Annotated in this window: 104 protein-coding genes, 2 tRNA genes, 3 pseudogenes and 1 riboswitch (2 of these 110 only partly in view); of the genes and pseudogenes, 61 read left to right on the top strand and 48 right to left on the bottom strand. The window is 63.4% G+C overall.

What is annotated here, in order from left to right:
* Both BGP85_RS26915 and BGP85_RS26910 read right to left on the bottom strand, forming a co-directional pair.
* A protein-coding gene (locus BGP85_RS26915) for an NAD(P)/FAD-dependent oxidoreductase (protein WP_103445926.1) crosses the window boundary here: on the bottom strand, window positions 1-507 show its 5' end (the start). Its footprint begins 669 nt before the window's first position; only the first 507 of its 1176 coding nucleotides appear in the window; its start codon is at window positions 505-507; its stop codon lies off the left edge, out of view.
* A 46-nt stretch (window positions 508-553) separates the two neighbouring features.
* A complete protein-coding gene (locus BGP85_RS26910) occupies window positions 554-886 on the bottom strand; it encodes a DMT family transporter (protein ID WP_054887895.1) in 333 nt (110 codons plus the stop codon).
* Window positions 887-973: 87 nt separating this feature from the next.
* Between BGP85_RS26910 and BGP85_RS26905 the strand changes: the two genes are divergently transcribed.
* Together BGP85_RS26905 and waaA are read left to right on the top strand one after the other, a co-directional pair.
* Window positions 974-1864, top strand: a complete 891-nt coding sequence (locus BGP85_RS26905; RefSeq protein ID WP_103445925.1) for a LysR family transcriptional regulator — start codon at window positions 974-976, stop codon at window positions 1862-1864.
* Window positions 1865-1875: 11 nt separating this feature from the next.
* Entirely contained in the window at window positions 1876-3147 is a 1272-nt protein-coding gene (gene waaA, locus BGP85_RS26900) for a lipid IV(A) 3-deoxy-D-manno-octulosonic acid transferase (protein WP_103445924.1), read from the top strand.
* A gap of 50 nt (window positions 3148-3197) precedes the next feature.
* Here the strand turns inward: waaA and BGP85_RS26895 are convergent, their stop codons facing one another.
* Window positions 3198-4634: a TolC family outer membrane protein gene (locus tag BGP85_RS26895; protein ID WP_103445923.1), complete on the bottom strand. Its 1437-nt coding sequence runs from the start codon at window positions 4632-4634 to the stop codon at window positions 3198-3200.
* Window positions 4635-4795: 161 nt separating this feature from the next.
* Window positions 4796-4902, top strand: a riboswitch (TPP riboswitch).
* Between the two features lie 154 nt (window positions 4903-5056).
* On the opposite strand from BGP85_RS26895, the gene thiC reads away from it, so the two are divergent.
* Entirely contained in the window at window positions 5057-6937 is a 1881-nt protein-coding gene (gene thiC, locus BGP85_RS26890; RefSeq protein ID WP_103445922.1) for a phosphomethylpyrimidine synthase ThiC, read from the top strand.
* A gap of 91 nt (window positions 6938-7028) precedes the next feature.
* A complete protein-coding gene (gene cytX, locus BGP85_RS26885; protein ID WP_103445921.1) occupies window positions 7029-8312 on the top strand; it encodes a putative hydroxymethylpyrimidine transporter CytX in 1284 nt (427 codons plus the stop codon).
* Here cytX and BGP85_RS26880 read toward each other — a convergent pair.
* The gene (locus BGP85_RS26880; protein WP_103445920.1) at window positions 8281-9027 is read right to left on the bottom strand and encodes an RsiV family protein; all 747 of its coding nucleotides are present in this window, start codon (window positions 9025-9027) and stop codon (window positions 8281-8283) included. The genes cytX and BGP85_RS26880 overlap by 32 nt on opposite strands.
* A gap of 185 nt (window positions 9028-9212) precedes the next feature.
* On the opposite strand from BGP85_RS26880, the gene BGP85_RS26875 reads away from it, so the two are divergent.
* The 9 genes from BGP85_RS26875 (at window position 9213) to BGP85_RS26835 (ending at window position 18510) form a co-directional block, all read left to right on the top strand.
* Window positions 9213-9830, top strand: a complete 618-nt coding sequence (locus tag BGP85_RS26875) for an NUDIX domain-containing protein (protein ID WP_103445919.1) — start codon at window positions 9213-9215, stop codon at window positions 9828-9830.
* The gene (locus tag BGP85_RS26870) at window positions 9821-10273 is read left to right on the top strand and encodes a DUF1249 domain-containing protein (protein WP_103445918.1); all 453 of its coding nucleotides are present in this window, start codon (window positions 9821-9823) and stop codon (window positions 10271-10273) included. Before BGP85_RS26875 ends, BGP85_RS26870 begins: the two co-directional genes overlap by 10 nt.
* A gap of 85 nt (window positions 10274-10358) precedes the next feature.
* A complete protein-coding gene (gene cpdA / locus BGP85_RS26865) occupies window positions 10359-11162 on the top strand; it encodes a 3',5'-cyclic-AMP phosphodiesterase (RefSeq protein WP_103445917.1) in 804 nt (267 codons plus the stop codon).
* Between the two features lie 146 nt (window positions 11163-11308).
* Window positions 11309-11917, top strand: coding sequence for a YqiA/YcfP family alpha/beta fold hydrolase (locus BGP85_RS26860; protein ID WP_103445916.1), 609 nt, complete (start codon window positions 11309-11311; stop codon window positions 11915-11917).
* Window positions 11918-11952: 35 nt separating this feature from the next.
* The gene (parE, locus tag BGP85_RS26855) at window positions 11953-13857 is read left to right on the top strand and encodes a DNA topoisomerase IV subunit B (protein WP_103445915.1); all 1905 of its coding nucleotides are present in this window, start codon (window positions 11953-11955) and stop codon (window positions 13855-13857) included.
* Window positions 13854-14840 (top strand): esterase-like activity of phytase family protein, encoded by a 987-nt coding sequence (locus BGP85_RS26850; RefSeq protein ID WP_103445914.1) that lies wholly within the window; start codon window positions 13854-13856, stop codon window positions 14838-14840. The genes parE and BGP85_RS26850 overlap by 4 nt, the downstream gene beginning before the upstream one ends.
* On the top strand, window positions 14837-15355 hold the full coding sequence (locus tag BGP85_RS26845; RefSeq protein ID WP_103445913.1) for a retropepsin-like aspartic protease family protein: 519 nt from the start codon (window positions 14837-14839) through the stop codon (window positions 15353-15355). The genes BGP85_RS26850 and BGP85_RS26845 overlap by 4 nt, the downstream gene beginning before the upstream one ends.
* Window positions 15356-15365: 10 nt before the next feature.
* Window positions 15366-17624 carry a DNA topoisomerase IV subunit A gene (gene parC / locus BGP85_RS26840; protein WP_103445912.1) on the top strand — a complete coding sequence of 753 codons (2259 nt, stop codon included), beginning with the start codon at window positions 15366-15368 and terminating at the stop codon, window positions 17622-17624.
* Between the two features lie 175 nt (window positions 17625-17799).
* A complete protein-coding gene (locus BGP85_RS26835; RefSeq protein ID WP_103445911.1) occupies window positions 17800-18510 on the top strand; it encodes a PqiC family protein in 711 nt (236 codons plus the stop codon).
* Window positions 18511-18626: 116 nt separating this feature from the next.
* Here BGP85_RS26835 and BGP85_RS26830 read toward each other — a convergent pair whose 3' ends face one another.
* Window positions 18627-20090 carry an AhpA/YtjB family protein gene (locus BGP85_RS26830; RefSeq protein WP_103445910.1) on the bottom strand — a complete coding sequence of 488 codons (1464 nt, stop codon included), beginning with the start codon at window positions 20088-20090 and terminating at the stop codon, window positions 18627-18629.
* A 135-nt stretch (window positions 20091-20225) separates the two neighbouring features.
* Here BGP85_RS26830 and serB point away from each other — a divergent pair, with 135 nt between their 5' ends.
* Window positions 20226-21440, top strand: a complete 1215-nt coding sequence (gene serB / locus BGP85_RS26825; RefSeq protein WP_181004441.1) for a phosphoserine phosphatase SerB — start codon at window positions 20226-20228, stop codon at window positions 21438-21440.
* A gap of 56 nt (window positions 21441-21496) precedes the next feature.
* Here serB and asd read toward each other — a convergent pair whose 3' ends face one another.
* Genes asd through BGP85_RS26810 form a run of 3 tightly spaced genes read right to left on the bottom strand, consistent with a single transcriptional unit; the run spans window position 21497 to window position 24764 of the window.
* Window positions 21497-22360, bottom strand: coding sequence for an archaetidylserine decarboxylase (asd, locus tag BGP85_RS26820; RefSeq protein WP_103445908.1), 864 nt, complete (start codon window positions 22358-22360; stop codon window positions 21497-21499).
* Window positions 22357-23184, bottom strand: coding sequence for a rhodanese-like domain-containing protein (locus BGP85_RS26815; protein ID WP_103445907.1), 828 nt, complete (start codon window positions 23182-23184; stop codon window positions 22357-22359). The genes asd and BGP85_RS26815 overlap by 4 nt, the downstream gene beginning before the upstream one ends.
* 44 nt (window positions 23185-23228) lie before the next feature.
* On the bottom strand, window positions 23229-24764 hold the full coding sequence (locus BGP85_RS26810; RefSeq protein WP_103445906.1) for an HDOD domain-containing protein: 1536 nt from the start codon (window positions 24762-24764) through the stop codon (window positions 23229-23231).
* Window positions 24765-24894: 130 nt separating this feature from the next.
* On the opposite strand from BGP85_RS26810, the gene motA reads away from it, so the two are divergent.
* Window positions 24895-25746: a flagellar motor stator protein MotA gene (motA, locus tag BGP85_RS26805; protein ID WP_103445905.1), complete on the top strand. Its 852-nt coding sequence runs from the start codon at window positions 24895-24897 to the stop codon at window positions 25744-25746.
* Between the two features lie 3 nt (window positions 25747-25749).
* Window positions 25750-26784, top strand: coding sequence for a flagellar motor protein MotB (gene motB, locus BGP85_RS26800; protein WP_103445904.1), 1035 nt, complete (start codon window positions 25750-25752; stop codon window positions 26782-26784).
* A 74-nt stretch (window positions 26785-26858) separates the two neighbouring features.
* Here the strand turns inward: motB and rsgA are convergent, their stop codons facing one another.
* Entirely contained in the window at window positions 26859-27890 is a 1032-nt protein-coding gene (rsgA, locus tag BGP85_RS26795; protein WP_103445903.1) for a small ribosomal subunit biogenesis GTPase RsgA, read from the bottom strand.
* Between the two features lie 141 nt (window positions 27891-28031).
* Between rsgA and orn the strand changes: the two genes are divergently transcribed.
* Together orn and BGP85_RS26785 are read left to right on the top strand one after the other, a co-directional pair.
* Window positions 28032-28574, top strand: a complete 543-nt coding sequence (gene orn / locus BGP85_RS26790; protein WP_103445902.1) for an oligoribonuclease — start codon at window positions 28032-28034, stop codon at window positions 28572-28574.
* A gap of 91 nt (window positions 28575-28665) precedes the next feature.
* A complete protein-coding gene (locus tag BGP85_RS26785; RefSeq protein WP_103445901.1) occupies window positions 28666-29277 on the top strand; it encodes a trimeric intracellular cation channel family protein in 612 nt (203 codons plus the stop codon).
* 39 nt (window positions 29278-29316) lie between these two features.
* Here the strand turns inward: BGP85_RS26785 and queG are convergent, their stop codons facing one another.
* Entirely contained in the window at window positions 29317-30381 is a 1065-nt protein-coding gene (queG, locus tag BGP85_RS26780) for a tRNA epoxyqueuosine(34) reductase QueG (RefSeq protein ID WP_103445900.1), read from the bottom strand.
* A 64-nt stretch (window positions 30382-30445) separates the two neighbouring features.
* Between queG and BGP85_RS26775 the strand changes: the two genes are divergently transcribed.
* From BGP85_RS26775 to BGP85_RS26700, 17 genes and pseudogenes are all read left to right on the top strand, one after another.
* Entirely contained in the window at window positions 30446-31306 is an 861-nt protein-coding gene (locus BGP85_RS26775) for an NAD(P)H-hydrate dehydratase (RefSeq protein ID WP_103445899.1), read from the top strand.
* 2 nt (window positions 31307-31308) lie between these two features.
* Complete coding sequence (tsaE, locus tag BGP85_RS26770) at window positions 31309-31767, top strand: tRNA (adenosine(37)-N6)-threonylcarbamoyltransferase complex ATPase subunit type 1 TsaE (protein ID WP_374755350.1); 459 nt, start codon at window positions 31309-31311, stop codon at window positions 31765-31767.
* An 11-nt stretch (window positions 31768-31778) separates the two neighbouring features.
* Window positions 31779-33209, top strand: coding sequence for an N-acetylmuramoyl-L-alanine amidase (locus tag BGP85_RS26765; RefSeq protein ID WP_103445897.1), 1431 nt, complete (start codon window positions 31779-31781; stop codon window positions 33207-33209).
* Entirely contained in the window at window positions 33206-35095 is a 1890-nt protein-coding gene (gene mutL / locus BGP85_RS26760) for a DNA mismatch repair endonuclease MutL (RefSeq protein WP_103445896.1), read from the top strand. The genes BGP85_RS26765 and mutL overlap by 4 nt, the downstream gene beginning before the upstream one ends.
* A gap of 1 nt (window position 35096) precedes the next feature.
* Window positions 35097-36068 carry a tRNA (adenosine(37)-N6)-dimethylallyltransferase MiaA gene (miaA, locus tag BGP85_RS26755; protein ID WP_103445895.1) on the top strand — a complete coding sequence of 324 codons (972 nt, stop codon included), beginning with the start codon at window positions 35097-35099 and terminating at the stop codon, window positions 36066-36068.
* A 95-nt stretch (window positions 36069-36163) separates the two neighbouring features.
* A complete protein-coding gene (gene hfq, locus BGP85_RS26750) occupies window positions 36164-36424 on the top strand; it encodes an RNA chaperone Hfq (RefSeq protein WP_103445894.1) in 261 nt (86 codons plus the stop codon).
* Window positions 36425-36436: 12 nt separating this feature from the next.
* Window positions 36437-37738 (top strand): ribosome rescue GTPase HflX, encoded by a 1302-nt coding sequence (gene hflX, locus BGP85_RS26745; protein WP_060510652.1) that lies wholly within the window; start codon window positions 36437-36439, stop codon window positions 37736-37738.
* Window positions 37739-37834: 96 nt separating this feature from the next.
* Window positions 37835-39013 carry an FtsH protease activity modulator HflK gene (gene hflK / locus BGP85_RS26740; protein WP_103445893.1) on the top strand — a complete coding sequence of 393 codons (1179 nt, stop codon included), beginning with the start codon at window positions 37835-37837 and terminating at the stop codon, window positions 39011-39013.
* Window positions 39013-39882 (top strand): protease modulator HflC, encoded by an 870-nt coding sequence (gene hflC, locus BGP85_RS26735; RefSeq protein WP_103445892.1) that lies wholly within the window; start codon window positions 39013-39015, stop codon window positions 39880-39882. The genes hflK and hflC overlap by 1 nt, the downstream gene beginning before the upstream one ends.
* Window positions 39883-40183: 301 nt before the next feature.
* Window positions 40184-41371, top strand: a complete 1188-nt coding sequence (locus BGP85_RS26730) for an ATP phosphoribosyltransferase regulatory subunit (protein ID WP_103445891.1) — start codon at window positions 40184-40186, stop codon at window positions 41369-41371.
* 56 nt (window positions 41372-41427) lie between these two features.
* A complete protein-coding gene (locus tag BGP85_RS26725; RefSeq protein WP_003249542.1) occupies window positions 41428-42720 on the top strand; it encodes an adenylosuccinate synthase in 1293 nt (430 codons plus the stop codon).
* 524 nt (window positions 42721-43244) lie between these two features.
* A pseudogene (locus tag BGP85_RS29745) lies at window positions 43245-43937 on the top strand (methyl-accepting chemotaxis protein); the annotation flags it as partial.
* A 390-nt stretch (window positions 43938-44327) separates the two neighbouring features.
* Window positions 44328-44843: pseudogene (locus BGP85_RS29850) on the top strand (methyl-accepting chemotaxis protein); the annotation flags it as partial.
* Between the two features lie 143 nt (window positions 44844-44986).
* On the top strand, window positions 44987-45439 hold the full coding sequence (locus tag BGP85_RS26715) for a DUF2867 domain-containing protein (RefSeq protein WP_103445889.1): 453 nt from the start codon (window positions 44987-44989) through the stop codon (window positions 45437-45439).
* Window positions 45440-45688: 249 nt separating this feature from the next.
* Entirely contained in the window at window positions 45689-46177 is a 489-nt protein-coding gene (locus tag BGP85_RS26710; RefSeq protein ID WP_103445888.1) for an Hcp family type VI secretion system effector, read from the top strand.
* A gap of 9 nt (window positions 46178-46186) precedes the next feature.
* Window positions 46187-47158 (top strand): hypothetical protein, encoded by a 972-nt coding sequence (locus BGP85_RS26705; protein ID WP_103445887.1) that lies wholly within the window; start codon window positions 46187-46189, stop codon window positions 47156-47158.
* Window positions 47155-47529 carry a hypothetical protein gene (locus tag BGP85_RS26700; protein WP_103445886.1) on the top strand — a complete coding sequence of 125 codons (375 nt, stop codon included), beginning with the start codon at window positions 47155-47157 and terminating at the stop codon, window positions 47527-47529. The genes BGP85_RS26705 and BGP85_RS26700 overlap by 4 nt, the downstream gene beginning before the upstream one ends.
* Window positions 47530-47581: 52 nt before the next feature.
* On the opposite strand, the gene BGP85_RS26695 is transcribed toward BGP85_RS26700, so the two are convergent.
* The 4 genes from BGP85_RS26695 to BGP85_RS26680 form a co-directional block, all read right to left on the bottom strand.
* Entirely contained in the window at window positions 47582-49147 is a 1566-nt protein-coding gene (locus BGP85_RS26695; protein WP_103445885.1) for an ABC transporter permease, read from the bottom strand.
* Window positions 49147-50160: an extracellular solute-binding protein gene (locus tag BGP85_RS26690; RefSeq protein ID WP_103445884.1), complete on the bottom strand. Its 1014-nt coding sequence runs from the start codon at window positions 50158-50160 to the stop codon at window positions 49147-49149. The genes BGP85_RS26695 and BGP85_RS26690 overlap by 1 nt, the downstream gene beginning before the upstream one ends.
* 190 nt (window positions 50161-50350) lie before the next feature.
* Window positions 50351-50437, bottom strand: a tRNA-Leu gene (locus BGP85_RS26685).
* Between the two features lie 88 nt (window positions 50438-50525).
* Window positions 50526-50612, bottom strand: a tRNA-Leu gene (locus BGP85_RS26680).
* 271 nt (window positions 50613-50883) lie between these two features.
* On the opposite strand from BGP85_RS26680, the gene rnr reads away from it, so the two are divergent.
* From rnr to BGP85_RS26640, 8 genes are all read left to right on the top strand, one after another.
* A complete protein-coding gene (gene rnr / locus BGP85_RS26675; protein WP_103445883.1) occupies window positions 50884-53469 on the top strand; it encodes a ribonuclease R in 2586 nt (861 codons plus the stop codon).
* A complete protein-coding gene (gene rlmB, locus BGP85_RS26670) occupies window positions 53466-54212 on the top strand; it encodes a 23S rRNA (guanosine(2251)-2'-O)-methyltransferase RlmB (RefSeq protein WP_027920757.1) in 747 nt (248 codons plus the stop codon). Before rnr ends, rlmB begins: the two co-directional genes overlap by 4 nt.
* Before the next feature lie 490 nt (window positions 54213-54702).
* Window positions 54703-55128: a 30S ribosomal protein S6 gene (gene rpsF / locus BGP85_RS26665; protein WP_013974420.1), complete on the top strand. Its 426-nt coding sequence runs from the start codon at window positions 54703-54705 to the stop codon at window positions 55126-55128.
* 28 nt (window positions 55129-55156) lie between these two features.
* On the top strand, window positions 55157-55387 hold the full coding sequence (gene rpsR, locus BGP85_RS26660; protein ID WP_003249563.1) for a 30S ribosomal protein S18: 231 nt from the start codon (window positions 55157-55159) through the stop codon (window positions 55385-55387).
* A gap of 33 nt (window positions 55388-55420) precedes the next feature.
* Entirely contained in the window at window positions 55421-56284 is an 864-nt protein-coding gene (locus BGP85_RS26655; protein WP_103445882.1) for a hypothetical protein, read from the top strand.
* A gap of 20 nt (window positions 56285-56304) precedes the next feature.
* Window positions 56305-56751: a 50S ribosomal protein L9 gene (gene rplI, locus BGP85_RS26650; protein ID WP_008101037.1), complete on the top strand. Its 447-nt coding sequence runs from the start codon at window positions 56305-56307 to the stop codon at window positions 56749-56751.
* Between the two features lie 111 nt (window positions 56752-56862).
* Entirely contained in the window at window positions 56863-58260 is a 1398-nt protein-coding gene (gene dnaB / locus BGP85_RS26645; protein ID WP_103446235.1) for a replicative DNA helicase, read from the top strand.
* A gap of 104 nt (window positions 58261-58364) precedes the next feature.
* Window positions 58365-60668 carry a YgiQ family radical SAM protein gene (locus BGP85_RS26640; RefSeq protein ID WP_103445881.1) on the top strand — a complete coding sequence of 768 codons (2304 nt, stop codon included), beginning with the start codon at window positions 58365-58367 and terminating at the stop codon, window positions 60666-60668.
* Between the two features lie 132 nt (window positions 60669-60800).
* Here BGP85_RS26640 and BGP85_RS26635 read toward each other — a convergent pair whose 3' ends face one another.
* Complete coding sequence (locus BGP85_RS26635) at window positions 60801-61388, bottom strand: LOG family protein (RefSeq protein ID WP_103445880.1); 588 nt, start codon at window positions 61386-61388, stop codon at window positions 60801-60803.
* A 348-nt stretch (window positions 61389-61736) separates the two neighbouring features.
* Between BGP85_RS26635 and azu the strand changes: the two genes are divergently transcribed.
* Window positions 61737-62186, top strand: a complete 450-nt coding sequence (gene azu / locus BGP85_RS26630) for an azurin (protein WP_103445879.1) — start codon at window positions 61737-61739, stop codon at window positions 62184-62186.
* A 99-nt stretch (window positions 62187-62285) separates the two neighbouring features.
* Here the strand turns inward: azu and nadE are convergent, their stop codons facing one another.
* Both nadE and pncB read right to left on the bottom strand, forming a co-directional pair.
* Window positions 62286-63113 carry an ammonia-dependent NAD(+) synthetase gene (nadE, locus tag BGP85_RS26625; protein WP_103445878.1) on the bottom strand — a complete coding sequence of 276 codons (828 nt, stop codon included), beginning with the start codon at window positions 63111-63113 and terminating at the stop codon, window positions 62286-62288.
* Between the two features lie 3 nt (window positions 63114-63116).
* On the bottom strand, window positions 63117-64322 hold the full coding sequence (gene pncB, locus BGP85_RS26620) for a nicotinate phosphoribosyltransferase (protein ID WP_103445877.1): 1206 nt from the start codon (window positions 64320-64322) through the stop codon (window positions 63117-63119).
* A gap of 469 nt (window positions 64323-64791) precedes the next feature.
* Between pncB and BGP85_RS26610 the strand changes: the two genes are divergently transcribed.
* The 6 genes from BGP85_RS26610 to BGP85_RS26585 all read left to right on the top strand — a co-directional run bounded on the left by BGP85_RS26610 (window position 64792) and on the right by BGP85_RS26585 (window position 71249).
* Complete coding sequence (locus tag BGP85_RS26610) at window positions 64792-65928, top strand: ABC transporter substrate-binding protein (RefSeq protein WP_103445875.1); 1137 nt, start codon at window positions 64792-64794, stop codon at window positions 65926-65928.
* Window positions 65929-66082: 154 nt separating this feature from the next.
* Window positions 66083-66997: an ABC transporter permease subunit gene (locus BGP85_RS26605; RefSeq protein ID WP_103445874.1), complete on the top strand. Its 915-nt coding sequence runs from the start codon at window positions 66083-66085 to the stop codon at window positions 66995-66997.
* Between the two features lie 2 nt (window positions 66998-66999).
* Window positions 67000-68301 (top strand): high-affinity branched-chain amino acid ABC transporter permease LivM, encoded by a 1302-nt coding sequence (gene livM / locus BGP85_RS26600; RefSeq protein WP_103445873.1) that lies wholly within the window; start codon window positions 67000-67002, stop codon window positions 68299-68301.
* Window positions 68298-69173, top strand: a complete 876-nt coding sequence (locus tag BGP85_RS26595; RefSeq protein ID WP_085676784.1) for an ATP-binding cassette domain-containing protein — start codon at window positions 68298-68300, stop codon at window positions 69171-69173. Before livM ends, BGP85_RS26595 begins: the two co-directional genes overlap by 4 nt.
* Complete coding sequence (locus BGP85_RS26590) at window positions 69170-69886, top strand: ABC transporter ATP-binding protein (RefSeq protein ID WP_103445872.1); 717 nt, start codon at window positions 69170-69172, stop codon at window positions 69884-69886. The genes BGP85_RS26595 and BGP85_RS26590 overlap by 4 nt, the downstream gene beginning before the upstream one ends.
* A 595-nt stretch (window positions 69887-70481) precedes the next feature.
* The gene (locus BGP85_RS26585; RefSeq protein ID WP_103445871.1) at window positions 70482-71249 is read left to right on the top strand and encodes an SDR family oxidoreductase; all 768 of its coding nucleotides are present in this window, start codon (window positions 70482-70484) and stop codon (window positions 71247-71249) included.
* A 34-nt stretch (window positions 71250-71283) separates the two neighbouring features.
* On the opposite strand, the gene BGP85_RS26580 is transcribed toward BGP85_RS26585, so the two are convergent.
* The 3 genes from BGP85_RS26580 to BGP85_RS26570 form a co-directional block, all read right to left on the bottom strand.
* Window positions 71284-72381, bottom strand: coding sequence for an AGE family epimerase/isomerase (locus tag BGP85_RS26580; protein WP_103445870.1), 1098 nt, complete (start codon window positions 72379-72381; stop codon window positions 71284-71286).
* A 43-nt stretch (window positions 72382-72424) separates the two neighbouring features.
* Window positions 72425-73060 (bottom strand): TetR family transcriptional regulator, encoded by a 636-nt coding sequence (locus BGP85_RS26575; protein ID WP_103445869.1) that lies wholly within the window; start codon window positions 73058-73060, stop codon window positions 72425-72427.
* Window positions 73061-73182: 122 nt separating this feature from the next.
* Complete coding sequence (locus BGP85_RS26570; protein ID WP_103445868.1) at window positions 73183-73590, bottom strand: phage infection protein; 408 nt, start codon at window positions 73588-73590, stop codon at window positions 73183-73185.
* A 340-nt stretch (window positions 73591-73930) separates the two neighbouring features.
* On the opposite strand from BGP85_RS26570, the gene BGP85_RS26565 reads away from it, so the two are divergent.
* A complete protein-coding gene (locus BGP85_RS26565) occupies window positions 73931-75997 on the top strand; it encodes an AsmA family protein (RefSeq protein WP_103445867.1) in 2067 nt (688 codons plus the stop codon).
* A gap of 26 nt (window positions 75998-76023) precedes the next feature.
* Here the strand turns inward: BGP85_RS26565 and BGP85_RS26560 are convergent, their stop codons facing one another.
* Both BGP85_RS26560 and osmE read right to left on the bottom strand, forming a co-directional pair.
* Complete coding sequence (locus tag BGP85_RS26560) at window positions 76024-76554, bottom strand: ferritin-like domain-containing protein (protein ID WP_103445866.1); 531 nt, start codon at window positions 76552-76554, stop codon at window positions 76024-76026.
* A gap of 48 nt (window positions 76555-76602) precedes the next feature.
* Window positions 76603-76944 carry an osmotically-inducible lipoprotein OsmE gene (gene osmE / locus BGP85_RS26555; protein ID WP_103445865.1) on the bottom strand — a complete coding sequence of 114 codons (342 nt, stop codon included), beginning with the start codon at window positions 76942-76944 and terminating at the stop codon, window positions 76603-76605.
* A gap of 124 nt (window positions 76945-77068) precedes the next feature.
* Here osmE and BGP85_RS26550 point away from each other — a divergent pair, with 124 nt between their 5' ends.
* Window positions 77069-77959, top strand: coding sequence for an esterase/lipase family protein (locus BGP85_RS26550; RefSeq protein ID WP_103445864.1), 891 nt, complete (start codon window positions 77069-77071; stop codon window positions 77957-77959).
* Here the strand turns inward: BGP85_RS26550 and BGP85_RS26545 are convergent.
* Window positions 77956-78828, bottom strand: a complete 873-nt coding sequence (locus tag BGP85_RS26545) for a DMT family transporter (protein ID WP_103445863.1) — start codon at window positions 78826-78828, stop codon at window positions 77956-77958. The two genes, BGP85_RS26550 and BGP85_RS26545, sit on opposite strands and share 4 nt — an antisense overlap.
* Before the next feature lie 123 nt (window positions 78829-78951).
* On the opposite strand from BGP85_RS26545, the gene BGP85_RS26540 reads away from it, so the two are divergent.
* From BGP85_RS26540 to BGP85_RS26530, 3 genes are all read left to right on the top strand, one after another.
* The gene (locus BGP85_RS26540; RefSeq protein ID WP_103445862.1) at window positions 78952-79740 is read left to right on the top strand and encodes an AraC family transcriptional regulator; all 789 of its coding nucleotides are present in this window, start codon (window positions 78952-78954) and stop codon (window positions 79738-79740) included.
* Between the two features lie 62 nt (window positions 79741-79802).
* Entirely contained in the window at window positions 79803-80090 is a 288-nt protein-coding gene (locus BGP85_RS26535; protein WP_103445861.1) for a PsiF family protein, read from the top strand.
* Between the two features lie 70 nt (window positions 80091-80160).
* Window positions 80161-81168 (top strand): AI-2E family transporter, encoded by a 1008-nt coding sequence (locus tag BGP85_RS26530; protein WP_054887833.1) that lies wholly within the window; start codon window positions 80161-80163, stop codon window positions 81166-81168.
* 127 nt (window positions 81169-81295) lie between these two features.
* Here BGP85_RS26530 and BGP85_RS26525 read toward each other — a convergent pair whose 3' ends face one another.
* Window positions 81296-82567 (bottom strand): Hsp70 family protein, encoded by a 1272-nt coding sequence (locus tag BGP85_RS26525; protein ID WP_103445860.1) that lies wholly within the window; start codon window positions 82565-82567, stop codon window positions 81296-81298.
* A gap of 163 nt (window positions 82568-82730) precedes the next feature.
* Here BGP85_RS26525 and cbpA point away from each other — a divergent pair, with 163 nt between their 5' ends.
* Window positions 82731-83699 carry a curved DNA-binding protein gene (gene cbpA, locus BGP85_RS26520; RefSeq protein WP_103445859.1) on the top strand — a complete coding sequence of 323 codons (969 nt, stop codon included), beginning with the start codon at window positions 82731-82733 and terminating at the stop codon, window positions 83697-83699.
* A 2-nt stretch (window positions 83700-83701) separates the two neighbouring features.
* On the top strand, window positions 83702-84007 hold the full coding sequence (locus BGP85_RS26515; RefSeq protein ID WP_103445858.1) for a chaperone modulator CbpM: 306 nt from the start codon (window positions 83702-83704) through the stop codon (window positions 84005-84007).
* Between the two features lie 123 nt (window positions 84008-84130).
* Here the strand turns inward: BGP85_RS26515 and BGP85_RS26510 are convergent, their stop codons facing one another.
* From BGP85_RS26510 to cbiE, 17 genes and pseudogenes are all read right to left on the bottom strand, one after another.
* Entirely contained in the window at window positions 84131-84646 is a 516-nt protein-coding gene (locus tag BGP85_RS26510; RefSeq protein ID WP_103445857.1) for a GNAT family N-acetyltransferase, read from the bottom strand.
* Between the two features lie 31 nt (window positions 84647-84677).
* Window positions 84678-85376 (bottom strand): urea ABC transporter ATP-binding subunit UrtE, encoded by a 699-nt coding sequence (gene urtE / locus BGP85_RS26505; RefSeq protein ID WP_103445856.1) that lies wholly within the window; start codon window positions 85374-85376, stop codon window positions 84678-84680.
* A 19-nt stretch (window positions 85377-85395) separates the two neighbouring features.
* On the bottom strand, window positions 85396-86253 hold the full coding sequence (gene urtD, locus BGP85_RS26500) for an urea ABC transporter ATP-binding protein UrtD (RefSeq protein WP_181004440.1): 858 nt from the start codon (window positions 86251-86253) through the stop codon (window positions 85396-85398).
* Complete coding sequence (gene urtC / locus BGP85_RS26495; protein ID WP_103445855.1) at window positions 86250-87329, bottom strand: urea ABC transporter permease subunit UrtC; 1080 nt, start codon at window positions 87327-87329, stop codon at window positions 86250-86252. The genes urtD and urtC overlap by 4 nt, the downstream gene beginning before the upstream one ends.
* The gene (urtB, locus tag BGP85_RS26490; RefSeq protein ID WP_103445854.1) at window positions 87329-88816 is read right to left on the bottom strand and encodes an urea ABC transporter permease subunit UrtB; all 1488 of its coding nucleotides are present in this window, start codon (window positions 88814-88816) and stop codon (window positions 87329-87331) included. The genes urtC and urtB overlap by 1 nt, the downstream gene beginning before the upstream one ends.
* Window positions 88817-88928: 112 nt before the next feature.
* Entirely contained in the window at window positions 88929-90194 is a 1266-nt protein-coding gene (gene urtA, locus BGP85_RS26485) for an urea ABC transporter substrate-binding protein (RefSeq protein ID WP_103445853.1), read from the bottom strand.
* A 190-nt stretch (window positions 90195-90384) separates the two neighbouring features.
* Window positions 90385-91791 carry a D-serine/D-alanine/glycine transporter gene (cycA, locus tag BGP85_RS26480; protein ID WP_103445852.1) on the bottom strand — a complete coding sequence of 469 codons (1407 nt, stop codon included), beginning with the start codon at window positions 91789-91791 and terminating at the stop codon, window positions 90385-90387.
* A gap of 212 nt (window positions 91792-92003) precedes the next feature.
* Window positions 92004-93371, bottom strand: a complete 1368-nt coding sequence (locus BGP85_RS26475; RefSeq protein ID WP_103445851.1) for a PepSY-associated TM helix domain-containing protein — start codon at window positions 93369-93371, stop codon at window positions 92004-92006.
* 58 nt (window positions 93372-93429) lie between these two features.
* Window positions 93430-95487 (bottom strand): TonB-dependent copper receptor, encoded by a 2058-nt coding sequence (locus BGP85_RS26470; protein ID WP_103445850.1) that lies wholly within the window; start codon window positions 95485-95487, stop codon window positions 93430-93432.
* Between the two features lie 66 nt (window positions 95488-95553).
* On the bottom strand, window positions 95554-96003 hold the full coding sequence (locus tag BGP85_RS26465; RefSeq protein WP_103445849.1) for a DUF2946 domain-containing protein: 450 nt from the start codon (window positions 96001-96003) through the stop codon (window positions 95554-95556).
* A gap of 25 nt (window positions 96004-96028) precedes the next feature.
* On the bottom strand, window positions 96029-96514 hold the full coding sequence (locus tag BGP85_RS26460) for a copper chaperone PCu(A)C (RefSeq protein WP_103445848.1): 486 nt from the start codon (window positions 96512-96514) through the stop codon (window positions 96029-96031).
* 46 nt (window positions 96515-96560) lie between these two features.
* Window positions 96561-96950, bottom strand: coding sequence for a DUF2946 domain-containing protein (locus tag BGP85_RS26455; RefSeq protein ID WP_103445847.1), 390 nt, complete (start codon window positions 96948-96950; stop codon window positions 96561-96563).
* A 259-nt stretch (window positions 96951-97209) separates the two neighbouring features.
* Window positions 97210-97402 (bottom strand): annotated as a pseudogene (locus tag BGP85_RS29735) (SPFH domain-containing protein); the annotation flags it as partial.
* A gap of 27 nt (window positions 97403-97429) precedes the next feature.
* The gene (locus tag BGP85_RS26445; RefSeq protein WP_103445846.1) at window positions 97430-97867 is read right to left on the bottom strand and encodes an NfeD family protein; all 438 of its coding nucleotides are present in this window, start codon (window positions 97865-97867) and stop codon (window positions 97430-97432) included.
* A gap of 62 nt (window positions 97868-97929) precedes the next feature.
* Window positions 97930-98664 carry a cobalt-precorrin-6A reductase gene (locus BGP85_RS26440; RefSeq protein WP_103445845.1) on the bottom strand — a complete coding sequence of 245 codons (735 nt, stop codon included), beginning with the start codon at window positions 98662-98664 and terminating at the stop codon, window positions 97930-97932.
* Complete coding sequence (locus BGP85_RS26435; protein WP_103445844.1) at window positions 98661-99755, bottom strand: cobalt-precorrin-5B (C(1))-methyltransferase; 1095 nt, start codon at window positions 99753-99755, stop codon at window positions 98661-98663. Before BGP85_RS26435 ends, BGP85_RS26440 begins: the two co-directional genes overlap by 4 nt.
* Window positions 99748-100959: a precorrin-6y C5,15-methyltransferase (decarboxylating) subunit CbiE gene (gene cbiE / locus BGP85_RS26430; RefSeq protein ID WP_103445843.1), complete on the bottom strand. Its 1212-nt coding sequence runs from the start codon at window positions 100957-100959 to the stop codon at window positions 99748-99750. Before cbiE ends, BGP85_RS26435 begins: the two co-directional genes overlap by 8 nt.
* Window positions 100960-101103: 144 nt before the next feature.
* On the opposite strand from cbiE, the gene cobG reads away from it, so the two are divergent.
* From cobG to cobJ, 4 genes are read left to right on the top strand one after another with little or no spacing between them, the layout of a single operon-like run.
* A complete protein-coding gene (cobG, locus tag BGP85_RS26425; protein WP_103445842.1) occupies window positions 101104-102435 on the top strand; it encodes a precorrin-3B synthase in 1332 nt (443 codons plus the stop codon).
* On the top strand, window positions 102428-103054 hold the full coding sequence (locus BGP85_RS26420) for a precorrin-8X methylmutase (protein WP_103445841.1): 627 nt from the start codon (window positions 102428-102430) through the stop codon (window positions 103052-103054). The genes cobG and BGP85_RS26420 overlap by 8 nt, the downstream gene beginning before the upstream one ends.
* Complete coding sequence (locus BGP85_RS26415; RefSeq protein ID WP_103445840.1) at window positions 103054-103782, top strand: precorrin-2 C(20)-methyltransferase; 729 nt, start codon at window positions 103054-103056, stop codon at window positions 103780-103782. Before BGP85_RS26420 ends, BGP85_RS26415 begins: the two co-directional genes overlap by 1 nt.
* Entirely contained in the window at window positions 103770-105476 is a 1707-nt protein-coding gene (gene cobJ / locus BGP85_RS26410; protein WP_103445839.1) for a precorrin-3B C(17)-methyltransferase, read from the top strand. The genes BGP85_RS26415 and cobJ overlap by 13 nt, the downstream gene beginning before the upstream one ends.
* A gap of 9 nt (window positions 105477-105485) precedes the next feature.
* On the opposite strand, the gene BGP85_RS26405 is transcribed toward cobJ, so the two are convergent.
* From BGP85_RS26405 to BGP85_RS26375, 7 genes are all read right to left on the bottom strand, one after another.
* A complete protein-coding gene (locus tag BGP85_RS26405) occupies window positions 105486-106082 on the bottom strand; it encodes a MarC family protein (protein WP_103445838.1) in 597 nt (198 codons plus the stop codon).
* A gap of 51 nt (window positions 106083-106133) precedes the next feature.
* Entirely contained in the window at window positions 106134-108905 is a 2772-nt protein-coding gene (locus tag BGP85_RS26400; protein WP_103445837.1) for a hybrid sensor histidine kinase/response regulator, read from the bottom strand.
* Window positions 108906-109049: 144 nt separating this feature from the next.
* Window positions 109050-110345 (bottom strand): phosphoribosylamine--glycine ligase, encoded by a 1296-nt coding sequence (gene purD / locus BGP85_RS26395; RefSeq protein WP_103445836.1) that lies wholly within the window; start codon window positions 110343-110345, stop codon window positions 109050-109052.
* 182 nt (window positions 110346-110527) lie between these two features.
* Window positions 110528-112135 (bottom strand): bifunctional phosphoribosylaminoimidazolecarboxamide formyltransferase/IMP cyclohydrolase, encoded by a 1608-nt coding sequence (purH, locus tag BGP85_RS26390; protein ID WP_103445835.1) that lies wholly within the window; start codon window positions 112133-112135, stop codon window positions 110528-110530.
* Between the two features lie 80 nt (window positions 112136-112215).
* The gene (fis, locus tag BGP85_RS26385; protein ID WP_008093076.1) at window positions 112216-112536 is read right to left on the bottom strand and encodes a DNA-binding transcriptional regulator Fis; all 321 of its coding nucleotides are present in this window, start codon (window positions 112534-112536) and stop codon (window positions 112216-112218) included.
* Window positions 112533-113546 carry a tRNA dihydrouridine synthase DusB gene (gene dusB / locus BGP85_RS26380; RefSeq protein WP_103445834.1) on the bottom strand — a complete coding sequence of 338 codons (1014 nt, stop codon included), beginning with the start codon at window positions 113544-113546 and terminating at the stop codon, window positions 112533-112535. Before dusB ends, fis begins: the two co-directional genes overlap by 4 nt.
* Before the next feature lie 176 nt (window positions 113547-113722).
* Window positions 113723-114685, bottom strand: partial view of a DUF3426 domain-containing protein gene (locus tag BGP85_RS26375; protein ID WP_103445833.1) — the 3' portion only. Its footprint extends 354 nt past the window's final position; the window shows 963 of its 1317 coding nt (coding positions 355-1317); the start codon falls outside the window, past its right edge — the gene reads right to left on this strand; the stop codon is at window positions 113723-113725.

Here is a 114685-nt window from a genome sequence, read left to right as displayed (position 1 = left end):
GTCACCGGCCAGTTCGGCCAGGTTGGCCAGCAGGCTGGGCACATCGATCACCAGCTCCGCCAGGCGATAGACTTTGCCCTTGAAGCCGCGGTCTTGCAGGGCCGGTGGCAATTGCTCGCCCTTTACCTGATCGACCCGGCCACGCACTGCCTTGCTGGCGAAGAAGCTGGTCAAGTTGCCAGCCAGGGTGCCTGGCGACCACAGGTAATGGGCATCGGAAAGCAGGCGGGTGCGGGTCAGGTCCAGTTCGCCGCTGCCATCGATCGCTTCGCGCCAGCGTCGCGGCATGTCGGCGATGGCTTCCGAGGCGCCGGTCAGGGCGCCGTGCAGGGCGTACTTGGTACCGCCATGGATGATGCCTTGGGACTTGATGGTCTGCTCGCCACCGAGGGTGGCGCGCTCGACCAGCACTGTCGAGTAACCCAGGCGACGCAGGCGAGCATTGAGCCAGAGGCCTGCGACCCCGGCGCCGACGATCAGTACGTCAGTGGTAATGGCGGTTGGCATGGCGGTACCTCGAAGACTGGGACAGCTGGCAAGTATACAGGCTGCCTCAGTGCCCGGCAGTTTTGGAAAACAGCTGAATCACAACCACGCCGCCCACGATCATGGCCATGCCCAGCATCGCCGGTACATCCAGCTTCTGCCCATAGACCACCAGCGCCGCCACGCTGATCAGCACGATGCCAAGGCCCGACCAGATCGCATAGGCGATGCCTACCGGAATGCTGCGCACCACCAGGGTCAGCATCCAGAACGCGATCCCGTAGCCGACCACCATCAGCAGCAACGGCAACGGCGTGCTCAGCCCCTTTACCGCCTTCATGGAGGCAGTGGCGATGACTTCGGCGCAGATGGCGATGGCGAGATAGGTATAGGCATTCATGACGGGATCCTCCGGTAACTGGCTCGGCATTCTAGCGATTGCCCGGATGCGGTAAAGTCATTACCTATCCGAACGGGAGATGGGTTGATGGCCGATCAATGGAACCTTGAACAACTGCGCACTTTCCTGCGGGTCGCCGAATTGCGCTCGTTTTCCGCCGTGGCCCGCGAACAGCGCAAGGCACAGTCGGCCATAAGCAATGCCATCGCCCTGCTTGAAACCGACCTCGGTGTCACGTTGTTCGAGCGCAGCAGCGGGCGCCAACCCAAACTGACTGAAAACGGTACGGCGTTGCTCGAAGATGCCCGCGAGCTCTTGCGCCAGTGCGAACGCCTGGATGGTCGTGCCCGGGCCTTGATGCGCGGCCAGGAAGCCTTGCTGAGGGTGGCTCAGGACGAAGCGATGCCTTACCAGCCTGTGATCGACAGCCTCGACGAACTGGCTAGCCGTTACCCTTATCTGGAGGTGCAACTGGCCAGTGGTGCCCAGGGGGATGTAGCGCGCAAGCTGGCCGAACGACGCGCCGACCTGGGGCTGTTTTTCCACCACGAAAGCATCCCGGCATCACTGGAGCGCCGTGCGTTGGGCAGTGTGGAAATGGTAACGGTCTGCGCGATTGAGCATCCGCTTGCGCATGAAGGCCGGGTGACCCGCCAGCAGCTGGCCCGCCATCGGCAATTGCTGATCACCCCGCAACAAAGCGGCTACCCTGGCGGCGAGGCAATCAGCCCGCAAGTCTGGCGTGCCGACAGCTTCTACGCCATGGCCGAACTGCTGATGCGCGGCCTGGGCTGGGCCTGGCTGCCGCGGCATGTGGTGCAATACCCGACCTACCAGGCGCACATGGTCGAGCTCGACAGCGAATGGCGCCCGCCCGCGCTGGTGGCCGAACTGGCCTGGCGCCGTGATGAACCACTGGGCCCAGCTGCGCAGTGGCTGGCCGAGCGCTTTGCGGTGCACCTGCGTGCGATCGGGTAAACTCCGCGGCCATGAACAGAACACTCTATACCTTGCTGTTTCACCTGGGCCTGCCGCTGGTTGCGCTGCGCCTGTACCTGCGCGCGCGCAAGGCACCGGCCTACGGCCAGCGCATCGGCGAGCGCTTTGCCCGCAACCTGCCGGCCATGCGCCAGGGTGGGATCTGGGTGCATGCGGTATCGGTTGGTGAAAGCATTGCCGCCGCACCGATGGTGCGTTCGCTGCTCAAGGCCTACCCGGACCTGCCGATCACGCTCACCTGCATGACCCCGACCGGTTCCGAGCGCATTCGCGCGATGTTCGCCGATGAGCCGCGCATCCAGCATTGCTACCTGCCCTACGACCTGCCATGGGCGGCCGGACGCTTTCTCGACCATGTGCGCCCGCGCCTGGGCATCATCATGGAAACCGAGCTGTGGCCCAACCATATCCACCAATCCGCCAGGCGCGGCATTCCGGTGGCCCTGGCCAATGCCCGACTGTCCGAGCGCTCGGCCCGTGGCTACGGGCGCTTTGCCAAGCTGACCCGGCCGATGCTGGGCGAAATGAGCCTGATCGCCGTGCAGACCGAAACCGAGGCTCGGCGCTTCCGTGACCTGGGCGCGCGCCCCGAGTGCGTGCAGGTGACCGGCTCGATCAAGTTCGACCTGAAGATCGATGAGCACTTGCCGCCTCGTGCCAGGGCATTGCGCGAACAGTGGGGCGCCGACCAGCGTCCGGTGTGGATCGCTGCCAGCACTCACGAGGGTGAGGATGCCTTGATCCTGCAGGCGCACCGGCAGTTGCTGCAGGTGCATGGTGATGCGCTGCTGATTCTGGTGCCGCGTCATCCTGAGCGGTTCGATGCCGTGCATGCCTTGTGCACCGAGCAGTTCGCCACGGTGCGCCGCTCCGCCGGCACGTCGGTGGATGCCCGGACGCAAGTGCTGCTGGGTGACACCATGGGTGAGTTGCTGTTTCTCTACGCCTTGGCCGACATCGCCTTTGTCGGTGGCAGCCTGGTGGCCACGGGCGGCCATAACCCACTGGAGCCCGCGGCATTGGCATTGCCGGTGCTCATGGGGCCGCATGTGTTCAACTTCCTTGAGATCAGCGCGATGCTGCGCGAGGCGGGGGCGTTGCAACAGGTCGATGATGCCGACGGGCTGGCCGAGGCGGTGCGTCGCTTGATCGAGCTGCCCCAGGATGCGCAGCGCATGGGCGAGGCGGGCAGGGCGGTGATGCGGGCCAACCAGGGCGCCTTGCAGCGCTTGCTGGATGGGCTGGGCAAGTTTCTTGGCTGACTCTGGTGTTGGCGCGTCGCGGGCGTGCCCGCGAAGCGCCAACACCTGCCTCAAGGCCTGCGCTCAAAGTTCTTGGCAGCCGCTGCAGCCAGGTCCGGTGGCAGGAAGTCCTTGTCCGGGTTGTAGTCCGGCTTGAGGTACTGCTTGAGGTCCTGCAGGTCCTGCGGGCTCAAGGTCCCGGCCGCCTGCTTCAGGCTCAGGTTGTCGAGAATGTAGTCATAACGGCTGTTGTTGTAGTCGCGCACCGAGGTGTACAGCTGGCGCTGGGCGTCGAGCACGTCGACGATGTTGCGGGTACCGACCTGGTAGCCGATCTCGGTGGCTTCCAGGGCGCTCTGGTTGGAAATGATCGACTGCTTGCGCGCCTGCACCTGCTCCACATCGGTGTTCACCGCGCGGTGCAGGTTGCGGGTGTTCTCCACCACCTGGCGGCGCAGGCTTTCGCGTTGCTGCTCGCTCTGGCTCAAGCGCTGGTAGGCCTCGCGCACCTGCGAGCTGGTCAGGCCACCGCTGTAGATCGGGATGTTCAGCTGCAGGCCGACGGTGGTCTGCTCCACGTCACCGCTGTAATGCACATTGGGCAGCGCAGCCGAGTTGCTGAAACCCAGGTTGTCGTTGTCGCCTTTTTGGTACTGAGCCACCGCATCGAGGGTCGGAGCGTGGCCGGCCTTGCGCTGGCGCAGGGTTTCTTCGGCGGCGGCAACGGCATGGTTGGTGGCAAGCAGGTTGAGGTTCTGGCGACCAGCGGTTTCTACCCAGGCCTTGGCGTCGTTGGGGGTCGGCACCTTCACCGGAAGTGTATGGACCACACCCTGGATCGAGCTGTATTCGCGGTTGGTCAGGGTGACCAGGGCCTCGAAGGCATCCTGTACCTGGCGCTCTGCGACGATCCGGTTGGCCCGGGCGGTGTCGTAGCTGGCCTGCGACTGCAGCACGTCGGTCTTGTCGGAGAGGCCGACGTCGAAACGTTCGTTGGACTGGTCCAGCTGACGCTTGAACGCCGCTTCCTCGGCTTTGGTCGCCGCCAGGTTGTCCTGGGCACGCAGCACGGTGAAGTAATTCTGCGCAGTCTGCAGGATCAAGTTTTGCTCGGTCGCCGACAGTTGCAGTGCCGCCTGCTCGTTGACCGCTTCGGCAGCCTGCAACTGGAACCAGCGATCGGCGCGGAAGATCGGTTGCGAAAGGGTCGCGCTCCAGCTGTTGCCGCTGCGGTTGATGGTCGTCGAAGGCTGGTCGAGCTTGGTGCGGGTATTCTGCATCTCGGCACCGGCCGAGAGGTTTGGCAACAGGCCGGCGCGGGCCTGCGGCACGACTTCTTTCTGGGCGCCATAATCGGCACGGGCGGCAGCAAGATCGGCGTTGTTGTCGACCGCTTCCTGGTAAACACTGACCAGATCGGTCTTTACCGTCGTGGGCATGTCCGCTGCCCAGACCACTCCGTTGGACGCACAAGACACGGCTATCGCCAGTGAAAGTTTGCGCAGCATAGAGGCAATCCTTGTACGAAATTTAATTACTGAACTGTTGAGTATCGAGCGACGGGCCAGTGTAGTGCCATGCGCACCCGTCAACAATCATAGGTTGTGCCTTTCATCTCCCCTGCGTTTTACCCGCTTGGCTTTGCCGACCACTCCAGTCTAGACTGCGGATGTTCTTGTCGGGGTGCCTTGAAGCAAAGGCTGAGATCGCAGAGGTGCGGATCCCGTTGAACCTGATCAGGTTAGCGCCTGCGTAGGGAACAAGATTGCTCGCCTTCCCGGGGAGCCTCTTGTGCCAGGTCCGGGAATGTCGCAGCTGCATGCAGCTTCAGGCACCCCCATATCCGGCACTGCACCCATCAAGGGTGCGTCCACGTCTTTCAGGTTCACCCCGACATTCCACTGCTAGGAAGCCGTCTGGAGAGCCTGTAATGACCAAACAAGAAAAAACGATCAACCTCAGCGAATCGGCGCAAGTCGATCAGCAGTCCGTGCAACCGTTCCCGCGTTCGCGCAAGGTCTACGTCGAAGGCTCGCGCCCGGACATCCGTGTGCCCATGCGCGAAATCAGCCTGGACGACACCCCGACCGACTTCGGCGGCGAAAGCAATGCCCCGGTACTGGTCTACGACACCTCCGGCCCGTACACCGACCCCAACGTCATCATCGATGTACGCAAGGGCCTGGCCGATGTGCGTTCGGCCTGGATCGACGCGCGCGGTGATACCGAGCGCCTGGGCGGCCTGAGCTCCGACTTCGGCCAGCAGCGCCTGAACGATGCCGAGCTGGCCAAGCTGCGCTTCGCCCACGTGCGCAACCCGCGCCGGGCCAAGGCTGGCGCCAACGTCTCGCAGATGCATTACGCCCGCCAGGGCATCATCACCGCCGAGATGGAATACGTGGCCATCCGCGAGAACATGAAGCTGCAGGAAGCACGCGCTGCGGGCCTGCTCGACGATCAGCATGCCGGCCACAGCTTCGGTGCCAACATCCCGAAAGAAATCACCCCGGAATTCGTTCGCCAGGAAATCGCCCGTGGCCGAGCGATCATTCCGGCCAACATCAACCACCCGGAAGTGGAGCCGATGATCATCGGCCGCAACTTCCTGGTGAAGATCAACGGTAACATCGGCAACAGTGCCCTGGGCTCCTCGATCGAGGAAGAAGTGGCCAAGCTGACCTGGGGCATCCGCTGGGGCTCGGACACCGTCATGGACCTGTCCACCGGCAAGCACATCCACGAAACCCGCGAGTGGATCATCCGCAACTCGCCCGTGCCGATCGGTACAGTGCCAATCTACCAGGCGCTGGAAAAGGTCAATGGTGTGGCCGAGGACCTGACCTGGGAGCTGTTCCGCGACACCTTGATCGAACAGGCCGAGCAGGGCGTCGACTACTTCACCATCCACGCCGGTGTGCTGCTGCGCTACGTGCCGCTGACCGCCAAGCGGGTCACCGGTATCGTCAGTCGTGGTGGTTCGATCATGGCCAAGTGGTGCCTGGCGCACCACAAAGAGAACTTCCTGTACACGCACTTCGACGAGATCTGCGAAATCATGAAGGCCTATGACGTCAGCTTCTCGCTGGGTGATGGCCTGCGCCCAGGCTCGATCGCCGACGCCAACGACGCCGCCCAGTTCGGTGAGCTGGAAACCCTCGGCGAGCTGACCAAGATCGCCTGGAAGCATGATGTGCAGTGCATGATCGAAGGCCCCGGCCACGTGCCGATGCAGCTGATCAAGGAGAACATGGACAAGCAGCTGGAGTGCTGCGACGAGGCGCCGTTCTACACCCTCGGCCCGCTGACCACCGACATCGCTCCGGGTTACGACCACATCACCTCCGGGATTGGTGCGGCAATGATCGGCTGGTTCGGTTGCGCCATGCTCTGCTACGTCACGCCCAAGGAGCACCTGGGCCTGCCGAATAAGGATGACGTCAAGACCGGCATCATTACCTACAAGATCGCCGCTCATGCCGCCGACCTTGCCAAGGGCCATCCGGGCGCACAGATTCGTGACAATGCCTTGTCCAAGGCACGCTTCGAATTCCGCTGGGAAGACCAGTTCAACCTCGGCCTGGACCCGGACACCGCACGCGCCTTCCACGACGAGACCCTGCCGAAGGAATCGGCCAAGGTTGCGCACTTTTGCTCGATGTGCGGGCCGAAATTCTGCTCGATGAAGATCACCCAGGAAGTGCGCGAATACGCGGCCAAGATCGAGGCCGTGGACGTGACGGTCGAGCAAGGCATGCGCGAGCAGGCCGAACGGTTCCGCCAGGAAGGCAGCCAGCTCTACCACAAAGTGTAAGAACGCCACCATTCCCTTTGTGGGAGCGGCGGTTCGCCGCTCCCACAAAGGGGTGGCCAATGTCTCATCAATTCTTCCTGCGAATATAACAATGACATCACCCAGCCAATTCTCCCCCGACTACCCGGTCCCCACCCACCAGCGCATCTTTGGCGCCCGTGACCTGTTCTCGCTGTGGTTCTCTCTGGGCATCGGCCTGATGGTCCTGCAGGTCGGTGCCATGCTGGCCCCTGGCCTTGGCCTGGCCGGCGCGGTCCTGGCTATCGCCCTAGGCACCGGTGTCGGTGTGCTGCTGCTAGGCGCTGCCGGGGTCATTGGCAGTGATACCGGCCTGTCGGCCATGGGCACCTTGAAGCTGAGCCTGGGTAGCCATGGCGCGCGCTTGCCGGCACTGCTCAACCTGTTGCAACTGGTGGGCTGGGGCGCCTTCGAGATCATCGTCATGCGCGATGCTGCCAGCCTGCTGGGCGCGCGGGCGTTCGGCGAAGACAGTGCCTGGAACAGCCCGATGCTCTGGACGCTGTGCTTCGGTGGTTTGGCCACTCTGCTGGCGGTCAGCGGCCCGTTGGCGTTCGTGCGCAAGGTGCTGCGTGCCTGGGGTATCTGGCTGCTGCTGGGGGCGTGCCTGTGGCTGACCTGGAACCTGTTCGCCAAGGCCGACCTGGCTGAGCTGTGGAGCCGCGCCGGGGATGGTTCGATGTCGCTGGCCGTTGGCTTCGACATCGCCATTGCGATGCCGTTGTCATGGTTGCCGTTGATCGCCGACTACTCGCGTTTCGCCCGTAACGGCAAACATGTATTCGGCGGAACCGTCCTGGGCTACTTCATCGGCAACACCTGGCTGATGAGCCTGGGCGTGGCGTACACCCTGGCCTTTGCCGCCAGCGGCGAGGTCAATGCGCTGCTGCTGGCCCTCGCGGGTGCCGGCATGGGTATCCCACTGCTGTTGATCCTGCTGGACGAGTCGGAAAAGGCCTTTGCCGATATTCACTCGGCTGCCGTTTCCACTGGCGTGCTGTTGCCACTGAAGGTCGAGCACCTTGCCTTGGCCATTGGTGTGCTATGCACCCTGATCGCCTTGCTGGCGCCATTGGCCCAGTACGAGAACTTCCTGTTGCTGATCGGTTCGGTGTTCGCGCCACTGTTCGGCGTGGTGCTGATGGACCACTACGTGATCCGTCGCCGTCGTCTGCCGACCCAGGTCGGTGGCTTGCACTGGCAGGCGCTGCTGGCCTGGGTGGTGGGTGTGGTGGCCTATCATGTGATCGCCTCCAAGGCACCGGAGCTGGGCGCTACCCTGCCAGCACTGCTGCTGGCAGGTGGGTTGCATAGCCTGCTGAGTTTCAGCCGCGGCCGGGAAACAGCTCAGGCTTGAGCACGCCGTTCAGGCGTGGGTAAGGGATCTTCAGCTCCACGTGGCCCATGGAGTAGGGCGCGATGGCGTAGACCTCGTACTTCACCACCACAGCGCCGTACGTCAGGGCGATGTGCGGCGAGCGCTTGAAGGGCCAGGTCTTGACGAACTCGGCGTCCTTGTCCATGCCCACGCTGATCAGCCAGGCACGGTGCGACTCTTCCACGGTCTTCCAGAAGGTTTCTTCCTGGCCTGGCACCAGCATGTCCTGCAGGGTCAGCACCTTGTCCAGCTTGCGCGAATAGTTGATGAAGCCGCGCCCCGGCATGCCGTGGGCACCGCCGCTGTCGAGGTAGCTGGACAGCTCGATGATCACCAGCCCGTCATGCTGCTCGCGTACCTTGGCTTGCAGGTAGCTGCTGTTGCGTTTGTCCGCACTGGCCAGGTATTGCTGCTCGTAGGCCTGGAGGGTGCTTGGCGCGGTGCCATGCTGATTGTCTTCGGTCAGTTGCAGCAGGCGCTTTTCGACGATGGCGTCGAGCTTGGGCTGGGCCGGGAAGTGCACGGTGTCAATGTTCACCAGCGGGCAGTCACTGGCGCTGCAGCCGGGTTTGACGTGCTCCCAGGCATCACGCTTGACCTCGAGCGGGGTCCGGTAATTGGGTGCGAACAGACTCTGGCAGGCGCCCAGAGCGAGTGCCAGCACGGCCACGGAAGTCAGTTTGACAAGTGTCATGATGATCCTTGCAGAACAGGGAAAAGTCGGCCTTTGACCGTCTGCGCGGCCTTCAGTTCGCCACTAAGCTAACAGAGTGAAGGCGTGCTGTCCCGAGTGCACGAATGGTTGCCGGAAAGGGGTGAAACGGGCAACCGTGCAGAGTAGGATGGCGCGATGCGGTAATTGAGGTAATGAGGATTTCCATGTCAGACACGTTGAATTCGGTGCCCAAGGCGGTCGAGATCGTCGAGCGGGCCAACTGCTTCAAGGGCTTCTACAAGCTCGACAAGGTGCAACTGCGCCATGAACTGTTCGCGGGTGGCATGAGCCGTGAGATCAGCCGTGAGCTGTTCGTGCGTCACGATGCGGTCTGCGTGCTGCCTTACGACCCGCTGCGCGATGAGGTGGTGCTGATCGAGCAGTTCCGTGTCGGCGCCTTGGGCAAGGTCGACAACCCTTGGCTGATCGAGATGGTTGCCGGGCTGATCGACAAGGCAGAGGAGCCGGAACAAGTCGCACATCGCGAAGCCGAGGAAGAAGCTGGGCTGACCATTAGCGCCTTGTGGCCGATTACCCGTTACTTCCCGTCGCCCGGCGGCAGTGATGAGTACGTGCACCTGTACCTTGGCCGCTGCACCAGTGAAGGCGCGGGTGGCCTGCATGGCCTGGAAGAAGAAAGCGAGGACATCCGTGTACGCGTGTGGTCGTTCGACGATGCAATGCAGGCCGTGCGCGATGGTCAAATCTGCAACGCGGCGACCATCATCAGCCTGCAGTGGCTGGCGCTGAACAAAGATGAAGTTCGAGGTATGTGGAAGTGAACCTCTTGCGTGAGCGTTATCGGGTTGATCTGGCCGGGCTGCAAGCAGCCTGCGAGGCCAACTATGCCCGGCTCATGCGCCTGCTGCCTGATATGCGTACAACCCAGAGTTCGCGGCGCATCGGCATGACCCAGGGCGACCAGATGCTCGGCGTGCTGGTGCTCGATGTGCTGCTGGCCTGTCCGTACACCACTACTTTGCGCGTGCGCCAGGAGCACAGCCTGCCCTGGCTGCCGGTGCCGCACCTGGAGGTGCAGGTGTATCACGATGCGCGTATGGCCGAAGTGGTCAGCGCCGAGCATGCCCGCCGCCTGCGCAGCATCTACCCGTACCCCAACGAGGCCATGCACCAGCCGGACGAGAAGGCGCAGCTCAATCTGTTCCTCGGCGAATGGCTCAGCCATTGCCTGGCCTGTGGTCACGAATTGGCAAGTGTGCGCTGAAATGTGACCTGGTTCGGGTGTGAGTGTTTGCTCGCAGCCGTTCCAGCGCCATAATTCGCGCAGTACCCGTTCGAGGAGACGGCCGTTGCCGCACCCAGACTCTTCCCCTGCGCCCGTGCATGTGGTGCAACTGACCGACGCCCACCTGTTCGCCAACCCGGCGGGCACCTTGCTGGGCCTCAATACCCGCGACAGCCTGCGCCATGTGGTGGCCCAGGTTCGTCGCGAGCAGCCGCGTGTCGACTTGCTGTTGTGCACCGGTGACCTGTCCCAGGATGGCAGTGTTGCGTCGTATGAAGCGTTCCGAGAGCTGACCGGCGAATTTGCCGTACCGACTCGCTGGTTGCCGGGCAACCATGATGAAGCCAAGGCCATGAGCGAGGTCGCGCCAGAGCTGGTGCAGTCGGTGACCGACATCGGCAACTGGCGCGTGGTCATGCTCAACACGGCGGTGCAGGGCGCTACCCATGGATTGCTTGAACAGAACCAGTTGTCGACCCTCGATGATGCTCTGGCCTCGGCCGGCGAGCGCTATTGCCTGGTGTGCTGTCACCATCAGCCGGTGGATATCGGTTGCGCCTGGATCGCCCCGATCGGTTTGCGCAATGCCGATGAATTGTTGCAGCGGTTGCGCGGTTATCCACAGGTGAAGGCGTTGCTTTGGGGGCACATTCATCAGGAGTGGGATGAATGGCGCGATGGCTTGAGGCTACTGGCCACGCCGTCGACCTGCATCCAGTTCGCGGCGGGTAGCGAGGACTTCAAGGTCAGCGAAGAACAGCCGGGTTATCGCTGGCTGCGCCTGCATGCCGATGGGCGAGTGGAGACTGGGGTGGAGCGGGCCACTGATTTTGAAGTGAAACTTGACTTCAATAGCGCGGGATATTGAAGAGCCCCGGGCTGCGCTGCAGTCTCAGCCTTTCGAAGAAATTGTTGCGAAATTGGCCATCCGGCGCCAAAACCCGGCGAACGCGCTACACTGCGCGTCCCTGCGCCCGCACGATCGGGCGCGAAGCCACAGATTCCGGGGGCAGCATGTCGGGTTCCATCCTCTATATCCATGGCTTCAACAGCTCGCCAGTGTCCACCAAGGCGCGCCAGCTCGTGGCGGTGATGCAGCAGCTGGGCCTTTCGCAGCAGCTGCGCGTTCCGGAATTGCACCACCACCCACGCCAGGCCATGGTCCAGCTCGAAGCTGCCATCGCCGAGCTCGGGGCGCCCCTGCTGGTCGGCAGTTCGCTCGGCGGCTACTATGCCACCCATCTGGCCGAGCGCCATGGCCTGAAAGCCTTGCTGGTAAACCCGGCAGTCACCCCGCACAAGCGCTTCGACGGTTATCTGGGTGCCCAGCGCAACCACTACACTGGCGAGACTTGGGAGCTGACCCTGGACCATGTGCAGGCCCTGGCCGAACTGGAAGTGCCGGCGCCGACCGACCCAGGCCGCTATCAAGTGTGGCTGCAGACCGCCGATGAAACTTTGGACTATCGCCACGCCGAGCAGTATTACCGGGCTTGCGCGCTGCGCATCCAGGCTGGTGGCGACCACAGTTTCCAGGGCTTTGCCGAGCAGATGCCAGGCCTGCTGGCCTTCGCCGGCATTGCCCGGCAGCAGTATGCGGCGCTCGATTTTTCTGTATTTTGATCTTTTTGCATTCACCAGACTGACGACGAGAATCCATGGCCAATCCCAGCGCTAGCGCCTATAACGCAGACGCCATCGAAGTCCTCTCCGGCCTCGACCCGGTGCGTAAACGCCCGGGCATGTACACCGATACCAGCCGGCCTAACCACCTGGCCCAGGAAGTCATCGACAACAGTGTCGACGAAGCCCTGGCCGGCCACGCCCGGTCGGTGCAGGTCATTCTCCATGCCGACCACTCGCTGGAAGTCAGCGACGATGGCCGTGGCATGCCGGTGGATATCCACCCTGAAGAGGGGGTGTCGGGCGTTGAGCTGATCCTCACCAAGCTGCATGCCGGCGGCAAGTTCTCCAACAAGAACTACCAGTTCTCCGGTGGCCTGCACGGCGTGGGTATTTCGGTGGTCAACGCCCTGTCGACTCAGGTGCGCGTACGCGTCAAGCGCGACGGCAACGAGTACCAGATGACCTTCGCCGATGGCTTCAAGGCCAGCGAGCTGGAGGTGGTCGGCACGGTCGGCAAGCGCAACACCGGTACCAGCGTGTACTTCAGCCCCGACCCGAAGTATTTCGATTCGTCGAAGTTTTCCATCAGCCGTCTCAAACACGTGCTCAAGGCCAAGGCCGTGCTGTGCCCGGGCCTGCTGGTCAGCTTCGAGGACAAGGCCAGCGGCGAGAAGGTCGAGTGGCACTACGAAGACGGCCTGCGTTCCTACCTGGTCGACTCGGTCAGCGAGTTCCAGCGCCTGCCCGACGAGCCGTTCTGCGGCAGCCTGGCGGGTAACAAGGAGGCCGTCGACTGGGCCTTGCTGTGGCTGCCCGAAGGCGGTGACAGCGTTCAGGAAAGCTACGTCAACCTGATCCCCACCGCCCAGGGCGGTACCCACGTCAACGGCCTGCGCCAGGGCCTGCTCGATGCCATGCGCGAGTTCTGCGAATTCCGCAACCTGTTGCCGCGCGGCGTCAAGCTGGCGCCGGAGGACGTCTGGGAGCGCATCACCTTCGTCCTTTCGATGAAGATGCAGGAACCCCAGTTCTCCGGCCAGACCAAGGAACGCCTGTCGTCCCGTGAGGCCGCCGCGTTCGTCTCCGGTGTGGTCAAGGACGCCTTCAGTCTGTGGCTCAACGCCCACCCTGAGCTGGGCATGCAGCTGGCGGAACTGGCCATCAGCAACGCAGGCCGTCGCCTCAAGGCCAGCAAGAAGGTCGAGCGCAAGCGCATTACCCAGGGCCCGGCGTTGCCAGGCAAACTGGCCGATTGCGCCGGGCAGGACCCGATGCGCGCCGAACTGTTCCTGGTCGAGGGTGACTCCGCCGGTGGTTCGGCAAAGCAGGCGCGCGACAAGGAATTCCAGGCCATCCTGCCGCTGCGTGGCAAGATCCTCAACACCTGGGAAGTGGACGGCGGCGAAGTCCTGGCCAGCCAGGAAGTGCACAACATCGCCGTGGCCATCGGTGTCGACCCGGGCGCGGCCGACCTGTCGCAACTGCGCTATGGCAAGATCTGCATCCTCGCCGACGCCGACTCCGACGGCCTGCACATTGCCACTTTGCTCTGCGCATTGTTCGTCCAGCACTTCCGCCCGCTGGTCGAGGCCGGCCATGTCTACGTTGCCATGCCGCCGCTGTACCGCATCGACCTGGGCAAGGACATCTACTACGCCCTCGACGAAGCCGAGCGTGACGGCATCCTCGACCGCCTGGTGGCCGAGAAGAAGCGCGGCAAGCCGCAGGTCACCCGATTCAAGGGCCTGGGTGAGATGAACCCGCCGCAGCTGCGCGAAACCACCATGGACCCGAACACCCGGCGCCTGGTCCAGCTGACCCTGGACGACGTGCAAGGCACCACCGAGATCATGGACATGCTGCTGGCCAAGAAGCGCGCCGGCGACCGCAAGAACTGGCTGGAAACCAAAGGCAACCTGGCTGAGGTACTGGTTTGATTCGTCTGTTGGTCGCGGCCTGCCTGGCGCTGGTTGCCTTGCCGAGCCTGGCGGGCAACTGGCCGGAGCTGAAGCTGGCCTCCGAGCACCCGATCGAGGGAATGCGTGGCGGCAACCTGTCCGGCCTGGTCGAGTGCCGGGGCGGGCTCTGGGGTGTTTCCGATCGTGATGACGACCGCATTTACCGCTTCGACCAGCAGGACGCCGTCTGGCGCGCGCAGCCGCTGACCTTCACGCCACCCCCCGTGCCCGAGAGCGGCCTGCCGTGGGGGTTGAAGTCGCGTAACTGGGCGGCCTCCTACGTGCGCGGTGGCGAGCTGGATTACGAAGGCATCACCTGCGATCAGGCAGGCAATCTCTACCTGGTCAGCGAGGCCCATGCGGCGGTGTTGCAACTGCCTGCCGGGGGGGAGCCGGAGTGGCTGAAGATCGACCCGGCGATGGTGCGCCAGGCCCGTGCCAGCGGCATGCTGCTCAACTTCAATGCCTTGTTCGAAGGCCTGGCCATCAACCCGGAAGGTGATCGCCTGTGGCTGGCGGCCGAGCGCGAGCGGCGCGGCCTGGTGGCCATCGAGCGCCAGCAGTCGGTGTGGACCTGCGGTCGCAGCTGCGTGTTGCTGAGCGAAGCCGGGGTCGAGATGCAGCCACCGCAGATGCCCAACCCCCGGGCACTGTCGCGTGACTTTGCCGACCTCGCCTGGTTCGAGGGCAAGCTGTTCACCCTCGAACGCAATGCCTACCGCGTGTGCCGGCGCGATGCCACCGATGGCAAGGTCGAGCAGTGCTGGTCGTTCGCCGCCGAGGCACTGGTGCCGGAACGCCGCTACGACCAGCCGTATGGCCTGGCCGAAGCGCTGGTGATCGATGCCAAGGGCGCCTGGATCGGCCTGGACAACAACAACGGTGATCGCGCCGACGGCGAAAGCCGGCCGATCGTCTGGCGCTTCGAGGCACCGCAGGGCGGCTGGAGCGCCACCCCATGAGCCAGCCACCGGGCAAGCGCGCCGGCAAGGTCCTGATGATCCTCGCCTGGGCGGCGGGGCTGTTTCTTGCCACGCGCTTCTTCGGGCAATGGGAAGACCACGAGCGCAACCCGAACACCCAGGTGCAATCGTCCCATGGCGACGGTATCATCGAAGTGCGCCTGCTGAGCAATGGCCAGGGGCACTTCGTGCTGGACGGCGCGATCAACGGCCAAGTGGTGCATTTCATGCTCGATACCGGAGCCACCGATGTGGCGATCCCGGAGTCACTGGCCAAGGACCTGAACCTGCAGCGTGGCAGCCCGGTGATGCTGAGCACCGCCAACGGCCGCACCGAAGGCTACCGCACCCGGCTGGATAGCCTGCAGTTGGGTGATATCCACCTGCAGAATGTGCGCGCCCTGGTGGTGCCGGGCCTGGACGGGCCGACCGTGCTGCTGGGCATGAGCGCCCTGAAACAACTTGAATTTACCCAGCGCGGCGGCACCATGCTGCTGCGCCAGAACCTGAAATGACGAGGCCCGCATGAGCGACTCACTGGAACTCAGCCTGGACGGCGTCGAACGCCGCTCGCTGGCTGACTTCACCGAACAGGCCTACCTCAACTATTCCATGTACGTGATCATGGACCGGGCCTTGCCGCACATCGGCGACGGCCTCAAGCCGGTGCAGCGACGCATCGTCTATGCCATGAGCGAGTTGGGGCTCGATGCCGACGCCAAGCACAAGAAGTCCGCCCGTACCGTCGGCGACGTGCTCGGCAAGTTCCACCCCCACGGCGACTCGGCCTGTTATGAAGCCATGGTGCTGATGGCGCAGCCGTTCAGCTATCGCTATACCTTGGTCGACGGCCAGGGCAACTGGGGTGCGCCGGACGATCCGAAGTCGTTCGCCGCCATGCGTTACACCGAGGCACGCCTGTCGCGTTATTCGCAAGTGTTGCTCAGCGAAGTGGGCCAGGGCACCGTCGACTGGGTGCCGAACTTCGACGGCACGCTGGAGGAGCCTGCAGTACTGCCGGCGCGCCTGCCGAACATCCTGCTCAACGGTACCACCGGTATCGCCGTGGGCATGGCCACCGACGTTCCGCCACACAACCTGCGTGAAGTGGCCAGCGCCTGCGTGCGCCTGCTCGACGAGCCCAAGGCCACCATCGAGCAACTGTGCGAGCACATCCAGGGCCCGGACTACCCGACCGAAGCTGAAATCGTCACCCCGCGCGCGGAAATCCAGAAGATCTACGAAAGCGGCCGCGGTTCGATCCGCATGCGCGCCGTGTACCGCGTCGAAGATGGTGACATCGTGGTCACCGCGCTGCCGCACCAGGTCTCCGGGGCCAAGGTGCTGGAGCAGATCGCCGCGCAGATGCAGGCCAAGAAGCTGCCGATGGTCGCCGACCTGCGTGACGAATCGGACCACGAGAACCCGTGCCGTATCGTCATCATCCCGCGCTCCAACCGCGTCGATGCCGACGAATTGATGCAGCACCTGTTCGCCACCACCGACCTTGAGAGCAGCTACCGGGTCAACGTCAACATCATCGGCCTCGACGGCCGCCCGCAGCTGAAGAACCTGCGCGCTCTGCTGCTGGAGTGGCTGGAGTTCCGCACCAACACCGTTCGCCGCCGCCTGCAGCACCGCCTGGACAAGGTGGAGAAGCGCTTGCACCTGTTGGACGGCTTGCTCACCGCGTTCCTCAACCTGGATGAAGTGATCCACATCATCCGTACCGAAGAGCACCCCAAGCAGGCCCTGATCGAGCGCTTCCAGCTCACCGAGATTCAGGCCGACTACATCCTCGAGACCCGCCTGCGTCAGCTGGCGCGCCTGGAAGAGATGAAGATCCGAGGCGAGCAGGACGAACTGCTCAAGGAGCAGGCCAAGCTGCAGGCCCTGCTGGGCAGCGATGCCAAGCTGCGCAAGCTGGTGCGTAGCGAGCTGATCAAGGACGCCGAAACCTATGGCGACGACCGCCGCTCGCCAATCGTCGAGCGCGCCGAAGCCAAGGCCCTGTCGGAAAACGAGCTGATGCCGACCGAGCCGGTCACCGTGGTGCTGTCGGAAAAAGGCTGGGTGCGTTGTGCCAAGGGCCACGACATCGACGCGACCGGCCTGTCCTACAAGGCCGGCGACGGCTTCAAGGCCGCTGCTGCAGGCCGTTCCAATCAGTTTGCCGTGTTGATCGACTCCACCGGGCGTAGTTATTCGGTGGCCGCACATACCCTGCCATCGGCGCGCGGCCAGGGCGAGCCGCTGACCGGGCGCCTGACGCCACCGCCTGGAGCGACCTTCGAATGCGTGCTGCTGCCAGACGATGATGCATTGTACGTGGTGGCCTCGGACGCCGGTTACGGCTTCGTGGTCAAGGGCGAGGACCTGCAGGCCAAGAACAAGGCCGGCAAAGGCCTGCTCAGCTTGCCTAACGGTGCCAAGGTCATGACCCCGCGCCCGGTGGCCAATCGCGAGCAGGACTGGCTGGCGGCGGTGACCACCGAAGGCCGCTTGCTGGTGTTCAAGGTTTCCGACCTTCCACAGTTGGGTAAAGGCAAGGGCAACAAGATCATCGGTGTGCCCGGTGATCGGGTCGCCAGTCGTGAAGAATTTGTCACCGATCTGGCGGTGGTTGCCGAGGGTGCAACCCTTGTATTGCAAGCCGGCAAGCGTACCCTGTCTCTGAAGCCAGACGACTTGGAGCACTACAAGGGCGAACGTGGCCGACGCGGCAGCAAGCTGCCACGCGGCTTCCAGCGTGTCGACGGGTTGCAGGTGGAACTGCCGGCATAATCCGACGAAATGTCTGGAACGGCAATTTCAGCGCCGTTCCAGGCAGAAATGCTGGAGTCGGGCCGATATTTCGCGGATGATAGTGCCCCTGTGGTGCCGGCGTGGCCGTGTGCCCGATTGAATATCTATCAGTATCACTGCGGTTTGCCTGGTAGCGACCGCCTGGATGGGTTGAATGAAATTCCTGCGCCTTCCATTTGCGCTGTTGATGACGGGTTTGCTGGGACTGAGCGGATGCAGCATGCATCAGCCGGTTGCCCTGTACCAACTCGACAGCGGTGATCCTGGCCAGCCTTCGCAGAGTGCGGGCATGGCCGTGGTGCTCGGCCCAGTGTCGGTAGCCGATTACCTGCAGCGTGAAACCTTCTTGCAGCGTCAGGCCGATGGCAGCCTGAGTTCGGCGACCGACGGTCGTTGGGCCGGCAGCCTGTCAGCAGACATCGATCAATTGCTGGTGCGCCAACTCGCCTGGCGCCTGGATAGCCAGCGCGTGGTACTGGCCCCGGCCAGCACTGGCTTCACCCCGGACGTGCAGGTGCTGCTGTCGATCACTCGCCTGGACTCGGGCAAGAACCAGCCAGCGATTCTCGATGCGCAATGGCGCCTGCTCGACCGTCGTGGCCATGTGCGTGACAACCGTATCGTTCACCTTGAGCAGCCGCACGAGGGCAGCGAGTCGTCCCAGGTTCAGGCCCAGGGGCAGTTGCTGCAGAAGCTTGCCGAACAGTTGAGCACGGCGGTCAAGCCCCTGGCCAATCAGCCTGCGGTTGCCGAAGAAGCACCGAAGAAGCAGGCAGCGCCGGTACAGGTCAAGAAAGGACCGGAGAAGTCGAAGATCCCGATGGCTTCGCCGATTCGCACCGATATGGAAGTCTATCGGTTCTGATCGAACCGCCAGCCACAAAAAAGCCCGCATGCTCGCGGGCTTTTTTGTGGGTGAAGACTTTGTATTGTCTGTGCCGGCCTCTTCGCGGGTGAACCCGCGAAGAGGCAGTCCAGATATCAGGCCCGGCGCTCGTGCATCCGCGCCAACTGACGCTCCAGCATCGAAGGGTAAGGCTCCATCAGCCGCTCCACACAGCAAGCCCCTTCAGGGCTGGCAATCGGGCGGATGCGGGCGCGCTTGCGGATCAGTTCGTCATCACTGATCTGTCGCTCCACCAACAGCAGGTTGCGGCTGTGTTGCGACAGAGCCAGCGCGTCCTGGGCCTTTTCGGCCATCAGCAGGTCGACCTGTTCCAGCCCCTGCAGGTCATCACCCAGGGCCAGGCCCAGCTGCAGTTGCAGGGTGATGCCACTGTCGGCCACTTCGATCTGCAGGGCATGGCCCAGCGCACGCAGCAGCTCACCACAGCAGATGGCGTTGGTCAGGTAATCCTCACCGCAGTCGCGGCTGTGGAACAGCACCAGCGTGCTGCCATCGTTGAGCGTGTGGATGTCGCCTTCATACAGCGAGGCAGCCTGCTCCAGGCAGCCACGATAGCGTTCCAGCAGCTCGGTCAGGCGCGTGCGGGGCAGGCGACGCAGTTGCTCCTGGGAGCCCAGTTGAACGGCCAGCACAGCAGTGTTCTGTGGCTCGTCGGACTCGATCACGGCAGGCCTGGTCGCTGGTTGCTCCTCGTCGTCCAGCAGTCCGGCGAAGGCCTCGTCGTCGTCCTCGTCCGCCTGGACCACGGCCTTGGCGCGCTGTGCGGGCTTGGCCGGGGCTTCGTCGTGCAGGTCTTCGAACTCGTCTTCGTCCTCTTCTTCCTCCGGTTCCGGCTCGGGCGGAGGTGGCGGCGCCAGGCGCGCATGTAGCTGGCGAGCGATGTCGCCGATCTCGTCCTGGCGGTCGATGGCCGGGGTGTAGGGGTGCGGGTCACGCAGCCATACCCGCAGCTGCAGCAGCGGCAGGGTGATATGGCGACCTTGGCGCAGGCTCAGGCTCAGCGCCAGGGCCAGCAGGATGGCGGCGAGGATGCCCATGCTCTGCAGGCTGATCAGCATCGGCTGCTGGAACTGGCTCATGTCCAGGCTGATGCGCAGCTGACCGGCGGTCACGTCCTGGAACGTGATCTTGGTCTGGTACAGGCCTTCGGCTTCGCCCAGCAGGCTGTTGCGCGGGCGCTGGCCGGCCTCGGCGAGGATGCGGTTATCCACGCTGTAGATGGCCGCATGGGCCACCAGCGGGTTCTTCACCAGGTTGCCCAGCAACACGTTGAGGCTGAGGATGTCATTGGACACCAGCAGCTCGGTCGCCGAGGTGGCGGTCTGGGTGGTCAGGCTCTGGCCGAGGGCGTCGGCCTGCTCGTGCATGGCCTGCTTGAACTGCAGGCCCATCACGCAGGCGTAGATCACCAGCGCCAGCGCCACCAGGAAAATGTTGGTGGTGGCGATGCGTAGTGCCAGGGGCACGCGACGTTGGCGCAGGGCTCGGAAGATCATGATGAAGAAGTTGTCGGTTTTGACGGGCGTGGGCCGGTTCACAGAGCGCGGCTCTTAATGGCATAAAAGTGTTGGGCAGTATAGCGAGCAGTGTTTTGTCGGCAAAGTAGAGTTGGTGCCCGATGGTCATGGAAAATCGGTAGAATGCGCATTTTTCATCGAAGTCGGAGCCAGGTTGTGCGCGAAATCGTTCTGATCAACATCACCGGTGAGGACCGTCCGGGTCTCACCGCCGCCATTACCGGCGTCCTGCTCCAGGGCGGTGTGAACATCCTCGACATCGGCCTGGCGGTCATGCACGGCACCCTGTCGTTCGGCATCCTGGTCGATATCCCGGATAACGAAGTGGCTACCGGCCTGCTGCAGAGCGTGCAGTCCAAGGCCCACGAGCTGAACCTGCAAGCGCGTTACACGCCGATCTCCGAAGCCGACTACCAGCATTGGGCCGATGCCCAGGGCGAGGCGCGACATATCGCGACCCTGCTCAGCCGCAAGATCACCCCCGAGCAGCTGCAACGGGTCAGCGCCGTCATCAGCCAGTATGGCCTGACCATCGAACGTATCGAGCGCCTGTCGGCGCGGGTCACCCTGGGCGCTCCGAGCGAGAAGGGCAAGGCGGCGCTGGAAATTTCCGTGCGTGGCGTGCCGAGTGACGCCCAGGCACTGCGTGCTGAGTTCTTCGCGTTGTCCGAAGAGTTGAACATCGACATCGCGTTCCAGAAGGACGACTTGTTCCGTCGCAACCGCCGCCTGGCGGTGTTCGACATGGACTCGACGCTGATCGAGGCTGAAGTCATCGATGAACTAGCAAAGGCCGCCGGCGTGGGTGAGCAGGTTGCCGCAATCACCGAGCGGGCCATGCGTGGCGAGCTGGACTTCCGCGCCAGCTTCAAGGAGCGCATGGCGCTGCTCAAGGGCCTGGATGTCGGCGTACTCGACGAGATCGGTGCTTCCCTGCGCCTGACCGAAGGTGCCGAGAACCTGTTCGCCGAGCTCAAGCGCCTGGGCTACAAGACGGCCATCCTGTCCGGTGGTTTCTCGTACTTCGCCAAGCAGGTGCAGGCGCGCCTGGGCATCGATTACGTGTTCGCCAACGAACTTGAAGTGGTTGATGGCAAGGTGACCGGCGTGGCCGTGGAGCCGATCGTCGATGCCCAGCGCAAGGCCGACCTGCTGCAACAGCTGGCCAGTGAAGAAGGCCTGCAGCTGGAACAGACCATCGCCGTGGGCGATGGCGCCAACGACCTGCCAATGCTGTCGCTGGCCGGCCTGGGCGTGGCCTTCCGCGCCAAGCCGCTGGTGCGCCAGTCGGCCAAGCAGGCGATTTCCACCCTGGGGCTGGATGGCGTGCTGTACCTGCTGGGCCTGCGCGACCGCGACGCCCGCGGCTGATCCGCCGTTAAAAAAAGGCCCTGCATGCGCATGCAGGGCCTTTTTTATTGCCAGGATCAAGCCTGTGCAGGGGTTGCCAGCAGTTCACCCATGCGCACAGCCGAAGCTGCACCCAGGGTCTGGGCCCATTTCACTTGCTCCGGCCCGAACAGCACGATTGCGGTCGAACCCAGCTTGAAGCGGCCCAGTTCGGCGCCTTTTTCCAGGTGAATCGGCGCACGGCTTTCTTCGTCGTAACGGAAGGTCTTCAGCTCACGCTTTGGCGGAGTGACCAGGCCTGCCCACACGGTCTCGATCGAAGCGACGATCATGGCGCCGACCAGGACCACGGCCATTGGCCCGCGCTCGGTATCGAACAGGCACACCACGCGCTCGTTGCGGGCGAACAGCTCCGGAACGTTCTCGGCAGTGGTCTGGTTGACCGAGAACAGGCGGCCCGGCACGTAGACCATCTCACGCAGGGTGCCGGCCAGCGGCATGTGCACGCGGTGGTAATCCTTCGGCGACAGGTAGATGGTGGCGAACTCACCGCCCATGAACGGCGCGGCCAGTGCCGGATCACCGCCGAGCAACTCAAGCGCGCTGAAACTGTGGCCCTTGGCCTGGAAGATACGACCGTGTTCGATCGGGCCCAACTGGCTGACGGCACCGTCGGCCGGGCAGAGAATTGCGCCTGGGGTTTCGTCCAGCGGGCGTGCACCTGGTTTCAGGGCGCGGGTGAAGAAGGCGTTGAAGTGCTCGTAGGCGGTGAGGTCTTCGACCAGCGCTTCGCTCATGTTCACCTGGTAGCGTTTGGCGAACCAGGCGGTGAAGGCGTTCTTGAACCAGCGCGCACGGCACTCGGCGACGCAGCCAGCCAGGCGCGACAGCAAGTGGTGCGGCAGCAGGTACTGGCTGAGGATGAACAGACGGGATTTCATTGAGTTGATTGTCCTTGAACTTCGACAGGCGTGTCCGGGTGGTTGCCCCATTCGCTCCACGAACCGGCATAGGCCTTGATGCGTGGGTAGCCGAGGGACTTGGCCACCAGGTAGGTGAAACCGGAGCGGCGGTGGGTCTGGCAGTGGGTGATCACTTCCTTGTCAGGTGTGATGCCCAATTGTTGCAGGACTTCAGCGATGTCCTTGCGGATGCGCAGATGGTCGTTGAGGTCCATACCGGCCGTCCACTCGAAATTGACGGCGCCGGGAATGTGCCCGGCTTTGGCGGCCAGGACTTTTTCGCCGTTGAATTCCTGCGGGCCGCGGGCATCCCAGACCACCAGGTCATTGGCGCCCAGACGGCTTTGCAGATATTCGCGTGTGGCAGTCGGCTCGCTGTGCAGTTGCAGGTGCACAGGGCCGTTGCCCGGCATTGGCACGTCAGTGGAGAGCTTGTCCGCTGGCCAGGCATGGATGCCGCCATTGAGGTAGTGGTAGCGCGAATGGCCGATGACATCGAGCAGCCAGATGAAGCGCCCGGCCCAGCCGCCACCTTCGTCGTCATACACCACGTAGACGGCATCGTCACGGTGGCCCAGTTCGCTGAACAGCTTTTCCAGATCGGCCAGGGCCGGGAGCAGGCCGGGCGCTGGAGGCTGGCCGAGTTGGGTGCGCTTGCCCTCGACGAAGCGGGCGCCGGGGATGTGCCCGCTGACATAGCGGTTGGCGCTGCTCAGGTCGACCAGGATCAGCTGGGGTGAATCCAGGCGCGGCAGCAGGTCTGCGGCTTCGATCACCAAAGGCAGGCCGGAAAAGTCAGTCATCCACGTTCTCCAGTGTGGAAAGAGAGGCGATTGTAGCGCAAGGCTCAGGCGCCGCGGTTGGCAAACACCGCCAGCGCACGCTCGATACATTGCGAAGTCTTGCCGAAGGCCTGCACGCTGACATCGGCCAGTGGTTTGCCACCCTGGTCGGCCACCGCCAGCATCAATACCTGGTCACCGACGGCCAGCGAGCGCAGCAACAGGTGTTCGCTGTGGAACAGCGCACGCAGCGGTGCCGGCAGCAGAGCCGAGAACTGGGCGTGGTTCTCGGGCGTCAGGCGCAGCTGGCCGACTTTGCTCATGAGCTTTTGCAGCAGCTTGTTCTGCTCGATATCCAGAGCGATGCCCCCGGCTTCCTTGGGCAGGCCGGCGATCTGCTGCACGCGCAGGTAATCGTCGGTCTTGCCCAGGCTCAGCAGCATGATGCGCTGCATCCCGCAGGCTTTCAGCGCTTCGCACGCGTGGGTGGCGAGGTGGACGGCATTGGTGAACGGGCTTGGTTGTGCCAGCAGTTCCTGGCACAGCTTGCGCCAGCGGCCAAGCGCTTCACTGGAAGGCGGTGGCGGGGTGAGCATGTCCGGGTGCGGGCGACGCTGGTCCCAGGGCCAGATCAGCGCCTCGGCAGGGTGGAACAGGGCATGGCGGGCGTGGCGCCGGGCACTGGCCGCTGCTTGTTGGTGAACCTGCTGTTGCACGTCTTCCAGCGAGGTCTGCAGGTACAGCGCGGTCAGCAGTTGCCAGCGCAGCAGATGCGGGTTGTCCCAGCCCACCTGCGCCGCCAGCGCCAGGTTGTTGGCCAGCAGCACAGTATTGGCCGGTTCGTTGAACCAGCGGCGCAAACCGGGTGCTTCGTCCAGGTGATGCTGCTGGCTGAGCGGGTCTTCTTCGCGCGCGATGCTCAGTACCAAGGCCAGTTGGTCGCGCTCTTCGAGCAGCAGGCGATAGCCTTGGGTCACCCATTTGGGCAGGCGCCAGTGTTCGGCCATGGCCTGGCACAGGGCGAAGATGCGCACGCCGAACAGTTCCTGCTCCACGTCTGCCGCGGGTTCGCCCTTGTGGATGACCCGCAGCTCCCAGGCGTCCAGCAGCTTGGGGTACGCCAGGGCCAGCGGCCACAGAGGGGCGAGGAATAGCAGGCTGCCCCAGTGGATCTCCTGCCACAGTCGCGCCAGGCGGCTGGCAAAAAGACCGTTGGCCTGTTGCGCGGCGTGCTGGCTGATCAGCAGGAACTGGCGCAGCACCGGCGGAATGTCGCCTTCCGGCAGGGCCGGCAGGCGCATCAGCAGTTCCTTGCTGCGCCCAAGGCCCAGGCGATTCAGGGCGACTTCCAGGCTTTCGGCGGGCTCGGCCTGGCTGGCGTTGGCGGGGTGGTTGGCCTCGCGCATCACCGACAACACCAGGGCGGGGCTGTCTTGCATCAGTTCAGCGATGTCGCGCAACGAGCGGCGATTGTCGTTTATCGCGCTCAGGACCCGGTCGTAGCTCTGCTTCGGGACCGGTACACGAACACCGTCGAGCAGCTTGACCCAGGCTTCTACAGTACGCGGATTCTGAGTGGGCACCTTGGATTCCATTGGCATTTTGACATCAGTCCGAACTGGCTTTTCGCTTTTAGTGGCTATAGTCTGGCGCAGTTCTGCCGATAAGTAGAAGAAGAGTTTTAAAGCTCCCGTCCCTCTCCCTGACCACGACAGCAAGTGCTTTGATCCTATGGCTAAAATTATCGGCATCATCGTCGTATTCGCGAGCGTGCTCGGCGGATATGTACTCTCCCACGGCAAGATCGCGGCGCTGATCCAGCCGTTCGAAGTGCTGATCATCGGCGGTGCGGCCTTTGGCGCCTTCATGCAGGCCAACCCTGGTTACATGACCATGCATGTGATCAAGAAGTCGATGAAGATGTTTGGCTCACGCTTTTCCCATACGTTCTACCTGGAAGTACTGGGCCTGGTGTATGAGATCCTCAACAAGAGCCGTCGCGAAGGCATGATGGCGATCGAGAGCGATATCGAAGACGCCGCCGCCAGCCCGATCTTCGCCAAGTACCCGGCGGTGCTGGGCGACGAGCGCATGACCGCGTTCATCTGCGACTACCTGCGCATCATGTCGACCGGCAACATGGCGCCCCATGAGCTCGAAGGCCTGTTCGACATGGAACTGCTGAGCATGAAGGAAGAGCTCGAGCACCCGTCGCATGCGGTCACCGGCATCGCCGACGGCATGCCTGGCTTTGGTATCGTCGCGGCGGTATTGGGTATCGTGGTGACCATGGCATCGCTCGGCGATGGCGACCAGAAGGCCATCGGTATGCACGTTGGTGCGGCGCTGGTCGGTACCTTCTTCGGTATTCTCGCGGCCTATGGCTTCTTCGGCCCGCTGGCCAAGTGCCTTGAGCACGATGCCAAGGAAGAGCTCAACCTCTACGAATCTATCAAGGCCTCGCTGGTGGCCTCGGCGTCTGGCATGCCGCCTTCGCTGGCTGTCGAGTTCGGGCGCAAGGTGCTGTACCCGAAGCATCGCCCAAGCTTTGCCGAGCTGGAACAAGCGGTTCGCGGTCGCTGAGTCATGGAGAACAATCAGCCGATAATCATCAAGCGCGTCAAGCGCTTCGGTGGCGGGCACCATGGCGGCGCCTGGAAGATCGCCTTTGCCGACTTCGCCACGGCGATGATGGCGTTCTTCCTGGTGCTGTGGCTGTTATCCACAGCCACGCCTGAACAGAAGATCGCCATTGCCGGCTACTTCAAGGACCCGATCGGTTTTTCCGAGAGTGGCACGCCTTACATCATCGACCTGGGTGGCTCGCCGCAGCTCGCACCGGAAAAGACCATCAACCCGGAGCAGAAGACCGAGCCCACGCCTGACACCAGCATCCAGCTGGACAAGGACCAGGTCGAGACCATGGCCGAGCAGGTCGAGCGCGAGCGCCTCGAGTTGCTGCTGCAGGAGCTGCAGAACAAGGTCGAGGAAAACCCGCAACTGCAGAAGTTCAAGGACCAGATCCTGTTCGAAATTACCCAGGACGGCCTGCGCATCCAGATCATGGATGCCGAGAACCGGCCGATGTTCGACATCGGCAGTGCGCGCCTGCAGCCGTATTTCGAAGACATCCTGCTGGCCATGGCCGACACCATCAAAGCGGTACCGAACAAGATCAGTATCAGTGGGCACACCGATGCCAAACCGTACTCCGGTACTGGCGACTTTGGTAACTGGGAGCTCTCGGCCAACCGTGCCAATGCTGCCCGTCGAGCCTTGGTTGCCGGTGGCTACCCGGATGGCCAGGTGGCCCGGGTGGTGGGGTATGCCTCGTCGTCGTTGTTCGATCGCAAGGACCCGTTCAACCCGGTCAACCGGCGTATCGACATCATCGTCCTGACCAAGAAGGCGCAGCGCAACATCGAGGGTGAGCAGGGTACACCCGAGGCGCCAGCCCAGCCGACTCCGCCAGCCGGTGCAGCGCCTGGGGCTGCGGCCCCGGCAGCGCCGGCGGCAGGGGATGCTGCGGCCCACGCGCCGATGCAGCCGCGTGAGCTGCGGCAAAAGCTCAACATCTTCGAGGATGGGACTTTGAAGATGGACGAGCAAAAGGATCAGTAGGCCTGGGGGCGCAGAGCGCCCCAGGGTTCCTCAACCATCCTGGCCGGCACGGGCCGCGGTAAACTGCCTGGCGATCAGTAGCTGTCTTCCGGCAGGCTGGCGATGATCGAGCGGTAGCTGTTCATCCGCTGCGCCTTGATACGCCCATCTTCGAGGGCCTTGAGCAGTGCGCAGCCTGGTTCGCGATCATGCTTGCAGTCGCGGAAGCGGCAGGTGCCGAACAAGTCGCGGAATTCGATGAAGCCATCTTCCACGTCGTCGCGGCTGACATGGCCGAGGCCGAATTCGCGGATGCCCGGCGAGTCGATCAGGTCGCCGCCGTTGGGGAAGTGATACAGACGCGCTGTGGTGGTGGTGTGCTGGCCCTGGCCAGACCATTCGGACAGGTCGCCGACGCGGGTGCCGGCCTCTGGCAGCAGGCTGTTGACCAGCGACGACTTGCCCACGCCCGACTGGCCGACGAACACGCTGATGTGCCCGTCGAGCATCTGTTGCAGGCGCAGCATGCCGTCGCCGTGGTGAGCGGAGACTTCCAGCAGCGGGTAGCCCAGGTCGCGGTAGACTTCGAGCAGTGCGTGCAGGCCCGGGCCGTTCTCTGCGTCGATCAGGTCGGCCTTGTTCAGCAGCAGCAGCGGGCGGATGCCGGCGTGCTCGGCGGCCACCAGGTAACGGTCGATCAGGTTCGGGTGCGGCTCTGGCGCCGGGGCGAAGACGATCACGATCAGGTCGACGTTGGCCGCGACCGGCTTGAGCTGACCGTGGTTGTTCGGCCGGCACAGCTCGGTGCTGCGCGGCATCTGCGCGACGATCACGCCGATGCCCTGGTTGCCGGCACGCCAGACTACGCGGTCGCCCGTGACCAGCGCTGGCAGGTTGGCCCGCAGGTGGCAGCGGAATACCTGGCCAGCAGCTTCGCCGTCCTGGGCTTCCACCTCGACCTGCACACCGAAGTGGGCGATCACCAGGCCCAATTGTTCCGGCCCCAGGTCACCGCCCTCCAGTTCCTGCAGCGCGTGCTGCTCGCGTTTGGCGGCGCGAGCGGCGCGTTCGTTCTGGATTTTTTCGATACGCCAGTTCTGGCGACGATTGAGCTGGCGTTTGGCCATGGACCTTCCAAGGTGGGGCAAGTTGAAAACGGCAGGCAGTTTAGCACGCCCGCTCGCTGACCATTCTGGTTACCTTTGCGCCGCGCATGCGCAGGCTGGCCTCGCTAGGCTAATATGACGGCCTATACGAGGAGCCCCTTCATGCAGAATCCACAGAACCTGATCTGGATCGATCTGGAAATGACCGGCCTGGATCCGGATCACGACGTCATCATCGAGATGGCCACCATCGTCACCGACAGCGAGCTCAACACCCTGGCCGAAGGCCCGGTGATCGCCATCCACCACAGTGACGAAGTGCTGGCGCGCATGGACGCCTGGAACACCCGCACCCATGGCGCTTCGGGCCTGACCCAGCGCGTGCGTGACAGCAAGATCAGCATGGCCGAAGCCGAAGCGCAGACCATCGCCTTCCTCGAGCAGTGGGTGCCAAAAGGCAAGTCGCCGATCTGCGGCAACAGCATCTGCCAGGATCGCCGCTTCCTCTATCGGCACATGCGCGGCCTGGAAAACTACTTCCACTATCGCAACCTCGATGTCTCCACCCTGAAAGAGCTGGCCGCACGCTGGGCGCCGGATGTGCGCGACAGCTTCAAGAAGGGCAGCACCCACCTGGCGCTGGACGATATCCGCGAGTCGATCGCCGAACTGCGTCACTACCGCGAGCATTTCATCAAGGTGTGAGTCGAAAGGGCGCAGATATTGTGCTCGCGCCCTCTTTTGGTGCCACAGGCAACTGGTTAGACTGCGCGCCTTTCCCGCACGGACCCGCGCCATGTTGTTGATGCTCTACCTGATCGCCATTACCGCCGAAGCCATGACCGGTGCCCTGTCCGCCGGCCGCCGCGGCATGGACTGGTTTGGCGTGGTGCTGATCGCCTGCGTGACCGCTCTGGGTGGCGGCTCGGTGCGCGACGTGCTGCTTGGGCATTACCCGCTGACTTGGGTAAAGCACCCGGAATACCTGGTATTGACCAGCTGCGCCGCGCTCCTGACGATTTTCATCGCGCCGATGATGCGACGTTTGCGTTCGCTGTTCCTGGTGCTGGATGCCTTGGGCCTGGTGGCCTTTACCCTGATTGGCTGCATGACCGCGCTGGAGATGGGGCAGGGCATGCTGGTGGCGTCGATCAGCGGGGTGATCACCGGGGTGTTTGGTGGGATCCTGCGGGACATCTTCTGCAACGACATTCCGCTGGTGTTCCGTCGCGAGTTGTATGCCAGCGTGTCGTTCGCGGCGGCCTGGTTCTATCTGGGCTGCGTGTACTTCAAGCTACCGGCGGAGCAGGCGATGCTGCTGACCTTGTTCGGTGGCTTCCTGGTGCGCTTGCTGGCGATCCGTTTCCATTGGGAAATGCCCAAGTTCCACTACAACGATCAGCAATAATCCCTATATCCAGGTCTGGCGCGTCCCCTGTAGGAGTTGCTACTGGTTACCGTGCCGGGCCAGCGCCCACTCCACATGCTCGCGTACCAGTTCTGACTCATCTTCCCGCCGGGCCTTTAACGCTTCGATCACCGGAATCGTCGAAGGCGCATTACCCAGCCCCACGGCCAGGTTGCGCAAGAATCGCTCATACCCCGCCCGCCGCAACGGCCCGCCTTCGGTCTTGCGCAGGAAGGTGCGCTCGTCCCACAGGAACATTTCAGCCAGCTCGGCATTTTCCAGCCCATGTCGCGGCTGGAAGTCCTGTTCCTTGCTGTGATTGGCAAAGCGGTTCCAGGGGCAGACGATCTGGCAGTCATCGCAGCCGAACACACGATTGCCCATCATTGAGCGCAGTTCGACCGGAATAGGGCCGCGCAACTCGATGGTCAGGTAGGAGATGCAGCGCCGCGCATCCAGCACGTAGGGCCCGACGAACGCCTGGGTCGGGCATATGTCCAGGCACGCCTGGCAGCGCCCGCAGTGTTCACTGGTATGCGCCTCGTCCACCGGCAGCGGCAGGTCGACGAACAGTTCAGCAAGGAAGAAGTAGCTGCCGGCCTTGCGGTTGAGCAGCAGGGTATTCTTACCGATCCAGCCCAGCCCGGCTTGCTCGGCCAGGGCCTTCTCCAGCACCGGGGCGCTGTCGACGAAGGCGCGGTAGCCGAAGGGGCCGATCGCTTCCTGGATGCGGTCCGCCAGGAACTGCACGCGCTTGCGCACCAGCTTGTGGTAGTCGCGGCCCAGCGCGTAGCGCGACACGTAGGCTTTTTCCGGCTGGGCCAGGCGTTGCGCCATCTGCGTGTCGCCGGGCAGGTAGTCCATGCGCAGCGACACCACGCGTACCGTGCCGGGAATCAGCTGGTCGGGGTGGGCGCGTTTGCTGCCATGGGCGCCGAGGTACTCCATTTCGCCCTGGTAGCCGGCCTCGAGCCAGCGTTGCAGGTGCTGTTCGTGTTCGCCAAGGTCGACACCGGCGATGCCGACGTGGGCAAAACCGAGTTCTTGGCCCCAGATCTTGATGGATTGGGCCAGTTGGGCGAGGTCAGGAGTACAGGCGGACATGGATGGGCAGGCAATACGGGCTCAGGTGCGTATAATTCTGCCAGACATTGGAGCCTTTGACCCCATGCCGCAGACCAAACACCCCAGCAATGCCCCGCAACTGCTCAGCAGCGTGACCGTCGCACGCCTGCCGGCGCGCCATGCGCATGCCCATAAAGGCGATTTCGGCCATGTGCTGGTCGTCGGTGGCGACCTGGGCACCGGCGGCGCCGTGCTGCTCAGTGCCGAGGCTGCGCTGCGCTGCGGTGCCGGGCTGGTCAGCGTGGCGACGCGCCCGGAGCACGTCATCGCCGGGTTGGCGCGCATGCCTGAAACCATGTGCCTGGGGGTCGATTCGGCCAATCAGTTGGTCGGAGTGCTGGAGCGTGCCTCGGTGCTGGTGGTGGGGCCCGGGCTGGGTCAGGCTGCCTGGGGCCGTAGCCTGCTGTCTGCGGTGGCCAACGCCGAGCGGCCGCAGGTGTGGGATGCCGACGCCCTGAACCTGCTGGCCCGCACGCCACTGGCGCTACCCAGTGGCAGCATCCTCACCCCGCACCCGGGGGAGGCGGCGCGGCTGTTGGGCATTTCCACCGAGGCCGTGCAGGCCGATCGCCCGGGGGCGGCGCGCAAGCTGGCACGTCGCTATGCCAGCGTCTGCGTGCTCAAGGGGGCTGGCACCCTGGTGGCAGACTCCGCCGGCCAGCTGGTGCTGTGCAATCGAGGGCATCCGGCGATGGCCGGTGCCGGGCTGGGGGACGTGCTGACCGGCGTGCTGGCGGCGTTGCTGGCCCAGGGGCTTGATGCCTGGAGCGCGGCTGGCCTGGGGGTATGGCTGCACGCCTGTGCAGGAGAGCGCCTGGGCGTCAAAGGTAGAGGCCTGGCAGCCAGTGATCTGGCGCCGGTCATTCGTGAATTGTTGGAGGAGCATTCTGCGTGTCTGGCTTAACCCTGTTTCTGGCCGATGAAGCGGCCACGGTCGATTTCGGCGCAAAAATGGCCGAGGTGACCGGCGGTCGTGGCGTGATTTTCCTGGAAGGCGATCTGGGGGCGGGCAAGACCACGCTCTCGCGTGGCCTGATCCGTGGGCTGGGCCATACTGGTGCAGTGAAAAGTCCGACTTTCACCGTGGTAGAACCCTACGAAATCGGTGAAGTACGCGCCTTCCATTTCGACCTGTATCGTCTGGTCGACCCGGAAGAGCTGGAGTTCATGGGCATTCGTGACTATTTCGACGGCGATCCGCTGTGCCTGTTCGAATGGCCACAAAAGGGTGCGGGCGTTTTGCCAAAGCCCGACCTGACCATTACCATAAGCCCCCAAGCGAGCGGCCGCTCGCTTGACCTTACGCCGCAGGGGGCTCGCGGCGAGGCCTGGTGCACTGCACTGGCCGAACACTATAAACAGTAAGTGGGGTAGGTATGCGCATACGCGCACTGGTCGCTGTCGTTGGATTGCTGCTGACAGCGGTGACCGTTGACGCTCTGGCCGTCACTCAAGTCAAGAGCGTGCGCCTGTGGCGCGCGCCGGACAACACGCGGTTGGTCTTCGATCTGTCTGGCCCCGTGCAGCATAGCGTCTTCACCCTTAGTGCACCCGATCGCCTGGTGATCGACATCAATGGCGCGACCCTGGCCGCGCCGCTGAACGTGTCGACCGCCAATACGCCGATCAGCAGTGTACGCTCGGCTCAGCGTACCCCTACCGACCTGCGTGTGGTGGTCGACCTGAAGAAGTCGGTCACGCCCAAGAGCTTCACCCTGGCGCCCAATGCCCAGTACGGTAACCGCCTGGTGGTCGACCTGTATGACCAGGAGGCCGATGCCATCGCTGCCACGGCGCCGACCCCGCCGCCAACCCCGGTGCAGACTCCGGCAACCACGCCAGCGGTACCGGTAAGCCCGGCACAGCCCGCAATCAAGCTGCCGCCAGTGCCGAGTGGCAAGCGCGACATCGTGGTCGCCATCGATGCCGGTCATGGCGGTGAAGACCCAGGCGCATCCGGCTCGCGCGGCCAGCACGAGAAAGACATCGTGCTGCAGATCGCCAAGGAATTGCAGCGCCAGATCAACACCGAGAAGGGTTACCGCGCCGAGCTGACCCGCACCGGTGACTACTTCATCCCGCTGCGCAAGCGCACCGAGATCGCCCGCAAGAAGGGTGCCGACCTGTTCATCTCGATCCACGCCGACGCCGCACCATCGCGTGCTGCCTTTGGCGCCTCGGTGTTCGCCCTGTCCGACCGTGGCGCCACGTCCGAGACTGCGCGCTGGCTGGCCGACACGGAAAACCGTTCCGACCTGATCGGTGGTGCTGGCAACGTCAGCCTCGACGACAAGGACCGCATGCTCGCGGGCGTGCTGCTCGACCTGTCGATGACTGCCACGCTGAGTTCCAGCCTGAACGTCGGGCAAAAAGTGCTTGGCAACATGGGGCGCGTCACTTCGCTGCACAAGCAGCGGGTAGAACAAGCGGGCTTCATGGTGCTGAAGTCGCCGGATATCCCGTCGATCCTCGTTGAAACCGGGTTCATCTCGAACAACAACGAGGCGGCCAAGCTGGCCACCGCCAGCCACCAGCAGGCGTTGGCGCGTTCGATTCATACCGGCGTGCGTCAGTACTTCCAGCAGAACCCGCCGCCTGGCACTTACATTGCCTGGCTGCGTGACAGCGGCAAGATTGCCCAGGGGCCGCGTGAGCACACCGTGCGCCCGGGCGAAACCCTGGCGATGCTTGCTGTACGCTATCAGGTCAGCGTGACCAGCTTGCGCAGCACCAACAGCCTCAAGACCGATGAGCTGAAGGTCGGCCAGCACCTCGATATCCCCGCTACCACACTGGCTTCGCAATGAGTGGCGGTTCGCGCATCCAGCTGCTCAGCCCGCGGCTGGCCAACCAGATTGCCGCCGGCGAGGTGGTTGAGCGCCCGGCGTCGGTGGCCAAGGAACTGTTGGAAAACAGCTTGGACTCCGGTGCCCGGCGCATTGACGTGGAAGTCGAGCAGGGTGGTGTGAAGCTGCTGCGGGTGCGTGACGATGGCAGCGGCATTTCCGCCGACGACCTGCCGCTGGCCCTGGCCCGTCACGCCACCAGCAAGATTCGCGAGCTGGAAGACCTTGAAGGCGTACTGAGCCTGGGCTTCCGGGGTGAGGCGCTGGCATCGATCAGCTCGGTGGCACGCTTGACCTTGACTTCGCGTACTGCCAGCGCTGGCGAAGCCTGGCAGGTCGAGACCGAAGGCCGTGACATGACCCCGCGGGTGCAACCCGCCGCGCATCCGGTCGGCACTTCGGTGGAAGTGCGCGATCTGTTCTTCAATACCCCGGCCCGGCGCAAGTTCCTCAAGGCCGAAAAGACCGAATTCGATCACCTGCAGGAAGTCATCCGTCGCCTGGCCCTGGCCCGCTTCGATGTCGGCTTCCACCTGCGCCACAATGGCAAGAGCATCCTCAGCCTGCATGAGGCGCATGACGAAACTGCCCGTGCGCGGCGGGTCGGCGCCATCTGCGGCCCAGGCTTCATGGAGCAGGCGCTGCCGATCGACGTCGAACGCAATGGCCTGAGGTTGTGGGGCTGGGTTGGCCTGCCGACGTTCTCGCGCAGCCAGGCCGATCTGCAGTACTTCTTTGTCAACGGCCGTGCGGTGCGCGACAAGCTGGTCGCCCATGCCGTGCGCCAGGCCTATCGCGACGTACTGTTCAACGGCCGGCACCCGACCTTCGTGCTGTTCCTCGAACTCGAGCCGAATGGCGTCGATGTCAACGTGCATCCGACCAAGCACGAAGTGCGCTTCCGCGAAGGACGCTCGGTGCATGACTTCCTCTATGGCACGCTGCACCGTGCCCTGGCTGACGTGCGTCCGGAGGACCAACTGGCTGCACCTGCCGCCGTGCCTGAAGCGGTTCGCCCGACTGGGCAGCAGGTCGGTGAGTTCGGCCCGCAGGGAGAAATGCGCCTGGCCTCGCCAGTGCTGGAGCAGCCACAGCATTCCATTTCCAATGGCGGCAGTGGCGCCGGCTACCAGTACCAGTACACCCCGCGCCCGTCGCAGCCGTTGCCGGCTGCCGAGTCCCAGGCGGTCTACCGCGAGTTCTACAAACCGCTGAACGAGGGCGCGCCAACGGCTTCGGCACTGCCGGAAAGCCAGGGCGACATCCCGCCGCTGGGTTATGCCCTGGCCCAGCTGAAGGGCATCTACATCCTCGCCGAGAATGCCGTCGGCTTGGTACTGGTGGACATGCACGCGGCCCACGAGCGCATCATGTACGAGCGCCTCAAGGTAGCCATGGCCAGCGAGGGCCTCAGCGGCCAGCCGCTGCTGGTGCCGGAAACCCTGGCGCTGAGCCAGCGCGAAGCCGACTGTGCCGAGGAACACGGCCAGTGGTTTCAGCGCCTGGGCTTCGAGCTGCAGCGCCTGGGCCCCGAGACACTGGCGGTCCGCCAGATCCCGGCGCTGCTCAAGCAGGCTGAGGCCAATCGCCTGGTCCAGGACGTGCTCGCCGACCTGATGGAATACGGCACCAGCGACCGCATCCAGGCGCACCTCAATGAACTGCTCGGCACCATGGCCTGCCATGGCGCCGTGCGCGCCAACCGACGCCTGGCCATTCCCGAGATGAACGCCCTGCTGCGCGACATGGAAAACACCGAACGCAGCGGCCAGTGCAACCATGGCCGTCCGACCTGGACCCAGATGGGCCTGGACGACCTGGACAAACTATTCCTGCGCGGTCGATGACATGAGCGGCAAACCCCCAGCAATATTCCTCATGGGCCCGACGGCGGCCGGCAAGACCGACCTCGCCATCGAACTGACCAAGGTCCTGCCCTGCGAGCTGATCAGTGTCGACTCGGCCCTGGTCTACCGTGGCCTGGACATTGGTTCGGCCAAACCTTCCAAAGAGATTCTGGCCGCCTACCCGCACCGGCTCATCGATATCCGCGACCCGGCTGAAAGCTACTCGGCCGCGCAATTTCGTGCCGACGCTCTGGAAGCGATGGCCGATATCACCGCGCGCGGCAAAATTCCGCTGCTGGTCGGCGGTACCATGCTTTATTACAAGGCGCTGATCGAAGGCCTGGCAGACATGCCGGCGGCCGATGCCGCCGTGCGCGCAGAGCTCGAGGCGCAGGCCGAAGCACTGGGCCTGGCAGAGTTGCACCGGCAACTGGCAGAGGTCGACCCGGAGTCGGCGGCGCGTATTCACCCCAACGACCCACAGCGGCTGATCCGCGCGCTGGAAGTTTACCGGGTGAGCGGCGAGAGCATGACGGCTCATCGCCAGCGTCAATTCGCGGAAAGTAGCGGCGCAGACGCAGGCGCTGGCGGGCATTTGCCCTATACTGTCGCGAGTTTGGCGATTGCGCCTGCGGATCGTCACATTCTGCATAAGCGAATTGCGTTACGATTTTCACAGATGCTGGAACAGGGCTTTGTCGACGAGGTCCGATCGCTGCGAGCCAGAAGTGACTTGCACGCCGGACTGCCGTCTATACGGGCAGTGGGTTATCGACAGGTCTGGGACTACCTCGACGGCAAGCTGACTGAGAATGAGATGCGCGAACGCGGTATCATTGCCACTCGACAGCTGGCCAAGCGGCAGTTCACCTGGTTGCGTGGCTGGGCTGACGTGCATTGGCTTGACAGCCTGGCCTGCGACAATCTGTCCCGCACCTTGAAATACCTTGGGGCCGTCTCCATATTGAGCTGAGTCCCTGCTGATAGCCGTCTATTCTTGCGAAGGGGCGGCCTGACTTATCAATTTTTCTGATTTTCTATTTATTTATCCTTACAGGAGTGCGGCATATGTCAAAAGGGCATTCGCTACAAGACCCTTACTTGAATCAACTGAGAAAGGAAAAGGTCCCGGTATCGATCTATCTGGTCAACGGGATCAAGCTGCAGGGCTCGATCGAATCCTTCGACCAGTTCGTGGTACTGCTGAAGAACACCGTCAGCCAGATGGTTTACAAGCACGCCATTTCGACCGTAGTTCCGGCCCGTCCGGTCCGCCTGCCAAGCCCGACCGACGCCGAGCACGGCGACAGCGAGCCAGGCAACGCCTGATAGGAGCCTGCATTGTTCTTTGAGCGCCACGGTGGTGGTGAGCGGGCGTTGCTCGTTCACTTGGAAGGTCAGAACCCTGAGGCGCGCGAAGACCCGCAGGAGTTTCAGGAACTGGCACTGTCGGCCGGAGCCGACATCGTCTCGTTGGCCACGGTGGCCAGGCATCAGCCTACGGCCAAATACCTGATTGGCAGCGGCAAGGTCGAGGAATTGCGCGACCTGGTCAAAGCCGAACAGGTAGACCTGGTGATTTTCAATCACACCCTCACGCCCAGTCAGGAACGCAACCTCGAGCGCGTCTTCGAGTGTCGCGTGCTTGACCGTACCGGGCTGATTCTCGACATCTTCGCCCAGCGGGCGCGTACCCATGAAGGCAAGCTGCAGGTCGAACTGGCCCAGCTCGACCACATGAGCACGCGGCTGGTGCGCGGCTGGACCCACCTTGAGCGGCAGAAGGGTGGTATCGGCCTGCGTGGCCCGGGTGAAACCCAGCTGGAAACCGACCGCCGTCTGTTGCGGGTACGCATCCGCCAGATCAAGGGGCGCCTGGAGAAGGTGCGCAGCCAGCGCGAGCAGGCCCGTCGTGGCCGCAAGCGCGCGGATATCCCTTCGGTTTCGTTGGTTGGCTACACCAACGCCGGCAAGTCCACACTGTTCAATGCCCTGACCGAATCCGAGGTGTATGCGGCCGACCAGCTGTTCGCCACGCTCGATCCGACCTTGCGCCGGCTCGAACTGGCCGACCTGGGCCCGATCGTGCTGGCCGACACCGTGGGCTTCATTCGTCACCTGCCGCACAAGCTGGTCGAGGCATTTCGGGCTACGCTCGAAGAATCGAGCAACTCGGACCTGCTGCTGCATGTGATCGACGCCCATGAGCCAGAGCGCATGGAGCAGATCGAGCAAGTGCTGGCCGTGTTGGGCGAGATCGGTGCCGAAGGCTTGCCGATCCTCGAGGTCTATAACAAACTCGACCTGCTCGAAGATGTCGAGCCGCAGATTCAGCGCGATGCCGATGGCAAGCCGCAGCGGGTCTGGGTGTCGGCACGAGATGGACGTGGCCTGGAGCTGGTCGGCCAGGCGATTGCCGAGTTGCTGGGGGATGATCTGTTTGTCGGTACCCTGTGCCTGGAGCAGCGTTTTGCCCGCTTGCGCGCGCAATTCTTTGCCCTGGGTGCCGTGCGAAGTGAAGAGCATGACGAAGAAGGGCGCAGCCTGCTGAGTGTTCGCCTGCCCAGGGTCGAGTTGAATCGCCTGGTCAGTCGTGAAGGCATGGAGCCGCAAGTGTTTGTCGAGCAACACACTTTGCAATAAATGCCCGGTGAGGTCGTCGGGCAGCAGTGGCAGGCATTCTGTAGCATTGGACGGCGCGCCGTGGGCGCGTCTTTGCTTTATCAGATGGAGAGCGCTATGGCTTGGAACGAGCCGGGTGGCAACTCGAACAATCAGGATCCCTGGGGCGGCCGTCGCGGTGGCGGCGGTGGTGGCGACAAGAAGGGTCCGCCGGATCTGGACGAGGCCTTCCGCAAGCTGCAGGACAGCCTGAACGGCATGTTCGGCAGTGGCAAAAAACGTGGCGGCGGTGACCGCAATGTCGGCAAGGGTGGCGGCTATGGTCTGCTGGGCATTGGCCTGGCAGTGCTTGCTGCAATCTGGCTGTACAGCGCCGTGTACGTGGTCGACGAGCAGGAGCAGGCCGTGGTGCTGCGCTTCGGCAAGTACTATGAGACGGTCGGTCCCGGCCTGAACATCTACTTCCCGCCAATCGATCGCAAGTACATGGAAAACGTCACGCGCGAGCGTGCCTACACCAAGCAGGGGCAGATGCTCACCGAAGACGAGAACATCGTCGAGGTGCCGCTGACCGTCCAGTACAAGATCAGCAACCTGCAGGACTTCGTGCTTAACGTCGACCAGCCTGAGGTTAGCCTGCAGCATGCGACCGACAGCGCCCTGCGCCACGTGGTGGGTTCCACCTCGATGGACCAGGTGCTGACCGAGGGCCGTGAGCAGATGGCCGTGGATATCCGCGAGCGCCTGCAGCGCTTCCTCGACAACTACCGCACCGGTATCACCGTCACCCAGGTCAACGTACAGAGCGCGGCAGCCCCGCGTGAAGTGCAGGAAGCCTTCGACGACGTGATCCGCGCCCGCGAAGACGAGCAGCGTGCCCGCAACCAGGCCGAGTCCTACGCCAATGGCGTGGTGCCGGAAGCCCGCGGTCAGGCCCAGCGCATCATCGAGGACGCCAACGGTTACCGCGACGAAGTCATTGCCCGAGCCAAGGGTGAGGCTGATCGCTTCACCAAGCTGGTCGCCGAGTACCGCAAGGCCCCTGACGTGACCCGTCAGCGCCTGTACCTGGAGACGATGCAAGAGGTCTACAGCAATACCAGCAAGGTCTTGGTCACGGCCAAGGACGGGCAGAACAACCTGCTCTACCTGCCGCTGGACAAGATGGTCGAAGGCAGCCGCAACGCGTCCGCGCCAAGCACCAGCGTCAGCCCGTCGGTCAACGATGCTGGCGCGCGTGCCGCGCAGGACCTGCAACAGCAACAGCAGCCACTGCGCACTAGGGAGAGCCGCTGATGAGCAACCGATCGCTGATCGCCCTGATCGCCGCCGTGGTTCTGGCCATTGTGGCCTGGAACAGCTTCTACATCGTGTCCCAGACCGAGCGTGCGGTACTGCTGCGCTTCGGTAAGGTGGTCCAGGCGGATGTCCAGCCGGGCCTGCACGTGAAGATTCCGTACGTGAACCAGGTACGCAAGTTCGACGCACGCCTGATGACCCTCGACGCCCCGACCCAGCGGTTCCTGACCCTGGAGAAGAAGGCTGTGATGGTCGACGCCTACGCCAAGTGGCGCGTCAAGGATGCCGAGCGCTTCTACACCGCCACTTCCGGCATGAAGCAGATCGCCGACGAGCGTCTGTCGCGTCGTCTGGAAAGCGGCCTGCGTGACCAGTTCGGCAAGCGCACCCTGCACGAGGTGGTTTCCGGTGAGCGTGACGCGCTGATGGCTGACATCACCGCATCGCTGAACCGCATGGCCAGCAAGGAGCTGGGTATCGAGGTCGTCGACGTGCGCGTCAAGGCCATCGACCTGCCGAAGGAAGTCAACCGCAGCGTGTTCGACCGCATGAGTACCGAGCGTGAGCGTGAAGCTCGCGAGCACCGCGCCAAAGGTAACGAGTTGGCCGAAGGTATTCGCGCCGATGCCGACCGTCAGCGCCGTGTACTGCTGGCCGAAGCCTACCGCGAGGCGGAAGAGACCCGTGGTGACGGCGACGCTCAGTCGGCCGCCATCTACGCCAAGGCCTACACCCAGGACGCCGATTTCTACGCGTTCTACCGTAGCCTGCAGGCGTACCGCGACAGCTTCTCGAGCAAGAGCGACGTGCTGGTACTGGACGCGAAGAACGAGTTCTTCCGCTTCCTGGACAAGAGCAAGCCGTGATGCTCAGGCCCTGATTTTCATGCAGCGGCGCCCCGCCTGGCAGCTAAAACACCAGGCGGGGTGCATCCTGAATGAAAAGGGGTGTATGATGAGGCAGCCGGGAAATTTCCCGGCTTTTTTGCGTCTGCAAGGTTGATTGGCAAAGCGCCAGTTGACGGTTTGGTCAGGTCGCAAGGCAATTTGAGGGTATCGGGTACGGTGGCTGCGCTGGGATCAGTGCTGCCCGCTGCTGTGCGCGATACCGGCTTTACTGACGGCTCGCCAGCTGGCAAGCCGCCCGGACCAGAGGGGAAATGGCGTAATGGCAACGGTAGACCGCTGGCTGCTGCCAGATGGCATCGAGGAAGTACTGCCACCTGAGGCTGCGCGCATCGAGATCGCGCGCCGCCAGGTGTTGGACCTGTTCCAGAGTTGGGGCTACGAGCTGGTCGTCACCCCGCATATCGAGTACCTGGAGTCGCTGCTCACCGGCGCCGGCCAGGACCTGGATCAGCGCACCTTCAAGGTGGTCGACCCGCAGTCGGGCCGCCTGATGGGCTTCCGCGCCGACTTCACCCCACAGGTGGCGCGCATCGACGCCCATACCCTGCGCCGTGAAGGCCCGAGCCGCCTGTGCTACGCCGGCAGCGTGCTGCACGCCCAGCCGCGAGCCCTGTCCACCTCGCGCAGCCCGATTCAGCTGGGTGCCGAGCTGTACGGCGACGCAAGCCCGACCAGCGATGTCGAAGTCATCAGTCTGATGCTCGCCACGCTGCAGCTGACCGACGTTGCCGACGTGCACATGGATCTCGGCCACGTCGGTATCTACCGCGGCCTGGCCCGTGCCGCTGGCCTGTCGGGTGCGGTCGAGCAGCAGCTGTTCGACGCCCTGCAGCGCAAGTCGGTCGATGAGGTGCAGGCACTGACTGCCGACCTGCCGAAGGACCTGGGCAACATGCTGCGCGCCCTGGTCGAGCTGTGCGGTGGCCGTGAAGTGCTGGCCGAGGCCCGTGTGCGCCTGGGCCGTGCCCCGGCCAGCGTACTGGCGGCGCTCGATGACCTGCTGGCGATCGCCGATCGCCTGGCGTCGCGCTATCCGGACCTGCCGCTGTACTTCGACCTCGGCGAGCTGCGCGGCTACAACTATCACACCGGCGTGGTGTTCGCCGTGTTCGTTCCGGGCGAAGGTCAATCGATCGCCCAGGGCGGCCGCTATGACGACATCGGCGCCGACTTTGGCCGGGCACGCCCGGCTACAGGTTTCTCCACGGATTTGAAGACCCTGGTCACACTGGGGCGAGCGGAGGTCGTATTGCCAACTGGCGGCATCTGGATGCCGGACAGTGGCGACGCGGCCCTCTGGCAGCAGGTCTGCCAGTTGCGCAACGAGGGCCAGCGTGTGGTCCAGGCTTTGCCTGGCCAGCCGTTGAGTGCTGCTCTCGAGGCGGATTGTGATCGGCAATTGATTCAGCAAGACGGGCGCTGGCAGGTTCTGCCGCTGGCCCAGTGAGTTTCTGCGTCGGCAGTAGGCCGGCAACCAAGTTTGCGTGAATGAGGACCAATGTAATGGGTAAGAATGTCGTCGTCCTGGGCACCCAGTGGGGTGATGAGGGCAAAGGCAAGATCGTCGATCTGCTGACCGAACATGCTGCCGCCGTAGTGCGCTACCAAGGTGGCCACAACGCGGGCCACACCCTGGTGATCAACGGTGAGAAAACCGTTCTGCACCTGATTCCCTCGGGCATCCTGCGTGAAGGCGTGCAGTGCCTGATCGGCAACGGCGTGGTCGTTGCCCCAGACGCCCTGATGCGTGAAATCACCAAGCTGGAAGAGAAGGGTGTACCGGTGCGCGAGCGCCTGCGTATCTCCCCGGCGGCGCCGCTGATCCTGTCGTACCACGTGGCCCTGGACCAGGCACGTGAAAAAGCCCGTGGCGAAGCCAAGATCGGCACCACTGGCCGTGGCATCGGCCCAGCGTACGAAGACAAGGTTGCACGCCGCGGCCTGCGCGTCGGCGACCTGTTCCACCGCGAGCGTTTCGCCGCCAAGCTGGGTGAGCTGCTGGACTATCACAACTTCCAGCTGGTGAACTACTACAAAGAGCCGGCCATCGACTTCCAGCAGACCTTGGACGAGTGCATGGCCTACGCCGAACAGCTCAAGCCGATGATGCTCGACGTGACCGCCGAGCTGCACAACCTGCGTCGCGCTGGCAAGGACATCATGTTCGAAGGCGCCCAGGGCTCGCTGCTGGACATCGACCACGGTACCTACCCGTACGTCACCAGCTCCAACACCACCGCTGGCGGCATCTCCACCGGTTCCGGCGTTGGCCCGATGTACCTGGACTACATCCTGGGCATCACCAAGGCCTACACCACTCGCGTTGGTTCCGGTCCGTTCCCGACCGAACTGTTCGACGAGACCGGTGCCACCTTGGCCAAGCGTGGCCACGAGTTCGGTTCGACCACTGGCCGTGCCCGCCGTTGCGGGTGGTTCGATGCCGTCATCCTGCGTCGCGCCATCGACGTCAACAGCATCTCGGGCATCTGCCTGACCAAGCTGGACGTTTTGGACGGCCTGGAAACCATCAACATCTGCGTTGGCTACAAGAACGAGAACGGTGCCGTCATCGACGCGCCTTCCGATGCCGACAGCTACATCGGCCTGGAGCCGGTGTACGAAGAGATGCCAGGCTGGAGCGAATCGACCCTGGGCGTGAAAACCCTGGAAGAGCTGCCGCAAGCTGCACGTGACTACATCAAGCGTATCGAAGAGCTGGTAGGCGCGCCGATCGATATCATTTCGACCGGCCCGGACCGCAACGAGACCATCGTCCTGCGTCACCCGTTCGCCTGATCTGCCCTCCAGGCTGATCTGACGCCGTGGTCCTGCAAAGGATCGCGGCGTTTTCATTTGTGGCGCGGGCCTGGCGACATTGCTAGACCTTGGCGCTTATCCCTGCTGTGTACGGCACAACCCTTGCTGTAAGAAGTTTCTGTAGATGCCATCAAAATAGTGGCGCCAGAAAACACGAGGGTTACACCGTGTCTGCCATCCTTTCACTGTTACGAAGCCGCCTCTTGCGGCCTGTGTTTGTTGCCCTTGGTATCGCCCTTTTGGTGCAAGTGCTGGTTGCCGTTGCGCTGACCCGCAGCACCGTAACGGCCTTGGAGGCCGACCTGGGCGAGCGTTTGGGTAAAGACAGCCGTCAGCTCGCCGACGAGCTGGAGCAGGCCGGGCAGGACGTGCGCGGGGGGCTTGAGAGCCTTTCCAGCAGCACCCGCCAGCGCCTGAGCGCGGGCCTTTCCACGCGCTTGCAGGACGAACAGCAGCAGCTGCGCGCCACCCTGGAGAAAAATCTCAAGGACTCGGCCAACGACATGGCCGAGCTGCTGGCCTCGGTCGCCCCGCGGGCGATCTGGGATAACGATGTACCGATGCTCTCCGACTTCGCCCGTCGGGCCCAGCGCAACCCCAACGTGCTGTTCGTGATCTATGACGATGCCCAGGGCCAGCATCTGACCCGCTACTTGAACCGGCAGAACCCGATCAACCAGGCTTTGATCGAGAAGGGCCAGGGCGAGCGGGCGCTGGACAAGGTGCTCGACGCCGCGCGTCGCGATCCTTCGGTGTATTTCGTCGAAGCGCCGATCAACCCCAATGGTGCCGAGATCGGCAAAGTCCTGATGGGGGTTTCCACGGCCGGCGTTGACCAGGAACTCAAGGCCCTCGACCAGCGCTTCAATGCCCTGATCGCCAGCGGTGAGCAACTGGTCGGCGACAGCCTGGGCGCCGCGGCCGCCGACAGTGGCAAGGCCCTGCGCGAACGCCTGGAAACCGCACAGGCCAGCGCTACCGCGATGCAGGCCAACACCGCACAGACCGTGCGCGATGCGGCTGCCGAGCTGCGCTGGCGGATTGGCCTGGGCCTAGTGGTGGTTGGTCTGGGTGTGCTGCTGGTGGTGGCCGTGGTGCTAGGCCGCCGGGTGCTCAGCAAGCTGCGCCTGCTGATCGCCGCGCTCAATGATCTGGCCGCTGGCGAAGGCGACTTGACCAAGCGCGTGACCCTCGACAGCCGCGACGAGATCGGCGACATGGCGTCAGCGGTCAATCGCTTTGTCGACAAACTGCAGCCCATCGTCCGCGAGGCCGGCGAGGTGGCCCAGCGTACCGGGGTCGAGATCGGCACCATGGCCAAGCGCAACGCCGGTGCCGATGCTGCAGCGGCGTTGCAGCGTGACGAAGTAGCCGCCAGCTTGCGCGACCTGTCGAGCATGGCTGACGAGGCCCAGGCCGAAAGCCATGCCATGCAGGCGGCGTTGCAGCAGGTAGTGGACATTCGCCAGGCAACCGACGAGAACAGCCGTTCCTCGACGCAACTGGCGAGCCTGATCGAGAACCTGGCCGGGCAGGTGGAGACCGGCTCGCAGGTGATCGAGCGCCTGGCCAAGCAGAGCGAACAGATCGAGGTGGTGCTGACCGTCATCCATGGCATTGCCGAACAGACCAACCTGCTGGCGCTCAACGCCGCAATCGAAGCCGCACGCGCTGGCGAGACTGGCCGTGGGTTTGCCGTAGTGGCCGATGAGGTACGGGCGCTGGCGAGCAAGACCCAGAGCTCTACCGGCGACATTCAGGCGCACATTGCCGCGCTGCAGAAAGGTGCCAAGGAAGCGGTGGCGACCATCGGTCAAGCTGGGCTCAAGGCCAGCGAAGGGTTGTTAGTATTGCGGGACAATGAGCGTCGCCAGCAATCGGTGCAGGCTGCGGTGGAGCAGGTGCACGCGGCTATCGGCCTGGCTACTCGCGCTGCCGAGCAGCAAGCACACGGCGCGCAGGCGGTACGGGGACGCGTGGAGAACATTCATGCCCAGGCCGAACGCTCGGCCGAGGTGGTGATGCAAACCACGGCCAGCAGCAAGGTGCTGGATGATCTGGCGGCGCAGTTGCGCGCCAGCTTGGGCCAGTTCCGGGCGTAAGTTGGGGCAATGGCCTTGCCCAATTGCTGAACCATGGCGCGGACCCTGTGGGCGCGGGCTTGCCCGCGAACACGGGCGAAGCCCGTGCCATCCAGCTTGCGCTGTTGTTATGCTGTGAGCGACACATGACAAGGGAGTTGCTCATGTCCGCCCAGTTGGTCGCCGCCCAGGCCGACCTCGATTTTCTCCACAGTGACAGCATACAGCTCGCTGCCCCGTTGACCGCCCTGCAGGCATACTGTGCCATGACCTCGGACGTCCCTGGCTGGCTGGCCTGGGCCTTCCGCATTCGTGACTTCATCTCGCGTCGTTTCAATGTCGCCGATATCCATGGCTTCTCACCCCGCGATCCAGGGTATGTGCCGGCCGTCGGCGAGCATCTGGACTTCTTCACCGTCGAGGCCATCAGCGACCAGCAACTGGTGCTGACGTCGCGTGATACGCACTTGGCGGTGATGGTCTGCATGGATGTGGACGGGCAGCGCTTGAAAGTGACCACGTCAGTGCGGTGTTTCAACGCCTTTGGCCGGCTATACATGCTGCCGGTTGGCAAGGTACATGGCCTGATCGTGCGCCGGATGTTGGCGAATTTGTAGGCATCGCTGAGTTAGGGGGTGAAACACTTATTTACGTGATCAAGCCTGTATCTTCGTCAAAGTCGTAGGAAATTTCCCAAATGGTTAGCGCTAGAGTGTTTGCCGTTGCAGCGCTGGGCACAGGGAGCTAGTGTCGATTGGACCTGAAGGCACTCGGCGAACTTCGCCGCTTACTTCAGGAACGACCTCAGAGCGGCGATGTCGGAACACCGTCGTTATCAGCCCAATCTTTACCAAGGAGAGGTAAGCATGGCTTTCGATGCTTATATTCAAATCGCGGAAATCACTGGCGAAGCACTGGATGAGCAGTACGCCAACTGGATTGAAATCATAGGCTACAAGTTCGGTGCAAACCAGAGTACCTCTGCCACCGCAAGCTCAGCGGGCGGCGCATCATCAGGGCGCACCGCACTCACCAACTTTACCTTCACCAAATACCTGGACAGTGCAAGCTGCAAGCTGCTGGAGGCTAGCTGTGCCGGGCAGCACCTGAAGGAGGTGAAGCTCGTGCTCTGTCGTGCTGGTGGCGATAAGCTCAAGTACTACGAAGTCGTCCTCGAGGAAGTGATCATCGCCGACTATGCCCAGAGCGCCAGCGCTGGGGTGCCAGTGGAAGTCGTGCAGCTTAACTACGGACGCATCAAGACGACCTACACGCGGCAGAAACGCCTTGACGGCAGTGCCGGCGGCAACGTCACGGGCGGTTGGGACCGCATCAACAACAAGAAGTATGCGTGAGGTGCGACCATGTCCGAGGCGCGCAGCTTCATTAATCCGCAAGCGCAGTCGTATGAGTCGCTGAAGGTCGATACGCCCATGAACGCGAATCAGCGGGCCAAGTTTGATGTGTTGAATGCGCATGTCGTCAACACTGTTGTTTTCCCTGGTGAGCTGATAATCATGGGTGACCCAAGCACGCCGTCCTGTACTGCTCATGAGGCATTTCTCATGGGTAAGGCGTTGGGTATACACCTCGACATCGAATTGAGCGGCGGTGACTTTGACGGGTTCCTTCTGGAGAATTTTGAGTTGCTGCAGAGCTTGCTGTCTCGTGCTTCCATCGGCGCTGGTACAGCTAGTGACGCTTGGAGCAAGCATCTTGAAGCTATCAAGAAAACGTTAGAGGAAATAGAACAGCTACACCGGAATTACTTGCATCAAGGCACGTTGAAAGCTCGTAATGAATTCTATTCGAAGCGTACAGCGCTGTTTTTGAAGTTGGAGGCCCAGCTAGATAGTATGGCTGCGTATGGGTCAGGGTTACGCAATCGGGGCAAAATCAAGCATGCGCTGGATATATCTACCAAAAGATTTCTTCACGGTGGTGAGATTAAAGGCTATGCAGCAAAAATATCTGGCGTGGCTAAGGCGGCTAATTGGGTAAAAAAAGGTACGTATTTAGGCATGGCACTTGATGTGGCGTCAACCGAACTGTCAATTCGTAACGCGTGCGTGCTTGGACGGGAGGAGGAGTGTAGAGAGGCCAAGTATGTGGAGAGGAGTTCGCTCGTTGGTGGCTTGGGGCTGGGAGGAGTTGGTGGATATGTCGGGGGCGTCTTGGGGCCAATCGCATGTGTTGCTGTAGGTATACCCACCGGTGGAACGGCAACTTTCGCATGTGCGGTATTGGGGGGAGCGGCTGGAGGTATTGCTGGCGGTGGGTTTGGTGAGATTTTGGGAGAAAGAGTGGGGGAGATTTTGTATGAGGCAGTGCGATGAGTAACTTGCACCTCGCAGTGCTTGGTGTGTTTGTAATTATTTCGCCTTTTCTGATGTTTGGTGTGTGGATATTCGTTGCGCATCGATATCTGGATCGTATCGAATCAATCCTGTCTAATAGCCGAATGGTGGCTGTGAACAGAGAAATATATTCTCATGCTGGGCTGCTAGGGAAAGTCATGCGGCTAGGGTCAATTTCCGCAATGCTATCTATGAAATATTTTAGCGTTCGGAAGGGGCTATTGGATAGCAATGATATTGCAAAGGCTCCCGCCGACTTGCAGAGGCTGTTAGTGCGCTTGTGGGCTGTACAAATTTTTCTGATTGCACTGATTGTTCTGTTTTTTGTTTGGATAGAGTACTTGCGGTGAGCTCGTGTGTGTCGTTCGAAAATCCAGGCTGCTCGCCAGCCTGGATTCGGTCTCAAGCCTTGTTCAAATACATCCGCGTAGTCAGCAAATACACCGGCAACCCCGACACCACAATCAACAGCGCCGCATAAGGCGCTGCCGCCGCAAACTCGACGTTGGCGGTATGCGCCCAGACCTCGGTGGCCAGGGTGGTCATGCCAGTCGGGCTGAGCAGCAGGGTAGCGGTAAGCTCCTTCATGGCATCAAGGAACACCAGCGCAAACGCCGCCGCCAGCGCCGGGAAGATGATCGGCAAGGTCACCCGGCAAAACGCTGCAAAGCTGCTGGCGCCCAAAGTGCGGGCTGCTTCTTCGAGTGTCGGCGAAGCCTTGTTCAACGCGGTACGCACCGGCGCCTGGGCCAGCGGCAGGAACAGCAGCGCATAGGCCAGCAGCAACAGCGCGGTGGTCTGGTACAGCGCCGGCACGTAGTGCAGCGAGAACACCACCAGGGTCAGCGCAATTACCAGGCCGGGCAGGGCGTGCAGCAGGTACGGCAGGCGCTCGGCCCAGATCGCCAGGCGGCCTTTGTAGCGCACTACCAGGAAGCTGACCGGCAGCGCCAGCAGCACACAGAAGCCTGCGCCACCCAGCGACACCGACAGCGAAGTCAGCAATGCCTTGCTGATCGCCGCCACCGGGAAGGCGGCCGACGAACCCACGCTCAGCCAGTAACCCAGCATGGCCAGCGGGATGCCGCTGCCGAGAATCGCCAGGCCCAGGCAGAACAATTGCGCCAACGGCATCCAGCCACGCAGCCGTACCGGCTGCCCGCGACGTGCCACGCCCTGACCGATGCGCACGTGGCGGGCCTTGCCGCGCACGCGCAGTTCCAGCCACAGCATCAGCAGGCACATCGCCAACAGTACCGCCGACAGCATGGCGGCGTTGGCGTTGCTGAATTCCAGTTCGAACTGCTGGTAGATCGCCGTGGTGAAGGTCTGCAGGCCGAGGATCGATAGCGCGCCGAACTCGACCAGCATGTGCAGGGCGATCAGCAAAGCACCGCCCAGCATCGACGGCCAGAGCAGCGGCAGGGTGATCTTGCGGAATACGCCCCAGCGGCTGTAGCCCAAGGTGCGCGCCGACTCTTCAAGCGAAGTGTCGAGGTTGCGCAGGGTCGCCGCCACCGGCAGGAACACCAGCGGGTACTTGGACAGTGCCATGACCAGGATCGCCCCGCCCAAGCCTTCGAAGTCCGAGCTCAGCGATACCCAGGTGAAGCTGCTGACAAACGACGGCACGGCGAACGGCAGGCACAGCACCACCCCCCATAGCCGGCGGCCGGGCAGGTTGCTGCGCTCGAGCAGCCAGGCCAGGGCCAGGCCGACCACCATACACGCCAGCGTCACCCCGGCCATCAGCATCAGGGTGTTGCGCATCAGCCCCCAGACGAATGGGCGCCAGAGCAGGTGCAGGGCTTCGCGCCAGCCAGCCTCCCAGGCTTTCATGGCGACGTACAGCAACGGCAGCAAGCTCATCGCCACCAGGAACAGCACAGGCAGCAGCACCCAGATCGAGGGGCGCTTGCGGCGCGGTACGAAACGTACCTGCGCAGGCGTGGACAGGGCGGCGGTCATCAGAGCAGGCCGACCTCGCGTTCAAGCTCGATGGCTTCCTCGGCATTGCCCAGGTCGGCTGGCGATATCTTCGGCGGGCGCAGTTCGTCGAACGGCTTCAGGCCACGGTCGGAGACCATGCCCTTGTGCAGCGGGTACTCGGCGGTGGTCTGGGTGATCACGCGCTGGCCTTCTTCGCTGGCCATCCAGTTGAGCAGGGCCTGGGCCTCCTTTGGATGCTTGCTGGCCTTGACCGCAGCGGCACCGGAGATGGTCACCAGGTTGCCGGCGTCGCCGTCGGCCATGTAATACAGCTTGGAGTCGAGCTTGCCGCGCTCGCGCTCCAGTGCATACCAGTAGTAGTTGTTGACCAGCACGGCGGCGACTTCACCTTTTTCCACGGCCTTGAGGGCGACCATGTTGTTGGTGTAGGTCTTGCCGAAGGCTTTCAGGCCGGTCAGCCATTCTTCGGTGGCTTCACGCCCGTGCATCTTCAGGATGGCCACGGCCTGTTCCTGGAAGGCGCCGCTGGTAGGTACGTAGCCGACGCGGCCTTCCCACTCTGGATTGGCGAAATCCATGACGGTGGTCGGCAGGTCTTTCTCGTCGACTTTCTTCGGGTTGTACACCACCACGCGGGTGCGGGCGGTCACGCCCATCCAGGTGCCGTTGGCACCCACGTATTCCTTGGGCAGCATGTTCAGCGTGGCGTCATCGATCTTCGCCAGCAGTCCCAGCTCGCCGAGGTTGTTCAGCGGCGGGGATTCTTCGGTATAGATGATGTCGGCCGGCGAGCGGTCGCCCTCCTCGATGATCTGGCTGGCCAGCTGGTTGCTGCTGCCCTTGCGGATATTGATGTGGATACCGGTCTTGGCCTCGTAGGCCTTGGCGATGGCTTCGCCGATTTCCTTGTGCTGGCCGTTGTACATGGTCAGCGTGACCGGTTCGTCTGCCAAGGCGGCCGGAGCGCCGATCACCAGGCTCAGAACTGCGGCGGCCAGGGTGCGCATCAGCGGTTGCGGGCGAATCGTCATGCGGGTACTTCCTCGCTTACGGCTACATATTCGGAAACAATGGTAAACGAAATCGTTTCTCAAGTGGCCGGGTGACGAGAAATTCATCGGCAGACAAACGTGTAATGCCGGAGGCTGCGCGGGGAGGAGGGAGGGGGTGCAAAAATTGCAGGCAAGAAAAAACCCACTAGCAAGCTAGTGGGTTTTTGTATGGTGCCCAGGAGAAGACTCGAACTTCCACGACCGTTAAGTCACTGATACCTGAAACCAGCGCGTCTACCAATTCCGCCACCTGGGCAAAGCTTTACATCATCTGGAGAAGGCGACTATCGTTCGCTTTCACACAGTAGTAACAGATCCTTGGTCATCTGTTACTTGAAAATATTTGGTGCCCAGGAGAAGACTCGAACTTCCACGACCTTGCGGTCACTGATACCTGAAACCAGCGCGTCTACCAATTCCGCCACCTGGGCACACATTCGAGATAAAAGATGCTTTACAGCGCCGCTCATCTCTACTACAACTTCGGGCTTGTCCGTCGTTGTGGTGCGCACTATACGGACGGTCCGGGGGGCTGTAAACCCCCCAAGCGAAAAAAATTTCAAAAAATTCAACTTGTTGATTCCGAAGGCCTATTGCCCCTCTCTATACACAGCAGCGGGGGCTGTCCAAGGCTGACATTTCCGGTTTCAATACGCACATGCCAGAATTCCTATCTATATATCCCAAGGTGAACCCCTTCTGATGGCCGATTGGCAATCCCTCGATCCCGAGGCCGCTCGCGAAGCGGAAAAATACGACAACCCCATTCCCAGCCGTGAGCTGATCCTGCAGCGCCTCGCCGACCGTGGCGAACCGGCCGCGCGCGAGGAGCTGGCGGCAGAGTTCGGTCTTCATGAAGAAGACCAGATCGAAGCCCTGCGCCGCCGCCTGCGCGCCATGGAACGTGACGGCCAGCTTATCTATACCCGGCGCGGCACTTATGCCCCGGTAGACAAGCTGGACCTGATCTGTGGTCGTGTCTCCGGCCACCGTGACGGTTTCGGCTTCCTTATCCCCGATGACGGCAGCGAAGACCTGTTCCTCAGCCCGTCGCAGATGCGCCTGGTGTTCGACGGCGACCGTGGCCTGGCCCGCGTCTCGGGCGTTGACCGTCGTGGCCGCCGCGAAGGCGTGCTGGTCGAAGTCATCTCCCGCGCCCATGAAAGCGTGGTCGGCCGCTACTTCGAAGAAGGCGGCATCGGCTACGTGACCCCGGACAACCCGAAGATCCAGCAGGAAGTGCTGGTGACCGCCGGGCGTAACGGTGGTGCCAAGATCGGCCAGTTCGTCGAGATCAAGATCACCCACTGGCCTACCCCGCGCTTCCAGCCGCAGGGCGATGTGGTCGAGGTGATCGGCAACTACATGGCGCCGGGCATGGAAATCGACGTTGCCCTGCGCAGCTACGACATTCCGCATGTCTGGCCCAACGATGTAGTCAAGGAAGCGCGCAAGTTCCGCTCCGAAGTCGAAGAGAAGGACAAAGAGAAGCGCATCGACCTGCGCCACCTTCCGTTCGTCACTATCGACGGCGAGGACGCCCGGGACTTCGATGACGCCGTCTACTGCGAACCGCTGGGCAAGCTGCGCATGTTCTCGGGTGGCTGGCGCCTGTATGTGGCAATCGCCGACGTCTCCAGCTACGTACGCCTGGGCTCGGCCCTGGACAACGAAGCTCAGCAGCGCGGTAACTCGGTGTACTTCCCCGAGCGCGTGGTGCCGATGCTCCCCGAAGAGCTGTCCAACGGCCTGTGCTCGCTGAACCCGCATGTTGATCGCCTGGCCATGGTCTGTGAAATGACCATGAACAAAGCTGGCCAGATGGTCGACTACCAGTTCTACGAAGGCGTTATCCACTCCCACGCCCGCCTGACCTACAACAAGGTCAGCAGCATGCTCGAACATGCCCGCACCCGTGAGGGCAAGGCGCTGCGCGAAGAGTACAAGGAGGTCCTGCCGGACCTGAAGAACTTGTACAACCTGTACAAGGTGCTGCTGGATGCCCGTCACGCCCGGGGGGCCATCGACTTCGAGACCCAGGAAACCCGCATCATCTTCGGTGACGAGCGCAAGATCGCGGAAATCCGCCCGACCGTGCGCAACGATGCCCACAAGCTGATCGAAGAATGCATGCTGGCAGCCAACGTCGCTACCGCCGCGTTCCTGCAGAAGCACGAAGTGCCAGCCCTTTACCGCGTGCACGACGGTCCACCGCCGGAGCGCCTGGAAAAACTGCGCGCCTTCCTCGGCGAGCTGGGCCTGACCCTGCACAAGGGCAAGGACCCGTCGCCGAAGGACTACCAGGCCCTGCTGGCGAGCATCGCCGGGCGACCGGACTTCCACCTGATCCAGACCGTGATGCTGCGCTCGCTGAGCCAGGCGGTGTACAGCACCGACAACAACGGCCACTTCGGCTTGAACTACGAGGCGTACACCCACTTCACCTCGCCGATCCGCCGTTACCCGGATCTGCTGGTACACCGCGCCATCCGCAGCATCATCCGTTCCAAGGTCGATACCCCGCACGTCAAGCGTGCGGGCGCCATGAGTATCCCCAAGGCGCGTATCTACCCGTATGACGTGAACGCCCTCGAGCAGCTCGGCGAGCAGTGCTCGATGACCGAGCGCCGTGCCGACGAAGCGACCCGTGACGTGGTCAACTGGCTCAAGTGCGAATTCATGAAGGATCGCGTGGGCGAGACCTTCCCGGGTGTGATCACTGCGGTCACCGGTTTCGGCCTGTTCGTCGAACTGACCGACATCTATGTGGAAGGCCTGGTGCACGTCAGTGCGCTGCCGGGCGACTACTACCACTTCGACCCGGTGCACCACCGCCTTTCGGGCGAGCGTACCGGGCGCAGCTTCCGCCTGGGCGACACCATCGAGGTCAAGGTCATGCGCGTCGACCTCGACGAGCGCAAGATCGACTTCGAAGTCTCCGAGCAGCAGCTCAATGCGCCGATTGGCCGCAAAGGGCGTGGTGTTGCCTCGCCAGCAGCCGAAAAGTCCGAGAAGTCCGAGCCAGCGGTCGAAGCCAAGGCCACGCCTAAGCCGCGCAGCCGCAAGAGCGAGACTGCCGAAGCGTACTTCCCGAAAGACGCCGTGCAGCGCAACGCCGAAGTGCGCAAGAGCCGTGAAATGAAAAAGGCGCTGATGAGCGAGGCGCGCACCAGCGGCCACCCCAGCAGCAAGTCGGACAAGGGCGGCAAGTCGTCCGGCAAACCGACCAAGCACCGTAAAGGCCCGCCGAAGTCCGGCGCGCCACGCAAGAGCAAGAACAAGTCATGAGTCAGCTGGAAAAGATCTACGGCGTGCACGCCGTGCAGGCACTGCTGCAGCACCATCCGAAGCGGGTCAAGCAGATCTGGCTGTCGGAAGGGCGCAGCGAGCCGCGCATCCAGGCGTTGCTGGAACTGGCCGCGGAAAACCGCGTGCCGGTTGGCCAAGCCGAGCGCCGTGAGCTGGATGCCTGGGTCGAAGGCGTGCACCAGGGCGTGGTCGCCGAGGTGAGCCCGAGCCAGGTGTGGGGCGAGTTGATGCTCGAGGAGCTGCTCGAGCGCAGCGAAACCCCGCCGCTGATCCTGGTGCTGGACGGCGTGACCGACCCGCACAACCTTGGCGCTTGCCTGCGCACCGCCGATGCGGCTGGCGCCACGGCGGTGATCGTGCCCAAGGACAAGTCGGCTACCCTGACGCCGGTAGTGCGCAAGGTGGCCTGCGGTGCGGCGGAGGTGATTCCGCTAGTGGCCGTGACCAACCTGGCGCGCACGCTGGAGAAACTGCAGCAGCGCGGCCTGTGGGTGGTGGGTACCGCTGGCGAGGCTGAACAGGAGATCTACCAGCAGGACCTGACCGGCCCGCTGGTGATGATCATGGGCGCGGAAGGCAAGGGCATGCGCCGACTGACCCGCGAGCATTGCGATTTCCTGGTGAAGTTGCCGATGAGCGGTAGCGTCAGCAGCCTGAACGTGTCGGTGGCGACGGGCGTGTGTCTGTTCGAGGCCGTGCGGCAGCGTCAGGCCAAGCGTTGATCGCGTAAGCTTCACCGGCCCTTTCGCGGGACAAGCCCGCTCCTACAGGGATCGTGAACTGCGCCCCTGATGTTGGACAAAAAATCCAACCTCAGGGGCGTTTTACGTGAGCAAGCACACCAAGCAGTTCAAACTTTCAGCCATCCATGCCTTTCTGATCGAATCAAGATGGGGCTGGGCGGCCTGACTCCCGTGGCATACAGGAGTCAGGCTGCAGCAGCCTAATCACAGACTGTCCAACAAATGGGGCGCAGTTCAATCGTGTAGGAGCGGGCTTGTCCCGCGAAAGGGTCGGTAGCCTGCGAATATGTTTCCGGCTGTTCAAATAATCACCAATCACCTTGCTTGTACGTCCCGCCTTCTCTACAATTGCGCCCCTTGCCGAGCTGGCAGGCGCCTATGTGCCTCCCCTCCGTGCAAGACATACAGTGTCATTCACTCCTTGTCTGACCAGATACGCTGGCAGACTACTAACCCGTAAGGAGCATTCATGCGTCATTACGAAATCATCTTCCTGGTTCACCCGGACCAGAGCGAGCAAGTCGGCGGCATGGTTGAGCGTTACACCAAGCTGATCGAAGAAGATGGCGGCAAGATCCACCGCCTGGAAGACTGGGGCCGTCGTCAACTGGCCTACGCAATCAACAATGTTCACAAGGCTCACTACGTGATGCTGAACGTTGAGTGCACCGGCAAGGCCCTGGCCGAGCTGGAAGACAACTTCCGCTACAACGATGCCGTTATCCGTAACCTCGTCATTCGTCGCGACGAAGCCGTAACCGGCCAGTCCGAGATGCTGAAGGCTGAAGAAAACCGCAGCGAGCGCCGTGAGCGTCGTGAGCGTCCTGAGCATGCTGAATCCGCCGACGGCGACGACAGCAATGACAGCGACTCCAGCGATAACGCTGACGAGTAATCCACGGACCTTTAGAGGAGCCTATTAAATGGCACGTTTCTTCCGTCGTCGTAAATTCTGCCGCTTCACTGCTGAAGACGTGAAAGAGATCGACTTCAAAGATCTCAACACCCTGAAAGCTTACGTATCCGAAACCGGCAAGATCGTTCCAAGCCGTATCACCGGTACCAAAGCTCGTTATCAGCGTCAGCTGGCTACCGCTATCAAGCGCGCCCGCTTCCTGGCCCTGCTGCCCTACACCGACAGCCACGGCCGCTGAGACCGGGTCGTCGACAAGCAGTAAGGGATTAGCATGCGAGCGTTAGCAAGTTTCATCATGCGCGGTCGTGTGCAGGCCACCCTGGTGGTGGTCATCAGCGCGGTACTGCCGCTGCTGTTCTGGTTGAGTGCCGCTGCCGGCAGCCTTGTGCTGCTGCGGCGTGGGTTCAAGGATGCTTCAACGGTCATCGCCGGCGGCCTGCTGGCCGGGCTGGCCGTGTGGTTCATGGGCGATCCGATCACCTTCCTGGTGATTGCCGGTGCCCTGGGCCTGGCCGCGCTGTTGCGCGCCGAGCATCCCTGGAGCCGTGTGCTGGTCGCCAGTGCCGTGTTCGCCGTGGTTTTCAGCCTCGTGCTCGACATGGCCCTGGCGCAGACCTTCGATGTGCTGGCCAAGGCGTTTGCCGAAGCCATGCCGAAAATCGAAGGCGAGCCGGTGCTCTCCGGTGAGCTGATCCGCCCTGTGCTGGTCGCTTCCACAGCAGTGACGGTGCAATTGTTCAGCGTGTTGGCCTTGGTGCTGGCGCGTTATTGGCAGGCAGCGTTGTACAACCCTGGAGGCTTCGGTCGCGAGTTTCGCGAACTGAGGTTGCCGAAACAGACCATGGCGGTCTTGGTGGCAGTGATGGTGGTGGCTCCGTTTATCGGGTCGCAGTTCATCATCCTGGCATCGGCGTCGAGCCTGGTACTGGTGCTGGCTGGCATCGCCTTGATGCACGGCCTTGTGGCACAGGGGCGACTGGCCGGTTTCTGGCTGGTGGGCATGTACGTGACGTTGCCGCTGATCATGCAGCTGATCTACCCGTTGCTGATGGTCCTGGCCATTGTCGACAGCCTGATTGATTTTCGCGGTCGCAAGTCCCCTCCGGGGAAAGACTCCGCGAACGGTGAAGGTTAAAAGTTAAGAGGTTTTACCAAATGGAACTGATCCTGCTGGAAAAAGTCGCTAACCTGGGCAACCTGGGCGACAAAGTTAAAGTTAAGGCTGGTTACGGCCGTAACTTCCTGCTGCCATTCGGCAAGGCCACCGTCGCCAACGCCGCCAACCTGGCTGCGTTCGAAGAGCGTCGCGCCGAGCTGGAAAAAGCAGCTGCTGACCGTAAAGCTTCGGCTGAAAGCCGTGCTGCCCAACTGGCCGAGCTGGAAGTGACCATCACTGCCACCGCTGGCGACGAAGGCAAGCTGTTCGGTTCGATCGGCACCCACGACATCGCTGACGCCCTGACCGCCTCCGGCGTTGAAGTGGCTAAAGCTGAAGTTCGTCTGCCGAACGGCACCATCCGTCAGGTTGGCGAATACGACGTAGCCGTGCACCTGCACAGCGACGTTGAAGCCACCGTACGTGTGGTCGTCGTAGCTGCTTAAGCTGCGCTGACTGGTGGTCCCTCACGGGATAGCCGGTTAACATCGGGCACGGTCCTGTTCATTCAGGCCGTGCCCTTTGTCTTTTTCATCCTCAAGAATTCTTTCGTGGCCATGAACGAGATCACCAACTCCGAACAGCTCGACCTGCAAACCGCTGCCCTGAAGGTGCCGCCGCATTCCATTGAGGCCGAACAGGCCGTGCTCGGTGGCCTGATGCTGGACAACAATGCCTGGGAGCGGGTGCTGGACCAGGTGTCGGATGGCGATTTCTACCGGCATGACCACCGCCTGATCTTCCGTGCCGTGCACAAGTTGGCCGACGCCAACCAGCCATTCGACGTGGTGACCCTGCACGAGCAGCTGGACAAGGAAGGCGTCTCCTCGCAGGTCGGCGGCCTGGCTTACCTGGCCGAATTGGCCAAGAACACCCCGTCGGTGGCCAACATCAAGGCCTACGCCGCGATCATTCGCGAACGGGCCACGCTGCGCCAACTGATCAGCATCAGCACCGACATCGCCGACAACGCCTTCAATCCGCAAGGGCGTGGCGCTGCAGAAATCCTCGACGATGCCGAGCGGCAGATCTTCCAGATCGCCGAAGCGCGGCCGAAAACTGGCGGCCCGGTGGGCGTCAACGAACTGTTGACCATGGCCATCGACCGCATCGATACGCTGTTCAACTCCGACAGTGACATCACGGGCGTGTCCACTGGCTTCACCGACCTGGACGAGAAGACCAGCGGCCTGCAGGCGGCCGACCTGATCATCGTCGCCGGCCGTCCGTCGATGGGTAAGACCACTTTCGCCATGAACCTGGTGGAAAATGCCGTGCTGCGCAGCGAAAAGGCGGTGCTGGTGTTCTCCCTCGAGATGCCAGGTGAATCGCTGATCATGCGTATGCTTTCGTCGCTGGGGCGCATCGACCAGACCAAGGTGCGTTCAGGTCAGCTGGATGACGACGACTGGCCGCGCCTGACTTCGGCAGTCAACCTGCTCAACGACCGCAAGCTGTTCATCGACGATACCGCCGGCATCAGCCCTTCCGAAATGCGTGCGCGTACCCGCCGTCTGGCCCGTGAGCACGGAGAAATCGGCATGATCATGGTCGACTACCTGCAGCTGATGCAGATTCCAGGTTCGGCCGGTGACAACCGGACCAACGAGATTTCCGAAATCTCCCGTTCCCTCAAGGCCCTGGCCAAGGAATTCAACTGCCCGGTAATCGCCCTGTCGCAGCTGAACCGCTCCCTGGAACAGCGGCCGAACAAACGCCCGGTGAACTCCGACTTGCGTGAATCCGGTGCAATCGAGCAGGACGCCGACGTGATCATGTTCGTGTACCGCGACGAGGTGTACCACCCCGAGACCGAGCACAAGGGCGTGGCCGAAATCATCATCGGTAAACAGCGTAACGGCCCCATCGGTTTCGTGCGCCTGGCGTTCATCGGCAAGTACACCCGCTTCGAGAATCTCGCGCCGGGCATGTACAACTTCGACGACGACGAATAAGCCACTGGCCTCACATGAATCCGACAACCACCGTCGGATTTGATCAAAATTTGTGCTATATTCCGCGCCCGCGATTTCCCTGCACACCAGAACCGGTCACTGACATGCAAGCAGCCAAACCACTCTACGACTATCCCAAGTACTGGGCCGAATGCTTCGGGCCAGCACCATTCCTGCCGATGAGCAGGGAGGAGATGGATCAGCTCGGCTGGGATTCCTGCGACATCATCATCGTGACCGGGGATGCCTATGTCGACCACGCGTCGTTCGGCATGGCCATCATCGGCCGCCTGCTGGAAGCCCAAGGCTTCCGCGTGGGCATCATCGCTCAGCCGAACTGGCAGTCCAAAGACGACTTCATGAAACTGGGCGAGCCGAACCTGTTCTTTGGCGTCGCGGCCGGCAACATGGACTCGATGATCAACCGCTACACCGCGGACAAGAAGATCCGTTCCGACGACGCCTACACCCCGGGTGGCCTGGCGGGCAAGCGCCCGGACCGTGCCAGCCTGGTGTACAGCCAGCGCTGCAAGGAAGCCTACAAGCATGTACCGATCGTGCTGGGCGGCATCGAGGCCTCGCTGCGTCGTATCGCCCACTATGACTATTGGCAGGACAAGGTCCGCCATTCGATCCTGATCGACGCCAGCGCCGACATCTTGCTGTACGGCAACGCCGAACGGGCCATCGTTGAAGTGGCCCAGCGCCTGTCGCAGGGTGAAAGCATCGAGCAGATCACCGACGTGCGCGGTACCGCGTTCGTACGCCGTGACACGCCGCAAGGTTGGTACGAGATCGACTCGACCCGTATCGACCGCCCAGGCCGCGTCGACAAGATCATCAACCCGTACGTGAACACCCAGGACACCCAGGCCTGCGCCATCGAACAAGCCAAGGGCGACCAGGAAGATCCGAACGAAGCCAAGGTGGTGCAGATTCTCGACAGCCCGAGCGTGACCCGGGAAAAGTCGGTGATCCGCCTGCCGTCGTTCGAGAAAGTGCGTAACGACCCGGTGCTCTATGCTCACGCCAACCGCGTGCTGCACCTGGAGACCAACCCGGGCAACGCCCGCGCCCTGGTGCAGAAGCACGGTGAAGTGGATGTGTGGTTCAACCCGCCACCCATTCCCATGACCACCGAGGAAATGGACTACGTGTTCGGCATGCCCTACGCGCGTGTTCCACACCCGGCCTATGGCAAGGAGCGCATCCCGGCCTACGAGATGATCCGTTTCTCGGTGAACATCATGCGCGGCTGCTTCGGTGGCTGCACCTTCTGCTCGATCACCGAGCACGAAGGCCGCATCATCCAGAACCGCTCCCACGAGTCGATCCTGCACGAGATCGAGGAAATGCGCGACAAGGTGCCGGGCTTCACCGGCGTGGTCTCCGACCTTGGCGGCCCGACCGCCAACATGTACCGCATCGCCTGCAAGAGCCACGACATCGAGAAGCACTGCCGCAAGCCGTCGTGCGTGTTCCCGGGCATCTGCGAGAACCTCAACACCGACCACAGCTCGCTGATCGAGCTGTATCGCAAGGCCCGCGCCTTGCCGGGCGTGAAGAAGATCCTGATCGCCTCGGGCCTGCGCTACGACCTGGCGGTGGAATCGCCGGAGTACGTCAAGGAGCTGGTCACCCACCATGTTGGCGGCTACCTGAAGATTGCCCCGGAGCACACCGAGCGTGGCCCGCTGGACAAGATGATGAAGCCGGGCATCGGTACCTACGACCGCTTCAAGCGCATGTTCGAGAAGTTCTCGAAAGAGGCGGGCAAGGAGCAGTACCTGATCCCGTACTTTATCGCCGCGCACCCGGGTACAACCGACGAAGACATGATGAACCTGGCTCTGTGGCTCAAGGGCAACGGCTTCCGCGCCGACCAGGTGCAGGCCTTCTACCCGTCGCCAATGGCATCGGCCACAGCCATGTACCACTCGGGCAAGAACCCGTTGCGCAAGGTCACGTACAAGAGCGAAGGGGTGGAGATCGTCAAGAGCGAGGAGCAGCGTCGCCTGCACAAGGCGTTCCTGCGCTATCACGATCCGAAGGGCTGGCCGATGCTGCGTGAAGCGCTGCAGCGCATGGGCCGTGCCGACCTGATCGGGCCGGGCAAGCATCAGCTGATCCCGCTGCACCAGCCGCAGACCGACACGTACCAGAGCGCGCGCCGCAAGAACTCGACCCCGGCCGGCAGCCACAAGGTGGGCAAGGACCAGAAGATCCTCACCCAGCACACCGGCCTGCCACCGCGTGGCAGCGATGGCAGCAAGCCGTGGGACAAGCGCGAGAAGGCCAAGGCCGAGGCGTTTGCCCGCAACCAGCAGGCGGCCAAGGAGCGCAAGGAAGCGGCCAAGGGTGGCGGCGGCAAGGGCAAGAAGCCACGCCAGCCAGTGATCCCGCGCTAACTGCCCCCTTTTGGGACCGCTTTGCGGTCCTTTCGCGACACAAGGCCGCTCCCGCATTGATCGGCGTACGCAGTGCTGTGTGGGGGCGGCCTTGTGTCGCGAAAGGGCTGCAAAGCAGCCCAATATCTCGGATCAGTCAGGCTTCTTGTCGACCCACTTGGGCAGTACCGGCGACTCGAACCGTTCCATCCCGTCCAGCAGTTCATCTGCCTGCTGCGCCAGCAGCAACATGGCCCGATGCTGCGGCCGCACGAAGCCTTCTTCGACGATATGGTCGAGGAACCCGCCCAGCTTCTCGTAGAAGCCATTCACATCGAGCAGCCCCAGTGGCTTGGCGTGATAGCCCAGTTGCCCCCAGGTCCACACCTCGAACAGCTCTTCCAGCGTACCCAGGCCACCCGGCAGGGCAATGAAGGCATCGCTCAGCTCGGCCATGCGCGCCTTGCGCGCATGCATGCCGTCGACCACTTCCAGCCGGCTCAGGCCTTTATGGCCGATCTCGGCATTCATCAGGCTTTCGGGAATGACCCCGATCACTTCGCCGCCGGCGGCCATGGCCGCATCGGCGACGGTGCCCATCAGGCCGACCACACCTCCGCCATAAACCAGGGTCAGGCCGCGGCGGGCAATGGCCTGGCCAAGCGCAACGGCCGCTTCACGGTAGGCGGGGTTGGCGCCGATACTGGCGCCACAGAACACACAAACGGAACGTACAGACATCGTGCTTCTCCAGTCATATCGCTGACAGGGTAAAGCGAATAGTCTGACGTCTCCAATGCCGGTTTTACTCGGGGCGGGAGAATTCACAGCTGGCACCCGTGGCCCCGTGGGCGTAGGCGGCGAGCAGGCTGTTCATGAAACTTGCGAGGGACATTGCGGTTGCTCCTAAATGAGAGGTTGTCCCATCGTCTATTAAAAGGGCATGATGTGCCCTTAGATTGGTTGTATACAATCCATTGAACAATTCAACTGGCTGGCCACTTGACACCCCCTTGACCCATATCAGCAGGGGGCAGAACGGTTTCAGGCAGTCTCGCGATTGATAACACCCTGCCAAGGAGATTCATGATGTTTGCGAAAGCTGTAGCGGTATCCCTGCTGACCCTCGCCAGCGCTTCTGTCTTCGCAGCCGAATGTTCGGTGACCGTCGACTCGACCGACCAGATGTCCTACACCAGCAAGGAATTCACCGTCGACAAGAGCTGCAAGGAATTCACCGTCAAACTGACCCACTCCGGCAGCCTGCCGAAGAACGTCATGGGCCATAACCTGGTGATCAGCAAGACTGCAGACATGCAGGGCATTGCTACCGAAGGTATGAGCAAAGGCCTGGAGAACGACTACATCAACGGCGCCAACGCCGGGATCATCGCCCACACCAAGATGATCGGCGCGCCGGAAAAAGAAACCGAAGTGAAGTTCGACACTTCCAAGTTGGAAGCCGGTGGTGACTACAGCTTCTTCTGCACCTTCCCGGGCCACATCTCGATGATGAAGGGCAAGGTCGTCGTCAAGTAATGACAGCTGTGTAGGCCTCTCGGGCCTATTCGCGGGGCAAGCCCGCTCCTGCAGGGGATACTGGTTCCCTTGTTGGAGCGGGCTTGCCTCGCGAAGCTTTTATGGGGCGAACGGCAGTTCGCGCTTGTGCTGTGTCTTGCGGTAGGTGGCGACGATGATGTCGAACGCTGCCTGATCCACCGGCAGCCCATGCAGGAAGGCATCGATCTGCTGGTAGGTCACGCCATGGGACGCCTCGTCCGGCTTGCCCGGCTCCAGGTCTTCCAGGTCCGCAGTCGGTACCTTCTCCACCAGTGACTCCGGCGCGCCGAAGCTGCGCGCAATCGCCCGCACCTGGTTCTTCACCAGCCCGCTCAGCGGCGCCAGGTCGCAAGCGCCATCACCGAACTTGGTAAAGAAGCCCATCACCGCCTCGGCAGCGTGGTCAGTGCCGATCACCAGGCCTGCGCGGGCACCGGCGATGGTGTACTGGGCAACCATGCGCGTGCGTGCCTTGACGTTGCCGACGACGAAGTCCACCAAGGTCGGCGAGCCATTCTTCAACTCCACCACTTCCGCCGCCAGCGCGCGCACGGCCGGGGCGATGTCGACGGTGTGCACTTCATCGGCCTTGATCACCTCCAGGCAGGCCTGGGCGTCGTGCTCGTCATGTTGCACCTGGTACGGCAGGCGCACGGCGATGAAGGTGTAGGCCTTGTCGCCGGTTTCGGCGCGCAGCTCGTTGACGGCGCGCTGGGCGAGCAGGGCAGCTGTCAGCGAATCGACGCCGCCACTGATGCCCAGCACCAGGGTCTTGAGCCGGGCGTTGGCCAGGCAGTCCTTGATGAACGCCACGCGCCGGGCGACTTCGGCCTCGAGCGCAGCGGCGTCGGCGAACGGCGGCTGAACCTTCAGCGCCTGGGCAATCTCTTGCTGAACCGCTTGCATGGGTTACTCCTTGCTGGGGACTTTGAATACGTGACGCATGTAGGCGACGAAATTCTCGTCGCGGCACTGGGTCTTGGCGGCTTCGTCCGAGATCTTCGCCACCGGCGAGCCGTTGCAGTCGGTCATTTTAAGCACGATGTTCATTGGCGCCACCCCGGGGATGTCACAAGTGAGATTGGTGCCGATGCCGAAACTGACGTTGATGCGACCGCGCAGGGCACGGAAGATCTCCAGCGAGCGGGTCAGGTTGAGGCCATCGGAGAACACCAGGGTCTTGGTCATCGGGTCGATTCCCAGCCTCTGATAATGGGCGATGGCCTTTTCCGCCCAGGCTACCGGCTCGCCCGAGTCATGGCGCAGGCCGTCGAACAGCTTGGCGAAGTACAAGTCGAAATCGTTGAGGAAGGCATCCATGGTGATGCAGTCGGTCAGGGCAATCCCGAGCAGGCCGCGGTACTCGCGGACCCAGCAATCCAGCGCGGCGATCTGGCTGTCGATCAGGCGTGGGCCGAGCTGCTGGTGGGCCATGATCCACTCGTGGGCCATGGTGCCCAGTGGCTTGATATCCAGTTTCCATGCCAGGTCGACGTTGCTGGTGCCGACGAAGCGGCCCGGGAAGTCGTCGCGCAGTACGCGCACCACGTCTTCTTGCACGCGGCTGGAAAAGCGCCGGCGGGTACCGAAATCGGCCACCTGCAGCTCGGCCAGTTCGTCGTCGCTCGCGTGGGCGCGCAGCCAGTCGAACTTGCGGTACAGCTGATCACGCGCATCGGCCAGGCGCATGCGCGGGTGCAAGTGGCGGTTGCGCACTTCGCTGATGATGGCCAACAGCGGCACTTCGAACAGGATCACGTGCAGCCAGGGGCCTTTCAGGCGCAGGAACAGCTGGTCGCTCTCGATGCCGATGCGCACATAGCGCAGGTTGAAACGGAACAGGCGCAGAAAGCGCAGGAAGTCGGGCTTGAGGAAGCTGATGCGTTCGAGGAAGACCGGCTGCCCATCATCCAGGGTCAGGTCGGCGAGCAGTTCGAGCTGATGGCGAATCTCGCCAAGATAGGGGCGCAGGTCCTCGCCATTGCGGCAGCGGAATTCCCATTCGACGTCGGCGTCTGGGTAGTTGTGTAGCACGCCCTGCATCATGGTGAGCTTGTAGAAGTCGGTGTCGAGCAGGTTGTGCACGATGCGCTCGGCGAATGCGCTCTCGCTCATCAAAAGGGGCTCCAGAAGCGGCGAATGGATGACATTGTGCCAGTCTTTTGAGTCTTGTTGTGTCTGGGCCGGCCTCTTCGCGGGCAAGGCCGCTCCCACAGAGGCCGCGTAATGGCCAAATCAGGTGTTTTTCCGTGCACCAGCTAGCCTTGAAACAGTGCTGCCTGTAGCAGTCGCGCACCAGCGGTGTGCACTTCGGTGACGTCCACTGTTACAGGGCGGTTGCACGTAAACACTTGCCAGGGTTGCAATGATGGCACTCGACGGTTGCTCCTTGTCTGTACGTGTGGTGGCGCCTGCCGCGTGGCAGACGGTTGCACGCTCAATAAAGAAAAGGCCGTCGGTCGCCAGGGCGCGACCTTTACAGTGTGTTTTCCCGGAAGACAAAACCGATGGCACGGCCCTTGCTCTGAGCACAGGGCTGAGAAGTTGTAGTGCCACACTAAAAAAACTCTAGGAGCACCACCTCATGTCGCAGACGTTTTACAAGAAAGGTTTCCTGGCTCTTGCCGTAGCTACGGCACTGGGTGTTTCTTCGTATGTTCAGGCCGACGTCAAGATCGGCGTCGCGGGCCCCATGACCGGTGCCAACGCAGCGTTTGGCGAGCAGTACATGAAAGGTGCGCAGGCAGCGGCCGACAAGATCAACGCCGCTGGCGGCGTGAATGGCGAGAAGATCGTCCTGGTGAAAGGCGATGACGCCTGTGAGCCGAAGCAGGCCGTGGCCGTGGCCAACCGGCTGGTCGACCAGGACAAGGTGATCGGCGTGGTCGGGCACTTCTGCTCTTCCAACACCATCCCGGCCTCCGAGGTGTATGACGAAGCCGGCGTGATCGCCATCACCCCAGGCTCCACCAACCCGCAGGTCACCGAGCGCGGCCTGAACGCCATGTTCCGCATGTGCGGCCGTGACGACCAGCAAGGCATTGTCGCTGGCAACTACATCGTCGACGTGCTCAAGGGCAAGAAGGTCGCGGTGCTGCACGACAAGGACACCTACGGCCAGGGCCTGGCCGATGCGACCAAGGCGCAGCTGGAGAAGCGCGGCGTCAAGCCGGTGCTGTACGAAGGCCTGACCCGTGGCGAGAAGGACTTCAGCGCCGTGGTCACCAAGATCCGCGCCGCCGGTGCCGACGTGGTCTACTTCGGTGGCCTGCACCCGGAAGCCGGCCCGCTGGTGCGCCAGCTGCGCGAGCAGGGCCTGAAGGACGTCAAGTTCATGTCCGATGACGGTATCGTCACCGACGAACTGGTGGCCACCGCCGGCGGCGCGCAGTACGTCGATGGCGTGTACATGACCTTCGGCGCCGACCCGCGCCTGCTGCCGGAAAGCAAGGCGGTGGTCGAGGAGTTCCGCAAGGCCGGCACCGAGCCTGAAGGCTACACCCTGTATGCTTACGCCTCGGTCCAGGCCCTGGCTGCCGGCTTCAACGGCGCCAAGTCGAACAAGGGCGAAGACGCCGCCAAATGGCTCAAGGCCAACCCGGTCGAAACCGTCATGGGCAAGAAAGAGTGGGACAGCAAGGGCGACCTGAAAGTCTCCGACTACGTGGTCTACCAGTGGGACAAGGACGGCAAGTACCACCAGCTGGAAAAACAAAAATAATAACGGCAGCTGGCCCGGACGCCCGTCCGGGCCATTGCCCCCGCGGTACCTGTCCTTATTTGGAGACGTGCACGGTTCTGCGCTGCCAGGCCCGCTTTATCCGTGGCCTGTGGTCGTCAGCACTGGTGCAGTCTCGCTCAGGTGAGATTGCGTTATGGATGGTATTTTCCTGCAGCAACTGGTCAATGGCCTGACCCTCGGGTCGGTCTATGGCCTGATCGCCATCGGCTACACAATGGTCTATGGCATTATCGGCATGATCAACTTCGCGCACGGCGAGGTGTACATGATCTCCGCGTACCTCGCGGCGATCAGCCTGGCATTGCTGGCCTATTTCGGTGTCGAGTCGTTCCCCCTGTTGATGCTGGGCACGCTATTGTTCACCATCGTCGTCACGGGCGTGTATGGCTTCACCATCGAGCGCATCGCCTACAAACCCCTGCGTAACTCCACCCGCCTGGCACCGCTGATCAGTGCCATCGGCATCTCGCTGATCCTGCAGAACTATGCACAGATCAGCCAGGGCGCCCGCCAGCAAGGCGTGCCGACCCTGCTCGAAGGCGCCATGCGCATCGAAGTCGGCACTGGCTTCGTGCAGCTGACCTACACCAAGATCTTCATCCTGGTGGCAGCGTTCGTGGGCATGGGCCTGCTTACCTATGTGATCAAGTACACCAAGCTCGGCCGCATGTGCCGCGCCACCCAGCAAGACCGCAAGATGGCCTCGATCCTCGGCATCAACACCGACCGGGTGATTTCCTACGTGTTCGTCATCGGTGCAGTGATGGCCGCGCTGGCCGGCGTGCTGATCACCCTCAACTACGGCACCTTCGACTTCTACGCCGGCTTCATCATCGGCATCAAGGCGTTCACCGCCGCGGTACTGGGCGGCATCGGTTCACTGCCAGGCGCCATGCTTGGCGGGATCATCCTGGGGATTTCCGAGTCGCTGTTCTCTGGCCTGATCAACTCCGACTACAAGGATGTGTTCAGCTTCTCGCTGCTGGTGATGATCCTTATCTTCCGCCCACAAGGCCTGCTGGGTCGCCCGCTCGTGGCTAAGGTGTGAACATGTCGATTGCCAAGATTGCCTCTGCCTCTGAAACCAAAGGTTTCGATATCAAGCGCAGCCTGCTCGAGACCATCGTCGCCGGCCTGCTGGCGCTCATCGTGTTTGGCCCGATCGTCGGTGTGGTCCTCGACGGCTACACCTTCAACGCCGAACCACGCCGAGTGGCGTGGTTGGTCGGCGGCGTGATGCTCGGGCGCTTCCTGCTCAGCCTCTACGTGCAGACCGCCGCCGGGCGGCGCATGCTCGAAGGCTTCGACAGCGGCGGGTCGGGCGTGCACGTCAACGCGCCGGACTACAAGTCGCGGTTGCGCTACATCATCCCGGCGCTGGTGGTGATCGCCATCATCTTCCCGGTGTTCGCCAACAAGTACCTGCTGACCGTGGTCATCCTCGGCCTGATCTACGTGCTGCTGGGCCTGGGCCTGAACATCGTGGTCGGTCTCGCCGGCTTGCTCGACCTGGGCTACGTGGCGTTCTACGCCATCGGTGCCTACGGCCTGGCGCTGGGCTACCAGTACCTCGGCCTGGGCTTCTGGAGCGTGCTGCCGCTGGCGGCGATCGCCGCAGCGCTGGCGGGGTGCATCCTCGGCTTCCCGGTCTTGCGAATGCACGGCGACTACCTGGCGATCGTGACCCTGGGCTTCGGCGAGATCATCCGCCTGGTGCTGAACAACTGGCTGTCGTTCACTGGCGGCCCGAACGGCATGCCGGCGCCGTCGCCGACCTTCTTCGGCCTGGAATTCGGCCGCAGGGCCAAGGATGGCGGGGTGCCGATCCACGAGTTCCTCGGCATCGACTACAACGCCAACCTCAAGTTCGTGTTCATCTACGCCGTGCTGTTCATGGTCGTGCTGGCGGTGCTGTACATCAAGCACCGGCTGACCCGCATGCCGGTCGGCCGCGCCTGGGAAGCCCTGCGTGAAGACGAGATTGCCTGCCGCTCGATGGGCCTGAACCACGTACTGGTCAAGCTCTCGGCCTTCACCCTCGGTGCTTCCACCGCAGGCCTGGCGGGGGTGTTCTTTGCCACCTACCAGGGGTTCGTCAACCCGTCCTCGTTCACCTTCTTCGAGTCGGCGCTGATCCTCGCCATCGTCGTGCTTGGCGGCATGGGCTCGACCGTCGGCGTGGTGATCGCGGCGTTCGTGCTGACCGTGGCACCGGAGCTGCTGCGCAGCTTCTCGGAATACCGCGTGCTGCTGTTCGGCGTGCTGATGGTGCTGATGATGATCTGGCGACCGCGTGGGTTGATCCGCATCAGCCGTACCGGTGTGACCCCGCGTAAAGGAGTGGCGCCATGAGCGACGAAATCATTCTCTCGGTCGACAACCTGATGATGCAGTTCGGCGGTATCAAGGCGCTCAGCGACGTCAGCCTGAAGGTCAAGCGCAACCAGATCTTCGCCCTGATCGGCCCCAACGGCGCCGGCAAGACCACTGTGTTCAACTGCCTGACCGGCTTCTACAAGGCCAGTGGCGGGCGCATCGAGCTGAACGTGCGCGGCAGCCACACCAATGTCATCCAGCTGCTTGGCGAGCGCTTCCAGGCGGCGGATTTCGTGTCGCCTGCGCGCTTTGCCAACCGTCTGTACTACAAGATGTTCGGCGGTACCCACCTGGTCAACCGCGCAGGCCTGGCGCGGACCTTCCAGAACATTCGCCTGTTCAAGGAAATGTCGGTGGTGGAAAACCTGCTGGTGGCCCAGCACATGTGGGTCAACCGCAACTTGCTGGCTGGGGTGCTCAACACCAAGGCTTACCGCAAGGCCGAGAGCGACGCCCTGGACCACGCGTTCTACTGGCTGGAAGTGGTCGACCTGGTCGACTGCGCCAACCGCCTGGCAGGTGAGCTGTCCTACGGCCAGCAGCGCCGCCTGGAGATCGCCCGGGCCATGTGCACGCGGCCGAAGATCATCTGCCTGGACGAGCCGGCTGCCGGCCTCAACCCGCAGGAGACCGAGGCCCTGAGCCGCATGATCCGCGTGCTGCGTGACGAGCACGACATCACCGTGGTGCTGATCGAACATGACATGGGCATGGTCATGAGCATTTCCGACCATATCGTCGTGCTCGACCACGGCAACGTGATCGCCGAAGGCGCCCCGCAGGAAATCCGCCACAACCCGACGGTGATCGCCGCCTACCTGGGTGCCGACGAAGAGGAACTGGTATGAGTGCACCCATTCTCGAACTAAAGGAACTGGACGTGTTCTACGGGCCGATCCAGGCGTTGAAAAAGGTGTCGATGCACATCAACGAAGGCGAGACGGTGAGCCTGATCGGTGCCAACGGCGCCGGCAAGTCGACCCTGCTGATGTCGATCTTCGGCCAGCCGCGGGCGGCGTCTGGGCATATCGTCTACCGGGGCACCGACATCACTCGCAAGTCGTCGCACTACATCGCCTCCAACGGCATCGCCCAGTCGCCGGAAGGGCGCCGGGTGTTCCCCGACATGACCGTCGAGGAAAACCTGATGATGGGGACCATCCCTATCGGCGACAAATACGCGACTGAAGACATGCAGCGCATGTTCGAGCTGTTCCCGCGCCTGAAGGAGCGGCGTAATCAGCGGGCCATGACCATGTCCGGTGGCGAGCAGCAGATGCTGGCCATTGCCCGGGCGCTGATGAGCCGGCCGAAGCTGTTGCTGCTGGACGAGCCATCGTTGGGGCTGGCACCGATCGTGGTCAAGCAGATCTTCGCGACCCTGCGCGAACTGGCCAAGAGTGGGATGACCATCTTCCTGGTAGAGCAGAACGCCAACCATGCGCTGAAGTTGTCGGACCGGGCCTATGTGATGGTCAACGGGCAGATACGCATGAGCGGGACGGGGCAGGAGCTGCTGGTCAACGAAGAGGTGCGCAACGCCTATCTTGGCGGGCATTGAGTTGCATCGGGGTTGCCAGGCGACCCCCGGTTCAAATGTGGACAACTTGTCGCATATCTTTCTCGACCCACTCGACAATCCCCTCGCAAGCCCTTGTTTCCACAGGTTGAATCTTTTCCACGATTAATGTGGAACCGCCTGTGGAAAACATGGTGGCATCTCGCTCTATCCCTTTATCTGCAAGGCCTGCAAGGCTCTGGTCAAAAAATGATCAGATGCCCTTTGTGTATGATTTCACGCGCTTTTTTTGCACGGTCCGAGATCTGCGAAAGGTGCTTCAATGCCTGTGGATAAGTCTGTGGGAAAGCCTTGGACAGACCGCTGCAGGCGGCATGCTTGAAAGCGTTGCGCCATCATCGAAAAGATATCCACCGACCACCAGACGCTGAAAGGGTTCCGCGCATTGGACAAGTTGCCCCCAATCCGTGGGGAAAGCCTTGTGGATAACATGCGCATAGCTGGCGGCGAGCCCTCTGTCGCAAGGGTTTGGCGCATATGAACAAAAAATGAACAGCGGCCCTGACGGCTTGCTGTCAACGCCCGGCGCGGGCATGCTGCAAAGCTGTCGATGACAACCCACCGTGAGGAACAGAGCATGACATCCACCGTATTCATCACTGGCGCGACGTCCGGTTTTGGCGAGGCCACTGCCCGCCGCTTTGCCGAAGCCGGCTGGAAGCTGGTACTCACCGGCCGTCGCAAGGATCGCCTGGATGCCCTGTGCGCCGAACTGTCGGCCAAGACCGAAGTGCACGGCCTGGTTATCGACGTGCGTGACCGCAAGGCCATGGAGCAGGCCATCGCCAGCCTGCCGGCCGGCTTCGAGAAAATTCGCGGCCTGGTCAACAATGCCGGTCTGGCGCTGGGTGTGGATGCGGCGCAGAACTGCAGCCTGGATGATTGGGAGACCATGGTCGACACCAACATCAAAGGCCTGATGTACACCACCCGCTTGCTGCTGCCACGCCTGATCGCCCACGGCCGTGGCGCGACGATCCTCAACGTGGGTTCGGTGGCGGGCAACTACCCATATCCCGGCAGCAACGTGTATGGCGGCACCAAGGCCTTCGTCGGCCAGTTTTCGCTGAGCTTGCGCTGCGACCTGCGTGGAACGGGCGTGCGGGTGAGCAACATCGAGCCGGGCCTGTGCGAGAGCGAGTTCTCGCTGGTGCGCTTCGGCGGTGACCAGGCCAAGTACGATGCCACCTACGCCGGTGCCGAGCCGATTCAGCCGCAGGACATCGCCGAGACCATCTTCTGGATCCTCAACCAGCCGGCGCACATCAATATCAACAGCCTTGAGCTGATGCCGGTGAGCCAGGACTGGGCAGGGTTCTCGATCGACCGTTCGGCCAAGGGCTGATCAGTGCCCTTTCGCAGGTAATTGCGCGAATGCGTCAGGCCTCGCGCTGCAGACCTTCCAGGCAGGTCGCCAGGTGATAGGGCGTAGTTGAAGGCATGTCATGCCGGCTCACCGCCCCTTCACCATCCCGGCACTCATACCAGCCACCTGCATGCAGGAACTGCTGTTGCATCGCCTTCAACTGGACCAGCAGCTTGGCCTCATTCCCCGAGCGCAACGCCAGTGCCCGCAGGTATTCCGCCTGTGCCCAGACCCGCTGGGTCGCATCGAGCACGTTGCCTTCCACATCGAGCATGGCCAGCACTGCGGCATTGTTGACCCCACACAGCTCGGCATAGCCGAAGGCCCGTTCGATGGAAGCATGCAGCGGCGTCCCGCGTAGCAGCGGCGAGGTTTCCAGCAGGTAGAACCATTCGAACTGATGCCCCGGCTCGAACCAGTTATCCACAGCGCCGAGGGGCTTTTCCAGCATCAGCCCGTGTTGCGGCTCGATGAAATGTTTCTGCAGGGCTGTGCACAGTTGCAGCAGCGACTGCTGCACATGCTCGTCCTTGCGTACCGCCAGCACTTGCAGGAAGGCCTCGGCCAGGTGCATCTGCGGGTTCTGCAGCGGGCCGCTGCCGAGGTCAGCCCAGTCTTCGCCAAGGCTGGCTTCATACAGGCCATCATCCCGGGCGAACTGCTCGTCGACGACTTCCAGGGCGGCATTGAGGGTGGCTTCCACCAGGCCTTCGCCGACCTTGCCCCAGTAGTGCGCGCAAGCGAACACGATGAAGGCGTGGGTGTAGAGGTCCTTGCGCCGGTCCAGCGGCTTGCCGTCGGCGTCGATGCTGTAGAACCAGCCGCCATGCTCGGGATCGTGGAAGTGCTTCTGTAACGAGCGGAACAGCGCCGCCGCCCGTTCGGCCGCACCCGATTGTTCGATGCGGCTGCTGAACAGGTAAAGCTGGCGCGCACAGGCCATGGCCCGGTAGCGCTGCACCGGCAACGGGCGGTGCTGGGCGTCCAGGGCCTCGTAGGGCAGGGCCATGTCGGCGTTCCAGCCCGGCCCTTGCCACAGCGGCACGATGCGTTCGGCGAAATGCTGGTTGAAGCGGGCCAGTTCGGGCAGGGTGGGGCGGGGGTTGGGCATGTTGGTGCTCGTCGCTTTCGGGCAGGGCGCCATGGTAGCAGAACTAGGGTTGTGGGTTGCCCAGGCCTTGCCAGTGGCGCGCGCCGACGAAGATGAAGCGCAGTTGCTGGGTGATCTTTTCCTGGGCGCTCAGCACCTGTGGATAACCCGGCTCCGGGCTGTCGATCAGTTCCGGAAGGGTGGCGAACACGGTCTTCACCACCAGGTCGGCCATCACTGCCAGCGCGGCGTTGTCCAGGTGCTGCCAACGCTTCATCCGCGCAAGGTCGGTGGCCAGGTCGTCGCTGATGTCCTGGCGCAGACGGGCGATGGCCTGGCGCACGGCTTGCGAGCCGCCATACTGCTCGCGGGCGAGGAACAGGAACTGGGCGCGGTGTGCGGCGACCACGTCGAGGAAGATGCGCACCGAAGCATCGGTGATGCCGCCAAGTTCGAATTCGTTGTGCCGCACCAGGCGGATGGTCTGGCGGAACGTGGTGTCGACTTCGGCCACCAGCGCCAGGCCCAGGGCATCCATGTCGGAAAAGTGCCGATAGAAGCCGGTAGGCACGATACCTGCCGCCTTGGCCACTTCGCGCAGGCTCACGCTGCCAAAGCCACGGCCGCTCTCCATGAGCTGGCAGGCGGCGTCCAGCAGGGCCTGGCGGGTCTGTAGCTTCTGTTCGGCGCGCGGCAGCATGGGGCGGGCTTCTGTGACGGTGAGGCTGGGCACTCTAGATAAAAAAACGAAGCCCGGTCAATGGACCGGGCTGGGAGGGGAGCAAGCCGTGTGACAGAGGTTGTTCTTTTCGGCCATGGCGATCAGCTCACGTGGCTGATTGCAACCAGGCGATCCGAGCCACCTTCAGCAACGCGGCCACTGCGTTCGATCAGGCGGTCCGAGCCACCTTCAGCAACGCGGCCACTGCGTTCGATCAGGCGGTCCGAGCCACCTTCGGCAACACGGCCAGAACGTTCGATCAGGCGGTCCGAGCCACCTTCGGCAACGCGACCAGAGCGTTCGATCAGGCGGTCCGAGCCACCTTCGGCAACACGGCCAGAACGTTCGATCAGGCGGTCCGAGCCACCTTCGGCAACAGTTTTCAGCGGTTGAGCGATTTCAGCAGCGCTGGAGCGTGCTTCGGCGGTCAGGTGCTGGTCAGCGGCTGGCAGGGCGAAGGCGTTGGCAGCAAGGATCGACAGGGTCAGGGTCAGCAGGGTGCGTTTCATGGTTCGGTGCTCCTCTCGGGGGCTGGAAAGTGGGTACGAAGCCAATGCTACGCCCGGTGACGCGAGAGAGAAGTTCATACGGGTAATGGTAACAATCGACGGCATTGATAGCGTCCGCTGAAGGCTCTAATCCAGTCGTTTCAGGGTGCTGTGCGGCTATTTGCCAGTAACGATTCAAGGCGATGGGAGGCCCTTTCCAAGACCATAAGTCGAGCAAGAAACCCGAAAAAACTCGCTATCATGGCCGTGTTCGGTAAAACCCAGCGGGTTTTCATCAGTCCGAGATATTAAGTGCCATCGTTACGCCTGCTTTGTGCCATGCCGTCAGGAGAATCACGCAATGACGCGTCCCGCCAGAATCTTCGTCTGGACCTTAACCACCCTGCTGACCCTGCTGGCGATCCTGGTAGTGATCATCGCCACCTTCGACTGGAACCGCGTCAAGCCTCTGCTCAACGAGAAGGTTTCCGAGGCTCTGCATCGGCCGTTCGCGATCAATGGCAACCTCGCCGTGCACTGGCGTACCGAGCCGGAAGAGGGCGGTTGGCGCGCCTGGGTGCCGTGGCCGCACTTCATTGCCGAAGACCTGACCCTCGGCAACCCTGACTGGCTCAAGGAACCGCAGATGGTCGGCCTGGAGCGCGTGGAGTTCCGCCTGGCGCCGCTGCCGCTGCTGTTCCAGCAGATCAGCATCCCGCGCATCGACCTGACCAAACCCACCGCCAGCCTCACGCGCCTTGCCGATGGCCGCGCCAACTGGACCTTCGACTTCGGGCCCAAGGACGAGAACGAGGAGCCGTCCAAGTGGCAGCTGGACATCGGTGCCATTGGCTTCGACCAAGGCAATGTCAGCTTCGATGACCAGACCTTGAAAACCAGCATGAAGGTGCAGATCGACCCGCTCGGCAAGCCGATCCCCTTCAGTGAAATCGTCGGCAAGGCCGGCGCCGAAAAGGTGGGAGGCGCCCAGGATTATGCGTTCGGGCTCAAGGCCCAGGGCCGCTACAAGGGCCAGCCGGTGTCCGGTATCGGCAAGATCGGCGGCCTGCTGGCGCTGCAGGACGCCAGCCAGCCGTTTCCGCTGCAGGCCGATGTGCACATTGCCGATACCCATGTGGTGCTCGCCGGTACCCTGACCGACCCACGTAACCTCGGCGCGCTGGACCTGCGCCTGCGCCTGTCCGGTGCCAGCCTGGGCAACCTCTACCCGTTGACCGGTGTGACGCTGCCGGACACCCCGGCCTATTCCACCGACGGCCGGCTCCGCGCCAACCTGCATGCCGCTGAAGGCGCGACCTTCAATTACCAGGGCTTCAACGGCAAGATTGGCGACAGCGACATCCATGGCGACCTGGCCTTCGTCGCCAGCCAGCCACGGCCCAAGCTCTCCGGCAACCTGGTATCCAACCAGCTGCTGTTCAAGGACCTGGCCCCGCTGATCGGCGCCGACTCCAATGCCGAGCAGAAAGCCCGCGGCGGCGCCAGCAAGCAGCCGGCCGACAAGGTGCTGCCGGTGGAAGAGTTCCGCACCGAACGCTGGCGGGCCATGGATGCCGACGTCACCTTTGCCGGCAAGCGCATCGTGCACAGTGAAAAACTGCCCTTCAACGACCTGTCCGCCCACGTGATCCTCGACGACGGCTTGCTGCGCCTGGAGCCGCTACGCTTTGGCGTGGCCGGTGGCAGCCTGGCTTCAAACATTCGCCTGGACGGCCGTAACGTGCCGCTACAGGGGCGCGCCCAGCTGACGGCGCGTGGCTTCAAGCTAAAGCAGCTGTTCCCCAGCTTCGCGCCGATGCAGACCAGCTTCGGCGAGCTCAACGGCGATGCCGACATCAGCGGCCGTGGCAACTCGGTGGCGGCGTTGCTGGGTACGGCCAATGGCAACCTGCGCATGCTGATCAATGATGGCGCCATCAGCCGCAGCCTGATGGAGATTGCCGGGCTCAATGTCGGTAACTACGTGGTTGGCAAGCTGTTCGGCGATGAAGATGTGAAGATCAACTGTGCTGCAGCGGACATCGGTATCAAGGATGGGCTGGCGACCACGCGCTTGTTCATCTTCGATACCGAAAACGCGATCATCTACGTCAACGGCACGGCCAACTTTGCCAGTGAGCAGTTGGACTTGAAGGTCACTCCGGAGTCCAAGGGGCTGCGGCTGTTCTCGTTGCGTTCGCCGCTGTATGTGCGCGGGCCGTTTGCCAAGCCGAGTGCCGGGGTGCAGGCGGTGCCGCTGGCGCTGCGTGGAGCGGGGATGGTGGCGTTGGGCGTGGTTGCCGGCCCGGCGGCCGGGTTGCTGGCGCTGGTGGCACCGAGCAGCGGTGATGCGCCCAACCAGTGCACGCCCTTGCTGCAGCAGATGAAAGCCGGCAAGGCGCCGGCTGCGGTGAAAAAGCAGAAATAGCAAGGGGCGCGAAGCGCCCCCAGCAATTACAGCCCCTGAAGCAGGTCGGACATGTCGTCCGCGTGCTCTTCTTCCTGGGCCAGGATGTCCTCGAAGATCCGCCGTGTGGTCGGGTCTTTATCGCCGATGTACTGAATGATCTCGCGATAACTGTCGATCGCAATCCGCTCCGCCACCAGGTCCTCCAGCACCATCTCCTTCAGCGAGTTGCCCGCCACATACTGCGCATGGGAATTCTTGCTGAGGTTGTCCGGGTTGAAGTCCGGCTCGCCGCCCAACTGCACGATGCGCTCGGCCAGCTTGTCGGCATGCTCGGCTTCCTGATTCGCATGTTCGAGGAACTCGCTGGCCGCCACACTGGCCTTGATGCCGCTGGCCATGAAGTAATGGCGCTTGTAGCGCAGCACGCAGACCAGTTCGGTGGCCAGTGACTCGTTGAGCAGGCGCAGGATTTCCTGGCGGTCGGCGTGGTAACCCTCGGTCACCGCGCCTTGCTCGACATGCTCGCGGGCACGTTTGCGCAGGGTTTGCACATCGGTCAGTTCAACGTTGCTCATGATTGTCTCCAAACAGATCAGGACGGGTGTTCACGGTACGTAGGAGGCTCAAGCGCCGTGGGCGGCTTTGCTGTCCTCTTCTCGTTGCTTGCAGGTCTTGAAACCCTTGGCATCGACATGGCCGGTGGCGTCGAAGCGCACGTAGTACGGCTGCTGGTGGCCGTCGCGGTTGAGGATGTAGTCGTTGCAGGTACCCCCGTGCGGCAAGTCGATCACGTTCGACGGGCTGCCGCCTATGGCGATGACCTTCTGCATGGTCATGCCGTTTTCCACCTGCTTGACCAGCGGTTCGTCGCGGTAGGTGACATAGTCCACCGGGTTTTCCGGGCGGCTGCCGCAGGCGGCCAGGGTGGCGCTTGCCAGAAGGATTGCCAGGGTCTGCTTGTACATGGTCCCGCTCCTTGCAAAGGGTCTGTTCTGGGTTGGAACCACGCGGCACGTCGGGAGTTCGATTGCGATGGTCATCGAAGCGGCGCTAGTGTTGGCCGATCGTCCACGGAAAGGGGCTCAAGCCATGCAGCAGGAGTTGGCCACGCGATACCCATTGGTGCTGGTGCCGGGCATGCTCGGCTTTGTCCGGGTGCTGCTCTATCCGTACTGGTTCGGCATCGTGCCGGCGTTGCGCAAGGGTGGCGCGCAGGTGTTCCCGGTGCAGGTCTCGCCGTTGCATTCCAACGAGGTGCGTGGTGAGCAGCTGCTGGCGATCATCGAAGACATCTGCCAGCGCACTGGCGCGGCAAAGGTCAACCTCATCGGCCACAGCCAAGGGGCGCTGAACGCACGTTATGCGGCGGCCAAGCGGCCGGCTCGGGTGGCTTCGGTCACTTCGGTGGCGGGGCCCAATCATGGCTCGGAACTGGCCGATCACCTTGAGCGAACAGCGCCTGGTGGATCGCCCCAGGGGCGCATGCTCAAGGCCATCCTGCATGGCCTGGCACTGTTGCTGGTATGGCTGGAAACCGGCTGGCGGCGCGACCCGCTGCCGGTCGATGTGCATGCTTCGCACCAGGCCCTGACCAGCGCCGGCGTGGCCCAGTTCAACCAGGTTTATCCGCAAGGGCTGCCGGATACCTGGGGCGGGGAGGGGGCGTATGAGGTGAACGGCGTGCGTTACTACTCCTGGTCCGGCACCTTGCAGCCGGGCTTGACCGACCAGGGGCGCAACCGCTTCGACGGCAGCAACCGCTTCTGCCGGCTGTTCGCACGTAGTTTCGTCAGGGAAAAGGGCCATTGTGACGGTATGGTCGGGCGTTTCAGCTCGCACCTGGGGCAGGTGATCGGCGATGACTACCCGCTCGATCACCTGGATATCGTCAACCAGTCGCTGGGCGCCGTGGGCAAGGGCGCCGAGCCGCTGCGGCTGTTCACCGAACATGCGGCACGGCTCAAGGCCGCCGGGCTCTAGCGGCGTATCGGAGTGGCCCAGCGCTCGGCGAGAATGACCCCGACCAAGGTCAGCAAACCACCGATCAGGTGATAGCTGGCCAGTCGTTCGTCGAGGACTACTGCGGCGATCAGCGCGGTCACCACCGGCAGCAGGTTGAAAAACAGCGTGGTACGGCTTGGCCCCAGGCGATGCACGGCCTGCATCCACACCAGCGGCGCGATCATCGAGGCGAGCACGCAGGCATACAGCACCAAACCGATGTTGTGGCCATTCAGGCCGGTCTTGTCCGAAAGCAGGAACAGTGGCAGCAACACCAGGATGGCTACCAGCACTTGCAGGTACAGCAGCTGCAACGGTGGCAGGCGCAATTGCCATTTCTTCAGCAGGAAGCTGTACAGCGCGTAGGCCAGGGTCGCTACCAGCATCAGCAGGTCGCCGTCGTTCAAGCCTTGTTCCAGCAAGATGCCGGGCTGGCCGGCGGAGACTACTTCGAGCACACCGACGAACGACACCACTGCACCTGCCAGGGCCCCGTAGCTCAGGCGCTGGCCCAGCCAGGCGATGGACAGTGCCAGTGACATCAGCGGCATCAGCGAGAGGATGATGCCCATGTTGGTGGCGCTGGTGATGCCAGCGGCGAAGTACGCCAGGCTCTGGTACACGGCCATGCCCAGCACGCCGAGGATGGCCACCTTGCCCAAGTGCGGGCGGATGGCCGTACGGTTGCGCCACACGGCGGGCAGCAGGAACGGGGTGAACAGTACGCCGGCCAGCAGCCAGCGGTAGAAGCCGATTTCGGCAGGGTAGATGGCGCCGGCCGACATCTTGGTGACCACGGTATTTCCGGCCCAGATGAAGATGGCGACAAGAGGGAAGAGGTAGTTCATGGAGCAGTTACTCGTATGGCTTGGCTGGGGCTGGAAGGCAGGCCCTCATGGAGGCTCATTATCGGTTGTCTGTTCATAAGCCTATACTTCCATCCAGACAACCTGCCCCACGAAGCAGACAGCATGCCGCGCAAATACCTCGACATCCCACAGTTCGCCCAACTCCCGGCTCCGGTGTACTTCCGCCATGACGAGTTCGGCGCCGACACCCACAGTGTTCCCCATCGTCATGCCTGGGGCCAGCTCAACTACACCGCCCACGGGGTGATGCATCTGGATGTCGCCGGCCAGCGCTTCCTCTCGCCACCCCACTATGCGGTGTGGGTACCGCCAGGTACCGAGCATGGCTGCTACAACCCCCAGGCCATCGTCTATCGTTCGGTCTATCTCGACCGCGGCCTGTGCGCTGAACTGCCGTCGCAGCCGTGCAGCCTGATCATCAGCGACATCCTCAAGGCCATCCTCGGTGACTTCGCCCGCCGCGACATGCGGGTGGCGCAGGATGAACGCGACCAGCGCCTGGTGCAGGTATTGCTCGACCAACTGCACCAGGCGCCGACCCAGACCTGCTACTTGCCCTTCTCCCACAACGAGGGCCTGCGCAAGGTGCTGGATGCCCTCACCGCCGAGCCCGGCGACAACCGGCCGTTGGCCGACTGGGCTGCTCGGGTGCATGTCAGCGAGCGCACCTTGGCCCGCCAGTTCCTGCGCGAACTGGGCATCAGCTTCGGCGAATGGCGCCTGCGCTTGCGCTTTCTGCGCGCCATCGAGGCCCTGGAGGCCGGGCTGCCGATCCAGGCGATTGCGTTTGACCTGGGCTACAGCAGCGCCTCGGCATTCATCGCCATGTTCCAGCGCCAGGCCCGCTGTACACCGGAGCAGTACCGGCGGCAGGCCCGGCATGGTGTGTAAGAATTCTTGTCTACACTCAGCCTGACCCCGTGCATCGGGCGCGGAGACAAGGAGACCACTCCATGAAGATGTTGCACGTGCCATTGCTGGCGCTGGCTGTGCTGTTCAGCGCGCAAGGATTCGCCGCCAACACGGCACAACAGGAAAAGATGAAAAGCTGTAACGCCGATGCCACGACCAAGGCCCTCAAGGGCGATGAACGCAAGGCGTTCATGAGCACTTGCCTGAAAAAGGACGTGCCGCAGTCTCAGCAGGACAAGATGAAGACCTGCAACGCCGACGCCACCACCAAGGCGCTCAAGGGCGACGAGCGCAAGGCGTACATGAGCGACTGCCTGAAGAAGAAGTGACCTGCGCCTATGCCTGTGCCCCGAAGGCTGGCAGACTGCGGGCATTCCCGCCGTCTGCCGTCGAGGCTGTATGACTTTCACCCCCCGCCAGATCACCCTGGCCAGCCTGATCATCGTCATGGCCGGGCTGCTGCTGGCTTTGCCCCTGAAATTGCTGCCCAGCCTGCTGGCCGGGCTGCTGGTGTTCGAACTGGTGAACATGCTCACCCCGCGCCTGCAACCGCTGATCGCCGGGCAGCGTGCGCGCTGGTTGGCGGTGGCGCTGCTGGGTGTGCTGGTGGTCAGCGTGCTGACCCTGCTGATAGCCGGTGCCTTCAGCTTCCTGCTGCACGAAGCCGAGAACCCCGGTGCCTCGCTGGACAAGTTCATGACCTTGGTCGAACGCGCTCGCAGCCAGCTGCCGCCGTTCATCGAAGCCTACCTGCCGGCCAGCGCGGCGGAGTTCAAGGTGGCGATCGGTGACTGGATCAAGAGCCACCTGAGCGACCTGCAGCTGGTGGGCAAGGGCATGGCGCACATGTTCGTGACCCTGCTGATCGGCATGATCCTCGGAGCCATCATCGCCCTGCAGCGTATCCCCGACATTTCCCGGCGCAAGCCCCTGGCTGCGGCCCTGTTCGAGCGGCTGAACCTGCTGGTGCAGGCGTTTCGCAACATCGTCTTCGCGCAGATCAAGATCTCGATGCTCAACACCGCGTTCACCGGCATTTTCCTCGCCGTGGTGATGCCGTTGTTCGGCGTGCACCTGCCGCTGACCAAGACGCTGATCGTGCTGACCTTCTTGCTCGGGCTGCTGCCGGTGATCGGCAACCTGATGTCCAACACCCTGATCACCATCGTCGGCATGTCGCTGTCGATCTGGGTGGCGGCGGCGGCGCTGGGTTACCTGATCGTGATCCACAAGGTCGAGTACTTCCTCAACGCCAAGATCGTCGGTGGGCAGATCAGTGCCAAGGCTTGGGAGCTGTTGTTGGCGATGCTGGTGTTCGAGGCGGCGTTCGGCTTGCCGGGGGTGGTGGCGGGGCCGGTCTACTATGCCTACCTGAAGAGTGAGCTGAAGCGGGCCGAGTTGGTGTGATCTCCTGTACCGGCCTATTCGCGGGACAAGCCCGCTCCTACAGGATTACCTATTGCTCAGAGGCAATGGTGATCTTGTAGGAGCGGGCTTGTCCCGCGAATAGGCCGGTGCAGGCAATAAAGGGTTGTCAGGCCGCGCCGTAGCGCTTGCGGGCCTCGATAGCCAGGCCGCTACCGATGCTGCCAAAGATGTTGCCTTCCACATGCCGCGCATTCGGCAGCATCGCCGACACGCTGTTGCGCAGTGCCGGAATCCCGCTCGAACCGCCGGTGAAAAACACCGTGTCGACCTGGCCCGCGCTCACGCCAGCCTTGGTCAGCAACTCGCTCACACTGCCGCGCACCCGCTCCAGCAGCCCTTCGATGGCCTCCTCGAACAGCGCACGGGTCAGGTCCACACCCAGCTCGCGCTCGACACGGCTGAGGTCGACGCGGCGGCTGACCTGCTCGGTCAACTCGATCTTGCTGGCTTCCACTTCCATCGCCAGCCAGTGCCCGGCGCGCTCTTCGATCAGCTTGAACAGGCGATCGATGCCCAGCGTGTCCTCGATGTCGTAGCGCATGCTGCCCAGCGCCAGCTGCGACTTCTGCGAGTACAGGGCGTTGATGGTGTGCCAGGTGGCCAGGTTCAGGTGGTAGCTGGTCGGCATAAGTGCGCCGCTCTTCATCCGACTGCCGTAGCCGAACAGTGGCATCACGCCCTGCAGGCTCAGCTGCTTGTCGAAGTCGGTACCGCCGATGTGCACGCCGCCGGTGGCGAGGATGTCGCTCTGGCGCTCGGCCACCAGGTGGCGCTCGGGCGACAGGCGGATCAGGGTAAAGTCAGACGTACCACCGCCGATATCGACGATGAGCACCAGCTCTTCACGGCTGATGCCCGACTCGTAGTCGAACGCCGCGGCAATCGGCTCGTACTGGAACGATACGTCCTTGAAGCCGATCTTGCGCGCTACCTCGGCCAGGGTGTCCTCGGCCTCCTGGTCGGCGGCCTGGTCTTCGTCGACGAAGAACACCGGGCGGCCCAGCACCACTTGCTCGAATTCACGACCGGCGGCAGCCTCGGCGCGCTTTTTCAGCTCGCCGATGAACATCCCCAGCAGGTCCTTGAACGGCAGGGCGCTGCCCAGCACGCTGGTGTCGTGCTTGATCAGCTTGGAGCCCAGCAGGCTCTTGAGCGAGCGCATCAGACGGCCTTCGTAGCCTTCCAGGTACTCGTGCAGCGCCAGGCGGCCATACACCGGGCGACGCTCTTCGATGTTGAAGAACACCACCGACGGCAGGGTGATCTTGCCGTCTTCCAGGGCGATCAACGATTCGACGCCCGGACGGTGCCAGCCGACCGTGGAGTTGGAGGTGCCGAAGTCGATGCCCAGGGCGCGGGCCGGCGATACGTCAGACATGGGAAAAAGCTTCCGGAGGCAAAACGGCCGCGCAGTTTATGCCAGTTGGCTACAGAATCAAGACCGATCGTCTGCCTTGAGGCAACCCCAAGCGAACCTTGAAAGGCTATGCTTGACCCCTATCTTCAGATGCAACACGAAAATTCACATTGGTGATCCGCAGATGGACTTCAAAGACTATTACAAGATACTCGGCGTAGAGCCCACAGCGGACGACAAGGCGATCAAGGCCGCGTACCGCAAGCTGGCGCGCAAGTATCACCCTGACGTGAGCAAGGAGCGTGACGCCGAGGACAAGTTCAAGGAGGCCAACGAGGCCTACGAGGTACTTGGTGACGCGCAGAAACGCGCTGAGTTCGACGAAATCCGCAAGTACGGCGGCCAGCATGGCCGGCCCTTCCAGGCGCCACCGGGCTGGCAGAGCCGGGGCGGCGCGGGTGGCGCTGGCGATGGCTTCGAGGGCGGCGACTTCTCCGACTTCTTCAGCTCGATCTTCGGTGCCCGTGGCGGTAACCCGTTCGGTGGTGGCGGCCGGCAACAACAACGCAGTGCCGGCAGGCGAGGGCAGGACGTGGAACTGGAACTGGCGATCTTCCTGGAAGAAACCCTGAGCAAGGAATCCAAGCAGATCAGCTTCCAGGTGCCGCAGACCAACGCGGCCGGCCAGCGCACCGGGTTCACCACCAAGACCCTGAACGTGAAGATTCCTGCCGGGGTCACCGACGGCGAGCGCATCCGCCTCAAGGGCCAGGGCGCCCCGGGTGTTGGCGGTGGTGCCAATGGCGACCTGTTCCTGACCCTACGCATGGCACCTCACCCGCTGTTCGATGTCGAAGGTCATGACCTGATCATCACTGTGCCGCTGGCGCCGTGGGAGGCAGCCCTGGGCACCAAGGTGGCGGTGCCGACCCTGACCGGCAAGATCAACCTGACCATCCGCCCCGACAGCCAGAGCGGCCAGCGCCTGCGCGTGCCGGGCATGGGCCTGGCGAACAAGAACGGCGAGCGCGGCAACCTCTACGCGCAGCTGAAAGTGGTGATGCCGCCAGCTTCCGACGCTGCTACCCGTGAACTGTGGACCCAGCTTTCCGAGAAAGCGGCGTTCGACCCGAGGACACAATGGAGTAAGTGATCATGAGCACCACCCTGATCGTTCAACTGGACATGCGTACCCTGTGTCAGGAAGCCGATATCACGGCTGACTACGTGATCGAAATCGTCGAGCACGGCATTGTCGAACCTTCGGGGCGAACGCCGGAGGACTGGTTGTTCGACGATCAGGCGCCGCTGTTGGCCAAGCGCGCGGCGAAGCTGCATCAGGAGCTGGAACTGGAGTGGGAAGGGGTGGCGCTGGCGCTGGAGCTGCTGCAAGAGGTGCAGCAGCTGCGCAGTGAGAACAGCATGTTGAAGCAGCGGCTAGGCAGGTTCACCCAGATGTGAGGTTTGCAGGCCCGGCCCTTTCGCGGGGCAAGCCCGCTCCTACAGGACCCGGCGGCAACGGTGATCCTGTAGGAGCGGCGGTGCGGCGATCCGACTTGTCCCGCGAAGAATTCAGCACCGAACTCAACTTGGTTCGGCACCCGGGTTCAGCACCAGCTGCATGAAGGTCAAATCCAGCCAGCGGCCAAACTTCACCCCCACCTGCGGCATCTGCCCGCTCACCACGAAGCCCAGCCGCTCATGCAGGCGCACCGAGGCGGCATTGCCGCTCTCGATGGCCGCGACCATCACATGCTTGCCGCACCCACGCGCCCGCTCGATCAACGCCGCCATCAGCACCGGGCCCAGGCCCTTGCCACGCTGGTCGCCGCGCACATACACCGAGTGTTCCACGGTCATGCGAAACCCTTCGAACGGCCGCCAGTCGCCGAACGAGGCATAACCCAGCACACCGGTCTCATCCACGGCCACCAGGATCGGATAGCCCTGCTGCGCCCGTGCTTCGAACCAGGCCTGGCGGTTGCCCAGGTCCACCGGGGTTTCGTTCCAGATTGCCGTGGTGTTGCGCACGGCGTCGTTGTAGATGTCGAGGATGCCCGGTATGTCGGTGGCCAGGGCATCGCGGATTACGTAACTCATGACAGCGTCTCGCAGGATCGTTGATTGCAGATTAAATGGTTACCAGCCCGCGCACACCTTCAGCCTGCATGTTTTCACCCCGGCCGCGCTGGATGATTTCGCCACGGGCCATGACCAGGTACTGGTCGGCCAGTTCTTCGGCGAAGTCGTAGAACTGCTCCACCAGCAGGATCGCCATGTCGCCCCGCTCGGCCAGGCGCCGGATCACCGCACCGATTTCCTTGATCACCGAGGGCTGGATACCTTCGGTCGGTTCGTCGAGGATCAGCAACCGCGGGCGGCTGGCCAGGGCTCGGCCGATGGCCAGCTGTTGCTGTTGGCCACCGGACAGGTCGCCGCCACGGCGTTGCTTCATCTGCTCAAGCACGGGGAACAGTTCGTAGATGAACGCGGGTACTTCACGTGCCTCGCGGGCCGGGAAGCGCGACAGGCCCATCAGCAGGTTTTCCTCGACAGTCAGGCGCGGGAAGATTTCCCGGCCCTGGGGCACGTAGGCGATCCCGGCATGCACCCGCTGCTGGGGCTTGAGCGTGGTGATCGGCTTGCCTTCCCACTCGATATTGCCTTCACGGGCCGGCACCAGGCCCATCAGGCAGCGCAGCAAGGTGGTCTTGCCCACACCGTTGCGGCCCAACAGGCAGGTGACTTCGCCGACCTTGGCCTCGAAGGACAGGCCGCGCAGGATATGGCTACCGCCGTAGTACTGGTGCAGGGTGTCGATTTTCAGCATGTCTTGTCCTTGGTATTGATCAGCGACCCAGGTAAACCTCGACCACCCGCTCATCCGCCTGCACTTGTTCCAGCGACCCTTGCGCCAGCACGCTGCCCTGGTGCAGCACGGTCACATGGTCGGCGATGCTGCCGACGAAGCCCATGTCATGTTCCACCACCATCAGCGAGTGCTTGCCGGCCAGGCCCTTGAACAGCTCGGCTGTGAACTCGGTCTCGGCATCGGTCATGCCCGCCACTGGCTCGTCGAGCAACAGCAGTTGTGGCTCCTGCACCAGCAGCATGCCGATCTCGAGAAACTGCTTCTGCCCATGCGACAGCAGGCCGGCCTGGCGCTGGGCCAGTGGCAGCAGGCGCAGGGTAGTCAGCACTTCTTCGATGCGCTGGCGCTGTTCGCCGCTCAGGCGCGCGGCCAGGCTGGCCCACACCGACTTGTCGGTCTTCAACGCCAGCTCCAGGTTCTCGAACACGGTCAGCGCCTCGAACACCGTGGGCTTCTGGAACTTGCGGCCGATGCCGGCCTGGGCAATCTGGTACTCGCTCATGCGGGTCAGGTCGAGGGTGTCGCCGAAGAAGGCGCTGCCCGTGTCGGGGCGGGTCTTGCCGGTGATCACGTCCATCATCGTGGTCTTGCCGGCGCCGTTGGGGCCGATGATGCAGCGCAGTTCGCCGACGCCGATGTACAGGTTCAGTGCGTTGAGCGCCTTGAAGCCGTCGAAGCTGACGCTGATGTCCTCAAGGCTCAGCACCGTGCCGTGGCGGGTGTCGAGGCCGGCCTTGCGGCTGTGGCCCAGGCCGATCGCCTCGCGGCCGCTGCCGAGGGTGTCGAATACGGGTTCGAGCATGAATTCCGGGTGGACCGGGGGCACGCCTCTCATGGCTGGCTCCTTTTCTTCAACAGGCCGACCACACCTTTGGGCAAGTACAGGGTCACGAGGATGAACAGCGCACCGAGGAAGAACAGCCAGAACTCCGGGAAGGCCACGGTGAACCAGCTCTTCATGCCATTGACCAGGCCGGCACCGAGCAGCGGGCCGATCAGCGTGCCACGCCCGCCCAGGGCCACCCACACGGCGGCTTCGATGGAATTGGTCGGCGACATTTCGCTGGGGTTGATGATGCCCACCTGCGGCACGTACAGCGCACCGGCCAAGCCGCACAGCACGGCGCTGAGCACCCACACCAGCAACTTGAAACCGCGCGGGTCGTAGCCGCAGAACATCAGCCGGTTTTCGGCGTCGCGCACGGCGGTGAGTAGGCGGCCGAATTTGCTCTGGGTCAGGCGCCAGCACAGGTACAGGCTGGCCAGCAGCAGGCCGACGGTGAGCAGGAACAGCACCGCGCGGGTGCCCTGCGCGGCGATGTCGAAGCCGAGAATGGTGCGGAAGCTGGTGAAGCCATTGTTGCCGCCGAAGCCCGTTTCGTTACGGAAGAACAGCAACATGCCGGCGAAGGTCAGGGCCTGGGTCATGATCGAGAAGTACACGCCCTTGATCCGCGAGCGGAAGGCGAACCAGCCGAACACCAGCGCCAGCAGCCCGGGTGCCAGCACCACCAGGCACAGGGCCCAGGCAAAGTGCTGGGTACCGGCCCAGTACCACGGCAGTTCGCTCCACGACAGGAAGGTCATGAACCCGGGCAGGCCGTCGCCGGCCGCCTGGCGCATCAGGTACATGCCCATGGCGTAGCCGCCGAGGGCGAAGAACAGGCCGTGGCCCAGCGACAGCAACCCGGCATAGCCCCAGACCAGGTCAAGGGCCAGGGCGACGATGGCGTAGCACAGGATCTTGCCGACCAGGGTGAGGGTGTAGGCCGAGACCTGCAGGGTGTGATCGGCCGGTAGCAGCGACAGCAGCGGCAGGGCCACCAGCAGCAGGACGACGACCGCGCCGATGGCCAGCGACAGCCGTGGCCCGGCCTTTTGCGTAGCGGTGACAAGCAGTGGCTGGTTCATCAGTCGATTACCCGTCCCTTGAGGGCGAACAGGCCTTGCGGGCGCTTCTGGATGAACAGAATGATCAACGCAAGGATGAGGATCTTGCCGAGCACCGCACCGATCTGCGGCTCCAGCAGCTTGTTGGCTATCCCTAGGCCGAACGCTGCCCAGAGGCTGCCGGCCAGTTGCCCGACGCCGCCGAGCACCACCACCAGGAACGAGTCGATGATGTAGCTCTGGCCCAGGTCCGGGCCGACGTTGCCGACCTGGCTCAGGGCCACGCCGCCCAGGCCGGCGATGCCCGAGCCAAGGCCGAAGGCGAGCATGTCGACGCGCCCGGTGGAAACGCCGCAGCAGGCCGCCATGTTGCGGTTCTGGGTGACGGCGCGCACGTTCAGGCCCAGGCGTGTTCGGTTGAGCAGCAGCCAGGTGAGCAACACCACGGCGAGCGCAAAGCCGATGATCACCAGGCGGTTGTACGGCAGCACCAGGTTAGGCAGCAGCTGGATGCCACCCGACAGCCAGGCCGGGTTGCTGACTTCTACGTTCTGCGCGCCGAACAGCAGGCGGATGGCCTGGATCAGGATCAGGCTGATGCCCCAGGTGGCCAGCAGAGTTTCCAGCGGGCGGCCGTAGAGGTGGCGGATCACCGTGCGTTCCAGGGCCATGCCGACCCCGGCGCTGACCGCGAAGGCTACCGGCAGGGCGATCAGCGGGTAGAACTCGATGGCACCAGGGGCGTATCGTTGCAGCAGCACCTGGACCATGTAGGTGCTGTAGGCGCCGAGCATGAGCATCTCGCCGTGGGCCATGTTGATCACCCCGAGCAGGCCGAAGGTGATCGCCAGGCCCAGCGCGGCCAGCAGCAGGATCGAGCCCAGCGACAGGCCGCTGAAGGCCTGGCCGAGCAGTTCGCCGACCAGCAGCTTGCGCTTGACCTGGGCCAGGCTGGTTTCGGCGGCGGTGCGCACGCCCGGGTCGCTTTCCGCGCCCGGCTGCAACAGCGCTTCGAGGCGGGTGCGGGCCAGCGGGTCACCGGTTTCGCCGAGCAGGCGCACGGCGGCCAGGCGCACGGCCGGCTCGCCGGCGCCTAGTTGCAGGTTGGCCAGGGCCAGGCCGAGGGCGGCATGCACGGCGGCGTCTGGCTCGCTGGCGAAGCGCCGGTCGAGAAAGGCCATCTGCGCCGGTTGCGCGCTCTTTTGCAGTTGTTGGGCGGCGGCCAGGCGCGTGGCGTTGTCGTCGCTGAGCAGTTGGTGACTGGCCAGGGCGTTGTCGATCAGGCCGCGCAGGCGGTTGTTCAGGCGTACCTTGCGCGTGTCATCGGCGGCGATACGGCCCTGGCGCAGGTTGTCCAGCAGCGGCAGGCGCGCGGCATCAGGTTGTGCCGCCCAGCTTTCGAGCAGTCGGGCCTGCTCGGCGGGCTTGGCGGTGAGGAAGAATTCGCCCTCGCTGGCCTGGGAGGCCAGGGGGATCAGCAGGAGCAGGGTGAGCAGGAATCTGAGCATGCGGGCAATCCTGAAAATCGGTGTTGGATTCTTCGCGGGGCAAGCCCGCTCCTACAGGTCCGTGTAGGAGCGGGCTTGCCCCGCGAATGGGCTGCAAAGCAGCCCCATGCACTCAGTTACCTTTCACTGCATAGTCCGGACGCTTGTCGTTACCCGGAATGAACGGGCTCCACGGCTGCGCCCGCAGCGGCTGCTCGGTTTCCCAGACCACGCTGAACTGCCCGTCATCCTGGATCTCGCCGATCATCACCGGCTTGTGCAGGTGGTGGTTGGTCTTGTCCATGGTCAGGGTGAAGCCCGACGGTGCCTTGAAGGTCTGCCCGGCCAGCGCCTCGCGGACCTTGTCGACGTTGGTGGACTTGGCCTTCTCGGCGGCCTGGGCCCACATGTGGATGCCCACGTAGGTGGCTTCCATCGGGTCGTTGGTCACCGCCTTGTCGGCACCCGGCAGGCCTTTGGCCTTGGCATAGGCCTTCCAGTCGGCGACGAACTTCTGGTTGACCGGGTTATCCACCGACTCGAAGTAGTTCCACGCGGCCAGGTGGCCCACCAGCGGCTTGGTATCGATGCCGCGCAGCTCTTCTTCACCCACCGAGAACGCCACCACCGGCACGTCAGTGGCCTTCAGGCCCTGGTTGGCCAGTTCCTTGTAGAACGGCACGTTGGAGTCGCCGTTGACGGTGGAGATGACTGCCGTCTTGCCGCCGGCGGAGAACTTCTTGATGTTGGCGACGATGGTCTGGTAATCGGCGTGGCCGAACGGGGTGTAGACCTCTTCGATGTCCTTGTCGGCCACGCCTTTGCTGTGCAGGAACGCGCGCAGGATCTTGTTGGTGGTGCGCGGGTACACGTAGTCGGTACCCAGCAGGAAGAAGCGCTTGGCGCTGCCGCCGTCCTCGCTCATCAGGTATTCCACCGCCGGGATGGCCTGCTGGTTGGGCGCAGCACCGGTGTAGAACACGTTCGGCGACATCTCTTCACCCTCGTACTGCACCGGGTAGAACAGCAGGCCGTTGAGCTCTTCGAACACCGGCAGCACCGACTTGCGCGACACCGAGGTCCAGCAGCCGAACACCACGGCGACCTTGTCCTGGGTCAGCAGCTGGCGGCTCTTTTCAGCGAACAGCGGCCAGTTGGAGGCCGGGTCGACCACCACCGGTTCGAGCATCTTGCCGTTTACCCCGCCCTTGGCGTTGATCTGCTCGATGGTCATCAGCGCCATGTCCTTGAGCGAGGTCTCGGAAATGGCCATGGTCCCCGACAGCGAATGCAGGATGCCGACCTTGATGGTCTCGGCCGCCTGGATGCTCCAGCTAAGGCCCATTGCCGCAATCGATGCGCTGAGGGTAAAGGCCTTGATCAGACTGCGACGCTTCATGTGCTCTCTCTCCGCTGAGTTTTTTATGGTGTTGGCCAAGCGGGGAGGGGCGTTGCAAGGGGTGTGCCTAGTGGCGGAAGGTTCGTAATAGAGGGGTTGTGCGAGGTGTTGGGGCGTTTGCGAGGTCCAGCTTGGTGCTTGTTGGATTCGTGTGCACAGGATTGGGGCCGCTGTGCGGCCCCTTGCTGAGTCAGCTGTTACGCACCGCCGAGCGCGGATGACGGCGGCTACGCACGAACTGGTAGGTCACCGCCAGCAGCAGGAACCAGATCGGCGTCACCACCAGCGCCGAGCGGGTGTCGGCCTCCAGGCTCAGCAGCACCAGGATGAAGGCAAAGAACACCAGGCACACGTAGCACATGAAACGCCCGCCCGGCATCTTGTACTTCGAAGCCTGATGCAGTGCCGCACGGTTTTTGCGGTACTTCAGGTACGACAGCAGGATCAGCGTCCAGACGAACATGAACAGCACCGCCGAGACGGTGGTGACCAGGGTGAACGCCTCGATCACGTTCGGCACCAGGTAGATCAGCACCGCACCCAGCAGCAGGCAGGTGCAGGAAAAGTACAGGCCGTTGGCCGGCACCGAGCGGCTCGACAGTTTCTCGAACGCTTTGGGCGCATCGCCTTCCTGGGACAGGCCATAGAGCATGCGGCTGGTGGAGAATACGCCGCTGTTGGCCGACGAGGCCGCCGAAGTCAGCACCACGAAGTTAATGATGCTCGCCGCCGCCGGCAGGCCGGCCAGCACGAACAGCTCCACGAACGGGCTCTTGCCCGGTACCACGTCGCGCCATGGGGTCACCGCCATGATCGCGATCAGTGCCAGCACGTAGAACACGATGATCCGTACCGGGATCGAGTTGATCGCCCGCGGCAGGGTGCGCTCAGGGTTCTTCGCTTCAGCGGCGGTGGTGCCCACCAGTTCGATGCCGACGAACGCGAACACGGCAATCTGGAAGCCGGCGAAGAAGCCCATCAGGCCATTGGGGAACATGCCGCCGTCATTCCACAGGTTGGCCAGCTGCGCCGTGCGCCCGCTGGGCGAGGTGAAACCGGTGATGACCATGTACAGGCCTGTGGCGACCAGGCCGAGAATGGCGACGATCTTGACCAGGGCAAACCAGAACTCCAGCTCGCCGAACATCTTCACCGTCACCAGGTTCAGCGACAGCAGCAAGGCCACGCAGGTCAGCGCCGGTATCCACTGCGGCAGGTCGGGGAACCAGAACTGTGTGTAGGCAGCGATGGCGACTACGTCGGCGATGCCGGTGACCACCCAGCAGAACCAGTAGGTCCAGCCGGTGAAGTAGCCGGCCCAGGGGCCGAGCAGGTCGGCGGAGAAGTCGATGAACGACTTGTAGTTGAGGTTCGACAGCAGCAGTTCGCCCATGGCGCGCATGACGAAGAACAGCATGAAGCCAATGATCATGTAGACGAAGATGATCGACGGCCCCGCCAGGCTGATGGTCTTGCCCGAGCCCATGAACAGGCCGGTGCCGATGGCACCACCGATGGCGATCAGCTGGATGTGGCGGTTGGTCAGGTTGCGCTGCAGATGTTGTTCATCTGGCGTGTTGGGAGAAGTTTGCGTCATCAAGCTGCATTCCCTTGGAAGGTCGGTCTTCTTGTCGGAGGTAGCCGGTTAGGCTAACACGCTCGTGCCAGATCGGGGCGCGACAGATCGACTCGACTTTTGCGTAGCAGCTGTTCTCCTGTGCCGGCCTCTTCGCGGGGCAGGCCCGCTCCTACAAGAGAACGCAATCGCTTGTAGGGGCGGGCTTGCCCCGCGAAGAGGCCGGTGAGGTATCACGCGCTGGCCAGCACCCGGCGGCGCTTCACCACCAGGCTATCCACCACCCACATCACCACCATCGACACTCCCACCATCGGGAACATCACGCCCAGCACCAGCATCACCCCCACAGCCGTCTTCCAGCGCGGCAGGTCATGACGCAGCGGCGGCACGCCCAGCCCACCCTCGGGCCGGCGTTTCCACCACATCACCAGGCCGCTTACCGAACCCAGCAGAATCATCAGGCACACCAGCAGGATGATGATCTGGTTCAGCGGCCCGAACATCTTGCCCTCGTGCAGCATCACGCCCAGCTCGGTCGCGCGAGCCACCGGGCTGTAGTCCTGCCAGCGCACATCCGCCAGCACCTTGCCGGTGTACTGATCGACATGCAGGGTCGCGTCGTTGCGCGGGTCGTCGGCGAACACGGCGATGGTGTACACGCCGTCGGCAGTGGTCGGCGCGGTGATGCTGTAACCCGGTTCGACCTGGCGTGAAGTGGCGATGTCTTCCACCTGCTGCAGGCTCACCTGAGGCGCAGCCGGAGCACTGTCCATCATGTGATGCCCGGCATGTTCGGCATGCGCGCCGGATTGCGGCATCGGCGTGTTCTCCATCGCCCACGGCACGGTCTGACGGTGCGCGCTGTTCAGTTCGCGAGCTTGCTGGTCCGACTTGGGCACGTCATTCCACATGGCCGCCGGGAAGCGGTTCCACAGATCGGCGTACTGCTTGCCCCACATGCCGGTCCAGGTCATGCCGCTGACCAGCATCAGCAACAGCAGGGCCGAACCCCAGAACCCGGTCACCGCGTGCAGGTCGCGCCAGAACAATCGACCTTTTGCCGCGAACCGTGGCCACAGCACACCGGCACCGTTGCGCCCGCGTGGCCACCAGAGGTACAGGCCGGACACCACCAGCACGATGCCCCAACCAGCGGCCAACTCAACCAGGCGGTCACCGACCGTACCGACCATCAGTTCGCCGTGCAGGGCGCGGGCGATGGCCTGCAGGTTCTGCTTGCCGTCCTGCTCGCCAAGGATCTTGCCGCTGTACGGGTCGACAAACACGTTCAGCTCGCGGCCACCGTCATGCACCACGAACTGCGCGCTGCGCTCGGCATTGGTTGGCGGCAGGTACTGGCCGACATGGCCTTTCGGGTAGGCCTGGCGCACTTCGGCCAGCAGTGTGTCGGCGCCCTGTCGATGATGGCCGGCTTCGACCACCATCAGGTCACGGTACAGCAGCGGGTCGAGCTGCGGTTTGAACAGGTAGATGATCCCGGTGATCGCCAGCAGGATCATGAACGGCGCCACGAACAGCCCCGCATAGAAGTGCCAACGCCAGGCCAGGTTGTAGAAGTTGATGCGTGTTCCTCTCATGGGAACCTCCTGTTTGACCAGCTGATGGGCGCGCCCGAAGCCGCGCCCGTTGTTGTTGTCAGAAGCTGAAATCGACCTTGGTCCAGAAGGTCCTGCCTGGCTCGTTCACCGGCTGTGGGTCATTGGCCGGGTAGCCGAACCCGGCATTCCCGGCCAGGTTCAGGTGCTCGGCGTAGGCTTTGTCGAACAGGTTGTCGACCCCTGCGCTGAGCTTGAGGTTGTGGTTCACCTTGTAGGCGCCGTTGAGCGAGAACACGCCGAAACCGGCGCTCTTGTCGTAGTCCTTGCCGACCACGTTGCCCTGGTTCTCGGCGATGCGGTTCTGCTCCGCCACCAGGCGCCACAGGGCACCGGCGCTCCAGCTGTCGCGGCTGTAGGTCAGGCCCAGGCGGCTTTCCAGCGGCGGCATCTGTGGCAGTGCCTTGCCGTCGCTGCTGTTCTTGCCCCAGGCGTAGGCCAGGGTGGCATCGGCCTTCCAGCGCTCGGTGAGCTTGTAGGCCGCACCCAGTTCGCCGCCCATGATGCGGGCGTCGATGTTCTGTGCCTGGGAGGTGCTCATGCCCATCATTGAGGTGCGGTAGTCGAACAGGATGTAGTCACGGATCTGCCCGATATAGCCCGAGGCCCAGGCCTCCAGGCGCTCGTCGCGGTACTGGATGCCGAAGTCGAGTTGGGTGGTTTTCTCCGGCTTGGTGCCGTCGAAAGCGTTGGCCGCGCCGGGTGGTGCCAGCTTGGGCGAGAACAGCTCCCAGTAGTCCGGGAAGCGCTCGGCGTGGCCGAGGCCGAGGTAGGTGGTGGCGGGGATCGCCGCCAGATCATGCTCGTAACGCACGAAGCCGCTGGGCAGCGTGTCGGCGCGGGTGTCGCCTTGAGTGGCACTGCCCTGGCGGAAGTCCCGGGCCGAGGCGCGGTCCAGGCGGGCACCGGTGATCAGCCGGTCTTCGCCGGTGGCGTACCAGGTGAGCTCGCCGAAAGCACCATAGTTGTGGAAGTCGGCATCCTTGGTCCAAGGCTGGCCCTTGTGTGCATCGACGCCCATGCCACCGCGCTGGCGGTGTTCGTTGGTCTGGGCGTCGATGCCGCTAATCAGCTGCACATCGGCCCAGCGCCAGGTGGCCTTGAGGCGAGCGCCCAGCGTGCGGCGGTCGACGTTGCTGACCATGGGCATGCCCATCATGCCGGAGCCTGATGGCGTGCGCAGGCTGTAGTTGTCCATCACGTGGTCGGCGTAGTTGTAGTAGACCTGCGCTTCGACCTTGTCGAGCACCTCGCCGAGGCTGGACTTTTCAAAGCGCAGGCCCAGGCTCTCGCGCTTGAACTGCGAGCCGTCCATGCCACGGCCGGCGTAGCGTGCCTCGCCGTCACCCTTGCCTGCGGTAAGTTCGAGCAGCGTGTCCTGGTCGGGGGTCCAGCCCAGGGCCACGTCGCCATTCCACTTTTCCCAGCGCGAAGGCACGGTGTCGCCGTTGCCATCCTCGTAATCGTCCGAGTGCGACTGGTTGCCGACGAAGCGCGCATAGCCCTTGCTGTTGCCGGCCGCAGCATCGAGCACCTTGTCGAAGCGGCCGTTGGAGCCGGCCAGCAGGCTCGCGTTGACCCGGCTGCCGAGGGTGCCGAACTTTTCCGGCTCCCGTTCGAAGAGGATGGTGCCCGCCGAGCCGCCTGGCCCCCAGATCACGCTTTGCGGGCCTTTGATCACGGTCAGGCGGTCGTAGGTTTCCGGTGCGATGTAGGAGGTCGGGGCATCCATGCGGTTGGGGCAGGCGCCGAGCATCACGCCGCCGTTGGTGAGAATGTTCAGGCGCGAGCCGAACATGCCGCGCAGCACCGGGTCGCCATTGGTGCCACCGGCGCGGATGGCGGAAAAGCCAGGGATGGTCTTCAGGTAGTCGGCCCCATCGCTGGCCGGCACCGGTTGGCGCGGGTCCTTGGGGTTGGTGACCACGGTCAGCGGCGAACTCGGCGCAAGCGCGGTGATCACCGTTGGGCTCAGCTCGGCCTCAGGGCCTTCATGGCCAGGTTCGGCAGCCAGGGCCATGGGCGCGAGCAGCGAGCCGCACAGTGCGGCGAATGTCCCTCGCAGGGAAGAAGCTAAAACAGGGGTGCAGCCGGACATAGTGATTCCAGTCGATCAGTCATGAGTGTGCGCGAAGCCTCCTGGCTCCGTGCGATAGCGGTGGTGTCAGACGCTGATCGAAAGGGGCGGCGCGCGGCTGCGCGCACCGGGGAACACGGCCTGCCGGGCGTGACCCTGGCGCGTAAGTGCCGGGATGAGGGTGGGGGGAGCTGTGCTGGCGACGCTGAGTGGGCTGAGGGTTTGTGGCAGGGCCGGGCAGTTGAACAGCAGGCTGCAGTAGCCGCACTTTTCCCACATCACATGCAACTGGCCATCGTTGCCGTGACCGTGATGGGCATCACTGCCATGGGCCTGATGGGTATCGCTGCCCGCAGGCATGGACATCGACATGTCCATCGGCATGTTCATGCCAGCGTGGTGGTCCATCGGCATCGACTGGGAAACCAGCGGGCCGATGAAGATCATCCACATGGCGAACAGGCTCAGCCAGCCGCCACCGACGCGCCTGCGTTCAGGGCGGGTGGTACGGCTGAGGCTGTTGCGCGGCAGGCTCATGTTGGCGAGCGCCTGTCAGCTAGCGTCAGTGTGCGTGTTCGTGAGCCTGGGGCTGGTCCTCCGGTGCCTGCTTCTGTACGGCCACGTCGACAGTGATGTCTCCGGCCTTTTCGAAGTGCAGGGTCAGCGGGAAGCGCTTGCCGTCGGTAAGCAGGCTGCGGTCCTTGGGCTGCATCAGCATCACGTGGTAAGCGCTGGGGGCGAACACCAGGTCTTTGCCGGCGGGCACCGTTACGCTTTGCACCTGCTGCATCTTCATCGCGCCGCTGGCGCTCATGGCGTGCTCATGCAGCTGTGCGTCATCGCTGATCGGGCTGTCGACGCTGAGCAGGCGGTCATCGGCCTTGCCGTTGTTGTGCACGACGAAATAGGCGGCGACGTTGGGGGCGTTGGGCGGTAGTTGCAGCGACCACGGGTGAGCGATGTGCAGGTCGCCCACGGTGTATTCATGGGCGTGGGCATAGGCGCCGGGCAGCAGCAGGGCGGCCAGTACAAGAGCTTGCTTGAGCATGGTGAGTCTCCGATCTGTTCAGGTTCAGGCAGACAGCGTGATGAACTCAGGCCAGCGGAGAGGCACGGGGATTGAGCGCGGGCCATAGCTGGCGCGGCGTGGGTTGGTAACTGGCGGGTGGCGGCTCGCGCCCGGCCAACAGCGTCGGCGGGTTGTGCAATTGCGGCGGATAACCCGGCAGGGCCAGCAGTGGTGCAGCGCCCGAACAGCACCAGCAGTGCTGCATGTTGGAATGCTGATCGCTTTGGGTACCGAGGTCGATCTTGGCCAGGGCCTGGACATCGACCTTGGCCTTGCCAGCCACGCTGGAACAGAAAGCCCCCCACAGCAGCTGCTCAGCCGGGCCTTTGGGCGCGGCTGAAGACAGCGGCATGGCCAGCAGGTTGAACAGCACTGCTAGGCAGGCTATCCAGGCAATGTGCCGACGTGGGGGCATGGAGAGATCCGGTCAGGAATCGTGGGCGGTATTGTAAGGCGGAGTATAGGTAAAAATGCTGGGGTGCGGTGAAGTGACGCAGGCGCCAGGCATTGGGGCTGCACAGCAGCCCCCGGCAAGCTCAGGCCTTGTTGCGCCCTATCAGCCCACGCACGGTCTCCTGCAGGTCCGCTGGCAGCACCACACCCTTGGCATTGTTGCTGCTGGCGAGGTTCTCCATGGCCCCCACATAACGCTCACCCAGCAGTTACATGGCTGGTACGGTTTCGTTCGGCAGGCGATAGGCGACCACGTCCATGTACGGGATGACGATGTTCAGGCCTGGCTTGAGGGTGTTGTGGGCCCAGGCGCTCGACGATCCATTCCTCGCCCTGGGGCGCGATGCGCCCCCCCTTGAACACGGTGATCAGGACGAACAGAGCGAGGGCGCCGACGACGACGAGACTGGTCATGATGCAAACTTCGTTTCAAATGCCAATTCAGGCCCGGACGACCCGGGCGGTGTTGCCTTCGATGGCGACGAGGCGCACACGCTCGCCTGCCGGGATGTCGCCGTCTGCGGCGCAGGTCCATTCCTCGTTGCCCAGCAGCGGCTTGTGGAAGCGCACGCGGCCTTTCTGGAATGATGAGACGCTGCTGGTCAGCAGCCCGACTTCACCGATTACGCTGTCGGCGGTCCAGCGCACGTCCGGTTGCTTGCGCTTGAACAGCTTGAACCAGAGGAACGTGGTCACCGAGGAGAACAGCACCCACAGCAGCACCTGCATATCCAGTTGCACGGCGGGGGCGGCCAGGGCGATGAGCGAAACCAGCACGGCACCGATGCCGAACCAGATGATGAAGAACGTCGGCAGGACCAGTTCGAGCAGGATCAGGCCGATACCGAAGACCAGCCAGATCCACCATTGCATTTCCATATGAACAACGCCTTCCGGAGGGGAGGCCGAAGTTTAAGGCAGTGGAGCGGCACTGGGCCACTTCATGGGCGGACGGAAAAGTCTGAAAGTGCTGTAGTCAATTGAGCTGAGGATGTGAACTCCCGATCCACCACAGGTAACACAGGGCGCTTCAGTATCAGCACTGGCACCCCGCGTTCCCGTGCCACGTCGAGTTTTGGTTCGGTCGCCACACTGCCGCTGTTCTTGCTCACCAGCACGTCGATGCGGCGCCGCTCGAACAATGCTCGTTCGTCTTCGATCTGAAACGGCCCACGTGCGCCGATGACCTCACAGCGCTCATTGCCCGCGCAGGCTTCCAGCGCTCGCAAGGTCCAGAACTGCTCCGGCGGAATCTCCTCAAGATGCTGCAGTGGCTCGCGGCCGAGCGTGAACAGTGGTCGCTTGAACGGCTTGAGCGCTTCGATCAGGCCAGCCCAGTTGTCCACCTCGCGCCAGTCGTCCCCCGGCTGCGCCTGCCAGGCCGGGCGACGCAGGGCCCAGCAGGGGATGCCGGCAGCCTGTGCGGCGCTGGCAGCATTACGGCTGATCTGCGCGGCGTAGGGGTGGGTGGCGTCGATCAGCAGGCTGATGCCAGCTTCACCCAGGTAGGCTGCCAGGCCCTCGGCGCCACCATAGCCACCGACCCGTACCTGGCACGTGAGGTCCTGCGGCACGCGGCCGATACCGGCCAGGCTGTAGACGTGCTCGGGGCCGAGCTGGCGGGCGATGGCCAAGGCTTCGGTGACGCCGCCGAGCAGCAGGATACGGTGGCTCATTGCACACCTGCCTTGCCGACGATGCCGCCCTGGCGGTCGATGGCGAACACTTCGACCTGTACCTGAGCCGGTACCACGCTGCGGGCGAACGCCAGGGCATGGGCGCATACCGCATCGCCCAGGGCGATGCCTGCGGCGTGCGCCAGGGCCAGGGCCTGCTGGCTGGTGTTGGCGGCAATGATGGCCGTTTGCAGCTCGGCGTCGGCGCCGATGTCCGCTGCCCAGCCGGCCAACTGTGGCAGGTCGATGCTCGAGTGGCGGCTGTGCAGGTCCATGTGGCCGGCAGCCAGCTTGCTGATCTTGCCGAAACCGCCGCACAGGGTCAGGCGTGGCACCGGCACTTTGCGCACGTGCTTGAGCACTGCGCCGACGAAGTCGCCCATTTCGATCAGGGCGATCTCGGGCAGGTTGTAGACCCGGCGCATGGTGTCTTCGCTGGCGTTGCCGGTGCAGGCAGCGATATGGGTGTAGCCGTTGGTGTGGGCGACGTCGATGCCCTGGTGGATCGAGGCGATGTACGCCGAGCAGGAAAACGGCCGGACGATGCCGCTGGTGCCGAGGATCGACAGCCCGCCGAGGATGCCCAGGCGCGGGTTCATGGTCTTCAGTGCCAGCGCCTCACCGCCTTGCACATTGACCGTGACCTCGAAGCCGCCCGGATAGCCGCAGTCGTCGGCCAACTGCCGCAGGTGCTCGCTGATCATCCGCCGTGGCACCGGATTGATCGCCGGTTCACCCACTGCCAGCACCAGGCCGGGGCGGGTGACGGTACCGACGCCAGAGCCCGCGACGAAGCGTATGCCAGGTTGGGCCTGCAGGCGGATCTGGCTGTAGAGCAGAGCGCCGTGGGTGACGTCAGGATCGTCGCCGGCATCTTTTAGCGTGCCTGCTTCGGCGCGCTCGCCGACCAGGCGGCAGAATTCCAGGCGCATCTGCACCACCTTGCCCTTGGGCAGGGTGATGTTCACCGCGTCGTCGCACTGGCCGGTCAACAGCAACTTGGCAGCGGCAAGGCTGGTGGCGGTGGCGCAGCTACCGGTGGTCAGGCCGCTGCGCAGGGGCGCGGGTTGCTCGCGGGTTTCTTCACGCATCGAGGGGTTTCACCACGTCGAGCAAGGTGATCGGCAACGCCTGGCGCCAAGTGTCGAAGGCACCCAACGGCTGAGCCTGAGCTACGTGGATTCGGGTCAGCTCGCCACCGTGCTGTTCACGGAAGTGCGCCAAGGCCAGTTCGCTTTGCAGGGTCACCGCATTGGCCACCAACCGCCCACCGGGGCGCAAGCGTTCCCAGCACAGCGGCAACACACCTTCGCGAGTGACACCGCCACCAATGAAAATGGCATCTGGGCGTTCCAGTTCGGCCAGGGCGTCGGGTGCCTTGCCGCGAACCAGCAGAAGGCCCGGTACGCCGAGGGCATCGCGGTTGTATTCGATGAAGCCCTGCCGACCCTCGTCGGCTTCGATAGCCAGGGTGCGGCAGGCCGGATGAGCGCGCATCCATTCGATGCCGATCGAGCCGCAACCGGCGCCGACATCCCACAGCAACTCACCGGGTTGTGGCGCCAGGCGCGCCAGGGTGATGGCGCGCACGTCGCGCTTGGTCAGCTGGCCGTCATGGCGGAAGGCGCTGTCTGGCAGCCCGGGCACGCGCGGCAGGCGCACGGCATCCGGGCTGGCAAGGCATTCGATGGCGACCAGGTTGAGGGCGGCGCGTTGGCTGTGCGGCCAGTCATTGGCTGTGCCGCAGAGGTGCTGCTCGGCCGCACCCCCGAGGTGCTCCAGCACGTGCAGGCGGCTGGGCCCAAAGCCGCGCTCGCGCAGCAGTGCAGCGATGGCTGCAGGGCTATCGCCGTCATTGCTCAGCACCAGCAGGCGCTGGCCGCTGTACAGGTGGGCATTGAGCGCCGCCAAGGGGCGTGCGACCACCGATACCACCTGCACGTCCTGCAGTGGCCAGCCCAGGCGGGCGGCGGCCAGGGCGCAAGAGGAGGGCATCGACAGCACCTGCATTTCTTTGGCCGCCACCTGCCGCGCCAGGCTGGCGCCGACGCCAAAGAACATCGGGTCGCCGCTGGCCAGTACGCAGGTCGGCTCACCGCGCAGTGCCAGTACCGGGGCGAGGGAGAATGGCGTTGGCCAGTCTTGCCGCGCGGCGCTGATGCAACGCGGCAGCAGGGCCAATTGGCGAGGGCTGCCGATGATCCGCGTGGCGCCCAGCAGGGCGCGCCGGGCCTGCTTGCCCAGGCCGCTGAAGCCGTCTTCGCCGATGCCTACTACTGTCAGCCAGGGGGTCATTGATACCTCTTCGGGGTCTGGGGCTGCCCAGCGCCCCCATAATTTTTGCTCAATCGCTGTTGACGCTCGACCACCGGCTTTTCATGCCGTCGGACAAAGCAGGCATAATACCGCGCCTTCTACACTCAAGCGCATTTTCAGCGATTGCCGGACGCCCCTTTGACGCCATCCAACACCCTCGTAGTATCACCCCGTCCCTCGGCTTGCCCGGGGTTGTGGCGCATCGTCAGCGCCCGTGACGGTGGCATCTGCCGCATCAAGCTGCCCGGCGGCCTGCTGCTGGCCGACCAGGCCGAGGCGGTGTCGGCGGCAGCCGAGCATTTTGCGGGCGGGGTGATCGAGGCCACCAACCGCGGCAATCTGCAGATCCGCGGTATCGGCAGCGATCATGCCGGGTTGGTCGAAAGCCTGCTGGCCGCCGGCCTCGGTCCGCGTGACGCGGCCAGCGATGACGTGCGCAACCTGATGCTCAGTCCGCTGGCTGGTCATGACCCGTCGATGCTGCTGGATGTACGCCCCCTGGCCGGGCAGATCCTCGACCTGCTGCAAGGTACGCCGCGCTTCCATCAGTTGTCGGCCAAGTTCGCCGTGCAGCTCGATGGGGGTGAAGGCGTGGCGATGCTCGATCACCCTCACGACCTGTGGCTCTCGGCACTGCGCCTGGAGCAGCGCGACTGGCTGGCATTTGGCCTGGCCAGCTGCCCGGCCGATGGCCAGGTCCTGGGCGCGGTGCCGCTGGAGCAGGGGCTGGCGCTGGTGCGCGCGATGCTCGATCGATTCCTCGATCTGGCCAGCCCGGAGCAGTCGCGCATGCGCCAGTTGCTGGAAGGTTGCCAGGTCGATGTCTTCATCGACGGTCTCGGCTTGCAACTCCGCCGCGATGCGGCCGTGCTTGGGTGGCGGCGTGAAGGCGCGCAACGCCCGTGGCTGGGTGCCGTGGCGCAGCACAAGGGCATGGCATTGGGCGTCGCGCCGCCGCTGGGCCGCCTGTCACCGGCCATGTTGCGTGGCGCTGCCCGGGTGGCCCGCCAATGGGGGGATGGCAGCCTGCGCCTGACCCCGTGGCAAAGCCTGATGCTGACCAACATCGCCTCATCCGACCTCGGTCAGGCCCGCGTCGAGCTGTCGGCACTGGGCCTGCTCTGCCAGGCCGATGAGCCCCTGGCGCGCGTGGTTGCCTGCACCGGCAGCAGTGGCTGCGCCAAGGCCCAGGCCGACACCAAGGCCGATGCAGTCGAGCTGGCGGCGCTGCTGGGCAGTGGCGTGCCCGGCAGCGTGCATTTGTCCGGCTGCCCCCGTTCCTGTGCCGTGGCCCATGTCGCCCCGGCCACCTTGCTGGCCCGTTCACCGGGCCGCTATGACCTCTATTTGCGTGACGCGCACCTGCCGGGCCTGGGTGCCCTGCGCGCCTCCGACCTTACCTTGAATGAAGCAGGCGCCATGCTCGCCCTGCCGACGGAGCACCTTGATGATTGATTACATCCGCGATGGTCAGGAGATCTATCGCAATTCCTTCCGGATCATCCGTGAGGAAGCCCGGCTCGAGCGGATCCCCGCAGACCTGGAAAAGCTCGCCGTGCGCGTGATCCATGCCTGCGGTATGGTCGACGCCATCGACGGCCTGCAGTTCTCCGAAGGGGCCGGCCGCGCCGGTCGTGAAGCCCTGGCCAACGGCGCGCCGATCCTCTGCGACGCGCACATGGTTGCCGAAGGCATCACCCGCGCGCGCCTGCCCGCCAACAATCCGGTGATCTGCACCCTGCGCGACCCGAGCGTGCCAGGCCTGGCCAAGGATGCCGGCAACACCCGTTCCGCCGTGGCCCTGGAGCTGTGGCGTCCGCACCTGGAAGGCAGCGTGGTGGTGATCGGCAATGCCCCGACTGCGCTGTTCTACCTGCTGGAGATGATCGATGCCGGGGCGCCAAAGCCCGCCTTGATCCTTGGCTTCCCGGTTGGCTTCGTCGGCGCTGCCGAGTCCAAGGCAATGCTTGCCGCCGACAGCCGTGGCGTGCCGTTCGTGATCATGCAGGGCCGCCTGGGCGGTAGCGCGATGGCCGCTGCTGCGGTCAACGCCCTGGCCACGGAGGTGGAGTGATGGTGCGCGGACGACTGCTGGGCCTGGGCGTAGGCCCCGGCGACCCTGAACTGATCACCGTCAAGGCACTGCGGCTGCTGCGCGAGGCGCCAGTGGTGGCGTATTTCGTGGCCAAGGGCAAACGCGGCAACGCCTTCGGCATCATTGAGGCACACCTGCAAGCCGAGCAGACCTTGCTGCCTTTGGTATACCCGGTGACTACTGAGGCACTGCCCGCGCCGCTGTCCTACGAACAAGTGATCAGCGATTTCTACGATGAAGCGGCCGTACAGGTGGCCGAGCACCTGGATGCCGGTCGCGATGTGGCCGTGATCTGCGAAGGTGACCCGTTCTTCTACGGCTCTTACATGTACCTGCATGACCGCCTGGCCCGGCAGCATGAGGCCGAAGTGGTCCCGGGCGTCTGTTCGATGCTCGGTGGCGCGTCGGTACTGGGCGCGCCACTGGTGTATCGCAACCAGAGCCTGTCGGTACTGTCGGGCGTACTGCCCGCCGAAGAGCTCAAGCGCCGGCTGGCAGATGCCGATGCGGCGGTGATCATGAAGCTTGGCCGCAACTTCCCCAAGGTGCGCCAGGTGCTGGGCGAACTGGGCCTGGACGGGCGTGCGCTGTATGTCGAGCGGGCGACCATGGCCAACCAGAAGATCGTGCCACTGGATAACGTGGACCCGCAGTCCTCACCGTACTTCTCGCTGATCATCGTGCCGGGGGAAAAATGGCAGGGCTGAACAGGCAACAGGCGCCTGCCATCGTCATTCTGGGCGGCGGCAGCCTGGCTACGGCGCAGCGCATCCAGCAACGTTATCCACAGGCGACCATCCACGGTTTGCGTGGCCGGGTCGAGGGTGCCGATCAGTATTACGACGGCTTCGGCGATACCTTGCGCGTGCTGTACCAGCAGGCCGTCCCGATCATCGCCCTGTGCGCCGCCGGCATCGTCATCCGCAGCCTGGCCAGCCTGCTCGATGAGAAAGGTGCGGAACCGCCAGTGTTAGCCGTGGCCGAGGACGGTAGTGCAGTGGTGCCATTGCTGGGTGGCCTGAGCGGGGTCAATGGCATGGCACGTGAGCTCGGCGAGGCTCTGGGTGTGGCGGCTGCAATCACCACCAGTGGCGAACTACGCTTCGGCACTTGCCTGCTCAACCCGCCCGAGGGCTATGCCCTGGCAGACCTCGAACAGGGTAAGCGCTTTGTCTCCGACCTGCTGGCCGGCGAAAGCGTACGTGTCGAGGGGGACGCACCCTGGCTTGCGCAGGCGCAGTTGCCCGCCAGTGACACGGCCCGGCGCACCATCCATGTTGGTTGTGATGCGCGCGTGGCCAGCCGTGACGAACTGCTGATCCACCCACGCTCCGTGGTGGTGGCGCTCGCTGCAGGCGGGCCTGGTCTGGCCGAGCAAGTGCGCGGCGCCTTGCGTGAGGCCGGCATTGCCGAGCCCTCCCTGGCTTGCCTGCTGGTCGCCGAGCAGGCGATGGCCGAGCCATCCTTGCACGAGGCCGCGGCAGAACTGGGTGTCGTGCTGCGCTTCGCGGCAATGAACGGCACGTTGGCCAGCATGGCGGCCGAGGCGTTGCCCGAGGCTCGCCTTATCGAACAGTCGGGCCTGGTGATCGCATCGGCCCCACTGCCGGTCGACACGGCGCGCCTGGGTCGCAAGCGTGGTCGCCTGGCGGTGATCGGCCTGGGCCCTGGTGCGGCCGAGCTGATGGTGCCGGCGGTAAAAGCCGAACTGGCGCGTGCCGAGGACATCCTCGGCTACGAGACCTACGTGCGCATGGCTGGGCCGTTCCGTGACGATCAGGTGCAGCACTGCACCGATAACCGTGAAGAGATGCAGCGTGCCCGGCATGCCTTCGAGCTGGCGACCCAGGGGCGTTCGGTGGTAGTGGTGTCCTCAGGCGACCCGGGTGTGTTCGCCATGGCCGCCGCGGTGCTGGAAGCCCTGCATGCCTCTACGGACCCCGCCTGGCATCGGGTGGACCTGGAGATCCTGCCAGGCGTATCGGCTTCGCTGGCAACCGCCGCACAAGCCGGCGCGCCATTGGGGCACGACTTCTGCGTGATGTCGCTGTCGGATAACCTCAAGCCCTGGTCGATCATCGAAAAACGCCTGGACCTGGCTTCCCAGGCGGATCTGGTGCTGGCCTTCTACAACCCGATCTCCAAATCCAGACCGCATCAACTCGGTGTTGCGCTGGAGGTTGTGCGCCGGCACCGCGACGGGCAGACGCCTGTGGTGCTGGGCCGTGATATCGGCAGGCCAGGGCAGACCCTGAGGGTGGTGACGCTGGCCGAGCTGACGCCCGAGATGGTCGACATGCGCACGATGGTGCTGGTGGGTTCGTCGACCACCTGCACCTTTGCTCGCGTCGAGGGTGGGCAGTGGGTCTACACCCCGCGCTGGTACCCGGTCGCGCCCTGAGTCCGAGGGCTAACCGAGCAGGTAGCCCTTGATCCCGGTGAAGATGATCTGCGCCGCCAGGGCGCAGACGAACAGCCCCATCAAGCGGCTGACGATCTGCAGGCCCTGGTCCCCGAGCAGTTTTTCGATGCCGTGCGACAGGTACAGCACCAGGCCTACGGTGAAGCTGGCCAGGGCGATGCTGACGATGGCCAGCAGCTTGTCGTCCCAGTGCGGTTGGCCCACGCCCATCACCAGCAGTGCACCGATGGTGCCGGGGCCGACAGTGAGCGGGATGGTCAGCGGCACGATGGTCACGTCCTGCTGCACGTTGTCGGCCTGCACAGCCGGTTTACCCTGGGCCATGCTCAACGCCGAAATGAACAGCACGCTGCCGGCACCGATGCGGAAGGCGTCGGCGGTGATGCCGAAAATACCGAAGATCACCCTGCCGAACAGGTACAGCAGCACGCTGGCCACCAGCGCGGCAAAGGCGACCTTCCAGGCCAGTTGCTTGCGCTCTTTGCTGGAGTGGCCACGGGTCAAACTGATGAAGCACGACAGCACGAAGAACGGGCTATAGAGCACCAGCATCTTCAGGTAGACACTGAACAACTCGTGGAGCATGGGATGGTCCTTGAGTGAGAAGCGTGGTGTGTAGGCGTGCGTTCGGTTGGGTCAAGAAGTCTGTACTGGGTCAGCTTTGGCTTCGCGCTGATTGGCCCAGTACTGGATCAACTCGCGCAATTGCGACAGCTCGACCGGCTTGGCCATGTGCCCGTCCATGCCGGCCAGCCGCGCGCGTTCCTTGTGCTCTGCCAGTATATGCGCGGTCAGCGCCACCACCGGGGTGCGCTGGCGCTGGTTGGTGGTTTCCCAGGCGCGCAGCTGCTGAGTCGCGGAAAAACCATCCAGCACCGGCATTTCGCAGTCCATCAGCACCAGGTCGTAACGCTGTGCCTTCATCGCCTGCAAGGCCTCCTCGCCGTTGCTGGCGGTGTCGGGCTCCAGGTTGAGCTTGCCGAGCATGCCGCGGATGACTTTGGTCGAGATGCTGTTGTCTTCGGCCACCAGCACACGGAAGTCGCTCGGCAGCTCAAGGGTGCCTTGCGCGCCGGGTAGCGTAGCCGGCACGGCCTGCTCGTGGCCGCGCTGGGCCAGTTCTTCGGCCAGGGTGGTCTTGAGCGTATAGCCGGCAACCGGTTTGGCAAGGATGCGCTTGACCCCGGCATTGCGCGCGATGACCTTGCTGGGCGCGTTGCTGATGCCAGTGAGCATCACCACCAGGATGTCGTGGTTCAGGCTCGGGTCTTCCTTGATCTTGGCCGCCAGCTGCATGCCGGTCATGCCTGGCATGTTCTGGTCCAGCAATACGGCGTCGAAGTAGTCGCGCAGGTGCGCCTTGGTTCGCAGCAGGGCCAGCGCTTCCTTGCCGGACGGCACCGCGCTGACATTCATGCCCCAGGCGCTGCATTGCTGCACCAGTACCTTGCGGCAGGTGTCGTTGTCGTCCACCACCAGGACCCGGGCGTCGCGCAACGGGCCGTCCAGGTCGGCCGGTGGCTGCTCCAGGCGTGACGGGTCGAGCGGCAAGGTCAGCCACAGGGTGTTGCCCATGCTGGTGCTGCTCTTGATGCCGAACTCGCCTTGCATCAGGCCGATCAGCTGCTTGGCAATGACCAGCCCCAGGTGGCCGCCGAGCTTGTTGCTGGAGAGGAAGTGGTGGCTGTGCAGTTCGGCCTGCAGCAAGGCCTCGCGCTCGGCAGCAGGCAGCGGCTCGCCACTGTCCTGCACGGCAATGCGCAGGCGCGGAATCTCGCCGCGTTGGTCCAGCGCCACCACCAGCAGGATCTCGCCCTGGGAAGTGTTCTTCAGGGCATTTTCCAGCAGGCTCGACAGCGCCTGGCGCAGGCGTGTCGGATCACCACTGATGACCCGCGGCACCTGCGGCTGGGTGAAGCTGATCAGCTCGATGTTCTGCTGCTCGGCCTTGGCGCGGAAAATGTTCAGGCAGTCTTCGATCAGGGCGTTCAGGTCGAACTGCACGTCATCCAGTTCGATCTGCCGCGACTCCAACTTGGAAATGTCGAGAATCTCGTTGATCAGCGTCAGCAGCTCGTTGCCGGCGCTGTGGATGGTCTGCACATAGTCGCGCTGCTTGACCGACAGCGGCGTGCCGAGCAACAGCTCGGTCATGCCCAGCACACCATTCATGGGGGTACGGATTTCGTGGCTGATCTTGGCCAGGAACTCTGCCTTCGCGTTGATCTCGGCATCGCTGGCTGCCAGTGCACGGCTGGCACTGAAGCGTTCTTCGCTGATGCGCCGCAGGCGCTCGCTGACGGCCAGGTTCAGCAGCAGGCCGCTGACCACCGTCATGCCCAGGAGGATGCACAGCAGCCAGGGTGTCGAGGTGCGGGTCAGTCCGAGCAGGGCCGGCAGCAGTACCAGGCCGCCAAGGTTGAACACCAGCATGGCGATGCTGAACAGGCGTGCGGGTGCATAGCCCCTGTACCAGTGGTAGCTGCTGGCCAGCAGCATGGTCACACTGCCGATGGCCAAAAGGGCATAGGTCATCAGGTTGAGCGGCAAGGTGTCGATGAACAGCAGGATCAGGCCGCTGACCGCAGCGACCAGCATTTCGCCCTGCAGCAGGCGATTAAGCCGCGGTGAGTTGCGGGGGGCGAAGAAATGTTGGGTGAAATACAGCCCTGACAGCCCGGCCAGCACCAGGGTCAGGTAGGCGGCGGGGGTTTGCGCGCTGTGCCACAGGTGCCACCACGGGCCGCTGAGGTTGAGCAGGATCAGGCCGCTGAGCATCATCAGCCCGTGGTACAGGGCGAGATACAGCGTGGTGCTTGAACGGGTGTAGAGGAAGCGGATCAGGTTGTGCAGGATGAGCATCACCAGGCCGCCGAACAGCATGCCGAACAGCAACGGTTGGCTATGGTCGGAGGCAGCTACCGCTGCAGGCTCCAGGCTTATCGCCGGGCGCAGTTGGTGCTCCGAGACCAGGCGCAGGTAGATGTCCAGCGAGTGCTGGCTGTTGGGCAAGGATAATACGTGGTCGCTGCCACGCAGGGTCGGGCTGCCATTGCCGGCCTGGCGGCCATGGTGCAACTGGCGCAGCAGCCTGTCGCCATCAAGGGCGTACAGATCGAGGCGGGACAGGTCGGGGGCGAAAATGCGCAGCAGCTGCTCCTGGTCACCCGGTTCCAGGCGATAGTGCAACCACAGGGCCTGCTCGGCCGGTGCCGCATCGAGCTCGCCAAGGGTGGTCGGGCTGAACTGGCTGCGATAGCGATCGGAGCGCACGTCGCTCAATTGCAGGTTGGCCTGTTCATCGAGCAGAACCGACCAGCCTCCGCCCTGTTCGGCCGAAGCCGGCAGCAGGCAGAACAGGGTCAGCAAGCTGACGATCAGAGCTGTGGCAATCCGAAGCCGACGCACTACGAGATCCCTTCCTAGCCGATGTGCCAGATACTAACTATGCGCGGCGCGCCAAGTCGAAGGCAAGGCCCCTCGGGGCCCTGTCGACGAGCCGGATACCGCAGGCGCAAGGTGCTGTGGTGCGCTGCGGCAACCCGGTACAACTTACTGCTGGTGTTCACCGCGCTCGCGGGCGATGGCCCGGTAGCCGATGTCGGTGCGGTAGAAGCTGCCGTTCCAGCTCACTTCCTTGGCCAGGCGGTAGGCCTGCTGCTGGGCATCGGCAACGCTGGCACCCATGGCGGTGGCGCAGAGCACACGGCCGCCGTTGGTGACGACCTGGCCGTCTTTCAGCGAAGTACCGGCATGGAACACCTTGCCTTCGATCTTGGCCGCGGCATCCAGGCCGTTGATCACGTCGCCCTTGGCGTAGTCGCCCGGGTAACCGCCGGCAGCCAGCACCACACCCAGGCTCGGGCGCGGGTCCCACTGTGCTTCGACCTTGTCCAGCGCCTTGGCGAAGGCGGCTTCGACCAGCAGCACCAGGCTCGACTCCAGGCGCAGCATGACGGGCTGGGTCTCAGGGTCGCCGAAGCGGCAGTTGAACTCGATGACCTTGGGGTTGCCCGCCTTGTCGATCATCAGGCCGGCATACAGGAAGCCAGTGTAGACGTTACCTTCCTCGGCCATGCCGCGCACGGTCGGCCAGATCACCTGATCCATCACGCGCTGGTGTACGTCCGGGGTAACCACCGGGGCAGGGGAGTAGGCGCCCATGCCGCCGGTGTTCGGGCCGGTGTCCTGGTCGCCGACGCGCTTGTGGTCCTGGCTGGTGGCCATTGGCAGCACGTTGTGGCCGTCGACCATGACGATGAAGCTGGCTTCCTCGCCGTCGAGGAACTCTTCGATGACCACACGCGAACCCGCTTCGCCAAAGGCGTTGCCGGCCAGCATGTCACGCACGGCGGCTTCTGCTTCTTCCAGGGTCATGGCGACGATCACGCCCTTGCCCGCGGCCAGGCCGTCGGCCTTGATCACGATCGGTGCGCCTTTTTCCTGCAGGTAGGCCAGGGCCGGCTCGATCTCGGTGAAGTTCTGGTAGTCGGCGGTCGGGATCTTGTGGCGCGCCAGGAAGTCCTTGGTGAAGGCCTTGGAGCCTTCCAGCTGGGCCGCGCCCTTGGTCGGGCCAAAGCAGTCCAGGCCACGGCTGCGGAACAGGTCGACCACGCCGATCACCAGCGGCGCTTCCGGGCCGACGATGGTCAGGTCGACGTTCTGTTCGGCGAAGTCAGCCAGTTGCTCCAGCGCGCACACGTCGATGGCGACGTTCTCGCATTTTGGCTCGATGGCGGTGCCGGCGTTGCCCGGGGCAACGAAGACCTTCTCGACGCGTGGGTCCTGGGCGACTTTCCAGGCCAGGGCGTGCTCACGGCCGCCGCTGCCGATGATCAAAACTTTCATGTCAAAACCTCGAAATCTGTCGAACGAGAGGCATGGCCTCTCGCTGTGCGAGGTCGCAATGAAGCAGGTAGATGCAAGGCGGGGCCGGTTCCGATGAGCGGAGTTGCCTTCTGGCAATGAGCATCAGCGGAACCGGCCCCAACGCAGCAGATGCCTGCTTCAGTGCGGCCGATTGCCGTAAATCAGTGGCGGAAGTGGCGCATACCGGTGAAGACCATCGCGATGCCTGCCTCGTCGGCAGCAGCGATGACTTCAGCATCACGCATCGAACCACCCGGCTGGATCACGGCGCTGATACCCACTTTAGCCGCATTGTCGATGCCATCACGGAACGGGAAGAACGCGTCCGATGCCATGACCGCACCCTGCACCTGCAGGCCGGCATGCTCGGCCTTGATGGCGGCGATGCGCGCGGAGTTGACGCGGCTCATCTGGCCGGCGCCGACACCGATGGTCTGGCGTTGCTTGGCGTAGACGATGGCATTGGACTTGACGAACTTGGCCACTTTCCAGGCAAAGACCAGGTCGTGGATCTCTTGCTCGGTCGGTGCACGCTTGGTGACGATCTTCAGGTCATCGGCGGTGATCATGCCGATATCGCGGCTCTGCACCAGCAGGCCACCGTTGACGCGCTTGAAATCCCAACCAGCAGCGCGCTCAGCTGGCCACTCGCCGCATTCCAGCAGACGTACGTTCTGCTTGGCCGCTACCACGTCGCGGGCAGCCTGGGAGATTTTCGGCGCGATGATCACTTCGACGAACTGACGGTCGACGATGGCCTGGGCGGTTTCGCCGTCCAGCTCGCGGTTGAAGGCGATGATGCCGCCGAACGCCGACTCGGTGTCGGTGGCGTAGGCCAGGTCGTAGGCCTTGCGGATGCCGCCTTCGTCTTCAGGTACAACAGCCACGCCGCACGGGTTGGCGTGCTTGACGATGACGCAGGCCGGCTTGACGAAGCTCTTTACGCATTCCAGCGCGGCGTCGGTGTCAGCCACGTTGTTGAACGACAGTTCCTTGCCCTGCAGCTGCACGGCAGTGGAGATGCTGGCTTCGCCTTTCTTGGCTTCAACGTAGAACGCCGCGCTCTGGTGCGGGTTCTCGCCGTAGCGCATTTCCTGGGCCTTGACGAACTGGCTGTTGAAGGTGCGCGGGAACTCGCTGCGCGCTTCGGTGCTCAGGGTCTCTTTGGCCTGGTCGATGGTGCCCATGTAGTTGGCGATCATGCCGTCGTAGGCGGCAGTGTGCTCGAACGCCTTGAGCATCAGGTCGAAGCGCTGGGCGTAGGTCAGGCCGCCGGCCTTGAGGCCTTCCAGCACGCCGGCGTAGTCGCTGGCGTTGACCACGATGGCGACATCCTTGTGGTTCTTGGCCGCCGAACGGACCATGGTCGGGCCACCGATGTCGATGTTCTCGATGGCGGTCGGCAGGTCACAGCCAGGCTTGGAAATGGTGGCTTCGAACGGGTACAGGTTGACTGCAACCAGGTCGATCGGCTTGATGCCGTGCTCGTTCATGATGGCATCGTCGGTGCCGCGGCGGCCGAGGATGCCACCGTGGATCTTCGGGTGCAGGGTCTTGACCCGGCCATCCATCATTTCGGCGAAGCCAGTGTAGTCGGCCACTTCCACCGCGTTCACACCGTTGTCCTTGAGCAGCTTGTAGGTGCCGCCGGTGGACAGGATCTCGACACCAAGCTGTTGCAGCTCACGGGCGAATTCGAGGATACCGGTCTTGTCGGAGACGCTGATCAGGGCGCGGCGGACTGGCAGGCGGGTAGTCTGGTCGGTCATTTCGGGTTCCAATAACGCGGTGGAGTCAGCAAAAAAGGCGTCTCTTCGCAGAGGCCGCCTTTTCTGATTGGGATTCTGGCTTACAGCAAGTCGTACTGCTTGAGCTTCTTGCGCAGGGTGCCACGGTTGAGCCCGAGCATCTCGCTGGCCTTGGTCTGGTTGCCCTTCACGTAGTTCATCACGCTTTCGAGCAGGGGCGCCTCTACTTCGGAGAGCACCAGGTTGTACACGTCGGTGACGGTCGCGCCTTCCAGGTGTGCGAAGTAGTTGTGCAGCGCCTTCTCGACGCTGTCACGAAGGGTCTGACCCTCTTCGCTTGGCGTGTTGAGGTGCTGTTTGAGGTTGGCGTTGTCGCTCACGGGCGTTGTTCCACTCACTAATGTCTCGGTCATCATCGTCATGCGGCCACCCCTTGTCCGTCCTCTGTCTCAAGGCTCTGTCGACGTTCGCTGAAATACGCGCGAACGTTGGCGCACTGCGCTTGTGTGTCTTCCAAAGCATTGAACCGGGAGCGAAACTCCTTGCCGCCGGGTCGTGTTGCCAGGTACCAGCCCACGTGCTTGCGGGCGATACGTACGCCCATCACATCGCCATAGAAGGCATGCAGCGCGGCCAGGTGTTCCAGCAGGATGCGTTCCACTTCGTCCAACTGCGGGGCCGGCAAATGCTGGCCAGTCCCCAAAAAATGTTCGATCTCGCGAAAGATCCATGGCCGCCCTTGGGCAGCCCGGCCAATCAGCAAGCCGTCGACCCCGGTGGCATCCAGCACCGCCCGGGCCTTTTCTGGCGAAGTGATATCGCCATTGGCGAAAACCGGGATCGACACCGCCCGCTTGATGGCAGCGATGGTGTCGTATTCGGCTTCGCCGGTGTACAGGTCGGCGCGTGTGCGGCCATGAACCGCCAGCGCCTGGATACCGGCCTGTTCGGCGATCTTCGCCACGTTCAGGCCGTTCTTGTTCGCCCGGTCCCATCCGGTGCGGATTTTCAGCGTCACCGGTACGTCCACCGCGCCGACCACGGCGTGGAGGATTTCGGTGACCAGAGCTTCATCTCTCAATAAAGCAGAGCCTGCAGCTTTGTTGCAGACTTTTTTTGCCGGGCAGCCCATGTTGATATCGATGATCTGGGCGCCTGCCTCGACATTGGCCCGGGCCGCCGCCGCCATCATCTGCGCATCGCCACCGGCGATCTGTACCGAGCGTGGCTCAGGATCACCTTCATGGATGCGGCGCAGGCTGGACTTGCGGCTGTTCCACAGGCTCATGTCGCTGCTGACCATCTCCGACACCACCATGCCGGCGCCCAGGCGCTTGCAAAGTGTACGGAAAGGCTGGTCCGTGACCCCGGCCATGGGCGCGAGGATCAGGTTGTTGCGTAGTGTGTATGGGCCGATGCGTACCGCCGACATAGGTGTTCCCTGTTGTGGGGCCGAATCATGGGAGTCCGAAAAAGGGTTGGCATGATACCCGCTCTCGGTGACCGGATAAAGATGGATTTGGATAAATTCTGAACAGCTGCGGCCTTATGCCCGAGGGTTTGCGACTGCGTGCTGGCGCCGACAAACCGGCAGCCAGCCTTGGCTCGTCACTCCGGGGAGCGGAAGCTGAGGCTGTAGTTCACGGCCTTGGGGCCTGGGTCGAGAATATCCAGGGCGATGTGGATCGGGGTCTGGCTGGGCATTTCGCCGCGCCCGGCCAATTCACCCGACAGGTACTCGCTGGGCTTGAACCGACGGCTGGCGATCAGCTGGCCGTTGAGGTCGGCGAAACGCAGCTCCAGCAGCGGGAACGGCTGGGCGAACGGTGCGCGGTTGTAGATGATCGCATCGACGATCAGCGCGCCCTTGAAGTCCGGGTGGCTGCGTACCACCAGGTTGCTGCTCTTGATCCGGCCGATATCGACGCGGGTCGGCACCTGGCAGCCGAGCATCGGGCACAGTTGCTGGAAGGTCGGCCGGTACTGGTCCTGGCGGGCCAATTCGTCGAAGTGGAACCACACGTACTGGAATGCCAGCAGGCCAGCGGCCAGCAGGGTCAGGAAGCTCCACAGCAGGCGCTTGCCCCAGTTTGGCCGGGGTTTCTCCCAGCCCAGCTGCAGCGGGTCGTCGACCACGTCGACCAGCGGCTCCTTGCGTGACGGGCGCTCAGGCTTGGCGGTGAAGCCGGGCTCCAGGCGTTCGCCGGGCAGCGGCTCCAGCGGGTCGTCATCGCGGGCTGACAAATGGAGGTCGGTGTCGTCGTCACGGGCGCTCAGGCCCTTTTCGTGAATGACGTCGTCATCGTGCTCATCGAGCCGCTGCGTGGGCTCTGGCTCGTCAGCGCGTTGCGCCGGCGGTTCGTCGTCGAGGTCCAGGTCCAGGTTGCCACCGAGGGTCGGCTCGGTGCGATCGCCCGGCTCCCGCTCCAGGGGCTGCTCGTCCAGCAGCACCGGCGCCGGGTCATGTGCAGCGAGCGGTTCATGGCGGTCGTCGGTCGCGGTGCCGAACAGTTCATCATCGTGCTCGTCGGTAGCCGGTTCGTCGCGACGGGCCTGCAGGGCACCGGCCTT

This window comes from Pseudomonas putida (genome assembly GCF_002906855.1).
Lineage (GTDB): Bacteria > Pseudomonadota > Gammaproteobacteria > Pseudomonadales > Pseudomonadaceae > Aquipseudomonas > Aquipseudomonas putida_N.
The sequence above is the reverse complement of the archived record's forward strand: the minus strand, read 5'-3'. Positions and strand labels throughout refer to the sequence as shown.

Coding starts and splice junctions, on each gene's coding strand:
- BGP85_RS26525 (WP_103445860.1), bottom strand. CDS start 82,567: ATGTCTGACGTATCGCCGGCCCGCGCCCTGGGCATCGACTTCGGCACC.
- mutL (WP_103445896.1), top strand. CDS start 33,206: ATGAGTGGCGGTTCGCGCATCCAGCTGCTCAGCCCGCGGCTGGCCAAC.
- hflK (WP_103445893.1), top strand. CDS start 37,835: ATGGCTTGGAACGAGCCGGGTGGCAACTCGAACAATCAGGATCCCTGG.
- BGP85_RS26775 (WP_103445899.1), top strand. CDS start 30,446: ATGCCGCAGACCAAACACCCCAGCAATGCCCCGCAACTGCTCAGCAGC.
- BGP85_RS26710 (WP_103445888.1), top strand. CDS start 45,689: ATGGCTTTCGATGCTTATATTCAAATCGCGGAAATCACTGGCGAAGCA.
- BGP85_RS26725 (WP_003249542.1), top strand. CDS start 41,428: ATGGGTAAGAATGTCGTCGTCCTGGGCACCCAGTGGGGTGATGAGGGC.
- BGP85_RS26550 (WP_103445864.1), top strand. CDS start 77,069: ATGCAGCAGGAGTTGGCCACGCGATACCCATTGGTGCTGGTGCCGGGC.
- BGP85_RS26635 (WP_103445880.1), bottom strand. CDS start 61,388: ATGTCTGTACGTTCCGTTTGTGTGTTCTGTGGCGCCAGTATCGGCGCC.
- BGP85_RS26880 (WP_103445920.1), bottom strand. CDS start 9,027: ATGACACTTGTCAAACTGACTTCCGTGGCCGTGCTGGCACTCGCTCTG.
- dnaB (WP_103446235.1), top strand. CDS start 56,863: ATGAACGAGATCACCAACTCCGAACAGCTCGACCTGCAAACCGCTGCC.
- rplI (WP_008101037.1), top strand. CDS start 56,305: ATGGAACTGATCCTGCTGGAAAAAGTCGCTAACCTGGGCAACCTGGGC.
- BGP85_RS26815 (WP_103445907.1), bottom strand. CDS start 23,184: ATGACTGACTTTTCCGGCCTGCCTTTGGTGATCGAAGCCGCAGACCTG.
- BGP85_RS26470 (WP_103445850.1), bottom strand. CDS start 95,487: ATGTCCGGCTGCACCCCTGTTTTAGCTTCTTCCCTGCGAGGGACATTC.
- BGP85_RS26565 (WP_103445867.1), top strand. CDS start 73,931: ATGACGCGTCCCGCCAGAATCTTCGTCTGGACCTTAACCACCCTGCTG.
- orn (WP_103445902.1), top strand. CDS start 28,032: ATGCAGAATCCACAGAACCTGATCTGGATCGATCTGGAAATGACCGGC.
- rpsR (WP_003249563.1), top strand. CDS start 55,157: ATGGCACGTTTCTTCCGTCGTCGTAAATTCTGCCGCTTCACTGCTGAA.
- urtB (WP_103445854.1), bottom strand. CDS start 88,816: ATGCTCAGATTCCTGCTCACCCTGCTCCTGCTGATCCCCCTGGCCTCC.
- motA (WP_103445905.1), top strand. CDS start 24,895: ATGGCTAAAATTATCGGCATCATCGTCGTATTCGCGAGCGTGCTCGGC.
- BGP85_RS26875 (WP_103445919.1), top strand. CDS start 9,213: ATGTCAGACACGTTGAATTCGGTGCCCAAGGCGGTCGAGATCGTCGAG.
- hflC (WP_103445892.1), top strand. CDS start 39,013: ATGAGCAACCGATCGCTGATCGCCCTGATCGCCGCCGTGGTTCTGGCC.
- urtD (WP_181004440.1), bottom strand. CDS start 86,253: ATGAGAGGCGTGCCCCCGGTCCACCCGGAATTCATGCTCGAACCCGTA.
- fis (WP_008093076.1), bottom strand. CDS start 112,536: ATGACGATGATGACCGAGACATTAGTGAGTGGAACAACGCCCGTGAGC.
- BGP85_RS26435 (WP_103445844.1), bottom strand. CDS start 99,755: ATGCGTGAAGAAACCCGCGAGCAACCCGCGCCCCTGCGCAGCGGCCTG.
- BGP85_RS26715 (WP_103445889.1), top strand. CDS start 44,987: ATGTCCGCCCAGTTGGTCGCCGCCCAGGCCGACCTCGATTTTCTCCAC.
- BGP85_RS26690 (WP_103445884.1), bottom strand. CDS start 50,160: ATGACGATTCGCCCGCAACCGCTGATGCGCACCCTGGCCGCCGCAGTT.
- BGP85_RS26570 (WP_103445868.1), bottom strand. CDS start 73,590: ATGAAACGCACCCTGCTGACCCTGACCCTGTCGATCCTTGCTGCCAAC.
- thiC (WP_103445922.1), top strand. CDS start 5,057: ATGACCAAACAAGAAAAAACGATCAACCTCAGCGAATCGGCGCAAGTC.
- BGP85_RS26420 (WP_103445841.1), top strand. CDS start 102,428: ATGATTGATTACATCCGCGATGGTCAGGAGATCTATCGCAATTCCTTC.
- BGP85_RS26475 (WP_103445851.1), bottom strand. CDS start 93,371: ATGAGAGGAACACGCATCAACTTCTACAACCTGGCCTGGCGTTGGCAC.
- miaA (WP_103445895.1), top strand. CDS start 35,097: ATGAGCGGCAAACCCCCAGCAATATTCCTCATGGGCCCGACGGCGGCC.
- BGP85_RS26605 (WP_103445874.1), top strand. CDS start 66,083: ATGGATGGTATTTTCCTGCAGCAACTGGTCAATGGCCTGACCCTCGGG.
- rsgA (WP_103445903.1), bottom strand. CDS start 27,890: ATGGCCAAACGCCAGCTCAATCGTCGCCAGAACTGGCGTATCGAAAAA.
- purH (WP_103445835.1), bottom strand. CDS start 112,135: ATGACCGACCAGACTACCCGCCTGCCAGTCCGCCGCGCCCTGATCAGC.
- cycA (WP_103445852.1), bottom strand. CDS start 91,791: ATGACGCAAACTTCTCCCAACACGCCAGATGAACAACATCTGCAGCGC.
- BGP85_RS26405 (WP_103445838.1), bottom strand. CDS start 106,082: ATGCTCCACGAGTTGTTCAGTGTCTACCTGAAGATGCTGGTGCTCTAT.
- BGP85_RS26560 (WP_103445866.1), bottom strand. CDS start 76,554: ATGAGCAACGTTGAACTGACCGATGTGCAAACCCTGCGCAAACGTGCC.
- rnr (WP_103445883.1), top strand. CDS start 50,884: ATGGCCGATTGGCAATCCCTCGATCCCGAGGCCGCTCGCGAAGCGGAA.
- BGP85_RS26655 (WP_103445882.1), top strand. CDS start 55,421: ATGCGAGCGTTAGCAAGTTTCATCATGCGCGGTCGTGTGCAGGCCACC.
- parC (WP_103445912.1), top strand. CDS start 15,366: ATGAGCGACTCACTGGAACTCAGCCTGGACGGCGTCGAACGCCGCTCG.
- BGP85_RS26905 (WP_103445925.1), top strand. CDS start 974: ATGGCCGATCAATGGAACCTTGAACAACTGCGCACTTTCCTGCGGGTC.
- BGP85_RS26590 (WP_103445872.1), top strand. CDS start 69,170: ATGAGTGCACCCATTCTCGAACTAAAGGAACTGGACGTGTTCTACGGG.
- BGP85_RS26910 (WP_054887895.1), bottom strand. CDS start 886: ATGAATGCCTATACCTATCTCGCCATCGCCATCTGCGCCGAAGTCATC.
- urtE (WP_103445856.1), bottom strand. CDS start 85,376: ATGCTGAAAATCGACACCCTGCACCAGTACTACGGCGGTAGCCATATC.
- livM (WP_103445873.1), top strand. CDS start 67,000: ATGTCGATTGCCAAGATTGCCTCTGCCTCTGAAACCAAAGGTTTCGAT.
- osmE (WP_103445865.1), bottom strand. CDS start 76,944: ATGTACAAGCAGACCCTGGCAATCCTTCTGGCAAGCGCCACCCTGGCC.
- BGP85_RS26510 (WP_103445857.1), bottom strand. CDS start 84,646: ATGAGTTACGTAATCCGCGATGCCCTGGCCACCGACATACCGGGCATC.
- BGP85_RS26580 (WP_103445870.1), bottom strand. CDS start 72,381: ATGCCCAACCCCCGCCCCACCCTGCCCGAACTGGCCCGCTTCAACCAG.
- BGP85_RS26705 (WP_103445887.1), top strand. CDS start 46,187: ATGTCCGAGGCGCGCAGCTTCATTAATCCGCAAGCGCAGTCGTATGAG.
- azu (WP_103445879.1), top strand. CDS start 61,737: ATGTTTGCGAAAGCTGTAGCGGTATCCCTGCTGACCCTCGCCAGCGCT.
- asd (WP_103445908.1), bottom strand. CDS start 22,360: ATGAAATCCCGTCTGTTCATCCTCAGCCAGTACCTGCTGCCGCACCAC.
- urtA (WP_103445853.1), bottom strand. CDS start 90,194: ATGAAGCGTCGCAGTCTGATCAAGGCCTTTACCCTCAGCGCATCGATT.
- BGP85_RS26860 (WP_103445916.1), top strand. CDS start 11,309: ATGTCGGGTTCCATCCTCTATATCCATGGCTTCAACAGCTCGCCAGTG.
- BGP85_RS26765 (WP_103445897.1), top strand. CDS start 31,779: ATGCGCATACGCGCACTGGTCGCTGTCGTTGGATTGCTGCTGACAGCG.
- BGP85_RS26845 (WP_103445913.1), top strand. CDS start 14,837: ATGAGCCAGCCACCGGGCAAGCGCGCCGGCAAGGTCCTGATGATCCTC.
- BGP85_RS26575 (WP_103445869.1), bottom strand. CDS start 73,060: ATGCTGCCGCGCGCCGAACAGAAGCTACAGACCCGCCAGGCCCTGCTG.
- dusB (WP_103445834.1), bottom strand. CDS start 113,546: ATGTCGGCGGTACGCATCGGCCCATACACACTACGCAACAACCTGATC.
- BGP85_RS26455 (WP_103445847.1), bottom strand. CDS start 96,950: ATGCCCCCACGTCGGCACATTGCCTGGATAGCCTGCCTAGCAGTGCTG.
- BGP85_RS26515 (WP_103445858.1), top strand. CDS start 83,702: ATGAGCACCACCCTGATCGTTCAACTGGACATGCGTACCCTGTGTCAG.
- BGP85_RS26785 (WP_103445901.1), top strand. CDS start 28,666: ATGTTGTTGATGCTCTACCTGATCGCCATTACCGCCGAAGCCATGACC.
- BGP85_RS26730 (WP_103445891.1), top strand. CDS start 40,184: ATGGCAACGGTAGACCGCTGGCTGCTGCCAGATGGCATCGAGGAAGTA.
- BGP85_RS26530 (WP_054887833.1), top strand. CDS start 80,161: ATGACTTTCACCCCCCGCCAGATCACCCTGGCCAGCCTGATCATCGTC.
- BGP85_RS26465 (WP_103445849.1), bottom strand. CDS start 96,003: ATGAGCCTGCCGCGCAACAGCCTCAGCCGTACCACCCGCCCTGAACGC.
- BGP85_RS26610 (WP_103445875.1), top strand. CDS start 64,792: ATGTCGCAGACGTTTTACAAGAAAGGTTTCCTGGCTCTTGCCGTAGCT.
- hfq (WP_103445894.1), top strand. CDS start 36,164: ATGTCAAAAGGGCATTCGCTACAAGACCCTTACTTGAATCAACTGAGA.
- BGP85_RS26440 (WP_103445845.1), bottom strand. CDS start 98,664: ATGAGCCACCGTATCCTGCTGCTCGGCGGCGTCACCGAAGCCTTGGCC.
- parE (WP_103445915.1), top strand. CDS start 11,953: ATGGCCAATCCCAGCGCTAGCGCCTATAACGCAGACGCCATCGAAGTC.
- BGP85_RS26545 (WP_103445863.1), bottom strand. CDS start 78,828: ATGAACTACCTCTTCCCTCTTGTCGCCATCTTCATCTGGGCCGGAAAT.
- BGP85_RS26640 (WP_103445881.1), top strand. CDS start 58,365: ATGCAAGCAGCCAAACCACTCTACGACTATCCCAAGTACTGGGCCGAA.
- cobJ (WP_103445839.1), top strand. CDS start 103,770: ATGGCAGGGCTGAACAGGCAACAGGCGCCTGCCATCGTCATTCTGGGC.
- urtC (WP_103445855.1), bottom strand. CDS start 87,329: ATGAACCAGCCACTGCTTGTCACCGCTACGCAAAAGGCCGGGCCACGG.
- BGP85_RS26810 (WP_103445906.1), bottom strand. CDS start 24,764: ATGCCAATGGAATCCAAGGTGCCCACTCAGAATCCGCGTACTGTAGAA.
- BGP85_RS26700 (WP_103445886.1), top strand. CDS start 47,155: ATGAGTAACTTGCACCTCGCAGTGCTTGGTGTGTTTGTAATTATTTCG.
- pncB (WP_103445877.1), bottom strand. CDS start 64,322: ATGAGCGAGAGCGCATTCGCCGAGCGCATCGTGCACAACCTGCTCGAC.
- purD (WP_103445836.1), bottom strand. CDS start 110,345: ATGAAAGTTTTGATCATCGGCAGCGGCGGCCGTGAGCACGCCCTGGCC.
- BGP85_RS26595 (WP_085676784.1), top strand. CDS start 68,298: ATGAGCGACGAAATCATTCTCTCGGTCGACAACCTGATGATGCAGTTC.
- BGP85_RS26460 (WP_103445848.1), bottom strand. CDS start 96,514: ATGCTCAAGCAAGCTCTTGTACTGGCCGCCCTGCTGCTGCCCGGCGCC.
- cbpA (WP_103445859.1), top strand. CDS start 82,731: ATGGACTTCAAAGACTATTACAAGATACTCGGCGTAGAGCCCACAGCG.
- cbiE (WP_103445843.1), bottom strand. CDS start 100,959: ATGACCCCCTGGCTGACAGTAGTAGGCATCGGCGAAGACGGCTTCAGC.
- BGP85_RS26445 (WP_103445846.1), bottom strand. CDS start 97,867: ATGGAAATGCAATGGTGGATCTGGCTGGTCTTCGGTATCGGCCTGATC.
- queG (WP_103445900.1), bottom strand. CDS start 30,381: ATGTCCGCCTGTACTCCTGACCTCGCCCAACTGGCCCAATCCATCAAG.
- BGP85_RS26585 (WP_103445871.1), top strand. CDS start 70,482: ATGACATCCACCGTATTCATCACTGGCGCGACGTCCGGTTTTGGCGAG.
- BGP85_RS26695 (WP_103445885.1), bottom strand. CDS start 49,147: ATGACCGCCGCCCTGTCCACGCCTGCGCAGGTACGTTTCGTACCGCGC.
- waaA (WP_103445924.1), top strand. CDS start 1,876: ATGAACAGAACACTCTATACCTTGCTGTTTCACCTGGGCCTGCCGCTG.
- BGP85_RS26895 (WP_103445923.1), bottom strand. CDS start 4,634: ATGCTGCGCAAACTTTCACTGGCGATAGCCGTGTCTTGTGCGTCCAAC.
- cytX (WP_103445921.1), top strand. CDS start 7,029: ATGACATCACCCAGCCAATTCTCCCCCGACTACCCGGTCCCCACCCAC.
- BGP85_RS26535 (WP_103445861.1), top strand. CDS start 79,803: ATGAAGATGTTGCACGTGCCATTGCTGGCGCTGGCTGTGCTGTTCAGC.
- BGP85_RS26415 (WP_103445840.1), top strand. CDS start 103,054: ATGGTGCGCGGACGACTGCTGGGCCTGGGCGTAGGCCCCGGCGACCCT.
- nadE (WP_103445878.1), bottom strand. CDS start 63,113: ATGCAAGCGGTTCAGCAAGAGATTGCCCAGGCGCTGAAGGTTCAGCCG.
- BGP85_RS26540 (WP_103445862.1), top strand. CDS start 78,952: ATGCCGCGCAAATACCTCGACATCCCACAGTTCGCCCAACTCCCGGCT.
- BGP85_RS26835 (WP_103445911.1), top strand. CDS start 17,800: ATGAAATTCCTGCGCCTTCCATTTGCGCTGTTGATGACGGGTTTGCTG.
- rlmB (WP_027920757.1), top strand. CDS start 53,466: ATGAGTCAGCTGGAAAAGATCTACGGCGTGCACGCCGTGCAGGCACTG.
- rpsF (WP_013974420.1), top strand. CDS start 54,703: ATGCGTCATTACGAAATCATCTTCCTGGTTCACCCGGACCAGAGCGAG.
- motB (WP_103445904.1), top strand. CDS start 25,750: ATGGAGAACAATCAGCCGATAATCATCAAGCGCGTCAAGCGCTTCGGT.